113 protein-coding genes (1 of these 113 cut by a window edge) are annotated in these 113,455 nt (G+C 68.7%); 50 read left to right on the forward strand and 63 right to left on the reverse strand.

The window, feature by feature from the left end; translation table 11 throughout:
- Positions 1-53: 53 nt before the first annotated feature.
- The 6 genes from K6T84_RS13355 to K6T84_RS13380 all read right to left on the reverse strand — a co-directional run bounded on the left by K6T84_RS13355 (position 54) and on the right by K6T84_RS13380 (position 5,371).
- Entirely contained in the window at positions 54-800 is a 747-nt protein-coding gene (locus tag K6T84_RS13355) for an amidase domain-containing protein (RefSeq protein ID WP_225400789.1), read from the reverse strand.
- Positions 801-1,100: a hypothetical protein gene (locus tag K6T84_RS13360; protein ID WP_225400790.1), complete on the reverse strand. Its 300-nt coding sequence runs from the start codon at positions 1,098-1,100 to the stop codon at positions 801-803.
- A gap of 122 nt (positions 1,101-1,222) precedes the next feature.
- On the reverse strand, positions 1,223-2,251 hold the full coding sequence (gene dmpG / locus K6T84_RS13365; RefSeq protein ID WP_224863007.1) for a 4-hydroxy-2-oxovalerate aldolase: 1,029 nt from the start codon (positions 2,249-2,251) through the stop codon (positions 1,223-1,225).
- Positions 2,248-3,180, reverse strand: coding sequence for an acetaldehyde dehydrogenase (acetylating) (locus tag K6T84_RS13370; protein ID WP_224863009.1), 933 nt, complete (start codon positions 3,178-3,180; stop codon positions 2,248-2,250). Before K6T84_RS13370 ends, dmpG begins: the two co-directional genes overlap by 4 nt.
- A 12-nt stretch (positions 3,181-3,192) precedes the next feature.
- The gene (locus tag K6T84_RS13375; protein ID WP_224863011.1) at positions 3,193-3,978 is read right to left on the reverse strand and encodes a 2-keto-4-pentenoate hydratase; all 786 of its coding nucleotides are present in this window, start codon (positions 3,976-3,978) and stop codon (positions 3,193-3,195) included.
- A gap of 148 nt (positions 3,979-4,126) precedes the next feature.
- Entirely contained in the window at positions 4,127-5,371 is a 1,245-nt protein-coding gene (locus tag K6T84_RS13380; protein ID WP_408066111.1) for a cytochrome P450, read from the reverse strand.
- 266 nt (positions 5,372-5,637) lie between these two features.
- On the opposite strand from K6T84_RS13380, the gene kstD reads away from it, so the two are divergent.
- The 3 genes from kstD to K6T84_RS13395 all read left to right on the forward strand — a co-directional run bounded on the left by kstD (position 5,638) and on the right by K6T84_RS13395 (position 9,765).
- A complete protein-coding gene (kstD, locus tag K6T84_RS13385; protein ID WP_225400792.1) occupies positions 5,638-7,323 on the forward strand; it encodes a 3-oxosteroid 1-dehydrogenase in 1,686 nt (561 codons plus the stop codon).
- 3 nt (positions 7,324-7,326) lie between these two features.
- Positions 7,327-8,187 (forward strand): enoyl-CoA hydratase ChsH3, encoded by an 861-nt coding sequence (gene chsH3 / locus K6T84_RS13390; RefSeq protein ID WP_225400793.1) that lies wholly within the window; start codon positions 7,327-7,329, stop codon positions 8,185-8,187.
- 99 nt (positions 8,188-8,286) lie between these two features.
- Entirely contained in the window at positions 8,287-9,765 is a 1,479-nt protein-coding gene (locus tag K6T84_RS13395) for a PPE family protein (RefSeq protein WP_224863018.1), read from the forward strand.
- Positions 9,766-9,773: 8 nt separating this feature from the next.
- On the opposite strand, the gene K6T84_RS13400 is transcribed toward K6T84_RS13395, so the two are convergent.
- The gene (locus tag K6T84_RS13400; protein ID WP_224863019.1) at positions 9,774-11,393 is read right to left on the reverse strand and encodes a PE-PPE domain-containing protein; all 1,620 of its coding nucleotides are present in this window, start codon (positions 11,391-11,393) and stop codon (positions 9,774-9,776) included.
- Positions 11,394-11,494: 101 nt separating this feature from the next.
- Here K6T84_RS13400 and K6T84_RS13405 point away from each other — a divergent pair, with 101 nt between their 5' ends.
- Positions 11,495-12,151: a TetR/AcrR family transcriptional regulator gene (locus K6T84_RS13405; RefSeq protein WP_224863021.1), complete on the forward strand. Its 657-nt coding sequence runs from the start codon at positions 11,495-11,497 to the stop codon at positions 12,149-12,151.
- Positions 12,152-12,184: 33 nt separating this feature from the next.
- Here K6T84_RS13405 and ltp2 read toward each other — a convergent pair whose 3' ends face one another.
- From ltp2 to K6T84_RS13440, 7 genes are read right to left on the reverse strand one after another with little or no spacing between them, the layout of a single operon-like run.
- Positions 12,185-13,342, reverse strand: coding sequence for a 17-hydroxy-3-oxo-4-pregnene-20-carboxyl-CoA lyase (gene ltp2 / locus K6T84_RS13410; protein ID WP_224863023.1), 1,158 nt, complete (start codon positions 13,340-13,342; stop codon positions 12,185-12,187).
- Entirely contained in the window at positions 13,342-13,755 is a 414-nt protein-coding gene (locus tag K6T84_RS13415; protein WP_224863025.1) for a MaoC family dehydratase, read from the reverse strand. The genes ltp2 and K6T84_RS13415 overlap by 1 nt, the downstream gene beginning before the upstream one ends.
- Positions 13,752-14,726 (reverse strand): bifunctional MaoC family dehydratase N-terminal/OB-fold nucleic acid binding domain-containing protein, encoded by a 975-nt coding sequence (locus K6T84_RS13420; protein ID WP_225400794.1) that lies wholly within the window; start codon positions 14,724-14,726, stop codon positions 13,752-13,754. The genes K6T84_RS13415 and K6T84_RS13420 overlap by 4 nt, the downstream gene beginning before the upstream one ends.
- Positions 14,727-14,739: 13 nt before the next feature.
- On the reverse strand, positions 14,740-15,903 hold the full coding sequence (fadE29, locus tag K6T84_RS13425; protein WP_224863029.1) for an acyl-CoA dehydrogenase FadE29: 1,164 nt from the start codon (positions 15,901-15,903) through the stop codon (positions 14,740-14,742).
- Positions 15,888-16,901, reverse strand: coding sequence for an acyl-CoA dehydrogenase family protein (locus K6T84_RS13430; RefSeq protein ID WP_224863031.1), 1,014 nt, complete (start codon positions 16,899-16,901; stop codon positions 15,888-15,890). Before K6T84_RS13430 ends, fadE29 begins: the two co-directional genes overlap by 16 nt.
- Positions 16,902-16,919: 18 nt before the next feature.
- Positions 16,920-18,173, reverse strand: coding sequence for a cytochrome P450 (locus K6T84_RS13435; RefSeq protein WP_224863033.1), 1,254 nt, complete (start codon positions 18,171-18,173; stop codon positions 16,920-16,922).
- Positions 18,174-18,205: 32 nt separating this feature from the next.
- Complete coding sequence (locus K6T84_RS13440) at positions 18,206-19,456, reverse strand: cytochrome P450 (protein ID WP_225400795.1); 1,251 nt, start codon at positions 19,454-19,456, stop codon at positions 18,206-18,208.
- A 118-nt stretch (positions 19,457-19,574) separates the two neighbouring features.
- Between K6T84_RS13440 and K6T84_RS13445 the strand changes: the two genes are divergently transcribed.
- Genes K6T84_RS13445 through K6T84_RS13455 form a run of 3 tightly spaced genes read left to right on the forward strand, consistent with a single transcriptional unit; the run spans position 19,575 to position 21,608 of the window.
- The gene (locus K6T84_RS13445) at positions 19,575-20,726 is read left to right on the forward strand and encodes a steroid 3-ketoacyl-CoA thiolase (RefSeq protein ID WP_225400796.1); all 1,152 of its coding nucleotides are present in this window, start codon (positions 19,575-19,577) and stop codon (positions 20,724-20,726) included.
- Positions 20,726-21,115 carry a DUF8021 domain-containing protein gene (locus K6T84_RS13450; RefSeq protein ID WP_224863039.1) on the forward strand — a complete coding sequence of 130 codons (390 nt, stop codon included), beginning with the start codon at positions 20,726-20,728 and terminating at the stop codon, positions 21,113-21,115. The genes K6T84_RS13445 and K6T84_RS13450 overlap by 1 nt, the downstream gene beginning before the upstream one ends.
- Before the next feature lie 10 nt (positions 21,116-21,125).
- The gene (locus tag K6T84_RS13455; RefSeq protein ID WP_304621283.1) at positions 21,126-21,608 is read left to right on the forward strand and encodes a nitroreductase family deazaflavin-dependent oxidoreductase; all 483 of its coding nucleotides are present in this window, start codon (positions 21,126-21,128) and stop codon (positions 21,606-21,608) included.
- Positions 21,609-21,635: 27 nt separating this feature from the next.
- Here the strand turns inward: K6T84_RS13455 and K6T84_RS13460 are convergent, their stop codons facing one another.
- Together K6T84_RS13460 and K6T84_RS13465 are read right to left on the reverse strand one after the other, a co-directional pair.
- Positions 21,636-22,541, reverse strand: coding sequence for an SDR family oxidoreductase (locus K6T84_RS13460; RefSeq protein WP_224863041.1), 906 nt, complete (start codon positions 22,539-22,541; stop codon positions 21,636-21,638).
- 29 nt (positions 22,542-22,570) lie between these two features.
- On the reverse strand, positions 22,571-23,344 hold the full coding sequence (locus K6T84_RS13465; protein WP_224863043.1) for an SDR family oxidoreductase: 774 nt from the start codon (positions 23,342-23,344) through the stop codon (positions 22,571-22,573).
- A gap of 76 nt (positions 23,345-23,420) precedes the next feature.
- On the opposite strand from K6T84_RS13465, the gene echA20 reads away from it, so the two are divergent.
- From echA20 to ipdC, 4 genes are read left to right on the forward strand one after another with little or no spacing between them, the layout of a single operon-like run.
- Positions 23,421-24,179: a (7aS)-7a-methyl-1,5-dioxo-2,3,5,6,7,7a-hexahydro-1H-indene-carboxyl-CoA hydrolase gene (gene echA20 / locus K6T84_RS13470; protein ID WP_224863045.1), complete on the forward strand. Its 759-nt coding sequence runs from the start codon at positions 23,421-23,423 to the stop codon at positions 24,177-24,179.
- Positions 24,176-25,054 (forward strand): CoA transferase subunit A, encoded by an 879-nt coding sequence (locus K6T84_RS13475; RefSeq protein ID WP_224863047.1) that lies wholly within the window; start codon positions 24,176-24,178, stop codon positions 25,052-25,054. The genes echA20 and K6T84_RS13475 overlap by 4 nt, the downstream gene beginning before the upstream one ends.
- Positions 25,051-25,803 (forward strand): cholesterol ring-cleaving hydrolase subunit IpdB, encoded by a 753-nt coding sequence (ipdB, locus tag K6T84_RS13480; RefSeq protein WP_225400797.1) that lies wholly within the window; start codon positions 25,051-25,053, stop codon positions 25,801-25,803. The genes K6T84_RS13475 and ipdB overlap by 4 nt, the downstream gene beginning before the upstream one ends.
- Positions 25,800-26,870, forward strand: coding sequence for a (3aS,4S,5R,7aS)-5-hydroxy-7a-methyl-1-oxo-octahydro-1H-indene-4-carboxyl-CoA dehydrogenase (ipdC, locus tag K6T84_RS13485; protein ID WP_225400798.1), 1,071 nt, complete (start codon positions 25,800-25,802; stop codon positions 26,868-26,870). Before ipdB ends, ipdC begins: the two co-directional genes overlap by 4 nt.
- 15 nt (positions 26,871-26,885) lie before the next feature.
- Here ipdC and K6T84_RS13490 read toward each other — a convergent pair whose 3' ends face one another.
- The 3 genes from K6T84_RS13490 to K6T84_RS13500 all read right to left on the reverse strand — a co-directional run bounded on the left by K6T84_RS13490 (position 26,886) and on the right by K6T84_RS13500 (position 29,021).
- Positions 26,886-27,803 (reverse strand): type IV toxin-antitoxin system AbiEi family antitoxin, encoded by a 918-nt coding sequence (locus tag K6T84_RS13490; RefSeq protein WP_225400799.1) that lies wholly within the window; start codon positions 27,801-27,803, stop codon positions 26,886-26,888.
- Positions 27,804-27,922: 119 nt separating this feature from the next.
- A complete protein-coding gene (locus K6T84_RS13495) occupies positions 27,923-28,312 on the reverse strand; it encodes a VOC family protein (protein WP_224863055.1) in 390 nt (129 codons plus the stop codon).
- Positions 28,313-28,337: 25 nt separating this feature from the next.
- Entirely contained in the window at positions 28,338-29,021 is a 684-nt protein-coding gene (locus K6T84_RS13500) for a DUF899 domain-containing protein (protein WP_225400800.1), read from the reverse strand.
- Between the two features lie 84 nt (positions 29,022-29,105).
- On the opposite strand from K6T84_RS13500, the gene K6T84_RS13505 reads away from it, so the two are divergent.
- Entirely contained in the window at positions 29,106-29,714 is a 609-nt protein-coding gene (locus K6T84_RS13505; protein WP_225400801.1) for a TetR/AcrR family transcriptional regulator, read from the forward strand.
- Here the strand turns inward: K6T84_RS13505 and K6T84_RS13510 are convergent, their stop codons facing one another.
- From K6T84_RS13510 to ipdE1, 5 genes are read right to left on the reverse strand one after another with little or no spacing between them, the layout of a single operon-like run.
- Entirely contained in the window at positions 29,715-30,377 is a 663-nt protein-coding gene (locus tag K6T84_RS13510) for a TetR/AcrR family transcriptional regulator (protein ID WP_225397389.1), read from the reverse strand.
- An 11-nt stretch (positions 30,378-30,388) separates the two neighbouring features.
- Entirely contained in the window at positions 30,389-31,567 is a 1,179-nt protein-coding gene (fadA6, locus tag K6T84_RS13515; protein ID WP_225397390.1) for a steroid 3-ketoacyl-CoA thiolase FadA6, read from the reverse strand.
- A 1-nt stretch (position 31,568) separates the two neighbouring features.
- Positions 31,569-32,147, reverse strand: coding sequence for a TetR family transcriptional regulator KstR2 (gene kstR2, locus K6T84_RS13520; RefSeq protein WP_225397391.1), 579 nt, complete (start codon positions 32,145-32,147; stop codon positions 31,569-31,571).
- A gap of 4 nt (positions 32,148-32,151) precedes the next feature.
- A complete protein-coding gene (gene ipdF / locus K6T84_RS13525; RefSeq protein WP_225397392.1) occupies positions 32,152-32,940 on the reverse strand; it encodes a (5R,7aS)-5-hydroxy-7a-methyl-1-oxo-2,3,5,6,7,7a-hexahydro-1H-indene-carboxyl-CoA reductase in 789 nt (262 codons plus the stop codon).
- On the reverse strand, positions 32,937-34,085 hold the full coding sequence (ipdE1, locus tag K6T84_RS13530) for an acyl-CoA dehydrogenase IpdE1 (RefSeq protein WP_225397393.1): 1,149 nt from the start codon (positions 34,083-34,085) through the stop codon (positions 32,937-32,939). The genes ipdF and ipdE1 overlap by 4 nt, the downstream gene beginning before the upstream one ends.
- A 66-nt stretch (positions 34,086-34,151) precedes the next feature.
- Here ipdE1 and fadD3 point away from each other — a divergent pair, with 66 nt between their 5' ends.
- From fadD3 to K6T84_RS13580, 10 genes are all read left to right on the forward strand, one after another.
- Entirely contained in the window at positions 34,152-35,684 is a 1,533-nt protein-coding gene (gene fadD3 / locus K6T84_RS13535) for a 3-((3aS,4S,7aS)-7a-methyl-1,5-dioxo-octahydro-1H-inden-4-yl)propanoate--CoA ligase FadD3 (protein WP_225400802.1), read from the forward strand.
- On the forward strand, positions 35,684-36,817 hold the full coding sequence (locus K6T84_RS13540; protein WP_225400803.1) for an acyl-CoA dehydrogenase family protein: 1,134 nt from the start codon (positions 35,684-35,686) through the stop codon (positions 36,815-36,817). The genes fadD3 and K6T84_RS13540 overlap by 1 nt, the downstream gene beginning before the upstream one ends.
- A complete protein-coding gene (locus tag K6T84_RS13545) occupies positions 36,814-37,779 on the forward strand; it encodes an acyl-CoA dehydrogenase family protein (protein WP_225400804.1) in 966 nt (321 codons plus the stop codon). The genes K6T84_RS13540 and K6T84_RS13545 overlap by 4 nt, the downstream gene beginning before the upstream one ends.
- A 62-nt stretch (positions 37,780-37,841) precedes the next feature.
- A complete protein-coding gene (ipdE2, locus tag K6T84_RS13550) occupies positions 37,842-38,795 on the forward strand; it encodes an acyl-CoA dehydrogenase IpdE2 (RefSeq protein WP_225400805.1) in 954 nt (317 codons plus the stop codon).
- Between the two features lie 20 nt (positions 38,796-38,815).
- Positions 38,816-39,796 (forward strand): bile salt hydrolase, encoded by a 981-nt coding sequence (bsh, locus tag K6T84_RS13555; RefSeq protein WP_225400806.1) that lies wholly within the window; start codon positions 38,816-38,818, stop codon positions 39,794-39,796.
- On the forward strand, positions 39,793-40,959 hold the full coding sequence (locus K6T84_RS13560; protein WP_225400807.1) for a pyridoxal phosphate-dependent aminotransferase: 1,167 nt from the start codon (positions 39,793-39,795) through the stop codon (positions 40,957-40,959). The genes bsh and K6T84_RS13560 overlap by 4 nt, the downstream gene beginning before the upstream one ends.
- Positions 40,960-40,998: 39 nt before the next feature.
- Positions 40,999-41,397 carry a heme-binding protein gene (locus tag K6T84_RS13565; protein WP_225400808.1) on the forward strand — a complete coding sequence of 133 codons (399 nt, stop codon included), beginning with the start codon at positions 40,999-41,001 and terminating at the stop codon, positions 41,395-41,397.
- 9 nt (positions 41,398-41,406) lie between these two features.
- Positions 41,407-42,657: a hypothetical protein gene (locus tag K6T84_RS13570; RefSeq protein ID WP_225400809.1), complete on the forward strand. Its 1,251-nt coding sequence runs from the start codon at positions 41,407-41,409 to the stop codon at positions 42,655-42,657.
- Positions 42,658-42,685: 28 nt separating this feature from the next.
- Positions 42,686-42,934 (forward strand): type II toxin-antitoxin system VapB family antitoxin, encoded by a 249-nt coding sequence (locus tag K6T84_RS13575; protein ID WP_224863087.1) that lies wholly within the window; start codon positions 42,686-42,688, stop codon positions 42,932-42,934.
- Positions 42,921-43,349 carry a type II toxin-antitoxin system VapC family toxin gene (locus K6T84_RS13580; RefSeq protein ID WP_224863089.1) on the forward strand — a complete coding sequence of 143 codons (429 nt, stop codon included), beginning with the start codon at positions 42,921-42,923 and terminating at the stop codon, positions 43,347-43,349. The genes K6T84_RS13575 and K6T84_RS13580 overlap by 14 nt, the downstream gene beginning before the upstream one ends.
- Positions 43,350-43,445: 96 nt before the next feature.
- Here the strand turns inward: K6T84_RS13580 and hsaB are convergent, their stop codons facing one another.
- From hsaB to hsaA, 3 genes are read right to left on the reverse strand one after another with little or no spacing between them, the layout of a single operon-like run.
- Complete coding sequence (gene hsaB / locus K6T84_RS13585; RefSeq protein WP_224866006.1) at positions 43,446-44,003, reverse strand: 3-hydroxy-9,10-secoandrosta-1,3,5(10)-triene-9,17-dione monooxygenase reductase subunit; 558 nt, start codon at positions 44,001-44,003, stop codon at positions 43,446-43,448.
- A 23-nt stretch (positions 44,004-44,026) separates the two neighbouring features.
- A complete protein-coding gene (gene hsaC, locus K6T84_RS13590; RefSeq protein WP_225400810.1) occupies positions 44,027-44,932 on the reverse strand; it encodes an iron-dependent extradiol dioxygenase HsaC in 906 nt (301 codons plus the stop codon).
- A gap of 5 nt (positions 44,933-44,937) precedes the next feature.
- The gene (gene hsaA / locus K6T84_RS13595; RefSeq protein WP_224863093.1) at positions 44,938-46,128 is read right to left on the reverse strand and encodes a 3-hydroxy-9,10-secoandrosta-1,3,5(10)-triene-9,17-dione monooxygenase oxygenase subunit; all 1,191 of its coding nucleotides are present in this window, start codon (positions 46,126-46,128) and stop codon (positions 44,938-44,940) included.
- 171 nt (positions 46,129-46,299) lie between these two features.
- Here hsaA and K6T84_RS13600 point away from each other — a divergent pair, with 171 nt between their 5' ends.
- Both K6T84_RS13600 and K6T84_RS13605 read left to right on the forward strand, forming a co-directional pair.
- Positions 46,300-47,391 carry a ferredoxin--NADP reductase gene (locus K6T84_RS13600; protein ID WP_225402069.1) on the forward strand — a complete coding sequence of 364 codons (1,092 nt, stop codon included), beginning with the start codon at positions 46,300-46,302 and terminating at the stop codon, positions 47,389-47,391.
- A gap of 23 nt (positions 47,392-47,414) precedes the next feature.
- Positions 47,415-47,972 (forward strand): hypothetical protein, encoded by a 558-nt coding sequence (locus tag K6T84_RS13605; protein ID WP_225400811.1) that lies wholly within the window; start codon positions 47,415-47,417, stop codon positions 47,970-47,972.
- 19 nt (positions 47,973-47,991) lie between these two features.
- Here K6T84_RS13605 and K6T84_RS13610 read toward each other — a convergent pair whose 3' ends face one another.
- Positions 47,992-50,121, reverse strand: a complete 2,130-nt coding sequence (locus K6T84_RS13610; RefSeq protein ID WP_224863097.1) for an acyl-CoA dehydrogenase family protein — start codon at positions 50,119-50,121, stop codon at positions 47,992-47,994.
- A gap of 196 nt (positions 50,122-50,317) precedes the next feature.
- Here K6T84_RS13610 and kstR point away from each other — a divergent pair, with 196 nt between their 5' ends.
- From kstR to K6T84_RS13630, 4 genes are read left to right on the forward strand one after another with little or no spacing between them, the layout of a single operon-like run.
- Positions 50,318-50,989, forward strand: a complete 672-nt coding sequence (kstR, locus tag K6T84_RS13615; RefSeq protein WP_224863106.1) for a cholesterol catabolism transcriptional regulator KstR — start codon at positions 50,318-50,320, stop codon at positions 50,987-50,989.
- A gap of 48 nt (positions 50,990-51,037) precedes the next feature.
- Complete coding sequence (locus K6T84_RS13620) at positions 51,038-52,285, forward strand: MFS transporter (protein ID WP_224863108.1); 1,248 nt, start codon at positions 51,038-51,040, stop codon at positions 52,283-52,285.
- 4 nt (positions 52,286-52,289) lie between these two features.
- Positions 52,290-53,210: an MBL fold metallo-hydrolase gene (locus K6T84_RS13625; protein ID WP_224863110.1), complete on the forward strand. Its 921-nt coding sequence runs from the start codon at positions 52,290-52,292 to the stop codon at positions 53,208-53,210.
- Entirely contained in the window at positions 53,207-54,451 is a 1,245-nt protein-coding gene (locus tag K6T84_RS13630) for an SLC13 family permease (RefSeq protein WP_225402070.1), read from the forward strand. The genes K6T84_RS13625 and K6T84_RS13630 overlap by 4 nt, the downstream gene beginning before the upstream one ends.
- Here the strand turns inward: K6T84_RS13630 and K6T84_RS13635 are convergent.
- The 3 genes from K6T84_RS13635 to cysS are packed head-to-tail and all read right to left on the reverse strand — an operon-like array spanning position 54,448 to position 57,692.
- Positions 54,448-55,302, reverse strand: coding sequence for a glycerophosphodiester phosphodiesterase family protein (locus K6T84_RS13635; protein WP_225402071.1), 855 nt, complete (start codon positions 55,300-55,302; stop codon positions 54,448-54,450). The two genes, K6T84_RS13630 and K6T84_RS13635, sit on opposite strands and share 4 nt — an antisense overlap.
- Positions 55,303-55,340: 38 nt before the next feature.
- Positions 55,341-56,282, reverse strand: a complete 942-nt coding sequence (gene rlmB / locus K6T84_RS13640; RefSeq protein ID WP_224863114.1) for a 23S rRNA (guanosine(2251)-2'-O)-methyltransferase RlmB — start codon at positions 56,280-56,282, stop codon at positions 55,341-55,343.
- The gene (gene cysS / locus K6T84_RS13645) at positions 56,283-57,692 is read right to left on the reverse strand and encodes a cysteine--tRNA ligase (RefSeq protein ID WP_224863116.1); all 1,410 of its coding nucleotides are present in this window, start codon (positions 57,690-57,692) and stop codon (positions 56,283-56,285) included.
- Between the two features lie 149 nt (positions 57,693-57,841).
- Here cysS and K6T84_RS13650 point away from each other — a divergent pair, with 149 nt between their 5' ends.
- Positions 57,842-58,501 (forward strand): hypothetical protein, encoded by a 660-nt coding sequence (locus K6T84_RS13650; protein WP_224863118.1) that lies wholly within the window; start codon positions 57,842-57,844, stop codon positions 58,499-58,501.
- 16 nt (positions 58,502-58,517) lie between these two features.
- On the opposite strand, the gene ispF is transcribed toward K6T84_RS13650, so the two are convergent.
- The 3 genes from ispF to carD are packed head-to-tail and all read right to left on the reverse strand — an operon-like array spanning position 58,518 to position 60,177.
- Positions 58,518-58,994, reverse strand: a complete 477-nt coding sequence (gene ispF / locus K6T84_RS13655; RefSeq protein ID WP_225400812.1) for a 2-C-methyl-D-erythritol 2,4-cyclodiphosphate synthase — start codon at positions 58,992-58,994, stop codon at positions 58,518-58,520.
- Entirely contained in the window at positions 58,991-59,656 is a 666-nt protein-coding gene (gene ispD, locus K6T84_RS13660; RefSeq protein ID WP_224863122.1) for a 2-C-methyl-D-erythritol 4-phosphate cytidylyltransferase, read from the reverse strand. The genes ispF and ispD overlap by 4 nt, the downstream gene beginning before the upstream one ends.
- 32 nt (positions 59,657-59,688) lie before the next feature.
- Complete coding sequence (gene carD / locus K6T84_RS13665) at positions 59,689-60,177, reverse strand: RNA polymerase-binding transcription factor CarD (protein ID WP_013830798.1); 489 nt, start codon at positions 60,175-60,177, stop codon at positions 59,689-59,691.
- A gap of 273 nt (positions 60,178-60,450) precedes the next feature.
- On the opposite strand from carD, the gene K6T84_RS13670 reads away from it, so the two are divergent.
- Both K6T84_RS13670 and radA read left to right on the forward strand, forming a co-directional pair.
- On the forward strand, positions 60,451-60,999 hold the full coding sequence (locus K6T84_RS13670; protein WP_224863124.1) for a copper chaperone PCu(A)C domain-containing protein: 549 nt from the start codon (positions 60,451-60,453) through the stop codon (positions 60,997-60,999).
- Between the two features lie 51 nt (positions 61,000-61,050).
- Positions 61,051-62,454 (forward strand): DNA repair protein RadA, encoded by a 1,404-nt coding sequence (radA, locus tag K6T84_RS13675; RefSeq protein ID WP_224863126.1) that lies wholly within the window; start codon positions 61,051-61,053, stop codon positions 62,452-62,454.
- Here radA and K6T84_RS13680 read toward each other — a convergent pair.
- Both K6T84_RS13680 and K6T84_RS13685 read right to left on the reverse strand, forming a co-directional pair.
- Positions 62,451-63,215 carry a hypothetical protein gene (locus K6T84_RS13680; protein WP_224863128.1) on the reverse strand — a complete coding sequence of 255 codons (765 nt, stop codon included), beginning with the start codon at positions 63,213-63,215 and terminating at the stop codon, positions 62,451-62,453. The genes radA and K6T84_RS13680 overlap by 4 nt on opposite strands.
- A gap of 133 nt (positions 63,216-63,348) precedes the next feature.
- Complete coding sequence (locus K6T84_RS13685) at positions 63,349-63,966, reverse strand: carbonic anhydrase (RefSeq protein WP_224863130.1); 618 nt, start codon at positions 63,964-63,966, stop codon at positions 63,349-63,351.
- Here K6T84_RS13685 and K6T84_RS13690 point away from each other — a divergent pair.
- Positions 63,965-64,909: an HhH-GPD family protein gene (locus K6T84_RS13690; protein ID WP_408066109.1), complete on the forward strand. Its 945-nt coding sequence runs from the start codon at positions 63,965-63,967 to the stop codon at positions 64,907-64,909. The genes K6T84_RS13685 and K6T84_RS13690 overlap by 2 nt on opposite strands.
- On the opposite strand, the gene K6T84_RS13695 is transcribed toward K6T84_RS13690, so the two are convergent.
- Positions 64,876-65,637, reverse strand: coding sequence for an alpha/beta fold hydrolase (locus K6T84_RS13695; RefSeq protein ID WP_408066110.1), 762 nt, complete (start codon positions 65,635-65,637; stop codon positions 64,876-64,878). The genes K6T84_RS13690 and K6T84_RS13695 overlap by 34 nt on opposite strands.
- A 23-nt stretch (positions 65,638-65,660) precedes the next feature.
- Here K6T84_RS13695 and K6T84_RS13700 point away from each other — a divergent pair, with 23 nt between their 5' ends.
- Together K6T84_RS13700 and K6T84_RS13705 are read left to right on the forward strand one after the other, a co-directional pair.
- A complete protein-coding gene (locus K6T84_RS13700) occupies positions 65,661-65,984 on the forward strand; it encodes an antibiotic biosynthesis monooxygenase family protein (RefSeq protein ID WP_224863135.1) in 324 nt (107 codons plus the stop codon).
- Between the two features lie 3 nt (positions 65,985-65,987).
- Positions 65,988-67,304, forward strand: coding sequence for a serine hydrolase (locus K6T84_RS13705; protein WP_225400816.1), 1,317 nt, complete (start codon positions 65,988-65,990; stop codon positions 67,302-67,304).
- A 12-nt stretch (positions 67,305-67,316) separates the two neighbouring features.
- On the opposite strand, the gene clpC1 is transcribed toward K6T84_RS13705, so the two are convergent.
- The 15 genes from clpC1 to ftsH all read right to left on the reverse strand — a co-directional run bounded on the left by clpC1 (position 67,317) and on the right by ftsH (position 83,530).
- A complete protein-coding gene (gene clpC1, locus K6T84_RS13710; RefSeq protein WP_224863146.1) occupies positions 67,317-69,836 on the reverse strand; it encodes an ATP-dependent protease ATP-binding subunit ClpC in 2,520 nt (839 codons plus the stop codon).
- 253 nt (positions 69,837-70,089) lie between these two features.
- Positions 70,090-70,425: a histone-like nucleoid-structuring protein Lsr2 gene (gene lsr2, locus K6T84_RS13715; RefSeq protein WP_224863148.1), complete on the reverse strand. Its 336-nt coding sequence runs from the start codon at positions 70,423-70,425 to the stop codon at positions 70,090-70,092.
- Between the two features lie 115 nt (positions 70,426-70,540).
- Entirely contained in the window at positions 70,541-72,061 is a 1,521-nt protein-coding gene (lysS, locus tag K6T84_RS13720) for a lysine--tRNA ligase (RefSeq protein ID WP_224863150.1), read from the reverse strand.
- A 72-nt stretch (positions 72,062-72,133) separates the two neighbouring features.
- Complete coding sequence (locus tag K6T84_RS13725; protein ID WP_224863152.1) at positions 72,134-73,564, reverse strand: RNA-guided endonuclease InsQ/TnpB family protein; 1,431 nt, start codon at positions 73,562-73,564, stop codon at positions 72,134-72,136.
- A gap of 173 nt (positions 73,565-73,737) precedes the next feature.
- A complete protein-coding gene (locus K6T84_RS13730; RefSeq protein WP_225400817.1) occupies positions 73,738-74,550 on the reverse strand; it encodes a type III pantothenate kinase in 813 nt (270 codons plus the stop codon).
- Positions 74,551-74,552: 2 nt separating this feature from the next.
- A complete protein-coding gene (gene panD / locus K6T84_RS13735) occupies positions 74,553-74,969 on the reverse strand; it encodes an aspartate 1-decarboxylase (protein WP_225397425.1) in 417 nt (138 codons plus the stop codon).
- Complete coding sequence (gene panC, locus K6T84_RS13740; RefSeq protein ID WP_224863157.1) at positions 74,969-75,868, reverse strand: pantoate--beta-alanine ligase; 900 nt, start codon at positions 75,866-75,868, stop codon at positions 74,969-74,971. The genes panD and panC overlap by 1 nt, the downstream gene beginning before the upstream one ends.
- Positions 75,865-76,758, reverse strand: coding sequence for a Rossmann-like and DUF2520 domain-containing protein (locus K6T84_RS13745; protein WP_224863159.1), 894 nt, complete (start codon positions 76,756-76,758; stop codon positions 75,865-75,867). The genes panC and K6T84_RS13745 overlap by 4 nt, the downstream gene beginning before the upstream one ends.
- Before the next feature lie 125 nt (positions 76,759-76,883).
- The gene (locus K6T84_RS13750; RefSeq protein ID WP_225400818.1) at positions 76,884-78,302 is read right to left on the reverse strand and encodes a DUF6779 domain-containing protein; all 1,419 of its coding nucleotides are present in this window, start codon (positions 78,300-78,302) and stop codon (positions 76,884-76,886) included.
- Between the two features lie 105 nt (positions 78,303-78,407).
- On the reverse strand, positions 78,408-78,893 hold the full coding sequence (locus tag K6T84_RS13755; protein WP_224863163.1) for a DUF3180 domain-containing protein: 486 nt from the start codon (positions 78,891-78,893) through the stop codon (positions 78,408-78,410).
- Complete coding sequence (gene folK / locus K6T84_RS13760) at positions 78,893-79,423, reverse strand: 2-amino-4-hydroxy-6-hydroxymethyldihydropteridine diphosphokinase (protein WP_224863166.1); 531 nt, start codon at positions 79,421-79,423, stop codon at positions 78,893-78,895. The genes K6T84_RS13755 and folK overlap by 1 nt, the downstream gene beginning before the upstream one ends.
- On the reverse strand, positions 79,420-79,809 hold the full coding sequence (gene folB / locus K6T84_RS13765; RefSeq protein WP_224863168.1) for a dihydroneopterin aldolase: 390 nt from the start codon (positions 79,807-79,809) through the stop codon (positions 79,420-79,422). Before folB ends, folK begins: the two co-directional genes overlap by 4 nt.
- Positions 79,802-80,638, reverse strand: a complete 837-nt coding sequence (folP, locus tag K6T84_RS13770) for a dihydropteroate synthase (RefSeq protein ID WP_224863170.1) — start codon at positions 80,636-80,638, stop codon at positions 79,802-79,804. The genes folB and folP overlap by 8 nt, the downstream gene beginning before the upstream one ends.
- Positions 80,635-81,222, reverse strand: a complete 588-nt coding sequence (gene folE / locus K6T84_RS13775; protein WP_224866012.1) for a GTP cyclohydrolase I FolE — start codon at positions 81,220-81,222, stop codon at positions 80,635-80,637. The genes folP and folE overlap by 4 nt, the downstream gene beginning before the upstream one ends.
- Positions 81,223-81,229: 7 nt before the next feature.
- Positions 81,230-83,530: an ATP-dependent zinc metalloprotease FtsH gene (gene ftsH / locus K6T84_RS13780; protein WP_224863172.1), complete on the reverse strand. Its 2,301-nt coding sequence runs from the start codon at positions 83,528-83,530 to the stop codon at positions 81,230-81,232.
- A gap of 98 nt (positions 83,531-83,628) precedes the next feature.
- Here ftsH and K6T84_RS13785 point away from each other — a divergent pair, with 98 nt between their 5' ends.
- On the forward strand, positions 83,629-84,600 hold the full coding sequence (locus K6T84_RS13785; RefSeq protein WP_224863174.1) for an alpha/beta fold hydrolase: 972 nt from the start codon (positions 83,629-83,631) through the stop codon (positions 84,598-84,600).
- The gene (locus K6T84_RS13790) at positions 84,597-85,781 is read left to right on the forward strand and encodes an LLM class flavin-dependent oxidoreductase (protein ID WP_224863176.1); all 1,185 of its coding nucleotides are present in this window, start codon (positions 84,597-84,599) and stop codon (positions 85,779-85,781) included. The genes K6T84_RS13785 and K6T84_RS13790 overlap by 4 nt, the downstream gene beginning before the upstream one ends.
- 7 nt (positions 85,782-85,788) lie before the next feature.
- On the opposite strand, the gene K6T84_RS13795 is transcribed toward K6T84_RS13790, so the two are convergent.
- The gene (locus tag K6T84_RS13795) at positions 85,789-86,643 is read right to left on the reverse strand and encodes an SCO6745 family protein (RefSeq protein ID WP_224863178.1); all 855 of its coding nucleotides are present in this window, start codon (positions 86,641-86,643) and stop codon (positions 85,789-85,791) included.
- 63 nt (positions 86,644-86,706) lie between these two features.
- Here K6T84_RS13795 and K6T84_RS13800 point away from each other — a divergent pair, with 63 nt between their 5' ends.
- A complete protein-coding gene (locus K6T84_RS13800) occupies positions 86,707-87,453 on the forward strand; it encodes an SIMPL domain-containing protein (RefSeq protein WP_224863180.1) in 747 nt (248 codons plus the stop codon).
- Between the two features lie 5 nt (positions 87,454-87,458).
- On the opposite strand, the gene hpt is transcribed toward K6T84_RS13800, so the two are convergent.
- From hpt to dacB, 4 genes are all read right to left on the reverse strand, one after another.
- Positions 87,459-88,091: a hypoxanthine phosphoribosyltransferase gene (gene hpt / locus K6T84_RS13805; protein ID WP_224863181.1), complete on the reverse strand. Its 633-nt coding sequence runs from the start codon at positions 88,089-88,091 to the stop codon at positions 87,459-87,461.
- Positions 88,092-88,176: 85 nt separating this feature from the next.
- Entirely contained in the window at positions 88,177-89,133 is a 957-nt protein-coding gene (tilS, locus tag K6T84_RS13810; RefSeq protein WP_224863183.1) for a tRNA lysidine(34) synthetase TilS, read from the reverse strand.
- A complete protein-coding gene (locus tag K6T84_RS13815; protein WP_224863185.1) occupies positions 89,112-90,149 on the reverse strand; it encodes an Rv3626c family coenzyme F420 biosynthesis-associated protein in 1,038 nt (345 codons plus the stop codon). Before K6T84_RS13815 ends, tilS begins: the two co-directional genes overlap by 22 nt.
- On the reverse strand, positions 90,146-91,522 hold the full coding sequence (gene dacB, locus K6T84_RS13820; protein ID WP_224863187.1) for a D-alanyl-D-alanine carboxypeptidase/D-alanyl-D-alanine endopeptidase: 1,377 nt from the start codon (positions 91,520-91,522) through the stop codon (positions 90,146-90,148). Before dacB ends, K6T84_RS13815 begins: the two co-directional genes overlap by 4 nt.
- A gap of 78 nt (positions 91,523-91,600) precedes the next feature.
- Between dacB and K6T84_RS13825 the strand changes: the two genes are divergently transcribed.
- Positions 91,601-92,089 carry an inorganic diphosphatase gene (locus K6T84_RS13825; RefSeq protein ID WP_224863189.1) on the forward strand — a complete coding sequence of 163 codons (489 nt, stop codon included), beginning with the start codon at positions 91,601-91,603 and terminating at the stop codon, positions 92,087-92,089.
- On the opposite strand, the gene K6T84_RS13830 is transcribed toward K6T84_RS13825, so the two are convergent.
- A complete protein-coding gene (locus K6T84_RS13830; protein WP_225400819.1) occupies positions 92,083-92,769 on the reverse strand; it encodes a TetR/AcrR family transcriptional regulator in 687 nt (228 codons plus the stop codon). The genes K6T84_RS13825 and K6T84_RS13830 overlap by 7 nt on opposite strands.
- 68 nt (positions 92,770-92,837) lie before the next feature.
- Between K6T84_RS13830 and K6T84_RS13835 the strand changes: the two genes are divergently transcribed.
- On the forward strand, positions 92,838-93,272 hold the full coding sequence (locus K6T84_RS13835) for a nitroreductase family deazaflavin-dependent oxidoreductase (RefSeq protein WP_224866014.1): 435 nt from the start codon (positions 92,838-92,840) through the stop codon (positions 93,270-93,272).
- Here the strand turns inward: K6T84_RS13835 and K6T84_RS13840 are convergent.
- Positions 93,261-94,253: a TerC/Alx family metal homeostasis membrane protein gene (locus K6T84_RS13840; protein WP_225400820.1), complete on the reverse strand. Its 993-nt coding sequence runs from the start codon at positions 94,251-94,253 to the stop codon at positions 93,261-93,263. The two genes, K6T84_RS13835 and K6T84_RS13840, sit on opposite strands and share 12 nt — an antisense overlap.
- 73 nt (positions 94,254-94,326) lie before the next feature.
- On the opposite strand from K6T84_RS13840, the gene K6T84_RS13845 reads away from it, so the two are divergent.
- The 4 genes from K6T84_RS13845 (at position 94,327) to K6T84_RS13860 (ending at position 96,887) form a co-directional block, all read left to right on the forward strand.
- Positions 94,327-95,568: a hypothetical protein gene (locus tag K6T84_RS13845; RefSeq protein WP_224866016.1), complete on the forward strand. Its 1,242-nt coding sequence runs from the start codon at positions 94,327-94,329 to the stop codon at positions 95,566-95,568.
- A 9-nt stretch (positions 95,569-95,577) separates the two neighbouring features.
- On the forward strand, positions 95,578-96,303 hold the full coding sequence (ppgS, locus tag K6T84_RS13850) for a polyprenyl-phospho-N-acetylgalactosaminyl synthase PpgS (RefSeq protein WP_225400821.1): 726 nt from the start codon (positions 95,578-95,580) through the stop codon (positions 96,301-96,303).
- Positions 96,300-96,641, forward strand: coding sequence for a DUF2304 domain-containing protein (locus K6T84_RS13855; RefSeq protein ID WP_224863197.1), 342 nt, complete (start codon positions 96,300-96,302; stop codon positions 96,639-96,641). The genes ppgS and K6T84_RS13855 overlap by 4 nt, the downstream gene beginning before the upstream one ends.
- A 72-nt stretch (positions 96,642-96,713) precedes the next feature.
- On the forward strand, positions 96,714-96,887 hold the full coding sequence (locus K6T84_RS13860; protein ID WP_224863199.1) for an Rv1535 domain-containing protein: 174 nt from the start codon (positions 96,714-96,716) through the stop codon (positions 96,885-96,887).
- Positions 96,888-96,908: 21 nt separating this feature from the next.
- Here the strand turns inward: K6T84_RS13860 and K6T84_RS13865 are convergent, their stop codons facing one another.
- Together K6T84_RS13865 and K6T84_RS13870 are read right to left on the reverse strand one after the other, a co-directional pair.
- Positions 96,909-101,444 carry a cation-translocating P-type ATPase gene (locus K6T84_RS13865; RefSeq protein WP_329786691.1) on the reverse strand — a complete coding sequence of 1,512 codons (4,536 nt, stop codon included), beginning with the start codon at positions 101,442-101,444 and terminating at the stop codon, positions 96,909-96,911.
- Positions 101,445-101,594: 150 nt separating this feature from the next.
- Entirely contained in the window at positions 101,595-102,539 is a 945-nt protein-coding gene (locus K6T84_RS13870) for an NAD-dependent epimerase/dehydratase family protein (protein WP_225400822.1), read from the reverse strand.
- A gap of 32 nt (positions 102,540-102,571) precedes the next feature.
- Between K6T84_RS13870 and K6T84_RS13875 the strand changes: the two genes are divergently transcribed.
- Entirely contained in the window at positions 102,572-104,359 is a 1,788-nt protein-coding gene (locus K6T84_RS13875; RefSeq protein WP_225400823.1) for a hypothetical protein, read from the forward strand.
- Here K6T84_RS13875 and K6T84_RS13880 read toward each other — a convergent pair.
- Positions 104,356-104,787: a hypothetical protein gene (locus K6T84_RS13880; protein ID WP_224863203.1), complete on the reverse strand. Its 432-nt coding sequence runs from the start codon at positions 104,785-104,787 to the stop codon at positions 104,356-104,358. The two genes, K6T84_RS13875 and K6T84_RS13880, sit on opposite strands and share 4 nt — an antisense overlap.
- On the reverse strand, positions 104,784-105,206 hold the full coding sequence (locus K6T84_RS13885) for a DUF7718 family protein (RefSeq protein WP_329786692.1): 423 nt from the start codon (positions 105,204-105,206) through the stop codon (positions 104,784-104,786). Before K6T84_RS13885 ends, K6T84_RS13880 begins: the two co-directional genes overlap by 4 nt.
- Positions 105,207-105,259: 53 nt before the next feature.
- Between K6T84_RS13885 and K6T84_RS13890 the strand changes: the two genes are divergently transcribed.
- From K6T84_RS13890 to K6T84_RS13915, 6 genes are all read left to right on the forward strand, one after another.
- Positions 105,260-109,132: a Pls/PosA family non-ribosomal peptide synthetase gene (locus K6T84_RS13890; protein WP_225400825.1), complete on the forward strand. Its 3,873-nt coding sequence runs from the start codon at positions 105,260-105,262 to the stop codon at positions 109,130-109,132.
- Complete coding sequence (locus K6T84_RS13895) at positions 109,129-110,472, forward strand: M1 family metallopeptidase (RefSeq protein ID WP_224863206.1); 1,344 nt, start codon at positions 109,129-109,131, stop codon at positions 110,470-110,472. Before K6T84_RS13890 ends, K6T84_RS13895 begins: the two co-directional genes overlap by 4 nt.
- A gap of 93 nt (positions 110,473-110,565) precedes the next feature.
- Positions 110,566-111,843 (forward strand): PPE family protein, SVP subgroup, encoded by a 1,278-nt coding sequence (locus K6T84_RS13900; protein WP_304621284.1) that lies wholly within the window; start codon positions 110,566-110,568, stop codon positions 111,841-111,843.
- Between the two features lie 24 nt (positions 111,844-111,867).
- The gene (locus K6T84_RS13905; protein ID WP_224863207.1) at positions 111,868-112,167 is read left to right on the forward strand and encodes a PE family protein; all 300 of its coding nucleotides are present in this window, start codon (positions 111,868-111,870) and stop codon (positions 112,165-112,167) included.
- Positions 112,164-113,405 carry a PPE family protein, SVP subgroup gene (locus tag K6T84_RS13910; protein WP_224863208.1) on the forward strand — a complete coding sequence of 414 codons (1,242 nt, stop codon included), beginning with the start codon at positions 112,164-112,166 and terminating at the stop codon, positions 113,403-113,405. The genes K6T84_RS13905 and K6T84_RS13910 overlap by 4 nt, the downstream gene beginning before the upstream one ends.
- A 28-nt stretch (positions 113,406-113,433) precedes the next feature.
- Positions 113,434-113,455 carry the beginning of a response regulator transcription factor gene (locus K6T84_RS13915; RefSeq protein WP_225400826.1) on the forward strand. It continues 740 nt past the right edge of the window, so the window shows 22 of its 762 coding nt (coding positions 1-22); its start codon is at positions 113,434-113,436; its stop codon lies beyond the right edge, outside the window.

Consider the following 113,455-nt stretch of genomic DNA (forward strand, 5'->3'; position numbering starts at 1 on the left):
CGCCCACTTTCATGCCGCCCCACCGAGGGTCATCCACAGGTTCTGATCATTGCTCATCCGCCAGCGCGCATCGCCTGTGATGCGAAATTGGTGCAGTCGCCGCCGCCATCGCCGAAATATTTGTAGTCGGGGTTGTGCCTACGCGAGTCGTCACCGTTACCGGCCCAGTGATCGGCATACTCGACCGCTCGGCGTCGCGCTTCGGACAGCGGTGACCCGCCCGCGGGCGCGAGCGGGACATGACTCCCCACGAGTTGCACCCCGTTTCCGTCGGGCTCGTGAAAATTGATGTCGTTTTCGATATCACCGACGGTGTCCTTGAGACGCTGGCCGACGTGGCTGTCCACGCCGACCAACTCCTTCGCGCGTTGGTAGATGCGGTCAGCGAAATCCTGCGCCTGATCGGACCTGTCCACCTCCGTGTGGGTGTCTTCGACGGTGCCGTCGTCGTAGACGTTGAATTCGGCCTCAGCGGCATCCTCGAGCGCATAGCGCAGCCGGTTCTGGGCGGACAGCACATCGGAGGCGCCGCTGCGGGCAACCTGCGCTCCGGCCCGCAACTTCTCCGCTCCCCCGGCCGCCTGATTCTTATCGGAGGTCAGCCGGGCTTTGGCACCGTTGGCCGCAGTGCCGTTCCAGCCCACGGTGTGCACGTCTTTCCACATGCTGACGAAAGCGTGGTCCCACCGGTCGGCGGTAGCCTCCAACTGGGCAGCCCCTTCGATCAGATGGGTCGTCGACCAAGCCAACAACTCAGACAGCGAAGGCAAGCCGCCGGGCCCTGCGCCGGGGGCACTCATCTAGGTCACCGCGTCGATGGTCAGCGCCGCCGCGGCGGCGGCCTCGTTGGCGTCGAAAACCGCGTTGGCCTGGGTGACGTTGGCGGCACTTGTGGTGATACGCGCCGCCATCTTCGTCGAGACATGCCCGACACCGGCGAGCACCGCACTCATCGCCACCGCACTCGGCTGACCCTGAGCAGCCATCGCCGAGACAACGGTTGTGGCACCGTCGCCCGCCAGAACCGCTGCATGCTCATTCCACTGGGATGCCCGGGACGCAAGCTCCGCTGGGACGCTGATGGGCTCCAGCGGGGTCATAGGCGGAAGGGTAACCGAGTACGGGCGGTGTCGGTATTCGTCGCGTTCGCCCGTCGGCGCGGGTTCTCATGCGATTTCGGCGCGATAATGTGCGCTCAGCGACGACAATCGCGCCGAAATCACTACTTTGCGGCCCGCTCCCGCTGGATCTCCAGCGCGATGTCGATGAGCTGGTCCTCCTGGCCGCCGATCAGCTTGCGCTGGCCGACCCGCAGCAGCAGTTCGTGGGCGGGAACGCCGTAACGCTCACCCTGGCGCACCGCGTGCTTGAGGAAGCTGGAGTACACCCCGGAGTAGCCCATCACCAGCGCGTTGCGGTCCAGCACGCACTCGGCGGGCATGGCCGGGCGCACCACTTCCTCGGCGGCGTCGGCGATGTCGAAGAAGTCGATGCCGGTCTTGACGCCGATCTTGTCGAACACCCCGATCAGTGCCTCGACCGGCGCGTTGCCCGCACCCGCACCGAAGCGGCGGACCGAGCCGTCGATCTGCTTGGCGCCGGCGCGCACCGCCTCCACCGAGTTGGCGACACCGAGCCCGAGGTTCTCGTGCCCATGAAAACCAACTTGAGCATCCGACCCCAACTCGGCGACCAGCGCCGACACCCGGTCGGCCACGCCTTCGAGCACCAGCGCGCCGGCGGAGTCCACCACGTAGACGCACTGGCAGCCGGCATCGGCCATGATCCGGGCCTGAGCGGCCAGCTTCTCCGGCGAGATGGTGTGCGCCATCATCAAGAACCCGACGGTCTCCAGACCCAGCTCGCGGGCCAGCCCGAAGTGCTGGATCGAGACGTCGGCCTCGGTGCAGTGGGTGGCGATCCGACAGATCTGTCCGCCGTTGCCCTGCGCCTCCTTCATGTCCTCCTTGGTGGCCACGCCGGGCAACATCAGGAAGGCGATCTTGGCGTCGCGGGCGGTCTGCGCGGCGAGCTTGATCAACTCCTGGTCGGGAGTCTTGGAGAACCCGTAATTGAAGCTGGACCCGCCCAGTCCGTCGCCGTGCGTGACCTCGATGACCGGAACCCCGGCGGCGTCCAGAGCCGCGACGATCGCGGCGACCTCGTCGGTGCTGAACTGGTGACGCTTGTGGTGGCTGCCGTCGCGCAGCGAGGTGTCGGTGATCCGCACGTCCCAGAATGCTTCGCTCATTTTGCGCCTCCAGCCTTCGCCGCGACCATCTCGCGGGCGATCTCTTCGCCCACCTTGGTGGCCGCGGCGGTCATGATGTCCAGGTTGCCCGCATACGGCGGCAGGTAATCCCCGGCGCCTTCGACCTCGACGAACGTGGTGACCACCGCGCGGCCACCGGAGTTCAGCGACGGCTCGTCGAACTGCGGCTCGTTGAGCAGCCGGTAGCCCGGCACGTAGGTCTGCACCTGCTCGACCACGCTGAGGATCGACTTGGTGATCGCGTCGCGGTCGACGTCCTCAGGGATCTGGCAGAAGATGGTGTCGCGCATGATCATCGGCGGGTCGGCCGGGTTCAAGATGATGATCGCCTTGCCCTTCTGGGCGCCGCCGATGGTCTGTACACCCGCCGAGGTGGTCTTGGTGAACTCGTCGATGTTGGCCCGAGTGCCCGGACCGGCCGACACGCTCGCGACGCTGGCCACGATCTCCGCATACGGCACGGTGCCGCCCTGCTCGGCCACCGCACGCGTCACGGCGTAGACGATCGGGATGGTGGCCTGGCCGCCGCAGGTGATCATGTTGACGTTCGGGGCGTTCACGTGCTCATGCAGGTTCGCCGGCGGGATCACCGCCGGGCCCACCGCGGCCGGGGTCAGGTCGATCGCCCGGATACCGGCGGCCTCGTACTTGGGCGCGTACGCCTTGTGCACGTAGGCGCTGGTGGCCTCGAAGACGAAGTCCGGCTTCTCGTCCTGCGCCAGCAGCCAGTCCGCCCCCTCGGCCGAGGTCTCCAGACCGAGCTTGCGCGCCCGGGCCAGACCCTCGGAATCCGGGTCGATACCGATCATCCAGCGCGGCTCCAGCCAGTCCGAGCGCAGCAGCTTGTACAGCAGGTCGGTGCTGATATTTCCCGACCCGACGATCGCGACACTTGCCTTGGATCCCATGGCGATCTCCTTCTATTTGAACGAAAGGTGCACCGGGCCGAGGTGATCGAATTCGGCGACGAATTCATCCCCCGGCCGGGCATCGATGGCGCGCGTGCACGAACCCGGCAACACGATGTCGCCGGCCTTGAGCCGGACACCGAAGCTCTCGACCTTGCGGGCCAGCCAGGCCACCGCGGTCACCGGGTTGCCCAGCACCGCGTCACTACGGCCCTCGGCAATCACTTCGCCATTGCATTTCAGCGTGGCGTTGATGTTCTTGACGTCGACGTCTCCCGGGGAGACCCGGCCCTTGCCGAGCACGAATCCGGCCGACGAGGCGTTGTCGGCGATGGTGTCGCAGAGCTTGATCTTCCAATCGGTGATCCGGGTGTCGATCAGCTCGATCGACGGCACCACTGCCTCGACGGCGGCCAGCACGTCGTCCTCGGTGCAGTCCGCACCGGGCAGGTCCGCGCCGAGGATGAAGCCGACCTCCACCTCGATCCGCGGATACAGGTAGTTGGCGGTGGGCACCGGGGCGTCTTCGAAAACCTGCATCTCGTTGAGCAGATGCCCGTAGTCGGGCTCGTCGACGCCCATCATCTGCTGCATCGCCAGCGAGGACAGGCCGACCTTGTGACCGACCACCCGGGCACCCTCGGCGATGCGCTGCCGGATGTTGATCAGCTGGATCTCGTAGGCGTCGACGACGTCGATGCCGGGGTGCGCCGTGGTCAACGGCGAGATGGGCACCCGGCTGCGTTCGGCTTGCGCCAAGTCGGCGGCGAGTTCGTCGCGGATCGCGGCGCTGAGCATCTTCGATGGTCCCCTCGGGTGGTGGTGAGCGGGTGAGAACATGCCGTTCAGCGGCAATTCTAGGACGGGTTCTACTTTTCGGCGCGGGCGGTCCGGACGCGACCGAAGCCGGTGGCACACGTACCACCGGCCCCGCGTCGGCGACGAACTACGACTTGCCGGTGTAGTCGACCTGCCAGTGCTTGATGCCGTTGAGCCAGCCCGACCGCAGCCGCCTCGGGCTCTCCAGCGGCCGCAGGTCCGGGATGTGGTCGGCGATCGCGTTGAACATCAGGCCGACGGTCATGCGCGCCAGGTGGGTACCGATGCAGTAGTGCGCACCGGTGCCGCCGAAGCCGACGTGCGGGTTGGGGTCGCGCAAGATGTTGAACTGCTGGGGGTTGTCGAACACCTCGGGGTCGAAGTTGGCGGCGCGGTAGAACATCACCACCCGCTGGCCTTCCTTGATCAAGGTGCCGTTGAGGTCGTGATCGCGGGTGGCGGTGCGCTGGAAGGACGTCACCGGAGTGGCCCAGCGGACCACCTCGTCGGCGGTGGTCTCCGGCCGCTGGGACTTGAACAGCTCCCACTGCTCGGGGAATTCGGTGAAGGCCATCATGCCCTGGGTGATCGAGTTGCGCGTGGTCTCGCTACCCGCGACTGCCAGCAGGATGATGAAGTAGCCCAGTTCGTCGTCGTTGAGCTTCTCGCCGTCGATGTCCGCCTCGATCAGCGTGGTCACGATGTCTTTCGCTGTGTCCCTGCCGGGACTTAGCCGCTTCTTCTCCGCCAGCTGCAGCCCGTAGGTGATGATCTCCAGCGCGGAGGCCGCCGGGTCGTAGTGGGAGTACTCCGGGTCGTCGTAGGACGTCATCTGGTTGGTCCACTCGAAGAGCTTGCCGCGGTCCTCCTGGGGTACCCCCATCAGACCGGCAATCGCCTGCAGCGGCAGCTCGGAGGCCACCTCCACCACGAAGTCACCCGAGCCGCGGGCGAGGGCCTCCTTGGCGATGGCCTGCGCACGCTGCTCGAGCTGATCGTGCAGCGGCAGGATGTGGCGCGGGGTGAAGCCGCGCGAGACGATCCGGCGCAACCGGGTGTGCCGCGGCGCGTCCTGGTTCAGCATCAGGATGCGCTGCGCATCGATCGCGTCGCGGGTGATGTCGTCGTTGAACCGCGGGATGGCGGTGTTGACCTCGCTGGAGAACACCTCGTCTAGCCGGGACACCTCTTTGACGTCCTCGTGGCGGGTGACGGCCCAGTAGCCGCCGTCGTTGAAACCGCCCACGCCGTCCGGCTGCTCGATCCACTTGATCGGCTCATTGGTGCGCAGCGCGGCAAGCTCCTGGTCCGGAATGCGTTCCGCGTAGATCTCGGGATCGGTCGGGTCGAAACCCACGGGACAACTGGGGATTGTGGGGCTGGCCACGATGTCAACTCCTTGCTGAAGGCGTGTGCAACACGACAGATACTAGTGCTAGTAAAACATGGTTCCGCCGCAGACGAAAGGCAGGAAAGGGTCCTCGCCGGTCACTAAACTGAAACGCGTTCTACCGAATGGTAGATAAGGCCTGAGGCGGCCGTCCCGGCAGGCAACCGCAGGATAGCGCGCCGCCATCCGGGCTCCGCCGACGCCGATACCACCGGCCAACTAGCGCCCGGGCGGGGCAATTCTATAACGTGTTCTACATGGCCGAACAGGAGTACGACGTCGTCGTGGTCGGAAGCGGTGGCGCCGGAATGGTTGCCGCCCTGACCGCCGCCCACCAGGGTTTGTCAACCATCGTGATCGAGAAGGCCGCCCACTTCGGCGGTTCGACCGCCCGTTCCGGCGGTGGTGTGTGGATCCCCAACAACGAGGTGCTCAAGCGCGCCGGGGTCAAGGACGACGCCGAGGCCGCCCGCACCTACCTGCGCGCCATCATCGGCGACGTGGTCCCGGCCGAGAAGATCGACACCTACCTGCAGCGCGGGCCGGAGATGCTGTCGTTCGTACTGAAGAACTCGCCGCTGAAGATGTGCTGGGTTCCCGGCTATGCCGACTATTACCCGGAGCAGCCCGGCGGCAAGCCCACCGGCCGCTCGATCGAGCCGAAACCGTTCAACGCCAAGAAGCTCGGCGCCGACATGGCGGGCCTGGAGCCGGCCTACGGCAAGGTTCCGCTGAATGTTGTTGTCATGCAGCAGGACTACGTCCGGCTCAACCAGCTCAAGCGCCACCCCCGCGGCGTGCTGCGCAGCCTGAAGGTGGGCGCCCGGACCATGTGGGCGCAGGCCACCGGCAAGAACCTGGTCGGGATGGGGCGCGCACTGATCGCACCGCTGCGTGTCGGCCTGCGCAACGCCGGGGTGCCGGTGCAGCTCAACACCGCACTGACCGACCTCTACGTCGAGGACGGCGTGGTGCGCGGGGTCTATGTCCGAGGTGCCGACGAATCCGCTGAGCCGCAGCTGATCCGGGCTCGCCGCGGGGTGATCCTGGCCAGTGGCGGTTTCGAGCACAACGAACAGATGCGGGTCAAGTACCAGCGCGCTCCGATCACCACCGAGTGGACCGTGGGGGCCAAGGCCAACACCGGCGAGGGAATCCTGGCCGGCGAAAAGCTCGGCGCCGCACTGGACATCATGGAGGACTCCTGGTGGGGCCCGACGGTGCCGCTGCCCGGCGCACCGTGGTTCGCCCTGTCCGAGCGCAACTCCCCCGGGTCGATCATCGTGAACATGTCCGGCAAGCGGTTCATGAACGAGTCGATGCCCTACGTCGAGGCCGTGCACCACATGTACGGCGGCGAGTACGGTCAGGGCGCCGGCCCCGGCGAGAACATCCCGGCCTGGCTGGTATTCGACCAGCGCTACCGCAACAACTTCATCTTCGCCGGATTGCAGCCCGGACAGCGCATTCCGAAGAAGTGGATGGATTCGGGCGTGATCGTCACCGCCGACACCCTCGAGGAGCTGGCGACCAAGACCGGGGTGCCGGCGGCGTCCCTGGTCGCGACCGTCGAGCGTTTCAACGAGTTCGCCCGCACCGGCGTGGACGAGGACTTCCACCGCGGTGAGAGCGCCTATGACCGCTACTACGGCGACCCGACGAACAAGCCCAACCCGAACCTGGGCCAGATCGCGCAGGGGCCGTTCTACGCGGCCAAGATGGTGCCCGGCGACCTGGGGACCAAGGGCGGGATCCGCACGGACGTCAACGGCCGCGCCCTGCGTGACGACAACAGCGTCATCGAAGGTCTTTACGCCGCGGGCAATGTCAGCGCCCCGGTGATGGGCCACACCTACCCGGGGCCGGGCGGCACCATCGGGCCAGCCATGACGTTCGGCTACCTGGCCGCTCTCGACATCGCCGGAAAGGCTTAGTTCATGCCGATCAATCTCGACAAGGCTCTCGGTGCCGAGTTCGGCGCAGTCGAATTCTCTTGGACCGCAACCAATGTGCAGCTCTACAACCTGGCGCTGGGCGCGGGGTCGGATCCGATGGACCCGCGTGAGCTGAGCTACGTCGTCGACGGCACCCCGCAGGTGCTACCGACATTCGGTTGCGTCGCGGCCTCGTTCAACGACGTCAACCCGCCTAAGGTGAGCTGGCCCGGCGTCGAGATCGACCTGGCCAAGATCCTGCACGCCTCGGAGAAGGTGATCGTCCCGGCGCCGCTGCCGGCCTCGGGCAGTGCGCGCGGCATCAGCCGGATCGTCGACGTCTGGGACAAGGGCAAGGCCGCGGTGGTGCTGCTGGAGACCACCGTCACCGGCACCGACGGCACCCTGCTGTGGACACAGCAGCGGTCCATCTTCGCCCGCGGCGAGGGCGGCTTCGGCGGCGAGCGTGGACCTTCCACCGCCTCGGAGTTGCCGGACCGGGCACCGGATTTCGAGATCGACATGCCGGTCTCGCCGCAGCAGGCCCTGCTCTACCGGCTCTGCGGCGACCGCAACCCGCTGCACTCGGACCCGGGTTTTGCCGCGGCGGCCGGTTTCGACCGCCCGATTCTGCACGGCCTGTGCACCTACGGCATGACCTGCAAAGCGGTCGTGGACAACGTGCTCGGCGGCGATGCCGGTGCGGTGCGCTCGTTCGGCGCCCGGTTCGCCGGGATCGTCTTCCCGGGCGAGACCCTGCGGGCCCGGCTGTGGAAGGACGGTTCGCGGGTGGTGGGCACGGTGATCGCCCCCGGCCGCGACGACGCCGCCGTGCTCGGCGACGTGGAGCTGGTCTCGGCGTAGAGCGCACCCCCGCACTGCTGCGACCCGGCCGGACGCGACGCCGGCCACCCCTGGGTCACCTAATTGAAAATGACTTTCATCTTCGATATGGTGTGCGCCATGACCGCGCCGGTGTGGATGGCCTCTCCCCCAGAGGTGCATTCGGCGGCGCTGAGCACCGGCCCGGGGCCGGGGCCGCTGCTGTCGGCTGCCGCCGCGTGGTCGTCGCTGAGCCTGGAGTACACCGCGACCGCAGAGGCGTTGCGGGAATTGCTGGGGGCCACCCAGGCGGCGGCCTGGCAGGGCCCCAGCGCCGAGAGTTATCTCGCCGCGCATCTGCCCTATCTGGCCTGGTTGGCGACGGCCAGCGCTGACAGTGCCGCGCACGCGTCCCAGCACGAGACGGCGGCCGCGGCCTACGTCAGCGCGTTGGCGGTCATGCCCACCATGCCGGAATTGGCGGCCAACCATGCGGTCCACGGCGTACTGGTGGCGACCAATTTCTTCGGCATCAACACCATCCCGATCGCGCTCAACGAGGCCGACTACGTACGGATGTGGATCCAGGCCGCCACCGCCATGGCGAGCTATGAGGCCGTCTCCGGCGCGGCGGTGGCATCCGCCCCGCAACCCGCCGCGGCACCACCGATCGTCAACCATGACGAGGCCGATCACGATGACCACGACGGTCATGACCACGGCCACGATGACGACGGGATCCACGACGGCGATCTGGAGCCGACCGATCCGGAGTGGTGGAAGGACGTCTTCGGCGAGATGGGCGAGTGGACCCAGCTCATCATCAACGACCTGCTGACCAATCCGGCCGCACTGCTGACCGATCTCCCGGTCGTCATGGCCGACCTGACCTTCCACGCCAGCCAGCTCGCCGCCACCTTGAGCCAATTCGCTCCCGCGCTGCTTCAGCCGGCACTTGCCCTGGCGATCGGAAATCTGGGTTGGGCAGCGGGCTTGGCCGGGCTGGCCGGAATTCAGCCCGCCCCACCCGCACTCGTCTCCGGGGGCGCGGTCCCGGCGGAACCCGTGGCCGCACCGGGCTCGGCCGGCACGTCCGCGCCCGTTGCGAACACCACGACGGCACCGACCACCGCGCCTTCGGCGGCATCGGCACCGGCCTCCAGCGCCGCACCTGCCTCGGCCCCGCCCGCTGCTCCACCGGCCGGCTCAAGCCCGGCGTTCTTCCCGCCTTACGTGATCGGGCCCACCGGCACCGCCGGCCAGATCGGTGCCGTGGCCCGCAGTCGCGCGGCGAAGAAGGCATCGAATCCGGATGTGGCGGCCGAGGCGACGGCCGCTGCTGCGGCCGCGACTGCACGGGATCGGTCCCGGGCCCGGCGGCGCCTCGCCGCCCGCGGGCACGCGGACGAGGTCGTCTACGTCTACGCCGACAACACCCCCGGACCCGATACCTCGCCCCGCGCTTCTGCCGCCACCGCGGGTGGCCTGGGATTCCGGGGAGCGCACGCCCAGCCGGGTATGCCCGTGACGGGGTTGACGACGTTGGCGGCCGGCGGATTCGGTGGTGGGCCGACGGTTCCACTGCTGCCCGAGAGTTGGGGCGAGGGCGCCGGCGACTGAGCCGGTGGTCAGGGGATCAACGGCACGAGTTCGGCCAGCGCGTCGATCGCGCCGGGGAACATGTTCACCAGGTTGAGGCCGTTGAAGAAGATCGCCTCCGCCACGGGCGCAACCATGCCGAACCCGATTCCGAGTGGGATCAGCGCGGTGGCCGCGGCCAGCGCCTCCCCGATTCCGCCGAGTAGATCGCCGTCGGCGGCCCGCTCGGTGAGGAAACTAATCGCGACCGACGGCAACGTGGTCAGCAGGGCGTTGAAGGTGTCGGCGATCGGCAACAGGGTCGCATAGTCGTTGGACACATTGGCGATGAGCGCGTTGAAGATCTCGGTCGGCGACGAATCCCAGTTCACGTTCGACAGTGCGCCGGGGACGGCGTTCTGCAGCAGATCCAGGCCCACATGCAGGATCTGGCTCCATGACGGATCGGGGTCGCCGACAGTGCCGCCGACCACCCGGTAGACGGTCTCCAGCAGCGGCTGCAGCGCCGGGGTGTCCAGGATCGAGCCGAGCTGATAAGTGGCCGGGTCCTGTAAGTCGTTGATGGCGTTGCTGATTCCCTGCTGTACACCGTGGCCCAATGCGGTGGCGACGTCCGCCCAGTTGAGATCGGCGGGAAACAGCCCGAAGGTGGTCGGCGAGCTGGCGTCGGTGATCTGGCACCAACTGTCGCTGATGCAGCCGTAGCCCAGGTTGACCAGGATCGAGGTGGCCGGCGCCAGCAAATCGTAGAGGGGCTGGCCGATCACCGGCAGGAACTGCAACGGGGCCAGCAGCGGCAGGCTGTCCGCCGGAATCATGTAGTAGTTGGTCAACCCGCCGTCGGCGGTCGGCAACTCGATCGCATTCGCAATCTGCTCGGAGGTCAGGCCGAGGTAGCCGCCGTGCGAAAAGCCCATGCCGAGAAGGGCGTTGAAGTCCGCAAGGATGTTGAGAGGGTAACGCGGGAAGTCGGCGAAGCCGTCGTACTGGATCGTGTAGATGTCGGTCGGGTAGAGATCGGACGGAGTGGCACCACTGAACGTCAGGCCAAAACTGGGGATGGTGGGACTGGCGCCGTCGATGGGCACATTGAAGCGTTCCAGAATGCCGCCATCGGGGTTTGACGGGTTGCCGAGCATGACGAAGTGCACCAAATCGCTGGGCACACCCTGCGCGGCGAGCAGCGACATGGCCCGTGTCTCAACGGTTGCGCCCTGCGAGTAGGCGAAGACCACCACCGGGTTGGCCGCATCGACCTGCCCCCCGGCGATCTGCTGGGTGATGGCGTCGGCCAGAATCCGGCCACCCTGAGCGAACGACTCGTCGGTGGTGAGGTTCTTGATCCCGGTCAGCGGCCATAACGACTCGGGCGTGACGACGGGCTGCAACGTGCCGTCGAAGCCGCGCGGTGCCAGGTAGAAGGTGTTGGCGGCGTCCACGTATCCCGCAGGCGGAATCGGCAGGCCGCTGGCGCCCACGATCAGCGCGGTGCCGTGCCCCAGCGGGGAGTCCGCGTTGTCGAGCCCGGTAAGCCGAACCGCCCGCGCGGTCGAGTCCGGCGGTGCGGATCCCGCGGTGGGCGCCGCAGCCAACCCGGCGCCGGCCACGGCGACACCGACGACGACACAGATTCGCAGCAACCGATCCATCTCGACCTCCCGCACTCCCGCCTGCGGTTCACCCTGAATAAAACGGCACCGTAGCATTGCCGGGCGATGGAAAGCAACGGTGGCGTAATATTTTGGACGTTATGGAATCGACCCGGCCGCGGCGCAAGTATTCGCCACGCCTGACGCGGGACCAGCGCCGCGAGCACTCGCTGGATGCCGCGCTGGAGGTGCTGCGCGGATGCGCGTTGCACGAATTGAGCATGGAGGCGGTGGCCGCCGCTGCCGAAGTCTCAAAACCCGTCCTGTACACCGCATTTCGTACCCGAGCCGAACTCGTCGATGCGCTGCTGAGGCGAGAACTCCAACACGGCATCGCCGAGGTTCGCGCAGCGATGCCGGCCGACCTGGCCACACTGGGACCGACCGGCGCCTACACCGCGACCATCGGCGCGTTTCTGCAGGCGGTGCTGAACAACCCGGCGCGCTGGCGGCTCATCCTGACCGTGCCGGACAGCGCACCACACGACTACCGCGACTCACTGCGCAGCTCACGGTCGGCCGTGCTGGCTCAATCCGAGGAACTGGCCCGCGCCGCAGCCGCTTTCATGCCGCAGCTGGCGCGACTGGACCCGGCTCTGCTCGGCCACACCATGCTGTCGTTCGCCGAGATGCTGGGCCGGCTGGCCGTCCGCGACCCACAGACCTACCCGCGCGAACGCCTCGAAGAGTTCGTCGCCACCGTGCTGTCGATGGTGCCCACCGACGACCTCACGCCCACCTCAACCCGCCGAGCGTGAAACCGGGTTCACGTTCGGCGGGGAAGGCGGCACCTAACCCAGGATCAAACCCGACGTCGGCACGCCGGTGCCGGCCGTGACCAGCACATGCTCGACGTCGGGAACCTGGTTGACCGAGGTGCCGCGCAGCTGGCGCACGCCTTCGGCGATCCCGTTCATCCCGTGTACGTAGGCCTCGCCGAGCTGGCCGCCGTGGGTGTTGATCGGCAGCCGACCGCCGAGCTCGATGGCCCCGCCGGCGATGAAGTCCTTGGCCTCGCCGGGACCGCAGAATCCCAACTCCTCCAACTGGATCAGCGTGTACGGCGTGAAGTGGTCATAGAGCACCGCGGTCTGGATGTCGGCCGGCTTCAATCCGGACTGCGCCCACATCTGCCTGCCCACCAACCCCATCTCGGGCAATCCGAGCTCGTCGCGGTAGTAGGAGTACATGGTGAACTGGTCGGCCCCGGAACCCTGGGCGGCCGCCTCGATGATCGCCGGACGCTGCTTGAGGTCTCGCGCCCGCTCCGGGGTGGTGACCACGATCGCCACCCCGCCATCGGTCTCCTGGCAGCAGTCCAGCAGCCGCAACGGCTCAGCGATCCACCTCGAGTTCTGGTGATCCTCGATCGTGATCGGCTTGCCATAGAAGTGTGCCTTGGGGTTGGTCGCCGCGTGCTTGCGGTCGGCCACCGACACCACGCCGAAATCCGCACTGGTGGCGCCGTATTCGTGCATGTAGCGCCGGGCGATCATCGCCACCGACGCGGCGGGCGTACTCAGACCGTGCGGGTAGGACCAGCTGTACTCCACACCGCGGGAGTCCGCGGTGCCGGTCAGCGCGGTCATCACCTGGCCGAACCGGAACTCCGAACGCTCATTGAAGGCGCGGTAGGCGACAACGCATTCGGCCACGCCGGTGGCCACCGCCAGAGCCGCCTGCTGCACCGTCGCCGCCGCCGCACCGCCGCCGTAGCCGATCTGGGAGAAGAACTTCAGCTCACCGATTCCGGTGGCCCGCGCGACGGCGGTCTCCAGGTTCGAGTCCATGGTGAACGTGACCAGACCGTCGACATCGGACGGCTTCAGTCCGGCGTCGTCGAGGGCATCGAGCACCGCCTCGGCGGCCAGGCGCAGCTCACTGCGCCCGGATTCCTTCGAGAAGTCGGTCGCGCCGATACCGGCGATGGCTGCCTTGCCCGACAACATCACGCATCTCCGATTGTCAGTGTCGCCGTGGCGATCACGTGATCGCCAAGGCTGTTGTTACCGATCACTTTCACGGTTACCAGAGGTCCGTCCGCTGTGTTTTCCAGCGCCGTCACCTCACCACTGAAGGTGACCGTGTCGTAGGCGTACCACGGCACGCCCAGTCGCAGCCCGATCGAGCGGACCACGGCGTTCGAGCCGGCCCAGTCGGTGATGTAGCGCTGCACCAGGCCGGTGTCGGTGAGGATGTTGACGAAGATGTCCTTGGACCCCTTGGCCTGAGCCTTGTCGCGGTCGTGGTGCACATCCTGGTAGTCCCGGGTGGCGATCGCGGTGGACACGATGAACGTCGGGTCACCGTAGATCGCCAGCTCGGGCAGCTTGGTGCCCACCTGCACAGTCGGAGCGCTCATGCCCCGCCCCCTTCCACAGCCTCCCAGGCGTACAGCGTCCACGCCGGACCCACCTCGCTGGCGGGAAAATCGAGATAGGTTGCCCGGACCGGCATTCCGACCTTCACCGCTGAAGCGTCGACGCCGCGGAGCTCCCCGAGCATCCGCACCCCCTCCTCGAGTTCGACCAGTGCGATCACGAAAGGCACGCTGCGGCCGGGGACCTTGGGGGCATGGTGCACCACGTAGCTGAACACGGTGCCCTGGCCCGAGGAGACGACGTAGTCGGTCTCTTCGGTCTTGTCCTTCCACAGGGCCGGCACCGGCGGGTGCTGCAGGCTGCCGTCCGGGCGTTGCTGGATGCGCAGCTCGTGTGCGGCCACCCCGTCCCAGAAGTACTTCGAATCCCGCGACCACGACGGGCGCATCATCTTGTCGGGGTCGAGATCCTCCGGCACCTCGGCGGACTCGGCTCGGTCCTTCGGCAGGAACTTCAGAATGCGCCAGTTCATGTCGGCCACGCATTCCGCGTCTTCGCCGCCGTTCACCCACCAGCGGATCTTCTGGGTGACGAAGTAGCCCTCGCCCAGACCGGTCTGCTTGGGGCCGACGATGTCGGTCACCTCGGCGGTGACGCTGACCTCTTCACCCGGCCGCAGGTAACGGTGGTAGGTCTGCTCGCAGTTGGTCGCCACCACTCCGACATAGCCTGCGCCGTCGAACAACTCCATGACCTTGCCCAGTGGGTCGTCGGCGGGGCGCTCGCCGCCCAGACCCATCATCGTCCACACCTGGATCATCGCCGGCGGTGCGACGATCCCGGGGTGGCCGGCGGCCTTGGCCGCCGCCTCCTCGGTGTAGATCGGGTTGGCGTCGCCGATCGCGTCGACCCAGTGCCGAATCATCGGCTGGTTCACCGGATCCCGGCCGGTGCGCGGCTCACTTCGGCCGGACGCCAGAATCTGTTCGATCCCGGAGGAAATGTCGCTCATCGCTCTCCTCGACTCATCGGGGCACCCGCGGGACTTTGAGGCCGGAAGCGGCGATCATCTCCCGCATCACCTCGTTGACGCCGCCGCCGAAGGTGATCACCAGGTTGCGCTTGGTCTGCACGTCCAGCCAGCGCAACAACTCCGCGGTCGCCGGGTCGGCCGGGTTGCCGTGGCAGCCGACGATCTCCTCGGCCAGCCGGCCGGCGTACTGGATGCGTTCGGTGCCGAACACCTTGGTGGCCGCGGCGTCGGCGACCTCGATGATCTCGCCTGCCGCGGCTACCTGCCAGTTCAGCAACTCGTTGATGCGGAACATGGCATGGATCTCGCCGAGGCCGCGCTTGACCGCGTCATGGCTGATCGGCCTGACGCCGTCGCCGCCGGGTGTGGTGGCCCAGGCGTGCACCTTGTCGTAGATGGCGCCGAACCGGCCGGCCGGACCGAGCATGACCCGCTCGTTGTTGAGCTGGGTGGTGATCAGCCGCCAGCCACCGTTCTCCTCGCCGACCAGCATGTCGGCGGGCACCCGGACGTCGTTGTAATAAGTCGCGTTGGTGTGGTGCGCGCCGTCGGACAGGATCATCGGGGTCCACGAGTAGCCCGGGTCCTTGGTGTCGACGATGAAGATCGAGATTCCCTTGTGCTTCACCGCGGTCGGGTCGGTGCGGGCCGCCAGCCAGATGTAGTCGGCGTCGTGCGCACCGGTGGTGAACACCTTCTGCCCATTGATGATGTAGTGGTCGCCGTCGCGAACCGCGGTAGTGCGCAACGACGCCAGGTCGGTGCCGGCCTCAGGTTCGGTGTAGCCGATCGCGAAATGCACTTCGCCGGCGAGGATCGCGGGCAGGAACTTCTTCTTCTGCGCCTCGTTGCCGTACACCTGCAGGGTCGGGCCGACGGTCTGCAGCGTCACCGCCGGCAGCGGGATGTCGGCGCGCTGCGCCTCGTTGACGAAGATCTGCTGCTCGATCGGTCCGAAGCCCAGACCGCCGAACTCCTTGGGCCAGCCGACACCGAGCTTGCCGTCACGGCCCATCCGCCGGATCACGTCCCGGTACGCGTTGCTGTGCCGGTCGGAGTCCATCGACTTGGCCTCGTCGGGCTTGATGAGGGTGGCGAAGTATTCGCGCAACTCGATTTGCAGCTTGCGCTGCTCGGGGGTCAGATCGACGAACATTGCGCTCCAAGGGTTTCGAGACGATTTGACCGGCCACCCAGTAGGCGGTTCAGGTCCTTGATCGAGGAGTAGTAGCGGTCCATCGGGTAGTCCACGTCCATCCCCATCCCGCCGTGCAGGTGGTGGCAGAGCTGCATCACCGGCGGCGCCTGCGAGGTGACCCAGTAACCGAGGACCGCGAGGTCGTCTTCGGTGTCCAGTCCGTTGGCCAGCCGCCACACCACCGACGTCGCCGCCAAAGTGAGTGTGCGCGAGACGATGTAGACCTCCGACAGCTGGGCGGCCACCGTCTGGAAGGTGGACAGTGGCCGGCCGAACTGCTCGCGGCTGCCGACGTAGTCGGCGGTGAGCCGCAGCGCTCCGGCCACCAGGCCGGACGCGAACGCCCCGATCATGGCCAGCGCCAGTTCGTTGACCCGGGACACGGTCGCGCCGTCGAGCACCGAGTCGACCTCGGCGTCGGTGAAGACCACCACGTACTCGTCGCTGTGGTTGGCGGTCGGCGTCTTGGTCAGCTGCACGCCGTCGGCCTTGGCCGAGATGACTGCCACCCCGGTGTCGGCGGTGACCAGGATCCACTCGGCCTGCTCTGCGTAGGCCACGCCGATCTTGGTGCCGGACAACCGGTTACTGGCCAACGTGACCGCGGGCCGCTCAGGCAGTGCCGCGGCGGGCTCGTCGAGCGCGGCCGTAAGCACCGCACCCTTGGCCACCCCGGCCAGGTAGCGGTCCTGCTGGGCGTCAGAGGCCAGGTCCAGCAGCGGAACCAGCCCGAGACCGAGCGTGGCCAGTGCGGGGCTGATGGTCCCGTGCCGGCCGATCTCGGTGAGCGCCGTGGCCACCTCGGACAGTCCGACGCCGTCACCACCGAGCCGCTCGGGCACCGCCAGCGCGGTCACTCCCCCGGCGACCAGCGCCTCCCAACTGTTGTCGCGGTCGAGCACCGACGTGACTACGTCGGCGACGGCCTGCTGTTCCGGATCGGGACTGAAGTCCACCCCAAAATCTCCTTGAATCTAGTGAGCCACCGGACATTTGCCGGTGTAGTCCATCTGCCAGTGCTTGATGCCGTTGAGCCATCCCGACCGCAACCGCTCCGGTGCGGCCAGCGGCCCCAGGTCCGGGACGTGGTCGGCCACCGCGTTGAAGATCAGGTCGATCGTCAGCCGGGCCAGGTGAGTGCCGATGCAGTAGTGCGCCCCGGTGCCGCCGAAGCCGACGTGCGGGTTGGGGTCGCGCAGGATGTTGAAACGCTGCGGCTCGTCGAACGCCTCCTCGTCGAAGTTGGCCGAGCGGTAGAACATCACCACCCGCTGCCCCTTCTTGATCTGCGCACCGGACAACTCGTAGTCCTCCAGGGCGGTGCGCTGGAAGCAGATCACCGGGGAGGCCCACCGCACGATCTCGTCCGCGGTGGTCTTGGGGCGCTCTTTCTTGAACAGCTCCCACTGGTCGGGGTGCTCGGAGAAGGCGATCATGCCATGGGTGATCGAGTTGCGAGTGGTCTCGTTGCCGGCCACCGCCAGCATCACCACGAAGAAGCCGAACTCGTCGTCGGAGAGTTTCTCGCCGTCGATGTCGGCGTTGATCAGCGTGGTGACGATGTCCTCACCCGGGTTCTCCGCCTTGGCCGCGGCCAGCTGCATGGCGTACTGGATCAATTCCACCGACGACATCTGCGGGTCGATGTCGGCGTACTCCGGGTCCTCGCTGCCGGTCATCTCGTTCGACCACTGGAACAGCTTGTCGCGGTCCTCCTGCGGCACCCCGAGCAGTCCGGCGATCGCCTGCAGCGGCAGCTCGCAGGACACCTGCTCGACGAAGTCGCCGGACCCGGCAGCGGCGGCCTCCTTGACGATCGACTGGGCCCGCTGGTGAAGTTCCTCTTGCAACCGGCCGATGGCCCGCGGCGTGAAGCCGCGCGAGATGATCCGGCGGAGCCGGGTGTGGTGCGGTGCGTCCATGTTGAGCATCACGAACCGCTGAACCTCGATGTTCTCCCGGGCCATGTCGTCGGGGAACCTGGGGATCACGCAGTTCTCGAAGCTGGAGAAGACGTCGCTGCGCAGCGAAACCTCTTTGACGTCAGCGAGTTTGGTGACGGCCCAGTAGCCGCCGTCGTTGAATCCGCCGCCCTTGCCGGGGGCCTGTTCGATCCAGCAGACGGGGGCCGATTTGCGCAGTTGCGCGAACTCCTGCTCGGGGATGCCCTTGGCGATCAGGTCCGGGTTGAGGAAGTCGAACCCGGGCGGCAGGGGCGCACTGGACATAGACGAACTCACCTTCTTCTCGATTGGAGTGCTCAGACCGCGGCAGACTTGCCGGTGTAGTCGACCTGCCAGTGCTTGATCCCGTTGAGCCAGCCCGACCGCAGGCGCTCCGGCTTGCTCAGCGGCGTGAGATCGGGGATGTGGTCGGCGATGGCGTTGAACATCAGGCCGACGGTCATGCGGGCCAAGTGGGTGCCGATGCAGTAGTGCGCCCCGGTTCCGCCGAAGCCGACGTGCGGGTTGGGGTCACGCAGGATGTTGAACTGCTGCGGGTTGTCGAACACCTCGGGATCGAAGTTGGCCGAACGGTAGAACATCACCACTCGCTGCCCCGCTTTGATGTTCACCCCGGACAGCTCGTAGTCGCGGGTGGCAGTGCGCTGGAACGAGGTCACCGGGGTGGCCCAGCGGACCACCTCGTCGGCGGTGGTCTCGGGGCGCTGGGCCTTGAAGATCTCCCACTGCTCAGGGTTCTCGGTGAACGCCATCATGCCCTGGGTGATCGAGTTGCGAGTGGTCTCGCTGCCGGCCACCGCCAGCAGGATGATGAAGAAGCCGAGCTCGTCGTCGTTGAGCTTCTCGCCGTCGATGTCCGCCTCGATCAGCGTGGTGACGATGTCTTTGCCCGGGTTCTGCCGCTTGCCCTCAGCCAGTTGCAGGCCGTAGGCGATGATCTCCATCGACGAGGTGGCCGGGTCGTAGTGGGCGTACTCCGGGTCGTCGTAGGACGTCATCTGGTTGGTCCACTCGAAGAGCTTGCCGCGGTCCTCCTGCGGCACCCCCATCAGCCCGGCGATGGCCTGCAGCGGCAACTCGGAGGCCACCTCCACCACGAAGTCACCCGAGCCGCGGGCCAGCGCCTCTTTCGCGATGCCCTGCGCGCGCTGCTCCAGCTCGTCGCGCAGCGGCAGGATGTGGCGCGGGGTGAAACCGCGCGAGACGATCCGGCGCAGCCGGGTATGCCGCGGCGCGTCCTGGTTGAGCATCAGCAGCCGGCCGACGTCGATGTTCTCCCGCTCGATGTCGTCGTTGTAGCGCGGGATGGCCCCGTTGATCTCGCTGGAGAAGACATCGTCGAGACGGGACACTTCTTTGACGTCGTGATGGCTGGTGATCGCCCAGTAGCCGCCGTCTTTGAAACCGCCGCTGCGGTCGTCCGGCTGCTCGATCCAGCTGATCGGTGCGCCGGCCCGCAGTTCGGCGAACTCCGCGTCCGGGAGTCGCTCGGCGTAGATCGCCGGGTCGGTGAGGTCGAACCCGGGCGGCAGCTTCACATTCGACATCGGCAGTCTCCTAATTGCAACGCGTTCTAGTAGCAGTAGAACATGGCCTCACCATAGAACAAAGGCCCCCAGCCATCGTCGCTTGTCAGACTAATGAAACGTGTTCTAGCCTGGCCGCATGGGTAATCCTGTCATCGTTGAAGCCACTCGCAGCCCCATCGGCAAACGTAACGGCTGGCTGTCCGGCCTGCACGCCACCGAACTACTCGGCGCGGTCCAGAAGGCCTTGATCGCCAAAGCCGGTATTGACCCGGGCAGCGTAGAGCAGGTGATCGGCGGCTGCGTCACCCAGTTCGGGGAGCAGGGCAACAACGTCACCCGGCAGTCCTGGCTGGTCGCCGGGCTGCCCGAGCATGTCGGCGCCACCAGTGTCGACTGCCAGTGCGGCAGCGCGCAGCAGGCCAACCATCTGATCGCCGGGCTGATCTCCGTTGGCGCCATCGACGTCGGCATCGCCTGCGGTATCGAGGCGATGAGCCGCGTCCCGCTGGGCGCAAACGGCGGCGGCGCCCGCGCGGCGTCGTGGGACATCGACCTGCCCGACCAGTTCACCGCCGCCGAGCGGATCGCCAAGCGCCGCGGCATCACCCGCGCCGACGTGGACGCGCTCGGGCTGCGGTCCCAGGAGCGGGCCAAGCAGGCCTGGGCCGAAGGGCGGTTCGACCGGGAGATCTCCGCCATCTCGGCCCCGGTGATCGACGAGAACAAGCAGCCCACCGCCGAGCTGCACATGGTCAGCCGGGACCAGGGCCTGCGCGACACCACGATCGAAGGCCTGGCCAAGCTGAATCCGGTGATCGAGGGCGGCATCCACACCGCCGGCACCTCCTCGCAGATCTCCGACGGCGCGGCCGCGGTGCTCTGGATGGACGAGGACAAGGCCAAAGCCCTCGGTTTGCGACCGCGGGCCCGGATCATCAGCCAGGCCAACGTCGGCGCCGAGCCCTACTACCACCTGGACGGCCCGGTGCAGTCCACCGCCAAGGTGCTCGAGAAGGCCGGGATGAAGATGGGCGACATCGACCTGGTCGAGATCAACGAGGCGTTCGCCTCGGTGGTGCTGTCCTGGGCGGCGGTGCACAAGCCGGACATGGACCGGGTCAACGTCAACGGCGGGGCGATCGCGCTGGGTCACCCGGTGGGTTCCACCGGCAGCCGGCTGATCACCACCGCGCTGCACGAACTCGAGCGCAGCGACAAGTCGACCGCACTGATCACCATGTGTGCCGGCGGGGCGCTGTCCACCGGCACCATCATCGAGCGCATCTAGTGGCAGCCGTATCAGAAGCCGACCGCATCGCGGCCGCCCAGGCCTACATCGACGCGCTGGTCAGTCACGACTCCTCCGCGGTCCGGTTCACCGACGACTGCACCCGCATCGAGGTCGGCCTCAAGACAGGCTTCTCCGGTAAACACCTGCACCGCAGCCTGAATCGCGGGCCGCAGTTCAAGCTGATCTCGGCGGCCACGCTGCCGAAGTACAGCATCGACGGCGACGAGGTGCGGGCGGTCTACGACATCATCACCAAGCCGTCGCTGTTCGGGATGCGCGTCTGCTCGCATGTCGACGAGGTCTTCCGGATCCCGGCCGACAGCCCGGACGGCACCGCCGTCATCCACCACATCCGCGCCGGCATCCGTCCCTTCATCCAGCGTTAGAGTTGCCGACGTGACCACGCCAGAGAAGCCGAAGGCACTCGACTCGCCGATCACCGGCACCATCATCAAGTGGATGTCGCGGGCCAACACCGCGGCCTACAAGGTGACCGGCGGCCGGATCGGCGGCAAGTGGCGGATGGGCACCAAGCGATTCGGCGACGACGTTCCCGACGTCGGGATCCTCACCACCATCGGGCGCAAGACCGGCGAACCGCGTGAGACCCCGCTGCTGTTCCTGCGGGAAGGTGACCGGGTGATCCTGGTGGCCTCCCAGGGCGGGCGGTCCGGCCACCCGATGTGGTACCTGAACCTGCGGGCCAACCCGAAGGTGACCTTCCGGATCCGCAACGAGGTGCTGGCCCTGCGGAGCCGGGACGCGACCGAGGCCGAGCGCGCCGACTACTGGCCGAAGCTCGACGCGATGTACCCGGACTTCGCCAACTACCGTGCCTGGGCCGACCGGGAGATCGCGATCATCATCTGCGACCCCTAGGCGCCCGGGCCGTGGTGCCGGTCGGGGTCAGGCCCCGTAGACCGGCACCGGCGTCCGGGACTTGGCCAGCAGGTCGGTGACGACGGGCCCCAACTCGGCCGGGTCCCACTTGGCGCCCTTGTCGATCTCCGGCCCGTGCGCCCAGCCCTCGGCGACGCGGATCTTGCCGCCCTCGACCTCGAACACCTTGCCGGTGACCTCTTTTGACTCCACGCTGCCCAGCCAGACCACCAGCGGGCTGACGTTCTCCGCGGCCATGGTGTCGAACGCCGCGTCCTGGGTGGCCATCATCTCGGCGAAGACGGTCTCGGTCATGCGGGTACGGGCCGACGGCGCGATGGCGTTGGCGGTGACGCCGTAGCGGCCCATCTCGGCGGCGGCGACCAGGGTCAGCGCGGCGATGCCGGCCTTGGAGGCGCTGTAGGTGGCCTGCCCGACGCTGCCCTGCAGGCCGGCGCCCGAGCTGGTGTTGATGATGCGCGCATCGACGGTCTCGCCGGCCTTGGACTTGGCCCGCCAGTATGCCGCGGCGTGCTTCATGGTGGCGAAGTGGCCCTTGAGGTGCACCGCGGTGACGGCGTCGAATTCGTCTTCGGTGGCGTTGGCGAACATCCGGTCGCGAACGATGCCGGCGTTGTTCACCAGCACGTCGAGCGTGCCGTAGGTGTCGACAGCCTGCTTGATCAGAGCTTCGGCCTGGCCCCAGTCGGCTACGTTCGAGCCGTTGGCGACGGCTTCGCCGCCGGCGGCGACGATCTCGTCGACCACGTTCTGGGCGGCGCTGCCGCCGCCGGCCGGCGAGCCGTCCAGCCCGACGCCGATGTCGTTGACCACCACTCGGGCGCCCTCGGCGGCGAAGGCCAGCGCATGCTCCCGGCCGATTCCACCGCCCGCTCCGGTGACGATGACCACGCGGCCGTCAAGAAGTCCCATGAGTGCTGTCTCCTTTTTTTGGGGTCGACCTACTTGTTAGCGCTGGATGCGTTGAGGTAGGCGGGGTTCTCGCCGCCGCCGTGCACGGTAAGGCTGGCGCCACTGACATACGACGCCAGATCGGAGGCCAGAAATGCTGCCGTCCAACCGATTTCGGACGGCTTGGCCAGCCGGCCCAGCGGGACGGTGGCACCGACGGCGGCCACCGATTCGGCGTCACCGTAGAACAGTTCGGACTGCTCGGTCTCGACCATGCCGACCACGATCGAGTTCACCCGTACCTTCGGCGCCCATTCGACGGCCAGTGACGTGGTGAGGCTGTCCACCCCGGCCTTGGCCGCGCCGTAGGCAGCGGTGCCCGGCGACGGGCGCCGGCCGCTGACGCTGGTGATGTTGACGATCGAGCCGCCGGTGTCCTGGGTCTGCATGGCCGCGTTGGCGTGCGTCGACACGTACAGGGCGCTGAGCAGATTCAGTTCGATGATCTTGCGGCTGAAGTTGGCCGAGGCGTCGGCGGCCAACGCGAACGGCGAGCCACCGGCGTTGTTGACCACCGTGTCGATCCGGCCGTGCGTGGCCACGATCGCCTCGACCATGCCGCGGACCGCGTCGTCGTCGCGGACGTCGCAGGAATGGAACTCGTACGGCAGGCCCGCTGGGTTTGGGGCGGGCCGTCGTGCGCACGTCACGACCGTTGCGCCCTGATCGGCGAACACCTTGCTGATGCCGGCACCGACCCCTCGAACGCCACCGGTCACCAGGACCACCTTGCCGGTCAATCCCAGGTTGATCGCCTCATGCACTGTGCTAGCGTACCAAGCAAGTGCTTGCTCAGGAACCACGGCCCCGAAACGACAGGGAAAGCGCAGGATTTTTAAAATGCCAATCGCTCAAAACACCGTCGAGCCGGGGATCGTCGCGGTCACCGTCGACTTCCCGCCGGTCAACGCCCTGCCCTCGCGGGCCTGGTTCGAACTGGGCGAGGTCATCACCGCCGCCGGCAACGACATGTCCACCCACGTGGTGATCCTGCGGGCCGAAGGTCGCGGCTTCAACGCCGGCGTCGACATCAAGGAGATGCAGAACACCGAGGGCTTCACCGCACTGATCGACGCCAACCGCGGCTGCTTCGCCGCGTTCAAGGCCGTCTACGAGTGCGCGGTGCCGGTGATCGCCGCAGTCAACGGCTTCTGCGTGGGCGGGGGCATCGGCCTGGTCGGCAACGCCGACGTCATCGTCGCCTCCGACGACGCCAAGTTCGGCCTGCCGGAGGTGGAGCGCGGCGCCCTGGGCGCGGCCACCCACCTGTCCCGGCTGGTGCCGCAGCACATGATGCGCCGGCTGTTCTACACCGCAGCCACGGTCCCCGCCTCGGTCCTGGCCGACTACGGGTCGGTGCACGAGGTTGTGCCGCGCGCCGAGCTGGACGAGGCCGCGCTGCGGGTGGCCCGCGACATCGCGTCCAAGGACACCCGGGTGATCCGGGCCGCCAAGGAGGCGCTGAACCTCATTGACGTACAGAAGGTCAACTCCAGCTACCGGATGGAGCAGGGCTTCACCTTCGAACTCAACCTCTCCGGTGTGGCCGACGAGCACCGCGACTCCTTCGCCGGTACCGAGAAGGGCGCCAAGAAATGAGCAAGCTGACCACCCTGGATGAGGCCGTCGCCGAGCTGCGCGACGGCATGACGATCGGCATCGGCGGCTGGGGCTCCCGGCGTAAGCCGATGGCGTTCGTCCGCGCCATCCTGCGCACCGGAGTCAAGGACCTGACCGTGGTCAGCTACGGCGGACCGGACCTGGGACTGCTGTGCTCTGCGGGCAAGGTGCGGCGGGCCTACTACGGCTTCGTCTCGCTGGACTCCCCGCCGTTCTACGACCCGTGGTTCTCCAAGGCCCGCACCACCGGCGCGATCGAGGCCCGCGAGATGGACGAGGGGATGCTGCGCTGCGGGCTGCAGGCCGCTGCTCAGCGGCTGCCGTTCCTGCCGATCCGCGCCGGGCTGGGCAGCTCGGTGATCGACTTCTGGGAGGGCGAACTCAAGACGGTGGTGTCGCCGTATCCCGTTGAGGGAGGCCATGAAACCCTGGTCGCGATGCCGGCGCTGAACCTGGACGCCGCGTTCGTGCACATGAACCTCGGCGACGAGCGCGGCAACGCCGCCTACACCGGGATCGACCCGTACTTCGACGACCTGTTCCTGATGTCGGCGCAGCGCCGGTTCCTGTCGGTGGAGAAGATCGTGTCCACCGAGGAACTGGTCGCCACGGCGTCGCCGCAGACTCAGGTGATCAACCGGATGATGGTGGACAAGGTGGTGAAGGCCCCGAACGGAGCCCACTTCACCATCGGCGCAGCCGATTACGGGCGCGACGAGAAATTCCAGCGGCACTACGCCGAAGCCGCCCGCTCCGATGAGACCTGGGCGGAGTTCAAGGCCACCTACCTGTCCGGCAGCGAAGACGACTACCAGGCTGCGGTCAAGAAGTTCGAAGCGGAGGCGCAAGCATGACCGACTCACCCACTCGCGCGGAGATCTGCGCCGTCGCCTGCGCCGAGTTGTTCCGCGACGCCGGCGAGATCATGGCCTCACCGATGGCCACGGTGCCGTCGGTGGGCGCCCGCCTTGCCAAGCTGACCTTCTCCCCCGACCTGGTGCTCACCGACGGGGAAGCCCGCATCCTGGCCGACACCCCGGCGATCGGCAAGGTCGGAGCGCTGGAGGGCTGGATGCCGTTCAACCGGGTCTTCGAGACCCTGTCGTGGGGCCGGCGCCATGTGATCATGGGTGCCAACCAGATCGACCGCTACGGCAACCAGAACCTGTCGGCGTTCGGTGCGCTGCAGCAGCCGACCCGGCAGATGTTCGGGGTCCGCGGGGCGCCGGGCAACACCATCAACCACACCACCAGTTACTGGGTGGGCGCACATTCGTCGCGGGTGTTCTGCGAGGCCGTCGACATCGTCTGCGGCATCGGCTACGACAAGGTGGACCCGGCCAACCCGGCGTTCCGGTTCTTCAACCTGGGCGGGGTGGTGACCAACCTCGGCGTGTTCGACTTCGGCGGCCCCTCGCATCAGATGCGTGCGGTCTCGCTGCACCCGGGAGTTTCGGCTGCTGAGGTCACCGAGAACACCACGTTCGAGATTCACGGGCTGGCCGACGCCGCCGTGACCCGGCTGCCCGAGGTCGAGGAGCTGCGGCTGATCCGCGAGGTCATCGACCCGAAGTCATTGCTGGACAAAGAGGTACGGGCGTGAGCCGCATCAAGACCCCGCTGACCGAGCTGGTCGGTATCGAGCATCCGGTGGTGCAGACCGGGATGGGCTGGGTCGCGGGCGCCCGGCTGGTGTCGGCCACCGCCAACGCCGGGGGCTTGGGCATCCTGGCCTCGGCGACCATGACCATCGACGAGTTGGCCGCTGCGATCGCCAAGGTCAAGGCCGCCACCGACGAGCCGTTCGGGGTGAACATCCGCGCCGACGGCGCCGACGCCGGCGACCGGGTGGACCTGATGATCCGCGAAGGCGTCAAGGTGGCGTCGTTCGCACTGGCCCCCAAGGCCGAGCTGATCGCCAAGCTCAAAGAGGCCGGCTCGGTGGTGATCCCGTCGGTCGGCGCGGCCAAGCACGCCAAGAAGGTGGCGTCCTGGGGCGCCGACGCGGTGATCGTGCAGGGCGGCGAGGGTGGCGGACACACCGGCCCGGTGGCCACCACGCTGCTGCTACCGTCGGTGCTCGATGCGGTCGCCGGTACCGGCGTGCAGGTGATCGCCGCCGGTGGCTTCTTCGACGGCCGCGGCCTGGCCGCAGCGCTGTCCTACGGCGCCACCGGTGTTGCGATGGGCACCCGGTTCCTGCTGACCAGCGATTCCACCGTTCCCGACTCGGTCAAGCAGCGCTACCTGGCCGCCGACCTCAGTGGCACCGTGGTGTCCACCCGGGTCGACGGCATGCCGCACCGGGTGCTGCGCACCGAACTGGTGAACAAGCTGGAAAGTGGTTCGCGGGCACGCGGTTTCAGCGCCGCCATCCGCAACGCCGCCAAGTTCAAGAAGATGTCTGGCATGAGTTGGCCGACCATGGTGCGTGACGGTCTGGCGATGCGGCACGGCAAGGAGCTCACCTGGTCGCAGGTGCTGATGGCCGCCAACACCCCGATGCTGCTGAAAGCCGGTCTGGTGGAGGGCAACACCGAAGCGGGTGTACTCGCGTCGGGCCAGGTGGCCGGCATCCTGGACAGCCTGCCGTCGTGTGCCGAGCTGATCACCTCGATCGTCGACGAAGCGGTCGAGCACCTGCGCAGCGCCAACTCCTTCGTCATCTAACCCCGAGACGGAATTTCACGACGCGACACGCGGGGCCACCGTCGTGAGATTCCGTCTCGTGCGGCGACCAGGCCAGCCGGCGGCGTACATCGCATCCTCCACCCGGCCGATCAGCGTCGCTCTCCGATAACGCAGCATCTCGGCGCTGACCCGGATGATCACCCAGCCCTGCTCGGCGAGCGCCACCTGACGGTCGATGTCGTGTTGGCGCTGTTTCGGATCTGTCCAGTGTTGCGAACCGTCGTATTCGATCCCGACCTTGAATTGCGGGTATCCCATGTCGAGTCGCGCCACGAATTCTCCGTAGCTGTCGCGCACCACGATCTGGGTCTCCGGCCGCGGCAGTCCTGCGTCGATCAGCGCCAACCGGGTGCCACTCTCCTGGGGCGATTCGGCCCCGGCGTCCATCAGCGGCAGGATTCGCCGCAACCGGTTCAGGTCACGTGCGCCGGAGTGTGCGGCCATGACGGCTTCGACGTCATCGACGGAAATGCCGGTGGTGTTGGCCAACGCGTCAAGCCGCTGTACGCCGGCCAGTCGCGACCGGGTTCGCCGTCCGATGTCGAACGCCGTCCGGGCCGGGCTGGTGACCCTGATCCCGTCGATGGTCATCGCCTCATCCGGCGTCAACGTGTCGTCGTACACCACAAGCTTCGGCGGTGTCTTGTGGTTGCCGAACACCAACTCAGCGTCCAGGACGGGGCTCACCCACTTGGCACCCAGCACCGCCGCTGCGGAGTTCCCGGCGACTATGCCGCGGCGCCGCGACCAGAGCCACGCCGCCTTCGCCCGCTGTCCCGCGCTGAGCTCGATGCCCCACGGGGCGTAGACGCCTGGGTAGACCGGCTGGTAAAGCGTCCGCATGGTCCGCTCTGGAATCATCTTGGCGGCCAGCGCCTCCTGCCCCAGAAATGGCCATGCCAATTCGTCCATGGCCGAAGCGTGCCGGAGACATCCGATACGCGCGTTCGCCTATCCACAGGGCGCCGAGACGGAATCTCACGACGCGACACGCGGGGCCACCGTCGTGAGATTCCTTCTCGGCGCGGGGGTTACGCCTCGACCACCATCAGGGTGTGCCCGGTCGGGTCGCGGAACCAGAACATCGGCGGGACGGGCTCGCCCATCCGCGCCACCTGCGCATCGACGTCGATTCCGAGGTCGCGCATCGCGGCATGGGTGGCGTCGATGTCGGAAGTGGTCAGCGTGATGCCGGTGACGGCCGGAACCACCGGGCCACTGTCCGGCGGCGGCGGCGCGAGCGCGATGCCGGTGTTGCCGGTCGGCGGGTAGACCTCGATCCAGCGGTGGCCGCCGTGGAACGGCGTGTCGGTGCGCTTCTCGAAGCCGAGCGACTCATAGAACGCCACCGCGGTGTCCTGGTCGGGCGTCGGCACGCACACCAGGCTGATGGTGGACAGGCCGGTCTTGGTGGTGATCATCTCTCTCCTTCGCGGTTGGGGTTTTCTAAGTTCCGTACGCCTGGGCGATCTCCTGCGAGGTCGCCCAGCCGCTGTAGGTGGGGCGCTGCGGCCAGCCGTCGGGCGAGTCCTGCCATTCCTCTTGGCGGCCGTAGGGCAGCACGTCGAGCAGCGGGAACGAGTGGCTGAGCTGTTCGATTCCACGGCCGGTGGTGTGCCAGGTGCGGTAGACCTTGTCGCCCCGGCGCAGAAAGACACTCAAGCCGAAGCCGCCTCCCGGCGGGGCGTCCATGTCAGCGCCGAACGGACTGTCGGCAGTGGAGTACCAGGTCATCTTGTTGCCGACCCGGCGCTTATAGTCGGCCGCTTCGGACATCGATCCCTGGGTGACGATCACGAATCGCGCGTCGTAGGCATCCAGGAACTCCAGCCGGGTGAATTGCGAGCTGAACCCGGTGCATCCCGGGCACTGCCACTCCTGGCCCGGGGTCCACATGTGGTGGTAGACGATCAGCTGACGCTTCCCGTCGAAGACGTCGGTCAGCCGGATCGGCCCGCCCTCGCCTTCGAACACGTAGTCGGGCAGTTCGACCATCGGCAGACGGCGGCGCTGCGCGGCGATCGCATCGAGTTCAGCGGTGGCGGCCTTCTCACGAACGCGCAGCGCGTCCAATTCTTCTCGCCAGGTCGTCTCGTCCACGATCGGCGGCATACCCGAGATCAGCGTCATGACAAACTCCCCATTCATATGTGCACGGCGTACACATTGGATATGTTCACACCGTACACTTACACCTCAGGGAGCTGTCAACCCATGACGAAGACCGGTTATCACCACGGCGATCTGCGGGCCGCGCTGATCGAAGCCGGCCTACAGCTGACCCGCACCGGCGGCCCGGACGCCCTGACCATCCGAGCGGCCACCCGCCGCGCCGGGGTGTCACCCAACGCCGCGTACCGCCACTTCGCCGATCGCGAAGCGCTGTTGGGAGCGGTGGCGCTGGCCATCCAGGAGATGATGGCCGCTCGCATGCTCGCACCGGCCCAGCAACGCGGTTCCGCACAGTCGCGGGCTCGCAAGCGGTTACGCGCGGTCGGCCTGGGCTACATCGACTTCGCCCTGGAAGAGCCCGGCTGGTTCACCGTGGCGTTCTTCATCGGTTCAGCGAACCTCGACACAGGAACCGCGAACGACAGTGTCGCGCCGCCGTTTCGCGCTCTGGTGGATGCCCTCGATGCAATGGCGGAAGCCGGTGCCCTGCAACCAGATCAGCGCGCCGGAGCCGAATGGCCGTGCTGGTCAGCGGTGCACGGTTTCGCCGAACTGGCCCTGCGCGGGCCGTTGCACGGCACCCCCCGCCAGGACCTGCAGGCACTGGCGCACAGCACGGTCGACTGCGTCGTCGCCGGGCTGGCGCAGTGATCAGTCGGTGCCGAGAGGCAGGTGGAGTCCGTTGCCGACCGCAAGCACGAATGAGGTCATGTCATCGATGAGGTCCTCGATCGACCGCGACGTGTCACCGGATTCCAGGAAGTCCACGATCAGCTCGAACACACCTCCGACCGCCGCAACCGCCATCACGCGATAGTCGACGGTCGTACCGGCCGGCGCGATGCTGCGCCAGTACGACGCAACGAACCTGGCAGCCCACCCGCGGTTCTCCCGCCTATGGGCTTCGACCCGTGGCGAGATGCCGGTGCATTCCCGGAACGCCACCACACCCACCCGGGCATCGTCGACGAACGCGTGGGTCATCGCCGACAAGACCCGCTGGACGGTTGCCGATTGCGGCTCGCCGGCGGGAGCCGCCGCCAACTGGTCTACGACCAGTCCCTCGATACGAGCGGCGGTCTCCTGCATCAGCGCGAGGTAGCAGTCTTCCTTGCTGTCGAACAGCTCGTAGAACGCCTTGTTGCCCACATAGGCCGTCTGGCAGATCTGCTCAATCGAGGTGTTGACGTAGCCCAGCCGCGCAAACAGCTCGAACGCCGCGGTCAAGAGCTGGTCGCGGCGCTGGGCACGTCGCTGGTCGGCGTCCAAACCACGGATTCGGCGCCCCCCGCCGGCCGTCGCGGTGTCTCCCATAGGCGGGAAGCTTAATCGCCGAGCCGCTCGATGATGGTGACGTTGGCCGTGCCGCCGCCCTCGCACATCGTCTGCAGGCCGTAGCGGCCGCCGGTGCGCTCCAGTTCGTTGAGCATGGTGGTGAACAGTTTTGCACCGGTTGCACCCAACGGGTGTCCCAAAGCGATCGCACCGCCGTTCGGGTTGACCTTCGCCGGGTCGATCGGGAATTCCTTCATCCAGGCCTGCACCACCGACGCGAAGGCCTCGTTGATCTCGACAACGTCGATGTCGTCGATGCTCAGGCCGGTCTTGTCCAAGGCGTACCGGGTGGCCGGAATCGGGCCGGTCAGCATGATCACCGGGTCGTCGCCGCGGGCGCTGATGTGGTGGATGCGGGCACGCGGCCGCAGGCCGTGCGCCTGCACCGCGCTTTCTGAGGCCAGCAGCACCGCGGCCGAGCCGTCGCAGATCTGACTGGACACCGCAGCGGTCAGCCGGCCGCCGTCGACGAGGGTCTTAAGGCCGGCCATCTTCTCCAGCGTGGATTCGCGCGGGCACTCGTCGGTCCCGAAGCTGTTGCCGTCCACATCAACCGGGATGATCTCGTTGTCGAAGCGACCCTCGGCGATCGCGGCGAACGCCCGCTGGTGGCTCTGCAGGGCGAAACGCTCCATGTCCTCGCGGGAGATGTCCCAGCGCTCGGCGATCATCTCGGCGCCGCGGAACTGCGAGACCTCCTCGTCGCCGTAGCGCTCCAGCCACTTCTTCGACTCGTTGGTGGGCGAGGTGAAGCCGAACTGCTCGCCGACGACCATCGCCGAGGAGATCGGGATCCAGCTCATGTTCTGCACGCCGCCGGCCACGATCAGGTCCGCGGTGCGCGACATGATGGCCTGCGCGCCAAAGGAGATCGCCTGCTGGCTGGAGCCGCACTGCCGGTCGACGGTGACGCCCGGAACGCCCTCGGGGTAACCGGCGGCCAGCCAGGCCAACCGGCCGATGTTGCCGGCCTGACCGCCGATCGCGTCCACGCAACCGGTGATCACGTCATCAACAGCGGCCGGGTCGACGCCGACCCGGTCCAGAAGGCCGCGAAATGCCAACGCGCCCAAGTCGATCGGGTGAACTCCGGCCAGGGATCCGTTGCGCTTTCCGACGGCGGTGCGAACGGCGTCGATCACATACGCTTGTGAGACCTGTGCGGCCATTTCAGACTCCTTCTGTGGTGATTCCGCCGAGAACGATGGCGAGATACTGTTTGCCGACTTGCTCGGCGGTGAGGGTTCCCCCGGGCCGGTACCAGCGCACCGAAACCCAGGTGGTGTCACGGATGAAGCGATAGACCAGGTCGACGTCGAGGTCGGGTCGAAAGTAGCCCTCGGCAACACCCTGTTGCAGCACGTCGAGCCACATCTTGCGTTGCTGGCGGTTGCGTTCGTCGACGTAGGAGAAGCGTTCCTGGTCCGACAACCGCTTGGCTTCGTCCTGGTATATGACGACCTGGGCGTGCCGGTGCTCGATCGCGTCGAACGAGGCCAGGAACAGCCCGGTGAGCCGGTCCAGCGGATTGGCATGGCTGTCGATGATCTGCTGATAGCGGTCGAACAACCAGTCCAGGAAGTCGCGCAGCACCTCGTCGACCATGGCCTCCTTGGAGGCGAAGTGGTGATACAGGCTGCCGGACAGAATCCCTGCGGCGTCGGCGATGTCGCGCACCGTGGTGGCATGAAGGCCACGCTCGGCGATCATCTCCGCGGCCAGGTTCAGGAGTTCGTCACGACGCGTCATGGCGTCAGGCCCGCTGGCTGGAAACCGAGATGACCTCGCCGGTCAGGTAACTGGAGTAGTCGCTGGCAAGGAACGCGATGGTGGTGGCGATCTCCCACGGCTCGGCGGCCCGGCCGAAGGCCTCACCCTCCGACAACCGGTCCAGCAGTTCGGCGGAGCTGGTCTTCTCCAGGAACTTGTGCCGGGCGATCGACGGCGAGACGGCGTTGATACGCACGCCGTAGTCGACTGCCTCGATCGCGCTGCACCGGGTCAGCGCCATCACGCCGGCCTTGGCTGCGGCGTAGTGGGACTGGGAATGCTGTGCGCGCCAACCCAACACACTGGCGTTGTTGACGATCACCCCGCCGTGGTCCACGCCCCGGAAGTATCGCAGCGCGGCGCGGGTCGCCCGCATCACCGAGGTGAGCGTGACGTCCAGGACGCGGTCCCACTCGTCGTCGGTCATGTCGATGACCGGGGTCTGCCCGCCCAGGCCGGCGTTGTTGACCAGCACGTCGAGCCGGCCCATCTTGGCCACAGCCTCGTCGAACAGCGCGTCCACCGCGGCGGTGGATGTGACGTCGCAGACCACGCCCTCCACCCGGCCCAGCCCGAGGGCGGCCAGTTCGTCGCGGGTCTCGGTCAGGCGGCGCTCGTGGTAGTCGGAGACCACGACGTCGGCGCCCTCGAGCAGCGCCCGTCGCGCGGTGGTGGAGCCGATGCCGGTACCGGCGGCTGCGGTGACCAGCACGGTCTTGCCCCCCAGCAGCCCGTGTCCGGCGATCTCCTCCGGCGCTTGCGTCAGGTTCATCCCTTTGCCTCTCGGGGTAGGCCGAGAACCCGCTCGGCGATGATGTTGCGCTGAATCTCGTTGGACCCGCCGTAGATGGTGTCCGAGCGGGTGAACAGGTAGAGCCGCTGCCATTCGTCGAACTCGCCGTCGGCCAGCACCATCGAGTCGCGCCCGATCACATCCATGGCCAGCTCGCCCAGGTCGCGATGCCAGTTGGCCCACAACAGTTTCGAGACGTTGTCCTGCCCGGGCTGCTCCACGTCCATGGTGGCCAACGCATACGACCGCATCGACCGCAGGCCCACCCAGGCCCGGGCGAGCCGTTCGCGGATCAGCGGGTCTTCGGCGGCGCCGTTGCGCGCGGCGAGCTCGGCCAGTGCGGAAAGTTCACGGGCGTAACGGATCTGCTGGCCGAGGGTGGACACGCCGCGCTCGAAGGTGAGCGTGCCCATCGCGACCTTCCAGCCGTCGCCGGGCTCGCCGACCACCAGGTCGGCCTCGGTGCGAGCGTCGTCGAAGAACACCTCGTTGAACTCCGAGGTGCCGGTGAGCTGCACGATGGGGCGGATCTCGACTCCCGGCTGGTCCAGCGGCACCAGCAGGTAGGACAGCCCGTTGTGCCGCTTGGAGCCCTTCTCGGTGCGGGCGACCACGAAGCACCACTGCGACAGGTGCGCCAGGGAGGTCCAGACCTTCTGGCCGTTAATCACCCAGGCGTCGCCGTCAAGCACCGCGGTGGTGGCCACGTTGGCCAGGTCGCTGCCGGCGCCGGGCTCGGAGTAGCCCTGGCACCACAACTCGGTGACATTGCGAATGCCCGGCAGGAAGCGCTTCTGCTGTTCGGGAGTGCCGAACGCGATCAGCGTCGGACCGAGCAGCTCTTCGCCGAGGTGGTTGACCTTGTCCGGCGCGTCGGCGCGGGCGTATTCCTCGTAGAACGCCACTCGGTGCGCCACCGACAGACCGCGCCCGCCGTGTTCGACCGGCCAGCCCAGACAGGTCAGCCCGGCGTCGGCCAGATGGCGGTTCCACGCGGCGCGTTCCTCGAACGCCTCGTGTTCGCGGCCCGGGCCGCCGAGGCCCTTGAGCTTGGCGAAGTCGCCGACCAGGTTGTCTGCCAGCCATGCGCGGACCTCGGCCCGGAACTCCTCGACTGCTTGCACCCCTGTAGGCTAACCTACCAAGCACTTGCTCGGCTACGAGCCATCGAACACACCAGGGAGTCCCCGATGTCTAGCCACCCGCGGACCACGCCTGCGGCCCTGGACCACATCGCGGGCGAACTCCCCGACCATCACGCGCTGCTCACCGACGATATCGGCCTCACCTACGGCCAGTTGCGCAGCGAGGTGCGCCGGGTCGCGGCCGCGCTGATCGCCCTCGGAGTCCAGGCCGGTGACCGGGTCGCGCTGTGGTCGCCGAACACCTGGCACTGGGTCGTCACCTGCCTGGGCACCCACTACGCCGGCGCGGTGCTGGTGCCGCTGAACACCCGCTACACCGCATCGGAGGCCACCGACATCCTGGCCCGCAGCAAAGCCAAGGTGCTGGTCGGTATGGGCCGGTTCCTCAAAGCCGACCGGCTGGCCGAGCTGGACCGCGCCGAACTGCCCGACCTGCAGCACGTCGTCCGGGTGCCCATCGAAGCCGAAGACGGTAACTGGGACGACTTCGTCGCCGCAGGGGCCGCGGTGCCGGCCGCCGAAATCGATGCGCGCGCTGCCGCGGTCGGCCCCGACGACCTGTCCGACATCCTGTTCACCTCCGGCACCACCGGCCGCAGCAAAGGCGTGCTGTGCGCACACCGGCAGTCCTTGGCCGGGCCGGCGGCCTGGGCCGACTGCGGTCAGATGACCGCCGATGACCGCTACCTGTGCATCAACCCGTTCTTCCACAACTTCGGCTACAAGGCCGGGATCCTGGCCTGCCTGCAGACCGGCGCCACCCTGATCCCGCAGCTGACCTTCGACCCGGCCGGGGCGCTGCGCGCCATCGAGCAGCACAGGATCACCGTGCTGCCGGGCCCGCCGACCATCTACCAGACCCTGCTGGATCACCCCGAGCGCGACAACCACGACCTGAGCTCGCTGCGCTTCGCGGTGACCGGGGCGGCCACCGTGCCGGTGGTGCTGATCGAGCGGATGCAGACCGAGCTCGACATCGACATCGTGCTGACCGCGTACGGGCTGACCGAGTCCGGCGGGTTCGGCACCATGTGCCGGGCCGACGACGACGCCGTCACCGTCGCCACCACCTGCGGGCGCCCGATCGGCGACTTCGAGCTGCGGATCGATGGACCCGATTCCGGTGAGGTGCTGCTGCGCAGCGACAACATCATGCTCGGCTACCTCGACGACCCCGAGGCCACCGCGGCGGCGATCGACGCCGACGGATGGCTGCACACCGGCGACATCGGCACCGTGGATGCCGCCGGAAACCTGCGGATCACCGACCGGCTCAAGGACATGTACATCTGCGGTGGCTTCAACGTCTACCCCGCCGAGATCGAGCAGGTGCTCGCCCGCATCGACGGGGTGGCCGACGCCGCGGTGATCGGGATCCCCGACGAGCGCCTGGGCGAGGTGGGACGGGCCTTCATCGTCCGCCGGCCCGGTGCCGAGCTGAGCGAAGAAGCGGTGATCGCGTACGCCCGTGAGCATTTGGCGAACTTCAAGGCACCCCGAGTGGTGACCTTCACCGACTCCCTGCCGCGCAATCCAGGCGGCAAGGTGGTTAAACCGCAGTTGAGAGAGTGGGCCTGATGGACCTGAATTTCGACGACGAGACCGAGGCCTTCCGGGCCGAGGTCCGGGCGTTCCTGGAGGACAATCGGGCGTCGTTCCCGACCGACTCCTACGACACCGCAGAGGGTTTCGAGCAGCACCGACGTTGGGACAAGGTGCTCTTCGGCGCCGGCCTGTCGGTGATCGCCTGGCCGAAGAAGTACGGCGGCCGCGACGCCAGCATGCTGCAGTGGGTGGTCTACGAAGAGGAGTACTTCCGCTCCGGTGCGCCCGGCCGGGCCAGCGCCAACGGCACCTCGATGCTGGCGCCGACGCTGTTCGCTCACGGCACGAACGAGCAGCTCGACCGCATCCTGCCGAAAATGGCCTCCGGCGAGGAGATCTGGGCCCAAGCGTGGTCGGAGCCCGAGTCCGGCAGTGACCTGGCGTCGCTGCGATCGACGGCCACCAAGGTAGACGGTGGCTGGAAACTCAACGGGCAGAAGATCTGGAGCTCGCGGGCCCCGTTCGGCGAACGCGGCTTCGGACTGTTCCGCTCGGACCCCGAAGCCCAGCGTCACCACGGCCTGACGTACTTCATGTTCGACCTGAAAGCCGACGGGATCACCGTGCGCGCCATCGAACAACTCGGCGGTGAGACCGGTTTCGGCGAGATCTTCCTCGACGACGTGTTCGTCCCAGACGAAGACGTGATCGGCGAGCCGAACGAGGGCTGGCGCGCGGCCATGAGCACGTCGAGCAATGAGCGCGGCATGAGCCTGCGCAGCCCCGCCCGCTTCGTGGTGGGCGCGGAGAAGCTGGCGGCAATGTGGAAAGAGCGCGGCGCCGACCCGGTGTTCACCGACCGCGTCGCCGACGCCTGGATCGCCGCGCAGGCCTACCGGTTGCAGACGTTCGGCACCGTGACCCGACTGGCCGCCGGCGGTGAGCTGGGCGCGGAATCCTCGGTGACCAAGGTGTTCTGGTCGGACCTCGACGTTGCGCTGCACCAGACCGGCCTGGACATCCGCGGCGCCGACGGGGAACTCGCCGACGCCTGGACCCACGGCTACCTGTTCTCGCTCGGCGGCCCGATCTACGCCGGCACCAACGAGATCCAGCGCAACATCATCGCCGAGCGGCTGCTGGGCCTGCCCCGGGAGAAGAAGTGAAATTCGATCTAGACCAAGAGCAGCGCGACTTCGCGGCCAGTATCGACGCCGCGCTGGGTGCGGCCGACGTCCCCGGTGCGGTGCGCGCCTGGTCATCGGGTGACACCGCGGCCGGCAAGCGGGTGTGGAACCAGCTGTCCGAGCTCGGCGTCACCGCGCTGGCCGTACCGGAGGAGTTCGACGGTATCGGCGCCCACCCGGTGGACCTGGTGGTGGCCATCGAGGCGCTGGGCCGCTGGTGCGTGCCCGGGCCGGTGGTGGAGTCGATTGCGGTCGCACCGACACTGCTGGCCGGTGCACCCGAGGCCGCGGAGCAACTGGCCGGGCTGGCCGCCGGTGAGCTGATCGCCAGCGTGGCGCTGCCGCCGCACACCCCGCGGGCCGTGGACGCTCACGTCGCCGACCTCGTTCTGCTGGGCCAGAACGGGACAGCCTCGGTAGCCCAGGCCGGCACCCGCCACGCATCGGTGGACCCCAGCCGCGGCGTCTTCGACGTCACCGCCACCGGCTCGACGTGGGAGGCCGACACCGCCCGCGCCTACGAACTGGGCGCCCTGGCAACCGCCGCGCAGCTGATCGGCGCCGGGCAGGCGATGCTGGACACCGCGGTCGACTACGCCAAGCAGCGCACCCAGTTCGGCCGGGTGATCGGCGGCTACCAGGCCATCAAACACAAGCTTGCCGACGTACACATCGCCCTGGAGTTGGCCCGCCCGCTGGTGTACGGCGCGGCGCTCTCTCTCGCAGAGGGCTCCGCCGACACCGCACGCGACGTCAGCGCCGCCAAGGTGGCGGCCTCGGATGCCGCTCTACTGGCCGCGCACTCGGCGCTGCAGACCCACGGCGCCATCGGCTTCACCAGCGAATGCGACCTGTCACTGTGGTTGCTGCGGGTGCAGGCGCTGCGCCCGGCCTGGGGCGATCCCACCGCCCACCGGCGTCGAGTGTTGGAGGCGATCTAGATGGCGGCACGTAACACCGAAGGTGACTCGCGAGTGAGGGACGAACGAGCAGGAGCCGAGGCATGAGCACCGAACGCGACCTGTTGCGCGCAACCGTGGCCGCACTGGTCGACAAGCACGCCGGCCCCAAAGCGGTACGAGTGGCGATGGAATCCGAGCGCGGCTACGACGAGAACCTGTGGCAGCTGCTGTGCGAGCAGGTCGGCGCCGCAGCCCTGGTGGTGCCCGAGGAACTCGGCGGCGCAGGTGGCGAATTGGGCGATGCCGCAGTGGTTCTCGAGGAACTGGGCAAGACGCTGGTGCCCACCCCGCTGCTGGGCACCATCCTCGCCGAACTGGCACTGCTGGCCGCTTCCGAACCCGATGCCGACACCCTGGAGAACCTGGCCGCCGGTACCACGATCGGAACCGTGGTCTTCGGCCAGGACAACACGGCGCTCAACGGCGACGTCGTCGGCCCAGACGACGTGGTCATCAGCGCCCAGGACGGTCAATTGCAACGCTGGACCGCATTTCGCGCCGAGCCGGTAGCCACCATGGACCCGACCCGACGGCTGGGCCGGATCACCGCCGAGACGAGCGCACCGATCGGCGCCGACCCCGGCATCGCGGACTACGCGGCGATCCTGCTGGCCGCCGAGCAGATCGGCACGGCAGCCCGCTGTTTGGACCTGACCGTGGAATACACCAAGAGCCGGGTGCAGTTCGGGCGGCCGATCGGCAGCTTCCAGGCGCTCAAGCACCGGATGGCCGATCTGTTTGTCGCGGTCTCGGCCGCCCGCGCCGTCGTCGACGACGCGATCGCCGAACCGTCGCCGACGTCGGCGTCGCTGGCCCGCGTGGTCGCCAGCGAGGCGCTGAGCAAGGTGGCGGGCGAGGCCGTGCAGCTGCACGGCGGTATCGCGATCACCTGGGAGAGCGACATCCAGCTGTACTTCAAACGCGCACACGGCAGTTCGCAGCTGCTGGGCCTTCCGGCAGAGCATCTGCGGCGGTTGCAGGCCGAGGTGCTGTAGAAGCCAGTACGGTAAGGCGCATGTGCACTCGCCTGGTCTACCTGGGACCTAACGGCAACATCATCACCGGACGGTCGATGGACTGGAAGGTCGACCTGGCCACCGACCTGTGGGCATTCCCCCGCGGGATGGCGCGCAGCGGCCAGGCGGGCGCGAACTCGATTCAGTGGACCTCCCGCTACGCCAGCGTGACCGCCAGCGCCTACAACGTATGCACCACCGACGGTTTGAACGAAGCCGGCCTGTCGGCCAACCTGCTGTGGCTGGCCGAATCCGAATACCCCGCCTACGACGGCTCCCGGCCGGGACTGTCGGTGGCAGCCTGGGCCCAGTACGTGCTCGACAATTTCGGCACGGTGGCCGAAGCCGTTGCCGCCCTGAGCGCAGAACCGTTCGCGGTCGTCACCGACGGAGTTCCCGGCGAGGACCGGCTGGCCACCCTGCACCTGTCGATATCGGACGCCACCGGCGACAGCGCAATCGTGGAATACATTGGCGGCAAACAGGTCATCCACCACCACCGCGACTACCAGGTGATGACGAATTCGCCCATCTTCGACCAGCAACTGGCGATCAACGCCTACTGGGAGCAGCTCGGCGGCACCGTGATGCTGCCCGGCACCAACCGTGCCGCCGACCGGTTCGCCCGGGCGTCGTTCTACGTCAACGCGATACCGAAGGTCGACGATCCGATAGTCGCGCTGGCGTCGGTGCTGAGCGTGGTGCGCAACGTGTCGGTGCCGTTCGGCATCTCCACGCCTGACGAACCGAACATCTCCTCAACTCGCTGGCGCACGGTCGCCCACCACACCCGCAGGCTGTACCTGTTCGAATCCGCGTTGACGCCCAACGTGTTCTGGGTCGATCTGGCCAAGCTCGACCTCGCCGAGGGCGCCGATGCCCGCAAACTCGACCTCACCGGAAACACCACGCTGGCCGGTGAGAGCTCAGCGCATTTCGTGGCGGCCGAACCATTCACGTTCTTAGGACTGCCCGCATGACCGATCGTGTCGCGCTGCGCGCCGGCATCCCGCCGTTCCACGTGATGGATGTGTGGCTGGCCGCCGCCGAACGTCAGCGCAGCCACGGCGACCTGGTGAACCTGTCTGCGGGCCAGCCCAGCGTGGGCGCACCCGAGCCGGTGCGCGCCGCCGCCGCGGACGCCCTGCGGCGCAACCAGTTGGGATACACCGTCGCGCTGGGCATCCCGGAGCTGCGCACGGCCATCGCCGGCTCGTACGCCGACCGCTACGGGGTGAACGTGGACCCCGACGACGTGGTGGTGACCACCGGTTCCTCGGGCGGTTTCCTGCTGGCGTTCCTGGCCTGCTTCGACGCCGGTGACCGGGTGGCGATCGCCAGCCCCGGCTACCCCTGCTACCGCAATATCCTGACCGCGTTGGGCTGCGAAGTGGTGGAGATCCCGTGCGGTCCACAGACCCGCTTCCAGCCCACCGCTGCCATGCTGGCCGAGATCGAGGGGCCGCTGGCCGGGGTGATCGTGGCCAGCCCCGCCAATCCGACCGGAACCGTGCTGGAACCCGCGGAGCTGGCCGCGATCGCCACCTGGTGCGACGACGCGCGCGTGCGGCTGATCAGCGACGAGGTCTACCACGGCCTGGTCTATGACGGCGCCCCGCAGACCAGCTGCGCCTGGCAGACCTCACGCAACGCAGTGGTGGCCAACAGCTTCTCGAAGTACTACGCGATGACGGGCTGGCGACTGGGCTGGCTGCTGGTGCCGCCGGCGCTGCGACGGGCGGTCGACCGGCTCACCGGCAACTTCACCATCTGCCCGCCGGTGCTGTCCCAGTACGCGGCGGTCGCGGCCTTCACGCCGGAGGCAACCACCGAAGCGCAAGGCCACCTGCGGCATTACGCGGCCAACCGGGAGCTGCTGCTGGGCGGCCTGCGCGACATCGGCATCGAGAAGCTGGCGCCCACCGACGGGGCGTTCTACGTCTACGCCGACCTTGCCGAGCACACCGACGACTCGTTGACGTTCTGCGCGCGGTTGCTGGCCGAGACCGGGCTGGCGCTGGCCCCGGGCATCGATTTCGACACCGAACGCGGCAACACCTTCGTCCGACTGTCGTTCGCGGGCCCCACCGCCGATATCTCGCAAGCCCTGCACCGCCTCGGCACGTGGCTGCCGCTCCGGTAGGTTGGCTACAGGCTCGAATCGATTGAAGGGACCACACCCATGCGCATAACCACGACTACTCGCCTGACGCTCGGCGCGGCAGCCGTCGGCATCCTTGGTGCGGTGGCCGCATCGACGATGACCACCAGCACCCCACCCGCCGATGCCGCACCCGGTAACTGCACCGCAGCCGGGCTCTCTACCACCGCCAGCGGCGTGCTGAGCCAGGCCGGTGGATTCCTCAACGACCACCCGGAGGCCAACGACGTACTCACCGCCGCGGCCACCATGCCGGCGGACCAGGCCAAGTCCTCGGTGCAGGGGTACTTCATCGGCCACCTCGACCAGCTGTCGACCCTGCAGGGCATCGCCCAGCCGCTCACCGACCTCAAGAACCAGTGCGGCATCGCGGTCTCGCCGACCCAGCTGGCCATGTTGCTGGAGACCGTCAGCAAGTAAGGCCCGGCGATGAGCCTGGCCATCGGTGAGCACGAACGGGCCGCGCTGGCGCAGGCGGCCGGCTTCGGGCTGTTCGCCGCGATCACCGGGCGCCGGTCGCGGCGTTTCCCGGTCGGCGGCACGATCCCGTCCGGGGCGTTGGCCTACACCAGCCGTCGGCCGGTGCAGCCGTTGTCCGAGGTCGAGCGGGCCCTGCTGCTGTCGCTGATGGCCGGTGTCACCGGCTGGCACGACGGCATCGCGCACCACCCCGGATACGCCCCGGCGCTGCCGAACTATCCCGGCAGCGCCACCGGGCGCGCGATGCCCTCGGCGGCGGGCTTTCACACCAGCCAGGTGTTCTTCACCGACGACACCGGTTGCTATCTGCTGCCCACCCGCGATCAGCCGCCGCAGGATTTCGCAAGCATCGAGGACTGGATCAGTCACACCGCGGACTCCTATGTGCGACTGTCGGAGTCCCGGCTGCAACTACCCCGCGAAGAGCCCTACATGGAGGGCCACAACACCTGGATCGGTAACCATCCGGGCAGCCTGCTGGCGTTCGCGGTAGCCGATCTGGCCGAGCACCTGCTGGAGAACCTGTGGTTCTTCGCCGCCAACGGCTATCGGATCACCGACGACATCAACGGCCGGGAAATCCCGGGGCTGCAAGGTTTTTCCCACCTGGCGCACGCCGACGAGCCGATCCCGCTGTCGTTCGTCGAGCAGTACTCCCTGACCGAGGCCAGTGCCGAATTGTCCATCGCCGCCCACAACGGCGCCCTCGGCCTGCAGGCGATGGGCCTGGGCGGCTGGATCTACGACGGACTGGACCGCCCGTCGGTGCTGGGCGGGTTCGGCTTCGTCGCCGGCGACGACCCGCGCTGGGCGTTCCCGAACGTGACCGGGCTGCCCGGACATTTCGAGACGCTCAGCCCACCGCACGTGGCGTCGGTGGCCGACGGCGTGGACAAGTTGGTGGCCCGAAAGTTCGGCCCAGGCGGGCCATCTCACCCCGACACCGGCGGCCCGTGGGCCGATACCCGCCAGGTACGGGCCTGCGCGCTGCCGCCGGACGGCATCGCCGAACTGGTCACGCTGCAGGCTTCGTATATCTACGACACGTTCGGCAAGCTGCCCGGCACGGTGCCGACCGTGCACGCGCTGATGTACCTGCAGGCCCAGCACCTCGACACCGACTTCTACGACGAGTTCTACGGCCCCGGCGCGTACCTGCAAACCCATGCCGAGCACCAGCAGCGCTGGCATGCATCATGATGCGTCGAGTTGATGATATGATGCGCACGTGCGTACCACGGTCAATATCGACGACCATCTCCTTGCTGAAGCGAAGGTTTTAGCCGCAAGGACGTCGAGGCCGCTCGGTGCCATCCTGGACGACGCATTGCGCGCCATGCTCCACCGCGGCACCGGTTCGACGATCCGCCATACATTCGAACTTCCGACGCACGGTCACGGCGGCCTACTACCCGGCGTCGACCTCGACGACAAGGACGCCCTCGCCGAGTTGCTGGGCGACAATGCTGCTCCTTGACGTCAACGTCTGTGTCTACGCAATCCGCCAGGACAGCCCCGACCACGACAGATTCCGTGTCTGGGTCAATGACGCGCTCAACGGCGACGAACCCGTCGGGATAAGTGAGCTCGTACTTTCGGGCGTGGCCCGAATAATCACCAACCACCGGATATTCGAACAGCCCAGCACCACGCAGCAAGCGCTGGACTCTTGCCGAGCGCTTCGCTCAGGTCCGACCGCAGTCCCGCTACAACCGGGCACGCGACACTGGGAGATCTTCGACTCGCTGTGCCGGCAGACGAACGCCAAAGGCAACTCCGTTCCCGATGCCTATCACGCTGCCTTGGCCATCGAAAACGGCGCAACCTGGATCACCACTGACCGCGGTTTCGCCCGCTTTCCCGGACTGCGCTGGCGAAACCCGTTGCACTGAACGAATTCCGACGTCGGCCAGCGACCGCGAGACTGAAACTCACGACGCGACACGCCGCGTCAGCGTCGCCGGATTCCGGCTCGGCGCGGGAAAGACCTACAGCCAGGTGTCGTCGGTCGTAGCGGTGAGGAACGCCTCCAGGTCGTCGCGCCACTGCGCCGGGGTGGTCTTGTCCGGCTCGATGCCGGTGTAGTCGCCGCGATAGAACAGCAGCGGCCGCGGCTTGACCTCGGGAACGTCCGAAAGCGACTGCACCGCACCGAATACCACGAAGTGGTCGCCCCCGTCGTGCACCGAGGCCACGGTGCAGTCGATGTGGGCCAGCGACCGGGCCAGGATCGGCGACCCCAGCGGCGACGGCTTCCAGTCCACGCCGGCGAACTTGTCCGGCTCACGCGAACCGAAGCGCGCGCAGACGTCCTTCTGCTCCTCGGCGAGGATGTTGACGCAGAACTTTCCGCTGGACTCGATCGCCTGCCAGGACCGCGACTGCTTGGTCGGGCAGAACAGCACCAGCGGCGGGTCCAGCGACAGCGCGGCGAACGACTGGCAGGCGAAACCCACCGGCAAACCGTCATCGGTGGTGGTGATGATCGTGATGCCGGTGCAGAACTGGCCGAGCGCGTTGCGGAATGCGCGCGGGTCGATCGGCAGGTCACCTGCCTTTGATTCGGAACTCACTGGTCTTTGAAGCCCACCGTGAAGTCGTGGCCCCACAGGCTGACCGCGGTGCTCTCCCGGGCGATCCAGTCGTCGTCGTCGACTTCGAGGCCCTCACAACCGAACTCGATCTGAAACCCGCTGGGCGCCTTCATGTAGAAGCTCAGCATCTTGTCGTTGACGTGCCGGCCCAGGGTCGCGGCCATCGGCACCTTGCGCCGGTAGGCGCGGTCCAGGCACAGACCGACGTCGTCGGCCTCGCCGACCTCGACCATCAGGTGCACGATGCCGGTCGGGGTGGGCATCGGCAGGAACGCCAGGCTGTGGTGGCGCGGGTTGCAGCCGAAGAACCGCAGCCATGCCGGGTCACCATCAGCCGGACGGCCCACCATCTGCGGGGGCAGCTTCATCGAGTCACGCAGCCGGAAACCCAGTACGTCGCGGTAGAAGTGCAGCGCCTCGGCGTCGTCCTTGGTCGAGAGCACCACGTGCCCCAGGCCCTGCTCCTCGGTGACGAACTTGTGCCCGTAGGGGCTGACCACCCGGCGGTGCTGCAGGGCCACCCCGTGGAATACCTCCAGGTGGTTGCCCGACGGGTCGTCGAAGCTGATCATCTCGTCTACGCACCGCTCGGCCAGCTCGGCCTTGGTGGCCTCCTTGTAGGGCGTGCCCTCGGCCTCCAGGCGCTGCCGGATCTCTTGCAGCCCTGCGGCGTTGGCACACTCCCAGCCCGACACCAACAACCGGTCGGTGTCACCGGGCACGATCACCAGCCGGGCGGGGAAGTCGTCCATCCGCAGGTACAACGCACCCTCGGTAGCGCCGGAGCCCTCGACCATGCCGAGGACCTTGCACCCGAAGTCACGCCAGGCCACCATGTCGGTGGCCTCGATCCGCAGATACCCCAGTGAACGGATACTCATCAGGCTCAGACCATGGTGTCGCCGGGCGGCAACCCGAACTCGTGGTTGCCGAAGATCATGTACGCCCGCTCCGGGTCGTTGGCCGCGTGCACCCGGCCGGCGTGCGCGTCACGCCAGAACCGTTGCACCGGAGCGTCGTTGGCCAGCGCGGTGGCACCGGCCGCCTCGAACAGCCGGTCGATCGAGGCGATGGCCCGGCCGGTGGCGCGCACCTGGTCACGCCGGGCGCGGGCGCGCAGGTCGAACGGCACCTCTTCGCCGGCCGCCAGCAGCGCGTACTCGTCGCCGACGTTGCCGATCAGCTGCTTCCAGCCGGCGTCGATGTCGCTGGCCGCCTCGGCGATCCGGACCTTGGCGAACGGGTCGTCCTTGGCCTTCTCGCCGGCGAACGCCGCCCGGACCCGCTTGCCCTGGTGCTCGACGTGCGCGTCGTAGGCGCCGTAGGCCATGCCCATGATCGGGGCCGAGATGGTGGTGGGGTGGATGGTGCCCCACGGCATCTTGTAGACCGGCGCGGTGTTGGTCGCGTAACCGCCGGCGCTGTGGTCGTTCATCGCCTTGTAGGACAGGAAGCGGTGCCGCGGCACGAACGCGTCCTTGACCACGACGGTGTTGCTGCCGGTGCCGCGCAGTCCGACCACGTGCCAGACGTCGTCGATGCGGTAGTCGGAGATCGGGATCAGGAAGCTGCCGAAGTCGACGGGCTTGCCGTCCTTGATCACCGGGCCGCCCAGGAATGCCCAGGAGGCGTGGTCACAGCCCGACGACCAGTTCCAGGCGCCGTTGACGATGTAACCGTCGGCGTTCTCGGTGACGACGCCGGCGCCCATCGGGGCGTACGACGACGAGATCCGGACGCTGGTGTCCTCGCCCCAGACGTCTTCCTGGGCCTGCTGGTCGAAGAGCGCCAGGTGCCAGTTGTGTACGCCGATGATGCCGGCGACCCAGCCGGTGGAGCCGCACGCGCTGGCCAGCCGGCGCACCGCCTCGTAGAAGATCGTCGGGTCGCACTGCAGGCCGCCCCACTGCTCGGGCTGCAGCAGCCGGAAGAAGCCGACGTCCTCGAGCGCCTTGACGTTGGCGTCAGGCAGGCGACGCAGGTCCTCGGTCTCCTGAGCGCGCTCGCGCAACTGCGGGAGAAGCCCGTCGATGGCGTCGAGCACTGCCTGCGCGTCGCGCTGTTGAATGGACGTCACTAGATTGCCTCCCAGGAGTGATCAGGTACAGGCCCGGTTTTCCAACCAGTCAAGTGTGAGACTAGAACACGTTCCGATTTGTGTCGAGTGCGGTGTTCCTGCGGCTGGTAGCGATACTGGACCGGTTTTCTGTAACCTGTTCTAGTTATGACCGACGATGAGGGGCAGGCTGTGACGGAGACCATTCCGGACGAACCGCTCGGCAGCCACGTCCTGGAACTGCAGATCACCGACGTCATCGCCGAGACCGACGATGCGCGCTCGCTGGTGTTCGGCGTGCCCGATGGGCCCGACGATCCGGAGATCCCCGCCTCGCGGCTGAAGTACTCGCCCGGACAGTTCCTGACCCTGCGTATCCCCAGCGACCGAACCGGTTCGGTGGCCCGATGCTACTCGCTGTGCAGCTCGCCGTTCTCCGACGACTCGCTGACGGTCACCGTCAAGCGGACCGCGGACGGCTACGCGTCGAACTGGCTGTGCGACCACGCCAAAGCCGGCATGCGGGTGCATGTGCTGGCACCATCGGGCAACTTCGTGCCGAAGTCACTGGACACCGATTTCCTGCTGCTGGCCGCCGGCAGCGGGATCACCCCGATGATGGCGATCTGCAAATCGGCACTGTCGCAGGGCACCGGGAAGGTGACGCTGATCTACGCCAACCGCGACGAGCGCTCGGTGATCTTCGCCGCCGCGCTGCGTGAGCTGGCCGCCGAGTACGCCGACCGGTTGACCGTCGTGCACTGGCTGGAGTCGGTACAGGGCCTGCCCACCCCGGCGGCGCTGGCCCAGCTGGCCGCGCCCTACACCGACCGCCAGGTCTTCATCTGCGGCCCGGGGCCGTTCATGCAGGCCTCCCGCGACGCCCTGGAGAACTGCAAGTTTCCGGCCGAGCAGGTGCACCTGGAGGTGTTCAAGTCGCTGGACAGCGACCCCTTCGCCGCGGTGAAGATCGAAGACGCCCCCGAATCCGCCGACGGCGCCGCGCCGCCGGCCACCGTCACCGTCGAGTTGGACGGCGAAAAACATGAACTGGCCTGGCCGCGCCACGTCAAGCTGCTGGATCTGCTGCTGGACAAGGGCCTCGACGCGCCGTTCTCCTGCCGCGAGGGGCACTGCGGCGCCTGCGCCTGTGTGCTGAAGAAGGGCGACGTCACCATGGAGGTCAACGACGTTCTCGAGCCGCAGGACCTCGCCGAGGGACTGATCCTGGCGTGCCAGGCCCACCCCGAGACCGATTCTGTGGAAGTTACGTACGACGAGTGATCTCACGGCTAGGTTGGTGCGACATGAAGCGGTTGCTGATGATTCCGGTGGCGCTGATGCTGTTGGCGGCGCTGGTCCCCGCTGCGACGGCGTCGGCGGCCAGTGATACCAAGACCTCGTTGTTCCCGGTGAACGAGTTCGACCAATTGCAGACCCACAGCTGGGTCGAATGCAGCGCACCGCCGCTGTGCCGGTTCACCGCCGGTGTCCAACTGCAGACCCCGGAGGGCATAACCGGTTTCCCGCCGGACCTGTGGGCGCGTCAGACCACCGAGATCCGCCCCTCTAAACGCACGGCCTATCTCGATGTGCACACCGACGGCGGCGAAGGCTGGTTCAAAGACCGCGGCGGGCCGGGCACGAAGGTGTTCAAGGACGGCACCGGAGCGGTGATCCAGTCGATGTACTACGGCGAAGGACCGCCGGAGAAGTACCAGACCAACGGCAGCATCGACGTGTTGGACATCGCCACCGGTCGGCCCAAGACCGATGTCAACGTGATCGTCTGCGCCCACGTACAGGTCGTCTATGGCGGGATCAACCTGACCACGCCGCCCACCTGCGCCCAGACGGTGTTCTGAGGCGCGAATCCAGCCGGGCCTACCCGCGCGGCAGCCCCAGCAGCCGCTCGGCGGCCAGCGTCAGCAGGATCTGCTCGGTGCCGCCGGCGATCGACAGGCAGCGGGTGTTGAGGAAGTCGTGCACCTCACGCCCGGCCACCGCACCCGCACCGGCGGTGACGTCCATCCGGTACTCGGCCAGCTCCTGGCGGTAGCGCACCCCGATCAGCTTGCGCACCGAGGACTCCGAGCCGGGGTCCTGCCCGCCGACGGCGAGCTGGGCGATGCGCTGATCCAGCAGCGACCCGGCCTGGGCGGCGATGATCAGCCGGGCCAGCCGGTCGTCGGCGGCGGTGTCGGACTCCCGATTCGCCAGGGCTTTGAGCAGTTCCTCCATCGGGTTGCCCAGCGCGGTACCGCCGGCGATCGCGACGCGCTCGTTGGCCAGCGTGGTGCGGGCCAGCCGCCAGCCGTCGTTGACGTTGCCGACCACCATCTCGTCGGGCACGAAGACGTCGTCGAGGAAGACCTCGTTGAACAGCGCATCACCAGTGATCTCACGCAGCGGCCGGATGTCGATGCCGTCGGCGGTCATGTCGAGCAGGAAGTAGGTGATGCCCTTGTGTTTCGGCGCGTCGGCATCGGTGCGGGCCAGGCAGATTCCCCACTGCGAATCGTCGGCCCGCGACGTCCACACCTTCTGCCCGGTCAGTCGCCAGCCGCCGTCGACCTTGACCGCCTTGGTGCGCAGCGCGGCCAGATCCGAACCGGCGCCCGGCTCGGAGAACAGCTGGCACCAGAAGATCTCGCCGGTCAGGGTGGCCGGGATGAACCGCTCGATCTGCGCGGGCGTGCCGTGCTCGAGGATCGTCGGCGCCGCCCACCAACCGATCACCAGGTCGGGGCGTTCGACACCGGCCGCGGCCAGTTCCTGGTCGATCACCAGCTGTTCGCCCGCGCTGGCGGCGCGCCCGTAGGGCACCGGCCAGTGCGGCGCCAGCAGACCCGATTCGGCCAGCGCCGGCTGGCGCTGTTCGGCGGGAAGCCCGGCTATCCGGGCTGCCTCCGTGGCGATCGCGGGACGCAGGTCGGCGGTCGCGGCGTCATCGCCGAGGTCGACCTCGAGCCGGCGCCGCACCCCGGCCCGGGTCAGTGCGGCGACGCGGCGCAGCCAGTGCTCGGCGCCACCCAGCGCCTGCCCGATGCCGTAGGCCCGGCGCAGGTACAGGTGCGCATCGTGCTCCCAGGTGATGCCGATGCCGCCGAGGACCTGGATGCAGTCCTTGGCGTTGGCCTTGGCGGCGTCGATACAGATGGCGGCAGCGACCGCAGCGGCGATCGAGAACTGCTGGTCGTCGGGGTCAGCGGCGGCGCGAGCCACATCGGCGGCGGCCACGGCGGCCTGTTCGGCCCGGCACAGCATCTCCGCGCACAGGTGCTTAATGGCCTGGAAGCTGCCGATCGGCTTGCCGAACTGCTCGCGCACCTTCGCGTACTCGACGGCGGTGTCCAGCGCCCACCGGGCCACCCCGGCGGCCTCCGCGGACAGCACCGTGACCGCCAGGTTCTGCACCGGGCCGTCGAGGACCGTCGCCGGTGCGTCCGACAGCGTCACCTTGGCCAGTGGCCGGGAGAAGTCGGTGGCGGTCAGCGGCTCGACCTGCACCCCATCGGCGTGTGCGTCGACCAGCACCCAGCTCTCGCCGGCCGGCAACAGCAGCAACCCGTCGGCGGTGGCGCCCAGCACGCGCTCGGCGGTGCCCGAGACCATCCCGGCCGCGGCGTCGAAGTTCAGCGCGGCGTCGGTAATGGCCACGCCCGCAACACGTTCGCCGTTGGCCAGCGCCTCGGCCAGGGCCGGGTCGGCAATCACCAGGGTGGCCAGCGCGGTGCTTGCCACCGGCCCCGGGACCAATGCCTTGGCGGCCTCGTCGACCATGGCGCACAGGTCTTCGATCCGGCCGCCGGCGCCACCGTGCTCCTCGGCGACCGCCACCCCGAACAGGCCCAGCTCCGCCAACCGGGCGAAGACCGGTTGCCACGCATCGGGTTCGCCCAGCTCCACGGCCCGAATCGCCTCGGCGCTGCCCGATCCGGCGGCCCAGTCGCGGACCAGCTCACGGGCGGCGAGCTGGTCGGCGGCACGGGTCTCCGTGGTACTCACTGACACGCTGGGCTCCTCTGGGTCATGGCGAACAGATACGTCAGGTCACTAGAACGTGTTCTAATAGTGCCAGCGTCGATGCGTCAAGTCGAACCGTTGCGGCAGGACACATAGCGTCCCGAGGGTGTTGGAGGTGGGAGATTCCCCTACGCGATGCGTATCGTTACTGGCGAGTAAGTCAACTGAAGGAGCCGCCCACCACATGCCGTCACCAGTCGACAGCAACCCGGGCCGCGGATCGGGCACACAACCCCGCGACGTCATCAGCGTGGCTGTGCTGAACGAGGCCGACCTCGGCTCCGAGGCACAGCGCGAACGCCGCAAACGCATCCTTGATGCGACCCTGGCGATTGCTTCCAAGGGCGGATACGACGCCGTGCAGATGCGTGCGGTCGCCGACCGCGCCGACGTCGCGGTCGGCACCCTGTATCGGTACTTCCCATCGAAGGTCCACCTGCTGGTCTCGGCGATGGGCCGGGAGATCGCACGGGTGGACACCAAGACCGACCCGGCGACGTTCGCAGAAACCACCCGGCACCAGCGGCTGAACCTGGTGGTCAACAAGCTCAACCGCGCCATGCAGCGCAACCCCCTGCTCACCGAGGCCATGACCAGGGCGTACGTCTTCGCCGACGCGTCGGCCGCCGGCGAGGTCGACCACGTTCAGAAGCTGATCGACTCGATGTTCGCCGGGGCGATGAGCGACGGCGAGCCGACGGAGGAGCAGTACCACATCTCCCGGGTGATCTCGGATGTGTGGCTGTCGAACCTGCTCGCCTGGCTGACCCGACGGGCCTCGGCCACCGACTTCAGCACCCGGCTGGATCTGGCGGTGCGGCTGCTGATCGGCGACGACGACCGCCCCAAGGTCTAGCCCCAGGTTCTCAGGAGAGTGCCTACCGGTTCACGAGATTCGGAACCGGTGACCGCCTCCGCAACCGACCCGATCCCGCGCCGGCTGGCGCACGCGCTGGACCTGTTGAACTTCACCCTGGCCGACGTGCGCGACGGCCTCGGGCCCTACCTGTCGATCTACCTGCTGGTGACCCACCATTGGGACCAGGCGTCGATCGGCCTCGTCATGGCGATCGGCGGCGTCGCCGCGGTCGTGGCGCAGACCCCGGTGGGCGCGCTGGTCGACCGAACCACCGCCAAACGCGCATTGCTCGTCGTCGGTGCGCTGGCCGTCACGGCTGCGGCATTGGCGATGCCGCTGTTCCCCGGCTTCTACAGCGTCGCGGCATTGCAGCTGCTCACCGGAGTCGCGGGCTCGGTGTTCGCACCCGCACTGGCCGCGATCACCCTGGGCGTGGTCGGTCCACGGCTGTTCGCGAAACGCATCGGCCGCAACGAATCGTTCAACCATGCCGGCAATGCCGTGACCGCGGCCGCGACCGGTGCCCTGGCTTACTTCTACGGCCCGATCGTGGTGTTCTGGATGCTGGCCGCCATGGCCGCGCTCAGTGTCGCGGCCACGCTGGGCGTACCCGAGTCCGCGATCGATCACGACGTAGCGCGGGGCATGGATCATCTGGCCGGTGAGCCCCATCGGCAGCCATCGGGATTCGCGGCGCTGCTGCGCAACCGGCGACTGCTGGTGTTCGCCGCGACGGTGGTGATGTTCCACTTCGCCAATGCGGCGATGCTGCCGTTGGTCGGCCAGGAACTGGCGCTGGTCAACACCGAAATAGGCACCGCGCTGATGGCGGTGTGCATCGTGGCCGCCCAGCTGGTGATGGTGCCGGTGGCCTATCTGGCCGGCGCCAAAGCCGATACCTGGGGCCGCAAGCCGATCTTCCTGGTGGGGTTCGCGGTCCTGACCGTCCGAGGGCTGCTCTACCCGGTTTGGGACAACTCCTACTGGCTGGTCGGGGTGCAGTTGCTCGACGGGGTGGGAGCGGGCATCTTCGGTGCACTGTTCCCGCTGGTCGTACAAGACGTCACGCACGGAACCGGCCGTTTCAACGTGAGCCTGGGGGCGATCACCACCGCCTGGGGTGTGGGCGCCGCATTGTCGAACTTCGTCGCCGGCCAGATCGTGTCGACCTCGGGCTACAACACGGCATTTCTCACACTGGCTGCGGTAGCCGGCGCCGGTTTCATGCTCTACCTGACCGCTATGCCCGAGACCGCCGGAATCAGCGGCCGGACCGAACCCCCGTTAGCCTGAGCGGATGCGCCTCAAGCTCGGTCGACCCGACATCGGCCGGTACGCCGACCGGTTCGACGTCGCACCCGCGGAACCGGGCGCGCCGTTGTCGGTGACGTGGCTCGGCGTGACCAGCATGCTGATCGACGACGGGTCATCGGCGCTGATGACCGACGGCTACTTCTCCCGCCCCAGTCTGGCTCGGGTGGCACTGCGCAAGGTGGCGCCGTCGGCCGCACGCATAGACGGCTGCCTGGCCCGGGCAGGCGTGCGTGAGCTGGCGGCGGTGATCCCCCTGCACTCACACATCGATCACGCGCTGGACTCCGCGGTGGTGGCCGAACGCACCGGCGCGGCACTGGTGGGCGGCGAGTCGACGGCCAATGTCGGTCGGGGGCAGGGGCTCTCGGACGACAGCCTGATCATCGTCACTCCAGGAGCGCCCATCACGCTCGGCGGCTATGACGTCACCCTGATCGAATCGCGGCACTGTCCGCCGGATCGTTTCCCCGGCGTCATCACGACCGTCGTCGTGCCGCCGGTGCGGGCGTCGGCCTACAAGTGCGGTGAGGCATGGTCGGCGCTGGTGGACCACCGCCCCTCGGGCCGCAGCCTGCTGATCATGGGCAGCGCGGGGTTCATCCCGGGGGCGTTGGCCGGCCGCAGCGCCGAAGTGGTCTATCTGGGCATCGGCCAGCTCGGCATCCAGCCCCGGCAATATCTGGTCGACTACTGGGCTGAGACCGTCCGCGCGGTCGGGGCTTCCACCGTCGTGCTGACGCACTGGGACGACTTCTTTCAACCCCTGTCGAAACCGTTGCGCGCCTTGCCTTATGCCGGCGACGACCTGAACGTCACAATGCGGGTTCTCGGCGAGCTGGCCGAGGCCGACGGAGTCGGACTGCACCTGCCCACGGTGTGGCGCCGCGAGGATCCGTGGGCCTGAACCTGGCGCTTGCCCTGCTGCTGCTCGCCCTGGTACTGGGGTTCGCGGTGGCCCGGCCGCGGGGCTGGCCGGAGGTCTTCGCCGCGGTGCCGGCCGCCGGGATCGTGGTTGCCACCGGAGCCATCTCCATGCACGACGCGGCCGCCGAAGCCGCCGGGCTGCTGCAGGTGGTGGCTTTCCTGGGTGCGGTGCTGGTGCTGGCACAACTCTGCGACGATGAGGGCCTGTTCGAGGCGGCCGGTGCGGCGATGGCCCGCGGCGACGTCGGCCCGCCACAACATCTGCTGCGCCGCGTCTTCGTGATCGCCGCCGCCTTGACCGCGGTGCTGAGTTTGGACGCGACGGTGCTGTTGCTGACCCCGGTGGTGCTGATGATGGCCCGTCGTCGCCGGGCGCCGATCCGCCCGCACGCGTATGCGACCGCGCACCTGGCCAACACCGCTTCGCTGCTGCTTCCGGTGTCCAACCTGACCAACCTGCTGGCTTTCCAGCAGGCCGGACTGTCCTTCGTGAAGTTCACCGCGCTGATGGCGGCCCCGTGGCTGGCCGCCACCGCGGTCGTGTACCTGATCTTCCGGTGGTTCTTCCACGCCGATCTGCGTGCGACACCTGCGCACCACCAGGCCGGCCCGCCGCCGGCGGTTCCGGTGTTCGTGCTGGTGATGCTGGGCCTGACGCTGATCGGTTTCGTGGTCGCCGAGACGATCGGCATCACCCCGGCCTGGGCGGCGTTTGCCGGTGCGGCAGTCCTGGCAGTCCGCGCGCTGGCGCAGCGGCGCGCGACCCCGGCCGGGATCCTGCGATCGGCCAACCTCGGGTTCCTCGTGTTCGTCCTGGCCCTGGGTGTGGTGGTCCGCGCCGTCGTCGACAACGGGCTGGGCGATCGGATGGGCGCGGTGCTGCCGTCGGGATCCGGCCTGGCGGCGCTGCTGGGCGTCGCCGCAGTCGCCGCCGTGCTGGCCAACGTGGTCAACAACCTGCCGGCGACGCTGGTGCTGGTGCCGCTGGTGGTACCCAGTGGCCCGGTCGCGGTGTTGGCGGTGCTGATCGGTGTCAACATCGGCCCCAATCTGACCTACGTCGGATCGCTGTCGAATCTGCTGTGGCGCAGGGTCTTACGCCGCTATGACGTTCCGGCCGGCGTTGGCGAATACACCCGGCTGGGTTTGTGTACGGTTCCGGCGACGCTGCTGGTGGCGGTGCTCGCACTGTGGGGCGGTGCGCGACTGCTGGGCGTCTAGCCTTCGGGGTAGGCCGGCGGCAGCGGCATGCCCAACTCGGCCAGAACCTGGCGTGCCCGCGACGGATAGTCGGTGATCAGGCCGTCAACGCCGGCGGCGATCTGCTGCCGGATGGCGTCGGCGTCGTTGACCGTCCACGGGATCACCCGCAGCCCCGCGGCGTGCGCGCGGTCCACGAATGCTCGGTCCACCACCGAATACTCCGGGGACACGATGTCAGCGCCGGCCCCCACGGCGCCGACGATCGGGTCGGCACCCTCTTCCCACAGTGCGACAAGGGGAATCGCCGGTTCGGCGGCGCGTACCAGAGGCAGGGTCGTCCAGTCGAAGCTCTGGATCTCGACGGAATCGAGCTTTCCGGCGGCGCGCACCGCGGCCAGGATCACCTCGACGATCTGGCGCTGATTGTCGGCGTCGACCTTGGTCTCGATGTTGTAGCGGACCCCCGTGTGACCGGCGAGCGCGAAGACCTCGGGCAGTGTCGCGATCACGTTGCCCCGAACCACTTCCGCATCCGGGAACGCCGGCAACAGCTTTCCGCAGTCCAGCGTGCGTACCTGGGCCAGGGTCAGCTCTGCGACACGCTTGCCGACGTAGGGGTACTGCGGGTCACCGGCGAACACCGGGCCGGTGTCGGTGCACTTCTCCGGCTCGATCACCGAGTCATGCCACACCAGCGGCTGAACGTCGCGGGTCAGCACTATGTCCAATTCCAGTGTGCTGACACCTAGTTCAAGAGACTTGGCGAAGGCACGCAGCGAACTCTCGGTGGTTTCCCCGCGGCCGCCGCGATGCGACTGCAGATCGAAGGCCGCGCCTGAGGCCTCAGCCGGTGTCACAGCGCTGGCCATCGCAGCCGCCAGCACCAGGGCAACAGCGACACCGCGAATCACCTTCGCTGGCGGGCGATCTCGGCGAGCACCACGCCGGCGGCCACCGACGCGTTGAGCGACTCGGTGGGCCCGGCCATAGGAATCGACACGATGGCGTCGCAGTTCTGCCGGACCAGCCGGGACAGGCCCTTACCCTCGGAACCGACCACCAACACCATCGGACCGGTGCCGTCCAGCTCGTCGACGACGGTGTCACCGCCGGCATCCAGGCCGACCACCTGCAGGCCGCGATCGGCCCACGCCTTGAGGGTCTGGTTGAGATTGGACGCACGCGCGACCGGAAGGCGTGCTGCCGCACCGGCACTGGTGCGCCAGGCCACCGCGGTGACCGACGCCGAGCGGCGCTGCGGGATGAGCACGCCGTGGCCGCCGAAGGCCGCCACCGAACGCACGATGGCGCCCAGGTTGCGCGGATCGGAGATGTTGTCCAACGCGACCAGCAAGGGCGGCGAAACGTCCTGCCGCGCAGCGGCCAGCAGGTCGTCGGGGTGGGCATAGTTGTACGGCGGAACCTGCAGCGCGATGCCCTGGTGCAGGCCGTTGGTGGTCATCTTGTCCAGATCCGACCGCGGCACTTCCAGGATCGGCAGGCCCGAATCGGCTGCGCGGGTTACGGATTCGGTCAGACGTTCGTCGGCCTCGGCGCCGAGCGCCACGTACAGCGCAGTGGCGGGGATGCCGGCGCGCAGGCATTCCAATACCGGATTGCGGCCCAGGACGGTTTCACTCTCGTCGGTGCGCTTGGTGGTCCGGTAGGACCGCTGCTTGGCCACCCGCTTGGCCGCCTTGGCCGCCGGGTGATACTCACGCTTGTGCGCGGGCGGAGTGGCACCGCGGCCCTCGAGCCCGCGGCGCCGCTGACCGCCGGAGCCGACGGTCGGGCCCTTCTTGGTTCCGGGTTTGCGCACTGCGCCTTTGCGTTTGGAGTTGCCGGCCATCTATGCGGTTCCCTCCACCAACAGCGACCACTGCGGACCGTCCCCGGTGTCGGTGACGTCGATACCGGCATCCTTGAGCCGGCCCCGGATCTCGTCGGCCAGCGCCCAGTCCTGTTCGGCGCGGGCGGCCGCCCGGCGCTCGAGTTCCGCGCGCACCAACACATCGACCGCCGCCAGCGCCGCCGACGTCTCGTCGCGCGACTCCCAGCGCTCATCGAGCGGATCGCAGCCCAGCACGCCCATCATGGCCCGGATGGCTCCGGCAGCGGCCAGCGCGCCGTCGTGGTCGCCGGAATCCAGCGCCCGGTTGCCCTCGGCGCGCGTCCGGTGCACCTCGGCCAGTGCAATGGGCACCGCCAGATCGTCGTCGAGGGCGGCCGCGAAACGCTCGGTCCAGGTGGTGGGGACCACCGCACCCACCCGGCTGCGGACCCGGTGCAGGAACTCCTCGATGCCGACGTAGGCGTTGACGGCGTCGCGCAGGGCGTTCTCGGAGAACTCCAGCATCGACCGGTAATGGGCACTGCCCAGGTAGTAGCGCAGTTCGGCGGGCCGGACCCGCTGCAGCACCGCCGACATCGACAGCACGTTGCCCAGCGACTTGCTCATCTTCTCGCCGCCCAGGGTGACCCACCCGTTGTGCAGCCAGTAGTTGGCGAATCCGTCGCCGGCGGCGCGGCTCTGGGCGATCTCGTTCTCGTGATGCGGGAAGACCAGGTCCATCCCGCCGCAGTGGATGTCGAAGGCGGGGCCGAGATAGGCGCCGGCCATCGCCGAGCACTCCAGATGCCAGCCCGGGCGGCCCGGCCCCCACGGCGTCGGCCAGCTGGGCTCGCCGGGTTTGGCGCCCTTCCACAAGGTGAAGTCACGGGGATCGCGCTTGCCGGTGGCCGCGCCCTCGCCCTGGTGCACGTCGTCGATCTTGTGACCGGAGAGCTGACCGTATTCGGGGTAGCTGAGCACGTCGAAATAGACGTCGCCGCCGCCGGTATAGGCGTGGCCCGCCTCGATCAGCCGCTGGATGAGTTCGACCATCTGGGTGATGTGCCCGGTGGCGCGGGGCTCGACCGACGGCGGCAACACACCCAGTGCCTCATAGGCGGCGGTGAACTCCCGTTCGTAGGTGGCGGCCCACTCCCACCAGGGCCGGCCGGCCGCGGCGGCCTTGGTCAGGATCTTGTCGTCGATGTCGGTCACGTTGCGCACAAAGGCGACGTCGTAGCCACGGGCGCTCAGCCAGCGACGCAGCACATCGAAGGCGACTCCGCTGCGAACGTGGCCGATGTGCGGTGCCGCCTGCACGGTCGCACCGCAGAGATAGATGGACGCATGGCCGGGCCGCAGCGGAACGAAGTCACGAACGGCGCCGGTTGCCGTGTCGTGCAGCCGCAGGCTGGGGCGATCGGTCACGACGGGCCAGCTTACCGGGCGGTTCGCGGGTGGCTGTCCACACGGCGGCACCACGGCGCCAACACCAGCTTCTATCAGGCAATTACCAGGCATGGGCACCAGTTGCCGTATCGGTGGACAGGCGGTCACCGGTGGCATATATTGCGGCAGTGAGCAATCGTCTGGTGGCAGTATCCGGAGCACTTCTGGCTGCGGCCGCAATCGCGTCGTCCGGCATGGCATATGCCGATGAGCCGAACCAGCAGCAGCCGGGCCAGACCGAGGCCGCCCCTGCCGAGGCCACCCCCGCCGAGCAGATGGCGCAGGTCCAGCAGGAGCAGCAAGAAGAGCAGCAGCGCCAGCAGGCCGACCAGATGGGCCAGATGGGTCAGACCGCATCTACCGCCGGCGCCAGCGCCAGCACCGCCAGCATGGCTGCGATGGGTCCCCAGATCGGTATGCAGATGGCGATGATGGCCCCGATGCTGGCGATGTACGCCCCGATGCTGGGTATGCCGCTGGTGAGCGGCCTGGCTTCCAGTGGCGCCAACGTCGGCACCGAAACCGCCACCACCGCCGCCGAAGGCGCAGCGCAGACCGGTTCGGCCGCGGCCACTGACCTCTTCAGCGGTGCCGGCGACGCCGGCACAAACCTCTTCGGCGACGCCAGCGACCTCAGCACGAACCTCCTCGGCGACACGAGCGACCTCGGCTTGAACCTCGGCGCCGACACAGCCGACGCCGTCACCGCCGGCGCTGCCGACGCCGGTGTGAACGTCGGAACCGAGGTCGCGTGCGGCATCGTCGGCGTCATCTTCGGCGCCTGCTAGAACGCCGTCCCGCTAATTAGCTGGGCACCACCAATGCGGTAGCAACGGCTGCCAGCCCTTCACCCCGGCCGGTCAATCCGAGTCCGTCGGTGGTCGTCGCAGACACCGAGACGGGTGCCCCCAGCAGTTCTGACAGCAGTCGCTGAGCCTCAACTCGGCGCGGCCCCACCTTGGGCCGGTCTCCGATGACCTGTACCGCGGCATTGCCGATTGTGAAACCGCTCTCGGTCAGCAGGCCGCGCACATGGGAGAGCATCACGGCACCGCTGACCTGCGCCCAGCGTGGATCATCGACACCGAACACGGTGCCCAGGTCCCCCAGCCCGGCCGCCGACAACAGCGCGTCGCACAACGCATGCACCGCCACGTCGCCGTCGGAATGCCCCGCGCAGCCGTCGGCGTCGTCGAACAACAGCCCCAACAGCCAACAGGGCCGCCCAGACTCGATCGGATGTACGTCGGTGCCCAGACCGACCCGTGGCAGCGGCGTCACCGGTTCAGCATCGCCTCGGCGAGCACCGCATCCAGCGCGGTGGTGATCTTGAAGGCCAGCGGGTCGCCCTCGACGACCTGGACCTGGCCTCCGACGTGCTCGACCAGCGACGCGTCGTCGGTGAACCCGGTGCCCGATCCGGCCTGCTGGTAGGCCCGCAGTAGCAGTTCGGTGGCGAACCCCTGCGGGGTCTGTACCGCCCGCAGGCCGGCCCGCTCCGGCGTGCCCAGCACCACCCCGTTGGCGTCGACCGCCTTGATGGTGTCGGACACCGGCAAGGCGGGCACCACGGCACGGTGACCGCCGCGCAGCGCCTCGACCACGCGAACCACCAAGTCCGGCGGAGTCAACGGCCGTGCGGCATCGTGGACCAGAACAAATTCAGGGTCTCCGGCGCTTTGCAGGGCCAACCGGACCGATTCGACGCGGTCGGCCCCACCTGCGACGATGGTGGCCGTCTCGGCGAGGATCAGCTTGGCCTCATCGGTGCGGTCCGGTGGCACCGCGACCACGACCTCGTCGACGACGCCGGAGTCACGCAGGCCGGCGACGGCGCGCTCGACCAGGGTCATCCCGCCGAGCAGAAAGAATGCTTTCGGTAGGCCCGCCCCGAGCCGCACGCCCGATCCGGCCGCCGGAACCACGGCTACCGTCTTGGCCACGGATTTTATCCCGACTGCTCAGGACGACGCGGTCACGACGCAGCGGCCAGAACCTCGTCGAGGATGGTCTCCGCCTTGGCGTCATCGGTGTTCTCGGCCAGCGCGAGTTCGCCGACCAGGATCTGACGCGCCTTGGCCAGCATCCGCTTCTCGCCTGCCGACAGGCCGCGCTCCTGGTCGCGGCGCCACAGGTCACGAACGACCTCGGCGACCTTGTGCACGTCACCGGAGGCCAGCTTCTCCAGGTTTGCCTTGTAGCGGCGCGACCAGTTGGTCGGCTCCTCGGTGTGGGGGGCGCGCAACACCTGGAAGACCTTGTCGAGGCCTTCCTGGCCCACAACGTCACGCACGCCTACGTATTCGGCATTCTCAGCGGGAACTCGAACAGTGAGGTCACCCTGCGCCACCTTGAGAACCAGATAGTCCTTTTGCTCGCCTTTGATGGTCCGGGTTTCGATAGCCTCGATCAACGCTGCACCGTGGTGTGGGTATACGACGGTGTCTCCGACCTTAAAGATCATCTGATGTGAGCCCCTTTCGCTACTCCCATACTAACACGTCGCCCAAACACCGGACTAACAACGGTGCAGGTCAGGGGCAGTCACGGCCCCGAAGGGGGGTTGACAGCACGGCAGAAGCGTGCATCCCGGGACCGGGTCGAGCGGCCGCGTCGACGGTTCTGAGACGGCCGCGGGCGGCCGCGGGCCCTGAGCTACCGCCCCGACGAAGTTGCTACTACAGTGCATAGTCACTAGCCGTGCCAGCTGTCCCGACCGCCGAGCAGGAGACCTCACGTGAACCGGTTCAACAGGACCTTCAACAAGGCTGCCGTCGGCCTGATCGCGGCCGTGGCGCTCGCCGGATGCGGCACCGGGCAGATCTCGCAGACCGCCGACCAGGCGTCCGCGGTCAACGGCTCCGAGGCCACCGCCGGTGACCTCGCGTTGCGCGACGTGCACATCCAGGCAGTGCAGAACAGCGACGAGCTGGAGCGTGGCACCACTGTCGACCTGGTCTTCGTGGCCACCAACCAGTCACCGGAGCGCGCGGACGAGCTGACCGGGATCACCACCGCGGTCGGCAAGGTCTCGGTGACCGGCAACAAGTCCGTGCCGCCCAGCGGCACCCTGATCGTCACCGCCCCGGCCGGCCCGGACCTGCCGACCGCACCGCTCTCCAAGGCACTGCCGGAAGTAACCGATTCGGGCAATGGGGCCGCCACCGTGACGCTGGACGAGCCCATCCGCAACGGCATGACCTACGAGTTCACCTTCGACTTCAAAAACGCCGGCCAGATCCGGGTGGACGTGCCGATCGCGGCGGGCGTGCCGACGCGGTACTGACCGACGCGTCGTAAGCCTTAGCTGTCGGCCCCACCGGATACCGTTTCGCGCATGGCCAAGGCTCGTGCGCTGTACCGCTGTTCGGAGTGCGGAAACACCACCGCGAAATGGGTCGGCCGCTGCCCGGAGTGCGGCGGCTGGGGCGGGATAGATCCCGTCGCTGAGGCGCCGGTATCACCAGGCGGGGTGCGTGCGTCAGCGCCGGCGCGGCCCGCGGTTCCGATCAGCTCCATCACCGTCGGCCGCGCCCGCCCCGGACCGACCGGGGTCGACGAATTGGACCGCGTACTGGGCGGCGGGATCGTCCCCGGCTCGGTCACGCTGCTGGCCGGAGACCCCGGCGTCGGCAAATCCACGCTGCTGCTGGAGGTCGCGCATCGCTGGGCGCTGGCGGGCCGGCGGGCGCTCTACATCTCCGGTGAGGAGTCCGGCGGGCAGATCCGATTGCGCGCCGAGCGCACCGGTTGCAGCCATGACGAGATCTACCTGGCCGCCGAGTCGGACCTGCAGACCGTGCTCGGCCATATCGAGGCGGTGCGGCCCACGCTGGTGGTGGTGGACTCGGTGCAGACCATCGCCGCCGCCGACACCGACGGGGTGGCCGGCGGGGTCACCCAGGTGCGGGCCGTGACAGCCGCGCTGACCGCGGCCGCCAAGGCCGCCGATGTGGCGCTGATCCTGGTCGGTCACGTCACCAAGGACGGCGCGATCGCCGGCCCGCGGTCCTTGGAACACCTCGTGGATGTCGTGCTGCATTTCGACGGCGAGCGTCATTCGGTGCTGCGGATGGTGCGTGCGGTGAAGAACCGCTACGGCGCCACCGACGAGGTGGGTTGTTTCCTGTTGCGCGACGGCGGTATCGAGGGGATCGCCGATCCGTCCGGGCTGTTCCTCGAGCAGCGCAGCATGCCGGTGCCGGGCACCTCGATCACCGTCGCACTCGACGGCAAGCGCCCGATGATCGGCGAGGTGCAGGCGCTGCTGGCCACCCCGGCGAGCGGGTCGCCGCGCCGGGCGGTCAGCGGTATCGACCACGCCCGGGCCGCAATGATCACCGCGGTGCTGGACAAGCATGCCGGCATTCCCATCTCCGCAGGCGACATCTACCTGTCGACCGTGGGCGGAATGCGATTGACCGATCCCTCAACGGATCTGGCCGTCGCCATAGCGCTGGCCTCGGCCTACGCCGACCTCCCGCTGCCGCCGACCACCGTGGTTCTCGGCGAGGTGGGCCTGGCCGGCGACCTGCGCCCGGTCGCCGGGATCGACCGGCGGCTGTCCGAGGCTGCCCGGCTCGGGTTCACCATCGCGCTGACACCTCCGGGCGCCCCGGGGATCGTCGGCGGTCTGCGCACAGTGGAGGCGCCCAATATCGTTGCCGCGCTGCAACACCTGAAGGCCATCGCCGACAATCGCAGCCGGCCGACACCGCCGCGGCTGGTGCGTGGCTCCTAGTTGCCCGGCGGCGGCGCGTCGGGCGCCGGGACGTCGGCCGGCGGCGGAGGAGGTGCATCCGGCGAAGGCTCGGTCAGCATGAACGGCACGGTCGCCGAACGCAGATTGCCCAATTGGACGACGAGGTTGTAGGTGCCCGGCCCGATCGGCTGCCGCGGCAGCGGGCACTGCGGGGCCGAACCCATCCCGGTCCAGGTCACCGTGGTGGTCACCTGCTCCCCCGGATCGAAGGTCTTGACCAGGGTCTCGTTCGACGGCGCGCAGTCCAGGTTCGACCACAGCCGCTGGTTGTCCAGCGAGTAGACGTAGGCGGCCAGGACCGCCGCACCCACGTCCCGCTTGCAGGCGACCAGGCCGATGTTGGTGACCACCATGGTGAACTGAGGCTGCTCACCCACCGCGTACTGCGGGCCGGTGATGCCCTTGACGGCCAGCGTGGAATCGGGGCAGTCGTCGCCCTCCTTGAGCACCGGGGGCGGAATCACCGCGGCGGTCGGCGTCGCCGACGGCGGCGGCACCTCCTCGGCGGGCGCCACCACCGGCGTCTTGACGCCTTCTGGCGCGGGACCTGGTGGCTTGGCGTGCTGGGCGTTGGAGTTCTTGTCGGCGGCGACACTGTCGGCGCCGGCGCTGCCTCGTACGACAGCGAAGACGATGAGCGACACCATTGCAATCACGGCGGCCGCAACACCCAACGCCAAGCCACGGCGTCGCCAGTAGATCTGCGAAGGCAGCGGACCCTGCGGTTCCAAATCGATCACATTCTCACGGTAGGACGAGCTCACCGAGAGTTGTCCGACGTGTCTCGGCGTGTCGTTGCCGCGTTGTGACCTTCGGAGACTATTCCGGCGGTTCAGCGAGGCTCGACGAAGGAGAGGCGAAGCTGGAACCGCCTTATTCCCCGATGTCGCCGAGATGCTCGCGAGCCTGCACCCGCCCGTCGGACAGGTGATAGGTGGCACCGACGATCGCCAGCCTGCCGGCCTCGATCTGGTCGGCGATGACGGTGGACCGGCTCGCCAGTTGCCGCACCGTCTCGTTGACGTGGCAAGCTTCGAACTCGTCGATGCTGCTCAGGCCTTCTCGCCGGCCCACCAGGATCGACGAAGACACCCGTTCGGTGATATCACGCAGGTAGCCGCCTGGTACGGAACCGTCGTCGAGAGCGGCCAGCGCGGCTTTGACCGCCCCGCAGCTGTCGTGGCCGAGCACGACGATCAGCGGCACGTCGAGCACCGCCACCCCGAACTCGATCGATCCCAGCACGGCCGCATCGATGACATGGCCGGCGGTGCGGACCACGAACATGTCGCCCAGTCCCTGATCGAAGATGATCTCGGCAGCCACTCTGCTATCGCCGCAACCGAACACCACCGCCGTCGGCTTCTGGCCCGCAGCCAGACTGGCGCGGCGTTCGATGCTCTGACTTGGATGGGCGGGCTCGCCCGCGACGAAGCGCTCGTTACCCTCCTTGAGTGCTTTCCACGCTGATACCGGGTTCGTATTGGGCATGCCCGATATTGTGCCTGGCGGCGGGTCCGGCCGCACGATGAGCATCGATCCGGGCGACCTGCTGCACTGGTTCGACTCGTGCGGGCGCGACCTGCCGTGGCGGGCGCCCGGTGTCACACCGTGGCAGATCCTGGTCAGCGAGTTCATGCTGCAGCAGACCCCGGTGTCGCGGGTGTTACCGATCTGGCCGGACTGGGTCGCGCGCTGGCCGACACCGTCGGCGACGGCGGCCGCTACCCCGGCAGATGTGCTGCGAGCCTGGGGAAAACTGGGCTACCCGCGCCGGGCCAAGCGGCTGCACGAATGCGCGGCCGTGATCGCCCGGGACTTCGACGATGTGGTCCCCGACGATGTCGAGGCCCTGCAGCAGCTGCCCGGGGTCGGCAGCTACACCGCCCGGGCGATAGCCGCCTTCGCCTACCGCAAACGGGTTCCGGTGGTGGACATCAACGTTCGGCGGGTGGTGGCTCGCGCGGTGCACGGGCACGCCGAGCCGGCCGCGCCGTCGACGAAGCGCGATCACGCCGACGTCGACGCCCTCCTGGCCGTGATCCCGAAAGCCGACCGGGCCGCCCGGTTCTCCGCGGCGCTGATGGAGCTCGGTGCCGTGGTGTGCACGGCCAGAGCACCGAACTGTGCCAAGTGCCCGCTGCGATCATGTGCGTGGCGCGACGCCGACTACCCGGCCGGATCAGCGCCGAAGCGTCCCGCCCAGCGTTACGCCGGCACCGACCGACAGGTGCGCGGTCGCCTGTTGGACATCCTGCGAGACAACGATTTTCCCGTCACGAAGGCCCAACTCGACGTGGCTTGGCCGGCGGATGCGGTCCAGCGTGAGCGCGCGCTGGCATCGCTGTTGAGCGACGGGCTGGTCGAACAAGACGCCGGCGGACGCTTCGCGCTGCCCGGTCAGGACAGGAACGACTCGACGGCTTCGCGGTAGACCTGCGGGGCGTCGTCGTGCACCAGGTGCCCAGCGTTCGGGACGTGCAGGTAGGTGCTGTTGAAGCCGATGCGGTGCATCTGGAGCATCTGCCCGGGCGGGGTCACCGAGTTGCCCGCCTCGATCAGCAACGCCGGCGCCCGCACCGCGCGCCACTGGGCCCAATAGTCCCGGGTACCCCACTCCGCGGCGATCTGCACCCACTGAGCGGGCCGACCGTGCAGCCGCCAGCCCGTGGCGGTCCGATCGAAGGCCTCCAGGAAGTACCGGCCGGCCACCTCCCCGAATTCGGCGATGACGTCGTCGGCGCGGGTGAACTCCACCGGCAGGGCGTGCGCCCACGGCTCCCATGCGCCGGTGGTCATCCCGCGGAAGTCCGGGGCCATGTCCTCCACCACCACCGCCGTGACGAGCTCGGGGCGCTGCGCTGCCAGGCACCAGGAGTGCAGGCCACCCATCGAATGCCCGACCAGCCGCACCGGTTCGCCCAGCGGCTCCACCGCGGCGGCCAGGTCACCGACGAAGCGTTCGGTGCAGATCGGGTGCGAGTCTGCGACGTCACGGCCGCGGTGCCACGGCGCGTCGTAGGTGTAGACCGCCCCCAGCCGGGACAGCCATTCCCATTGCCGCGGCCAGGTGCTGCCGCGGCCCATCAACCCGTGCACCAGCACCAGCGGCGCGCCGTGTCCACCGCGATAGGTCAACAGCTCGCTCGACGCGGTCTCCACCCGGGGCACGGTAACCTAGCCGCATGTCAGTGGTGAAGATCAACGTCATTGAGGTGCCCGAAGGGGCCGGTCCCGAGGTGGAGAAGCGGTTCGCCGAGCGGGCCGACACCGTGGCCGACACCCCCGGCTTCCAGGGCTTTCAGCTGCTGCGGCCGGTCCGCGGCGACAACCGCTACTTCGTGGTCACCCAGTGGGAGTCCGACGCGGCCTACGAAGCGTGGGTGCGTGACCGCTCGGAGGCCGCGCACGCCGGATACGGGGCTCCGCTGTCCAAAGGCGCCGCCAACCTGGAGTTCGAGGTCGCATTGGACGTAGGCGGCACCGCGGGAACCGCCACCCGGACCTAGGCCGTGCGGCGCCACCTGGCGGCCTGGACGACCGCAGTTGTGCTTGCAGCCGGCTGCGCCCCCTCCCCTGCCTCACCGGCGGACCCGGGCGGGGTGACGATCTCCACCACCACCCCACCCGGTCTGCGGGCCAAGCAGACCATGGACATGCTCAACTCCGACTGGCCGATCGGCCCGGTCGGGGTGGCGACCCTGGCCGCACCGGACAAGGTCGACCAGGTGGTCACGACCATGGAATCGCTGTGGTGGGACCGCCCGTTCCAGCTCGACGACGTCGACATCCGGGCCGGCGCGGCCACCTTGCACCTGACCACCTCCTACGGTGCCCGGCAGGACATTCGGCTGCGCACCGACGACAACGGCATGGTGAACCTGTTCAAGCCGAGCACCGAGGCACCGCCGATCCGGTCCTGGCGTGACGTCGACGCCGTGCTGAAGCGCACCGGCGCGCGCTACTCGTACCAGGCGTCGCGCATCGAGGGTGGGCATTGCGAGCGGGTCGCCGGCACCAACACCGGCCAATCACTGCCGCTGGCATCGATTTTCAAGCTGTATGTGCTGTTGGCGGTCGCCAATGAGGTCAAGGCCGGAAACGTGTCCTGGGACGACCCGCTGACCATCACCGGCCGGGCCAAGGCCGTCGGCTCATCCGGCCTGGAGGAACTGCCCGACGGCGCGCACGTGTCGGTTCGCCGAGCAGCCGAGAAGATGATCGCCACCAGCGACAACATGGCCACCGATCTGCTGATCGGCAAAGTCGGCACCCGCGCCGTGGAGCAGGCGCTGATCGCCGCCGGTCATCACGACCCGGCCAGCATGACGCCGTTTCCCACCATGTACGAACTGTTCTCGGTGGGTTGGGGCAAGCCGGACCTGCGTGAGCAGTGGCAGCACGGTTCGTCGCAGGAGCGGGCAAAGTTGCTGCGGCAGGCCGAGTCCCGGCCGTATGAGCCCGATCCGTTCCGCGCGCACGACCCGGCCTCGGCCTACGGGGCGGAGTGGTACGGCAGCGCCGAGGACATCTGCCGGGTACACGTCGCGCTGCAGGCAGGCGCGGTGGGCAAGGCCGCACCGGTCCGCGAGATCATGTCCGCGGTCCGCGGTATCGACCTACCTCGCAGCGACTGGCCCTATATCGGGTCCAAGGCCGGCGGCCTGCCCGGTGACCTGACGTTCAGCTGGTACGCGCTGGACCGGGCCGGGCAGCCGTGGGTGGTCAGCTTCCAGCTGAACTGGCCGCGCGACCACGGCAAGAGCGTCGGCAGCTGGATGCTGCAGATCGCGCAGCAGGCGTTCCGCCTGCTGCCCGCGCAGCGCTGACCCGGCGAGCAGCTACTCGGCGCCGGCCTTGGCCAGATCGGCGGACTCCGCCGTCGGCTTCGGGCTGCCGGCGAAGGTGAAGACCGCGTCTTCGGTCGCGCCCTCCCCGTCCCAGTTGTCCACGTCGACGGTGACCAGCTGACCGGGCCCGATCTCCTCGAAGAGGATCTTCTCGGAGAGCTGGTCCTCGATCTCGCGCTGGATGGTGCGACGCAGCGGACGGGCACCGAGCACCGGGTCGAAGCCGCGCTTGGCCAACAGCGCCTTCGCCTTGTCGGTCAGCGCGATGTCCATGTCCTTGGCCCGCAGCTGCTTTGCCACCCGGCCGATCATCAGGTCGACCATCGAGATGATCTCGTCCTGACTCAACTGGTGGAAGACGATGATGTCGTCGATGCGGTTGAGGAACTCCGGCCGGAAGTGCTTCTTGAGCTCGTCGTTGACCTTCTGCTTCATCCGCTCGTAGTCGTTCTCTCCGCCGCCCTGGGTGAACCCGAGCCCCACGGCCTTGGAGATGTCGGAGGTGCCCAGGTTGGACGTGAAGATCAACACGGTGTTCTTGAAGTCGACGGTGCGGCCCTGACCATCGGTGAGCCGACCGTCCTCAAGCACCTGCAGCAGCGTGTTGTAGATCTCCTGGTGCGCCTTCTCGATCTCGTCGAACAGCACCACCGAGAACGGCTTGCGCCGCACCTTCTCGGTTAGCTGACCGCCTTCCTCGTAGCCGACGTATCCCGGAGGAGCGCCGAACAGCCGCGACGCGGTGAACCGGTCGTGGAACTCACCCATGTCGATCTGGATGAGCGCGTCGTCGTCACCGAACAGGAACTCGGCCAGTGCCTTGGACAGCTCGGTCTTACCGACTCCGGACGGGCCGGCGAAGATGAACGAACCGGACGGCCGCTTCGGGTCCTTCAGGCCGGCGCGGGTGCGCCGGATGGCCTTGGAAACCGCGGCGACGGCGTCCTTCTGGCCGATGATCCGCTTGTGCAGTTCGTCTTCCATCCGCAGCAACCGGGTGGTCTCGGCCTCGGTCAACTTGAACACCGGGATGCCGGTCCAGTTGCCCAGCACCTCGGCGATCTGCTCATCATCGACCTCGGCAACCACATCGAGATCACCTGCGCGCCACTGCTTTTCGCGCTCAGCCCGCTGCGCCACCAGCTGCTTCTCCCGGTCGCGGAGGCTCGCGGCCTTCTCGAAGTCCTGCGCGTCGATCGCGGACTCCTTCTCCCGGCGGGCGTCGGCGATCTTCTCGTCGAACTCGCGCAGGTCCGGCGGCGCGGTCATCCGGCGGATCCGCATCCGCGCGCCGGCCTCATCGATCAGGTCGATCGCCTTGTCCGGCAGGAACCGGTCGTTGATGTAGCGGTCGGCCAGCGTGGCCGCGGCCACCAGCGCCGAGTCCGAGATCGACACCCGGTGGTGTGCCTCGTAACGATCCCGCAGGCCCTTGAGGATCTCGATGGTGTGCTCGACGGTGGGTTCACCGACCTGCACCGGCTGGAACCGACGCTCCAGGGCGGCGTCCTTCTCGATGTACTTGCGGTACTCGTCGAGGGTGGTGGCGCCGATCGTCTGCAGCTCACCGCGAGCCAGCTTCGGTTTGAGGATCGAGGCCGCGTCGATAGCGCCCTCGGCCGCCCCGGCACCGACCAGCGTGTGCAGCTCGTCGATGAACAAGATGATGTCGCCGCGGGTGTTGATTTCCTTGAGGACCTTCTTCAGCCGCTCCTCGAAGTCACCGCGGTAACGGCTGCCGGCCACCAGCGAACCCAGGTCCAGGGTGTAGAGCTGCTTGTCCTTGAGCGTCTCGGGAACCTCACCGGCCACGATGGCCTGCGCCAGGCCCTCGACGACGGCCGTCTTGCCGACGCCGGGCTCACCGATGAGCACCGGGTTGTTCTTGGTGCGCCGGCTCAGCACCTGCATGACCCGCTCGATTTCCTTCTCCCGGCCGATCACCGGGTCGAGCTTGCCCTCGGCAGCGGCCGCGGTGAGGTTGCGGCCGAACTGGTCGAGCACCAGCGACGTCGACGGCGAGCCGGACTCGCCACCCCGGCCACCGGTGCCGGCCTCGGCGGTCTCCTTGCCCTGGTAGCCGCTGAGCAGCTGGATGACCTGCTGACGTACCCGGGTCAGGTCCGCGCCCAGCTTGACCAGCACCTGGGCGGCGACACCCTCACCCTCACGGATCAGGCCGAGCAGGATGTGCTCGGTGCCGATGTAGTTGTGGCCGAGCTGCAGTGCCTCGCGCAGGCTCAGCTCCAGAACCTTCTTGGCGCGCGGCGTGAACGGGATGTGCCCGGACGGCGCCTGCTGGCCCTGGCCGATGATCTCCTCGACCTGGCTGCGCACCCCTTCCAGGGAGATACCCAGCGATTCCAGGGACTTGGCGGCGACGCCCTCACCCTCGTGGATCAGGCCCAACAGGATGTGTTCGGTCCCGATGTAGTTGTGGTTGAGCATCCGGGCCTCTTCCTGGGCCAGGACGACAACCCTGCGGGCACGGTCAGTAAATCTCTCGAACATCGGCGGCTACCTGCTCTCCCTCACGATCGGCACTCGCTGGGCCTCGGCTCGGCCCCGCGTACCTGCCGTCCACTCTAGTGGGCGGCGCAGCGCGCTGTGAGCTGGCTTGCAGTGCTTTCTGCACAGACCCGCACCGGCGCCGGGCCCCGAAAGACCTGGCACCGGATGCAAGAGACCAACGGTGAGACCCCGGAGTGTGATTCCGGACGATCAGCGGGTTCGCCAGAAGCGAAAACCCGGCCGGGCCGCCTCTCTAGGTAGCGGCGTGAAACGCGTCGATGATGTCGGCCGGGATACGGCCGCGGGTGGAGACGTTGTGACCGTTGCGGCGCGCCCAGTCCCGAATGGCGGCGCTTTGTTCACGGTCAATGGTTCCGCGGCGGCCACCGCTGGCGCGGCCCCGGCGCCGACCGCCGACCCGACGGCCCGCCTCGGCCCACTTCTTCAAATCGGCGCGCAGCTTTCCGGCATTCTTGCTGGAAAGATCAATCTCGTAGGAAACACCGTCCAGTCCGAATTCGACTGTTTCGTCGGCGGCACCCTCACCATCGAAATCATCGATCAAGGTGACGGTCACTTTTTTCGCCATTGGTACCCCTCGGTTAGCTTTCCTGTGCGGTAACTGAACACCAGTCGTAATCGACCCTGACGACTAATGTGCCATAAAAATACGGCGGCTTCAACACCGCGTGCCGAGGCAGCGTTCAGTTGCCCTGTCGACGAACAATCGGGAACAATACCGTATCTCGAATTGACAGCCCGGTGAGCACCATCAGCAACCGATCAATGCCCATTCCGGTTCCGGTACACGGCGGCATGGCGTGTTCCATAGCGGCCAGAAAGTCCTCGTCAAGTGCCATTGCCTCGTCGTCGCCGGCCGCCGCCGCGCGGGCCTGGGCGGCAAAGCGCTCACGTTGCACCACCGGGTCGACGAGCTCGGAGTAACCAGTGGCCAGTTCGACACCGCGCATATAAAGGTCCCATTTCTCGGTGACCCCTTCGATACTGCGGTGCTGACGCGTCAGCGGCGTGGTCTCCACCGGGAAGTCCCGAACGAATGTCGGGGCGCTGAGGTGATTGCCGACGGTGTGTTCCCACAGCTCCTCGACCAGCTTGCCGTGGCCGTAGCCGCGATCTGTGGGAATCTCCACGCCCAGGCGGTCGGCCACCGCCCACAGGTCGGCCACCGAAGTCGCCGGCGTGATCTGCTCACCGAGCGCGGCCGACAGCGACGGATACATTTCGACCGTCGCCCATTCACCGCCAATGTCGTAGATACTGCCGTCGGGCAGGGGCAGTTGCCTTGTCCCGATCACCTCGTCGGCGACTTCTTGAATAATTTCGCGAGTCGCCACGGCCGAGTCATCATAGGTGCCATAGGCCTGGTAGGTCTCCAACATCGAGAACTCCGGCGAATGGGTCGAATCGACACCCTCGTTTCGGAACACCCGATTGAGCTCGAAGACGCGATCGAAACCACCGACCACACACCGCTTCAAGAACAGCTCGGGGGCGATTCGCAGGTAAAGGTCCGTGTCTAGGGCGTTCGAATGGGTGACGAACGGCCGGGCCGCCGCACCGCCGGCCAAAGTCTGCAACATCGGCGTTTCGACTTCGAGGAATCCACGCCGCTCCAATGCGGAGCGAATGGCTCTAATCACAAAGATCCGTTGACGCGCCACGGTGCGCGCCTCCGGGCGGACGATCAGGTCTACGTAGCGCTGCCGGACCCGGGATTCCTCGCTCATGTCCTTGTGCGCGACCGGCAACGGCCGCAGCGACTTCGACGCCATCTGCCAGGAGTCGGCGAGCACCGACAGTTCGCCGCGGCGTGAGCTGATCACCTCGCCGCGCACGAAGACGATGTCGCCGAGGTCGACGTCGGACTTCCACGCCTCCAGCACGTCCTCGCCCACACTGGCCAGGCTGATCATCACCTGCAGTTGAGTCCCGTCGCCCTCCTGCAGGGTGGCGAAACAGAGTTTGCCCGAGTTGCGGGCGAACACCACCCGCCCGGCCACGCCCACGATGTCGCCGGTGGAGGTGTCGGCGGCCAGCTCCGGGTAGTTGGCCCGGATCTCAGCGAGGGTGTGGGTGCGCTGCACCTCCACCGGGTAGGGGTCACGGCCCTCGGCGAGCAGACGCATCCGCTTGTCGCGGCGGATCCGGAACTGCTCGGGGAGGTCGGAATCGTCCTGCGGTTGGGGTGTATCGGCAGAGCTCACGACGTGCCAGCTTAAAGCGTGTCGAACAACTCTGGGTGTTCGGCACCGCCCTTCTCGGGCGTTCCTTGGTTCTCAGGCCGCTGGCGCGGTGTGAACGTTGGTTCCCGCGTCTTCCAGGCTGGTTTCACCGGCACTCGTTGGGTGCTGGTCAGAGCCGTCCTGTCGGCGGGCGTTGGTGGCCCGGCCTCCTGCTTGGGGGTCCGGGGTTCGGTGTGAGTCGTGATGGGTTTGGCCCCAGCGGGCTAGGTTGACCGCAGCGTTGAGGTCACGATCCAAGCGGTGACCTCGTGGGCAGGTGAATACCCGCTCGGCCAGGCTCAGATCAGTGCGGCGGTCGGCGCAGGTCGAGCAGAGCTGGCTGGAGGGATACCAGCGGTCAGCTTCGATGACCTGCCCGCCGCGCCAGCCCTGTTTGTAGTGCAGTTGGCGGGCGAACTCGGCCCAGCCTGCATCCGAGATGGCGCGGGCGAGCCGATGGTTGCGCAGCATCCCGGCCACATGCAGGTTCTCAATGACGAGCCGGTCGTGAGTCTTGACCAGCTGGTTGGAGACCTGGTGCGCGAAATGCCGACGCACAGTGGCGACGCGGTGATGATGCCGGGCCAGGCGGGCGGCGGCATCGCGGCGGTTGCGTGATCCTTTCTGCTTGCGGGACAACGATTTCGCCAGGCGGCGCTGTCGAGCGATACCGGCGGCGAGGGCTTTGGGGGCATCCGCGATCCGGGCGACCTCTACGCCGCCGGCCGTGGCGGCGACAACAAATGCGGCCAGGCCTCGATCCACTCCGACCCAACCACCACCATCAGCGGGCCGGGGCCGGTGCCGAAGGGCGGGGTGTAGGTCAGCGGCTTCGATGTTCAGCGATACCCGCCAACGGCCTGCACGCTCGGTGACGGTGGTGAATAGGATCTTGGCCCGGTCGGTGGCGAGCATGCGGCGCAGCCGGCGGGTGTCATCGTGTACGGCGATGCGGCCGATGCCGGGCAGGATGATCGACCGCGGCCGGTCACCGCCGCCGATGCGGATCGCCGGCGACCCGACCTTGGAGTGCTTGTTGCGCAGCCGAAACGACGGCACCGACGTGGTCTTCTTCTTGAACCGCGGGAAGCCGACGCTCCTGCCTTTACGTTTCCCGGATCGGGAGTCCGACCAGGCTTTCAAGCCCCTGCCGAGGTCGACGGCGGCTTCCTCGAATACCTGCTGACACACCTCGGTGCGCCACGCCAAGCCGGTCACAACCGTCTCGGCCACACCGTCGGTATCAACGGTGAAGACCCGCCCGGCGGCCTCGGTCTTCTTCCACCCGTTGAAGGCGTTGATCAGATCGAAACCGGTCCACGGCACCGCGGTGTCCGGGTCGGTCTTCCGGTCGGTGAGTCCCGTCTTGACCAGGCGTAGGCACTGGTTGAACGCGAAGCGGGCGGCCCCGGCATGCCGGGACAGCACGGCTCCCTGCTCAACAGTGGGGTCGAGGCAGAACTTGAAAGTCGTGTGCCGGGCCATCTACAGCAGCCTCACATAGGCCACCGACAAACAACGCCGACCAGGCGCTGGGTGTCAGAGGCCGGCGGCAGGATCAGCGGTCATGTGCCCTCTCTGCTCGCCAGCGGCGATCCTACCCAGGCTCGACCGCACCCAGTTGTTCGACACCCTTTAGATGAATACCCTGCGACGGCTCAGCGCGCCGGGCGCAGCCTGCCCCGCTGCCCGTCCCGATTGCGCTCGAACACCAACCGCAACCCGTCCAGGGTGAGGTTGGGGTCGTGGCGGTCCACCGTTTCCAGGTCGGGCAGCAGCAGCGGCGCGGCGTGCCCGGTGGCCACCACCGTCCCGTTGTCGGCGAAGCCGGGCACCTCGTCACGCACGCGCCGCACCAGGCCGTCGACCAGGCCGGCGAAGCCGAACACCGCACCGGACTGCATGCACTCGACGGTGTTCTTGCCGATCACCGAGCGCGGCCGGGTGAGTTCGACCCGGCGCAGCCCGGCGGAGCGGGCCGCTGCGGCGTCCGAGGAGATCTGGATGCCGGGCGCGATGGCCCCGCCGAGGAACTCGCCTTTGGCCGAGACGGCGTCGACGCAGATCGCCGAGCCGAAGTCGATGACGATGGCCGCCGTCTTGTACTTCTGAAAAGCCGCCAGGCCGTTGACGATCCGGTCGGCACCCACTTCTTTGGGGTTGTCCACCAGCAACGGCACACCGGTGCGAACGCCGGGTTCGATCAGCACCGCGGGCACCGACGGCCAGTACTGGTCGAGCATCAGCCGCACCTCGTGCAGCACCGAGGGCACCGTCGACAACGCGGCGGCACCGGTCAGCTGCTCCTCGTCGTCGCCGATCAGGCCGTCCAGGGTGAGCGCCAGTTCGTCGGCGGTGATCTCCGCCTCGGTACGAATCCGCCACTGCTGCACGACGTTCGCATTGTCACCGGACCCGGCCAGCAGGCCGATTACGGTGTGGGTGTTGCGGACGTCGATCGCCAGCAGCACGGCTACCGCACGCTTCGCGGTGACAGCAGCTCAGCAGCGGTGTCGGGCACGAACGCCGGGTCGGTGCCTAGGTCGACCTGCTTATTGTCGGCGTCGACGAACACGATGCGGGGCTGGTAGCGGCGCGCCTCGGCATCGTCCATGCTGCCGTAGGCGATCAGGATCACCAGGTCACCGGGGTGCACCAGATGTGCTGCGGCACCGTTGATCCCGATGATCCCGGTGCCCCGGTCCCCGGTGATGGCGTAGGTGACCAGCCGGTTGCCGTTGTCGATGTCGACGATGGTCACCTGCTCGCCCTCGATCAGGTCGGCGGCTTCCATCAGGTCGGCGTCGATGGTCACCGAGCCGACGTAGTGCAGGTCGGCCTGAGTGACCGTGGCACGGTGGATCTTCGACTTGAGCATCGTCCGAAACATCAATTCCTCCGGGTTGATTCGTCGGGAACTCCGAGTGTGATGGCCGCGTTGTCGAGCAGCCGGGTCGCGCCGACGCGGGCGGCGACCAGCAGGCGGCCGGGCCCGTCGGCGGGCGCCGGCTCCAGGCCGGGGCCTCGCACCTGCAGGTAGTCGACCTCAACCGCGGGGGACGCGTCCAGTACCGCGGTGGCGGCCTCGATCACCGCGGCGGCCCCGGCCGGTGCGGCGTGCTCACCGGCGGCCAGCGCCGCCGACAGCACGGTCGCGGCCTCGCGTTGCGCGTCATCGAGGTAGCGGTTGCGCGATGACATCGCCAGCCCGTCGGATTCGCGCACGGTGGGAACGCCCACCACGGTCACGTTCAGGTTGAGGTCGTCGACCATCTGGCGCACCAGCACCAGCTGCTGGTAGTCCTTCTCGCCGAAGAACACCCGGTCGGGATGCACGATCGAGAGCAGTTTGCACACCACGGTGAGCATTCCCGCGAAATGCGTTGGGCGCGCAGCACCTTCGAGATCAGAGCCGAGCGGTCCGGGGTGCACCATGGTCCGCTGACCGCACCCGTACATCGCCGCGGCAGTCGGCGTGAAAGCAACATCGACACCGGCGTCGCGCAGCAACGCCAGGTCGTCGTCGAGGGTGCGCGGGTAGGCGTCGAGGTCCTCGCCGGCACCGAACTGCAGGGGATTGACGAAGATCGACACCACCACCACCGCGCCGGGCACCTTGCGGGCGGCGCGGATCAGCGACAGGTGCCCGTCGTGCAGGGCGCCCATGGTGGGCACCAGCATCACCCGGCGGCCGGTGGATCGCAGCGCGCGAGAGACCCGGGTGATCTCCTCGGGCCTTGCGTAGACGTTGAGCCCACCGGGGGTGAACTTAGGCGCATCGGGCTTCACCGGGCCAGCACCGTCAATACGTCGTCGGCGGCACCGGCGCGGTGTGCGGTGCGCAGCGCATTGCTGCGGTAAGCCTCGGCCAGATCCGGGTCGACGCCGGCCAGCGCTTGCAGGTGCCGGGCCAGGGTGGCCGAATCTCCGCGGGCCACCGGGCCGGTGAGCGCAGCGTGCCCATCGCGCAGGGTATTGGCCAGCGCGGCAGCCACCAGCGGCCCCAGCACCCGCTCGGCGATGCCGTCCGGGTCCTCGATTCCCAGGCTGGTCGGCAGCGCCGCCCGCAACGCCGTCAGCGCGTCGTCGATCACGGTGACCACGTGGTTTCCGCCGTGGCAGAGCGCCGCGTGGTAGCGGGTGCGGGCGGATTCGTCGACGCGGAACGGCTCGCCGCCGATCTCGCAGGTCAGCGCTTCGGCGATGGTGTAGCCGATCTCGTCGGCGGCGGTGATGCCGAAGCAGCTCTCCGACAGCCGGGCGATGTCTTCGTCGGAGCCGGTGAACGTCATCGCCGGGTGGATGGCCAGCGGGAGGCAGCCCTGCTCGGTCAGCGGCGCCAGCACGCCGATACCCGCGGCACCGGAGGTGTGCACGACGATGGTTCCGGCGCGTACCGCACCGGTGGCCGCCAGGCCGCAGACGATGCCGGCCAGTTCGGTGTCCGGCACGGCCAGCAGCAACAGTTCGGAGTCGCCGGCGACGTCGGGGGCCGGTCGCACGACGGTGTCGGGCAGCCGCCGACGAGCGCGCTCCCGCGATTCCTCGGAGATGGCACTGCACGCCACCACCACATGCTCGGCGCGCTCCAACGCGACGCCAAGCGCGGTGCCGACGCGGCCGGCTGAGACGACGCCCACCTTGAGCCGGGCGGGCCGCAACCCGTCGAACTGCGCCATGCAGACGACCTCACAGGTTCTCTTGGTTTCGTTCCAGTCCCGCGTTGCGGGTACCGGACGGTCGCCGGAGAGTCTATCCCGATCAACCCGGGTCCGGCGAGTGACGTTGATCGCAGGTAGGCGAGTCAGTCCTCGCGGCGGCGCCGCCGGCGGCCCTCGCCGGGTACGGTCTGCAGCCGGGCCAGCAACTCGGCGACCGACTGACCGCCGGTGCTGGGCTCGCCATCGGTGACCGCCTCGGCACCGGTGGAATGCCGCGCCGACGCGGGCGGGGGGCTGGCGAGTCGGGGCGCGGGAACGGGTTCGGGGGCCGGCTCCGCTACGGGCGCCGGTGTGGGCTCGGGTGCGGCGTGGCTGCCGGGCGACTCGACCGACTCGGCCGAGTGCCGGGATTCGGCCCGACGGCGACCGCCCGTCCCTTCCGCTGCAGACGGACCCGAGTGACGACCGTGCCGCGACGGGGTCTCGGCGTCCGGTTCTTTGGCGCCGTGCCGACCGGAGTCCCCGTGCCGACTGGACTCCACCGGTGTGGCCGAGGACCAATTGCTGCCCGGCGTGCCAGGTGGAAGCCACTCCCCTTCCGCGCCAACGGGTTTCCAGGACGGCTCCGACTTGGGCGCTGGCGCGGCAGTCGGTGTGGGCACCGGCGCTGCCGGTGCGGCCCACGGCTGCGGCGGTGGCGGCTGCTGCGGCGGTGGCGGCGGCGGTTCGGGCTCGCGGTGCTGCTCCGGGGCGACGAACGGTTGCGCCGGTTGTGCCCAGCGGCCTGCGTTGGGTTGCGGCTGTTGAGGATGCGGCGGTTTCTGGGAGGGCATCTGAGGCTCGTCCGCAGCCCGGTGATGCGCCCCTCGCGGTGTCGGTGGCTGCTGGGGCGGCTGGTGGGGCTGGGGTGTTGAGGGCATCGGGATCGCCCCGGTCGGTATCCGCACTTCCGGAACGTCGATGATCGGGTGCTCGGACGTCTTGGTGACCGCGTCCTCGGGGTAGAACGACGCGGTGGCCGGCGCCGGTCGGGCACCGGTGACCGCCTCGGAGCCGGTGCGCGCCCAGTCGCTGTAGGCGCGAATGGTCGTGCGCCCAGAAGACTCGGTCTCCAGCGCCGGCCGGTGACTCAGGTCGGCGTCGAAGAGGATCTCCAGATTCGTCCGCAACGCCGACAATTCGGTCCGCAACGCCGCAACCTCGTCGGCGGCCTGGGCCCGCAACTCCGACGCCAGTTCGCGGCGCAGTTGCGACTCCACCGTCAGCTCATACTCCCGGCGCGCCGAGATCTCACGGTCGAGCTGCAGGTCGTAGACCAGCTTGAGATCACGCGCCCGGGCCTGGTCCACATCGCTTTGCCGTCGATAGATCACCGACACGAACGCGGAGGCGACCGCCGCCCACAGTGCCACGATGACCGCGAGCTTGAGCAGCTCCACCCGACTGGTGAACACCAGTGCCGAACTCGCCGCGATCGCGAGTATCAGCAACGCGGTCAACAACGTCCAGCCCGGCCTGCGACCACCACGCCGACCCGGGGCGCGGGACAGGACCGAATTCATCTGCGCCGCCCCACCTCGTCGCTTCGTCGCGTCACGCCACCGGCCCGCATTGCCCGACTGTACCTGGACAAAGTCAATCCGCGTGTCGCCTGACTCCGGCGATTCTCACCCGGTTTGATTTCCGTTCACCGGCCCCGAGGTGCCGGAATCCTCGGGGGACTTGCAACAGTTCTGCAGCCACAGCGCGGCCGCGAGCAAAGCCAGCGCGCTGGCCGCGGCGACCACAGCACCGCCGGTGTCCTCGGCGGCGACACGTAGCACGGACCGCTGCCGCAGCAGGAAGCACAGCACCCCGGCCCAGAAACCCAGCACCAGCGCCCCCACCCAGGCCGACGCCTTGGCGACCACCACGGTGCGCGCAACTGCCAGCGGATGCAGCCGCCCCGGCCCGTAGCCGATGTCGCCGTCGTCGATCCTGGTCCGCACGTAGCGGCCCCAGCCGACCTCGGCGACCGCTGCCACCAGCAGCGAAATCCCGGTCCAGACGGTGATCGGCGGGAACCATCGATACACCTGCTCGACCGCCAGGTAGCTGATCACGGCCACCACGGCCGCGGCGGCGGCGACGTCGCGGCCGCGAGTCGGGCCCATCAGCGGTCACCGGCCGGGTGCAGCACCAGCTCGGTCAGCCGCAGCGAGTCGCGGTCGGCGGGTTCCAGCTCGGCCAGCAGACCGGCCACCGGGCATCGTCGTCCCGCCACCGTCAGTTCGGCGTCCGGCTCGATCTGCAGCCACGGCACCATCACGAACGCGCGCAGGTGCGCCAGCGGATGCGGCAGGGTCAGCGTGCTGTCCCGGGACAGCAGTTCCGGTTCGCCGGGCTCGCGGCAGCTGATCACGTCGATGTCCAGGGTGCGCGGGCCCCAGCGTTCGCCGCGCACCCGGTCGGCCGCCTGCTCGAGTTCGTGGGCCCGGCGCAGCCAGCCGGGACCGTCGGTGGCGGAATCTTCGACGACCAGTGCCGCGTTGAGGAAGCGGCCCTGATCGACCACGCCCCAGGCCTCGGTCTCATACACCGGCGACACCGCGCGCACCGCCGCTCCGAAGCCGTCGACCGCGGACTGCAGCCGGGCCAGCCGGTCGCCGAGATTGGAGCCGATGGACAGCACCGCTTGCGTCATGCCGGGATCACCGTGCCGCGCCGGTCACGCCGGGAGCGCCGCGCCACCACCGCGACGTCGTCGAAGGTGAGCGGGATCGGGGCGTGTGGTTTGTGCAGCGTGACCTCCACGGCCTGCACCCGGTCATCGGCCATCACCTCCTCGGCGATCTCGGCGGCGACGGTCTCGATGAGATCGCGTGCCGGGCCGGCGATGATGTCCGCGGCACGCTGGGCCAGCACCCCGTAGTCATAGGTGTCGGCCAGAGCGTCGCTGGCGGCGGCCGGTGCCAGATCCATCCAGACGGTGATGTCGACGACGAAGTCCTGGCCGTCGGCCCGCTCGTGGCCGAAGACGCCGTGGTTGCCACGAACCTTCAAGCCGCGCAACTCGATCCGGTCAGTCATCGCTGACGCCTCCTTGACTCCAAGCCTCCAGGACCCGCAATGCGTCGACCGAGGCCCGCACGTCGTGCACGCGCACACCCCAGGCGCCGTGCAATCCGGCCAGCGCCGAGATCACCGCGGTGGCGGTCTCGCGCTCGGCCGGGGGCCGGGGCGCGCCGTCGGCCCCGGACAGCAGCGTACCGAGGAACCGCTTGCGGGAGGCCCCGACAAGCACCGGAATGCCGGTGCCCACCAGTTGCGGCAGCGCGTGTAGCAGGGTCCAATTGTGTTGCGCTGTCTTGGCAAAACCCAGACCGGGATCGAGAATCAGGTTCGCCGGGTCCACTCCGGCGGCCACCGCGGCGTCGACGGCGGCCAGCAGGTCCGCCCGGACCTCGGTGGCGACGTCGCGGTAGTCGGGTACCCGATGCGGGTCCCCGGGATCCACCGGCCGCCAGTGCATCAGCACCCACCGGGCACCCGAGGAGGCCAGCAGTGGCGCCATCGCCGGGTCGGCCCGGCCGCCGGAGACGTCATTGACGATCCGGGCGCCGCAGTCCAGCGCAGCCCGGGCCACGTCGGCGTTCATCGTGTCGATGCTGACAGTTATCCCTTGGGCAGCAAGGGCTTTGACGACCGGAACCACCCGCTGGGCTTCGGCCTGCGGATCGACACGCACGGCACCGGGCCGGGTCGACTCACCGCCGACATCGATGATCGCCGCGCCCGCCGCCGCCAGTGCCGCACCGTGCTCGACGGCACGATCAGCGCTGAGATAACTCCCGCCATCGGAGAACGAGTCGGCGGTGACGTTGACCACCCCGACGATCTGGACGCGGGTCGGGCTCACCTGCGCCGAATGAGTTCCAGGGCTTCGGCGCGCGATGCGCTGTCGGTTTTGAACTGGCCCCGAACCGCCGAAGTCGTGGTGACCGCACCGGGTTTGCGCACCCCGCGCATCGCCATGCACAGGTGCTCGGCCTCGACCACCACGATCACTCCGCGCGGGTTGAGTTTGCGCATCAGGGCGTCGGCGACCTGCGCGGTCAGCCGCTCCTGCACCTGCGGCCGCTTGGCGTACATGTCGACGACCCGCGCCAGTTTGGACAGACCGGTGATCCGGCCGTCGTAGCCGGGGATGTAGCCGACGTGCGCGACACCGTGGAATGCCACCAGGTGGTGCTCACAGGTCGAGTACATCGGGATGTCTTTGACGATCACCAGTTCTTCGTGCTGTTCGTCGAACGTCGTCTCCAGCACGGTGTCCGGGTCGGTGTAGAGCCCGGCGAACATCTCCCGGTAGGCCCGGGCGACCCGCGCCGGGGTGTCGAGCAGGCCCGGCCGATCCGGATTCTCGCCGACGGCGAACAGCAGCTCACGCACGGCGGCCTCGGCGCGCGCCTGATCGAAGACCGTCGACGTCGGCGTCGACATCACGTTCTCAGTCACCGGAGGGCTTCTCCGGTTCACCGGACGGGCCGGGGTAGGGCTGCGGCTGATACGGCGGATAGTGCTGGGCGGGCGGGTAACCACTGGGCGGCCAGTGCTGCGGCGGATACCAGTAACCGCCCTGCTGCGGTGGCTGCTGCTGTGGCGGCTGCTGTGGCGGCGGCCAGCCGGGTGCATGCCAGCCCGCCGGGGCACCGTAGTCGGGGCCGGGCGCAGCGCCGTTGCCGCCCCCGTTGGGCGAGCCGTTGGCCTGAGTCGACACCGCGTCACGAGAGGCCTGGGCGATGGCGGCCTTGAACGCCGGCTCGGGCTGCTGCTGCGGCCAGGGCTCACCGCGCTCGATGGCCAGCTCGCCGGGGGTCTTGATCGGCGGCTTGTCGGACGGCACCCGGCCACCGAAGTCGTCGAACGCGGTCAGTCGAGGACGCTTGGTCACCTCTCCGAAGATCCTCTCCAGGTCGGCGCGGTGCAGCGTCTCCTTCTCCAGCAGTTCGCCCGCCAGCACGTCGAGGACGTCGCGGTACTCGGTGAGGATCTCCCAGGCCTCGGTGTGCGCGGCCTCGATCAGCTTGCGCACTTCGTCGTCGATGTCGCGGGCCACCTCGTGGGAGTAGTCGGGCTGGGTGCCCATCGCGCGCCCGACGAACGGATCGCCGTGGTCGCTGCCGTAGCGCACCGCACCGAGCTTGGCGCTCATGCCGTATTCGGTGACCATGGCGCGCGCCACCGCGGTGGCCTTCTCGATGTCGGAGACCGCGCCGGTGGTCGGCTCGCGGAACACCAACTCCTCGGCCGCGCGCCCACCCATCGCGAAGACCAGCTGGGCGATCATCTCCGAACGGGTGCGCAGGCCCTTGTCCTCCTCGGGCACGGCCACCGCGTGCCCGCCGGTGCGGCCGCGGGCCAGGATCGTCACCTTGTAGACCGGATCGATGTCGGGCATCGCCCACGCCGCCAGGGTGTGGCCGCCCTCGTGATAGGCGGTGATCTTCTTCTCGTGCTCGCTGATGATCCGGCCCTTGCGCCGGGGCCCGCCGATCACCCGGTCGACGGCCTCTTCCAGCGCGGCAGCGGTGATCACGGTGCCGTTCTCCCGCGCGGTGAGCAGCGCCGCCTCGTTGATGACGTTGGCCAGATCCGCACCGGACATACCGACGGTGCGCTTGGCCAGCCCGTCCAGGTCGGCGTCCGGCCCGATCGGCTTGCCGGCCGAATGCACCCGCAGCACGGCGCGACGGCCGGCGATGTCGGGGTTGGTGACCGGGATCTGGCGATCGAAACGACCGGGCCGCAGCAGCGCCGGGTCGAGGATGTCCGGCCGGTTGGTGGCCGCGATGAGGATGACCCCGGCTCGCTCACCGAAGCCGTCCATCTCCACCAGCAGCTGGTTGAGCGTCTGCTCGCGCTCGTCGTGGCCGCCGCCCATTCCGGCGCCGCGCTGCCGGCCCACGGCGTCGATCTCGTCGACGAAGATGATGCACGGACTGTTCTGTTTGGCCTGTTCGAACAGGTCGCGCACCCGGGAGGCGCCGACCCCGACGAACATCTCGACGAAGTCCGAGCCGGAGATGGTGAAGAACGGCACCCCGGCCTCACCGGCCACCGCACGGGCCAGCAACGTCTTACCGGTGCCGGGCGGACCGTAGAGCAGCACGCCCTTGGGGATCTTGGCGCCCAGCGCCTGGTACCGGCTGGGGTTCTGCAGGAAGTCCTTGATCTCGTAGAGCTCCTCGACCGCCTCGTCGACGCCGGCGACGTCGGCGAAGGTGGTCTTGGGCATGTCCTTGCCGAGTTGCTTGGCCTTGGACTTGCCCATCCCGAATCCCATTCGGGCGCCGCCCTGCATCCGGGAGAACATCACGAACAGCCCGATCAGCAGCAGCATCGGCAGCATGTAGATCAGCAGTGAACCGAGCACGCTGCCCTGGTTGACGACGGTGTTGATCTCGGCTTTCTTGCTCATCAGCGCGGTGTAGAGCGGTACGGCGTACCCGGTCGGGTACTTGGTGATCAGCTTGTCGACCTGCTCGGACTTCTCCGCCCGGCCGGACTTCGACGCACCGGAGGACACGTCCACGCTGGTGATCGGATCCTTCAGGGTCAGCCGCAGCTGCTGTTCCCGGTCGTCGATCTGGGCGCTTTTGACGTTGCCCTGGTGGATCTGGGACACCGCGACGGAGGTGTCGACGGGCTTGTATCCGCGGGTGTCGTCACTGAAATAGAAGAAGGACCAGCCGAGCAGCAGGACCACTGCGATCGCGGTGATGGTGCGGATGACGTTTTTGCGATTCATCAGACATCGGCCGTTAGCGGCCAAATCCTTCCAATACATGCAGCTGGGCAAGTTCAGGTTACCGTCCACCCTCGACAGCGGGTGGATTCGGTGAGACGGTGGCCACCGTGACCCAGCGTCTTGTGGAAACCAACGGCGTGACCCTGCGGGTCACCGAGGCCGGTGAACGCAACGGGCCCAGTGCTCCGGTCGTCCTGTTGGCACACGGATTCCCGGAGCTGGCCTACTCGTGGCGGCATCAGATCCCGGTGCTGGCCGACGCCGGCTTCCATGTGCTGGCCCCCGATCAGCGGGGCTACGGCGGTTCGTCGCGGCCGGAGGACATCGCCGCCTACGACATCCACGCGCTGACCGGGGATCTGGTCGGCCTGCTCGACGACGTCGGGGCCGACCGTGCCATCTGGATCGGCCACGACTGGGGAGCGCCGGTGGTGTGGAACGCCGCTCTGCTGCACCCCGACCGGGTGGCAGCGGTCGCGGCACTGAGCGTGCCCCCGACACCGCGGCCTCAGCAGCGGCCGACCCAGGCGTGGCGGCAGCTGTTCGGCGACAACTTCTTCTACATCCTGTACTTCCAGCAGCCAGGTGTCGCCGACGCCGAACTCGACGCAGACCCGGCCCGCACCATGCGCCGCATGCTGGGCAGCCTGAGCCCCACCGACAAGGCCGCGGCGCTGCGGATGGTGGCCCCCGGACCGGAGGGCTTCATCGATCGGCTGGCCGAGCCCGACCGGCTGCCGGGCTGGATCAGCCAGGCAGAGGTGGACCACTACGTCGACACCTTCGCCCGGACCGGCTTCACCGGGGGACTGAACTGGTATCGCAACTTCGACCGCAACTGGGAGACCACCGCGCACCTGGCCGGTGCGACCATCGATGTGCCGGCGTTGTTCATTGCCGGAACCGCCGATCCGGTGCTGTCGTTCACCCGCCGCGATCGGGCCACCGAGGTGGCAGGAGGGCCGTACCGCGAAGTGCTCATCGAAGGAGCGGGTCATTGGCTGCAACAGGAACGTCCCGACGAGGTGAACGCGGAACTGCTGGAGTTCCTCAGCGGGGTTCGGCTGTGAAGCCGCTGCGGTTCGGGGTGTTCATCACCCCGTTCCACGCGTTGGGCCAATCACCCACCGTCGCACTGGAATACGACCTGGAACGGGTCGTCGCGCTGGATCGGCTCGGGTTCGACGAGGCCTGGTTCGGCGAACACCACTCCGGAGGGTACGAGCTGATCGCCTGCCCCGAGGTGTTCATCGCGGCGGCCGCCGAGCGCACCAAGCACATCCGGCTGGGCACCGGGGTGGTCTCGCTGCCCTATCACCACCCGCTGATGGTGGCCGACCGCTGGGTGCTGCTGGATCATCTGACCCGGGGCCGGGTGATGTTCGGCGCCGGCCCGGGTGCACTGCCCACCGACGCCCACATGATGGGTATCGATCCGGTCGAGCAGCGCCGGATGATGCAGGAGTCCTTGGAGGCGATCCTGGCGCTGTTCCGGGCCGAACCGGGTGAACTCGTCACCCGGTACTCGGATTGGTTCACCCTGCGTGATGCGGCGCTGCACATCCGACCCTACACCTGGCCGTATCCGGAGATCTCCTGCGCGGCAATGGTTTCCCCGTCCGGCCCACGACTGGCCGGCGCGCTGGGCACATCGCTGCTGTCGCTGTCGATGTCGGTGCCCGGCGGTTTCGCCGCGGTGGAGACGGCTTGGGAGGTGGTGCGCGATCAGGCCGCCAAGGCCGGGCGTGACGAACCGGACCGGGGCGACTGGCGGGTGCTGAGCATCATGCACGTCGCCGACACCCGCGAGCAGGCGATCGCCGACTGCACCTACGGCCTGCAGGATTTCGCGAACTATTTCGGGGCGGCCGGATTCGTCCCCTTGGCCAGCGAAGTCGAAGGCTCACCGCAGACGCCCGCCGAGTTCGTGGAGGCCTACGCCGCCGCCGGCAGCGCCTGCATCGGCACCCCCGACGACGCGATCGCCCACATCGCCGACCTGCTCGAGCGCTCCGGCGGGTTCGGCACCCTGCTGTTCCTGGGCCACGACTGGGCCTCGCCGGAGGCCACCTATCACAGCTATGAACTGTTGGCCCGCAAGGTTATTCCGCACTTCAAGGGTCAGCTCACCGCGCCCCGGGCATCACACGAATGGGCCAGGGGAATGCGCGACACGCTCTTCGGCCGCGCCGGTCAGGCGATCCAGAACGTCATCGTCGAGCACATCTCAGAGCAGGACCGCAAACCGTAGTGCCGGCTCAGGGCTTGGGGAACGCGCCGGCGTCGTAGAGCTGTTGCGACCATCCGCCCACCAGCTCGACCAGTTCAACCAGGTCGTCGCCGAGGTTGGCCACGATCGGGGCACAGACCGTGTCGGTGGCCACCTCGATCGCCTCGCGGGCGGCCTGTCCGGCCTCGGTGATCACGCCGCCGCGCGCCAGGCCCCGTTCGGCCAGTCGCGCCTCACCGGCGTCCAGATCCTCATCGCTGAACGCTCGGGACCGCACGTAGCTGCGTGGCGCCAGCCCCCGGTAGAGCTCGGTGAGCAAACCGATCTGTGGCCCGTCGAAACCCGCTGAGGCCCAAGCGTTCACGTGCCCGTCTCCGCGATACTCCCGCAGCTGGTCGGCCAGTTGCCAGGCCTGGGCCAGCGGGTCGTCGGGCAGCCCCTCGGCGACCAGTCCGGCGAACAGCGGCTTGCCGGCCACCGCCAGACCGTCGACGGCGCGGTGCAGCAGCACCAGCGCGCGGTCCAGGCCGTCCGGGGCGGCGCCGAGAACCCGGCGCAGCTGGGCCAGCGAGCCCTGCGCGCGGGCCGCCCGCAGGCTCGCCGCGTCGGTGAGCGTCCAGCCGTACTGGACCGCCGGCACCACGACGGCGGGGTTGAACACCCCGAACGTCGCCGCGATCACCTCGCCGGGCGCCTGGCCCAGGGCCGCACCGCGACTGCAGAAGTAGGCGGGACCATCCGGCAGCTCGACGTCACCGGACTTGCCGGGGCTGGGCCGAAACCCCAACGCGGCGTAACCGCTGTGACACTCCGGGGCGAAGTACACCTGCCCGGCGAAGGCCTCGATGGCACGGGACAGTTCTCTCGACGCTGCGGCGCTCATCCGACCAGTGTGCCGCACCGATCTTCCCCGGCGTCGCCGGTCGGCTCCGCTAGGGTGCCAGGCATGCCCACATGCAGCGCGCAGAAGCTTCTCCGCTGGTCGACGACGTTGGCTCTGGCCGGTCTGACAACCGTCGCAATAGCCGGGTGCGACTCGCAACCCGGCGGTGCCGTGGAGGCGGCCCGCCAGGTCACCGTTGTCGGCGAGGGTGAAGTGCAGGGTGTTCCGGACACGCTGACCGCCGAGGCCGGTATCGAGTTCGTCGCCGGTGACGTCACCAGTGCGATGAACCAGACCGGCGAGCGCCAGCAGGCCGTGATCGACGCCCTGATCGACGCCGGGGTAGACCGCAAGGACATCAGCACCACCCAGGTCAGCCTGCAGCCGCAGTACGGCAGCAGCCCCGAGCCGGGCGGCTCATCGAACATCACCGGCTACCGCGCAAGCAACACGATCCGGGTCAAGGTGGAGCGGGATTCTGCGTCGCAGGTGCTGGCCGTCATCGTGCGAGCCGGCGGGGACGCCACTCGGATCAACACCGTCAGCTACTCCATCGAAGACGATTCACAGCTCGTCAAGGGTGCCCGCGAGCGGGCCTTCAACGACGCCAAGGACCGCGCCGAGCAGTACGCGAACCTGTCCGGCCTGCGACTGGGCAAGGTGATCGCGATCTCCGAGGTGGCCGGGGCGACTCCGCCGCCCATGCCGGTGGGTATGCCGATGCCCCGCGCGATGGCCGCCGCGCCTCCGATGGAGCCCGGCCAGCAGACCGTGAGCTTCTCGGTGACCGCGACCTGGGAACTCGGCTAAAAGCTTCAGCCCTGATAGACCCGGGGATCCAGGGTGCCGATGTAGGGCAGGTCGCGGTAACGCTCGATGTAGTCCAGGCCGTAGCCGACCACGAAGTCGTTGGGGATGTCGAAGCCCACGTAGGTGATGTCGACGCCGAGGCCCACCGCCTCGGGCTTGCGCAGCAGCGTGCAGACCCGCAGGGACCGGGGCCGGCGGGTGGCCAGGTTGCGCAGCAGCCAGGACAGCGTCAGGCCGGAGTCCACCACGTCCTCGACGATCAGCACGTCACGGTCACTGATATCGCGGTCCAGGTCCTTGAGGATGCGCACCACTCCCGACGACGAGGTCGACGAGCCGTAGGAGCTGACCGCCATGAACTCGAACTGGGTGGGCAGTGGGATCGCCCGGGCCAGGTCGGTGACGAACAGCACCGCGCCCTTGAGCACGGTGATCAGCAGTAGGTCGCCGGCATCGTCGAGGTCGCGCCCCTCGGCATAGTCAGCGGCGATCTGCGCACCGAGTTCGGCGGTCCGAGCCCGGATCTGCTCCTCGGTCAGCAGCACCGATTTGATGTCCCCCGCGTACGACGCGGGCGTCTCCCCCGGCGAGATCGCAGCCACCAGCACAGCGTGCCATGCGCGACGGCCGACAACCAACTCCCACCGGCGGTCAGCAAGCCTCGACGCAGGAGAGGCGAAGCTGGACCGCCGAATCAACCCACCGCAAAATCACGTCCGATGCTCAGACGGGCTCCCGGCGCAGCCGCAGCAGGCCCGCGGATCGCTCGGCGAACAGCCGCTGGCCGCGCAGATCCGATCCGATCGCCACCCCGCCCTGCCCGGTCCAGGCGGTGACCAGCCGGTCCACCGCGCGGATCTGCAGGTCGGTCAGCCCCCGGCCGCCCCCGGCCAGCAGCCAGCGCCGGATCGCCGCCCGCCGCACCGGCCCGGGCAGCGCCGCCAGGGTGGCCGTGTCCGGGTCGACCGTGGCGTCGGGCAGGGCCTGATCGGCCAGCGCGTCGATCAGTTCGGTGTTCTCCCGCAACGCGGTCGCGGTGCGGGCCAGCGCCTGGGTCACCCCACCGCCGAGCACGTCCTCCAGCAGCGGCAGCACCTCGGCGCGCAGTCGCACCCGGGTGAAGCGCGGATCGTGGTTGTGCGGGTCGCGCCACGGCGTCACACCCAGCTCCGCACAGGCGGCGACGGTCAGCTCGCGTCGTACCCCCAGCAGCGGCCGGCACCACGGCGGGTCGCAGTCGCGCATCCCGGCCATCGATCGCGGACCCGAGCCGCGGCCCAGCCCGAGCAGCACCGTCTCGGCCTGATCGTCGAGGGTGTGGCCGAGCAGCACCGGGCGCTGGCCGCGGGCGGCGGCCAGGGCGGCGTAGCGTGCGGTGCGGGCCGCCGCCTCCGGGCCGCCCACACTCCCGACCTGTACCGGAATAACCTGTGCGTCAACGCATCCCAGATCCAGCGCCTGCCGGCGGGCGTTCTCGGCCACCTGCGCCGAGCCGGCCTGCAGACCGTGGTCGACGATCAGCGCCGTGGTCGGCCGCATTCCGGCCGCCACGGCGGTCAGCGCCAGCGAGTCCGGCCCGCCGGAGAGCGCCACCGTCCACGGCAGCGCCTCGGGCAACTGCTGCTGCGCGAACGCCAGCAGCGCGGCACGCAGCGCGGCTACAGCACCCGGTCGATCCACCGCTGCGGCTCTTCGATCTCGGCGGGCAGGGGCAGTGTCTGCGGGCCCGTCCACACCGCGTTGAACCGGTCCATCCCGACCCGGCCGACGACGGCGTCGACGAAGGCCTTACCGCGGGTGTACTGGCTGAGTTTCGCGTCCAGCCCAAGCAGTGCCCGCAGCAACCGCTGCAGCGGCGGCTGACTGCGCGCACGGCGCTGTTCGAACCGTTCGCGGATGGTGGCCACCGACGGCACCGCGGCGGGCCCGACGGCGTCCATCACGTGGTCGGCGTGGCCCTCCAACAGGGTCCCCAGGGTGAGCAACTGGTCCAGCGCGGTGCGTTGCGGCTCGGACTGCACCGCACGCACCAGGCCCATGATTCCCGACGGTCCGGAATCCCCCTGGCCTCCCCGCAGATACTCGGCCAGCCGGCTCACCATCTGGGTGACGTCCGGGCCGCTGTCGTTGGTCAACACCGCCAGCGTGTCCGACATGTAGCCGGCCAGCCACGGATTGACGCTGAACTGCACCCGATGGGTGACCTCGTGCAGGCACACCCACAGCCGGAAGTCGGCCGGTGTGACCCGCAGCTGTCGTTCGACGGCGACCACGTTGGGGAAGACCAGCAGCAGCTGGCCCGCCCCGCCGGTGGTATCGACACAGAACGGGTCGTACTGGCCGAGGATGCCCGAGGAGACGAACGCCAGCACCGCCCCGGTCTGCGCCCCGGCCAGGTGCCCGCTGACGAACCCGCTGGGCCGGTCGGTGCCACCGGTCATGACGCGCATCGACTCGGCGGCCGCGGCGATCCACTGGGGCCGGTCGATGACCCGGGCCTCGGGTACCGGGCCGTCAGCGCCCAGTCCTGTCGTCTCCCGCACCAGCGGCTCGGCGGCGCGGGCACACCGGTACAACTCGTCGATCACCTGGCCTCGGGTGTAGTCGGTCATCGGCGGGGCGGGGCGCGCCAGCCAGCCACCGACCGTCGCGGCGAATCCCCAGTCCACCGCCCGCCCGACGTCGAGGTCGCTCATGTGCAGCCGCAGGTCCGCAGCACCGCGGCCACCGAGTCGATCGCCGTTCGCCCGGTGGGCCCGGCGTCGTTGGCGATGAACGCGAACGTCAGCACCCGCTGGTCCCGGTCGGTGACGACGCCGGCCAGCGCGTTGGTGTGGGTCAGCGAGCCGGTCTTGGCACGCAGCCAGCCGGCCGCACCCCGGCCGGTCTTCGGGTTGAGGAAGCGCTCGGACAGCGTCCCGCTGCCCCCGGCCACCGGCAACATGTCCAGTAGCGGCCGCAGTTGCGGGTTGTCGGGTCCGGCCGCCGCCTGCACCACCGCTTCGAGCGTCCTGGCCGTCAGCCGGTCATCCTCGGACAGGCCGCTGGAGTCCATCAGGGTGGTCCCGCTCAGCGAGATGTGCTCGGTGGCCAGCCGATTGGTGATCGCGTCCACCGCGCCGGCGAAGGACCGCGGACGGCCCATCGCCGCGGCCACCTCCCGGGCGATGCATTCGGCCATCACGTTGTCGGAGGCGTTCATCATCTCGCCCAGTCGCACCCCCAGCGGCGCCGAGGAGACCGAGCCCAGTTCGCGGCCGGTCACCGAGGCGGTCGCGATGGTGACGTTCTCGGCGTCGACCCCCAGTTCCGCCGCCAGCGCCCGCCCGGCGTCCAGCGCCGGTGTCAGTGACCGGCGGGATTCGGGCGTGGTCGGCTGGATGCGGCCGCCGTCGACCATCACCGCCTCGATCGGGGCGATGTCGCCACCCTCGATGTCCAGCGGGTCCCAGCCGGGCGCCAGGCTCGGCCCGCTGAAAGCCGACACGTCGACCTGGATCTCGGTGGGCGTCACCCCGCTGCGCCGGACCTGGTCGGCCAGGTCGCCGATCCGGGCGGCGTCGCGGTACCAGGTGTCCTGTCCGACTTCGGCGCTCGACAACGTGGGGTCGCCGCCGCCGACCAGCACCACCACCCCCGGCTGGTCGCCGGAGATCACCTTGGTGGCCACCCGCGTGCTCGGGTCCAGCGCCAGCAGCGCGGCGGCCGCGGTGAGCACCTTGTTCGTGGACGCCGGTTGCATCGGTGAGTCTTCCTGCTGGGTCCACAGCGTCTTGCCGGTCAGCGCATCGGTGATCCGGCCGGTGAGCTTGCCCAGATTCGGGTCGGCCAGCGCGCCGGCCATCGCGGCCGCCAGCGCACTGACCTGCGGGATCGGTGCGTCGTCGGGTACCGGGATCACTCCGGGGTTGGCAGTCGCCACCGGTGCCGGCGGCACCGCGCGCCTACCGGCATCCGCGCTGTCCGGGAGCACAACCGCCGCCACCACCACGGCCGCGGCGGCCAGCGCCAGGACGCCGGCCGCAATGCCCAGATGAGTGCCGCTTTGTCGCCACCGATCGGGTCGCATGTCTCTCCTGACTGTCGGGGCCAATTGTGCCGGACGGGCGGGGTCCGGGCGCTGATCCGGCCCGCTTAGACTGTGCGCGTGCAATTCGACGTGACCATCGAAATCCCCAAGGGCCAGCGCAACAAGTACGAGATCGACCACGCCACCGGCAGGGTCAAGCTCGACCGGTACCTGTACACGCCGATGGGCTACCCCGCCGACTACGGCTTCATCGAGGACACCCTCGGTGAGGACGGCGACCCGCTGGACGCGATGGTGCTGCTGCCGCAGTCGGTGTTCCCCGGTGTGCTGGTGGAGGCGCGGCCGGTCGGGATGTTCCAGATGACCGACGAGGCCGGCGGCGACGCGAAGGTGCTGTGTGTGCCGGCCGGCGATCACCGCTGGGACCACATCCAGGACATCGGTGACGTGCCCGCCTATGAGCTGGACGCGATCAAACACTTCTTCGTGCACTACAAGGACCTGGAGCCCGGCAAGTTCGTGCAGGCCGCCGATTGGGTGGACCGCGCCGCGGCAGAGGCCGAGATCCAGGCGTCGATCGAGCGGTTCATGACCTCCGGTCACTGACCGGCGTCGGACAATACGTCGAGCAGCAGGCCGAGCTGCAGCTCGAACAACGCATCCGGCCGCGTCAGGGTGTCGGGGCCGTAGCCGCCGAACACGTCCAGGCTGATCGCGCCGACCAGCGCCGACCACAGCAGGAAGCATTTCGCGACGGCGGTGTCGTCGCCGGTGAAGCCGAATTCGGCACGGAGCCGGTCGAAGTCGTCCGACAACACGGTGACGTTGGTCGCGGGCGGGATGTCGCCGGCGGCGATTCCGTCGGCGACCGCTCCGAAGAACGCCGCGACGACGCGGGTGCCCGGGACGACGGTCTGTTCGGCGGGCGCGTGGTAGCCCGGGACCGGGCTGCCGTACAGCAGCGCCCAACCGGCCGGATGTGCGATCGCCCAATCCCGCACCGCATGGGCGATGGTCGCGATGTCCGCGCGCCACGTTGCGGGCTGCGCCGCCGCGCGGGCCGCCTCGGCGGCGTCGGCCAGATCGGTGTAGGCGTCGACCAGCAGCAGGGTGAGTAATTCGTCGCGGCTGGCCACGTACCGATAGACCGCCGAGGACACCATGCCCATGTCGCGGGCGACGGCCCGCAGCGACAGCCCGGCCGCCCCGTGGCTGAGCAGGTGACGGCGGCCTACCTCGATGATCTGCGCCTCGATGCGTTCCCGGGTCTCCTGCCGTTTGCCCATCGAGCCAGTATCGCAGAATTGTGAGCACTGCTCTTGTTTTTCTGGATGTGCCGTGTCACGATCTGACCATGGCGCACTACGAGCCGCCGAACACGGCGGAGAAATTGGGCAACGCCCTGATCCGCCGGCTGGCTGAGGCCGGCATCAGCATCGCCGGCACCCGCGCGCTGACCGTGCGCGGCCGCAAGTCCGGCAAGGACCGCGGTGTCGTGGTCAACCTGCTGACCGTCGACGGTGCCGACTACCTGGTGGCGCCGCGCGGCAACACCGAGTGGGTCCGCAACGTCCGCGCCGCCGGGCAGGTCCAGCTGGGACCGCGGTGGCGTCGCCGAGCGGCCCGGGCCGTCGAGCTGCCCGACGACGCCAAGCCGGAGTTGCTGCGCCGCTATCTACAGAAGTGGCACTGGCAGGTCAAGGGCTACGTGGCGGGGCTTACGCCGGACTCCACCGACGACGAACTGCGCAGCGCGGCACCGTCGTTCCCAGTCTTCTCACTGCGCTGACGGCGCATCCCGGGTCCGGTAGAGGCTGACCGCGGTGGTCAGGGCCAGCACCCCCACCACCACCGTCAGGCTGATCGGGGTGGGGATCTCCGGGACATTGACGTTGCGGCCGGAGTTGATGAACCACACGTCGTTGGTGTGTAGGGCGTGCAGCACCATCCGCACCCCGATGAATCCCAGGATCACGGCCAGTCCATGGGACAGGTAGACGAATCGGTTCAGCAGCTTGCCCAGGATGAAGTAGAGCTGGCGCAGGCCCATCAGGGCGAACACCGTTGAGGCGAAGACCAGGTAGGGCTGGCGGGTCAGCCCGTAGATGGCCGGGATGGAGTCCATCGCGAACACCAGGTCGGTGGTGCCCAATGCCAGAGCCACCAGGAACATCGGTGTGATGGCCCAGGCTCCCGAGGGCTCCCGCACGATGAGCCGAGCGCCCGCCCAACGATCTGTGACGTTGAAATGCGTGCGGGCGAAGCGCACCACGACGTTGTTGCCGCCCGAACCCCCGCCACTGGTGTCCTCCACACTGCCGTGCCGGAGCAGCTTCACTGCCGTGTAAGCCATGAATATCCCGAACAGGTAGAATGTCCACGAAAGTCGTTGCGCGGCAACGCCGCCCAATGCGATGAACACTGTACGGAACAACAGCGCCATGACGATCCCGACGAACAGCGCCTCCTGGCGATAGCGCCGGGGCACGTTGAAGCTGTTCATGATGATCACGAAGACGAACAGGTTGTCCACCGACAGGCTGTACTCGGTGAGCCAGCCGGCGAAGAACTGCATGCCGTAGCGCGCGCCGTGAAACCACCACACCCAGACACCGAATGCCACAGCAAGGCTGAGGTAGAACGACAGCCGGGTCGCGACCTCCCGGATCGACGGCTCGTGCGGCCGGCGGGCCACGATGAAAAGGTCGAATCCGAGGACCGCGGCCAGTCCCCCGACCGTCACCAGCCACTCCAACAGCGAGGGGTCCAACACCGGCCTCCGGTCGTCGAGTTCACTGGGCCGCCCGACGGTACCCTGCGACCCGCTTAGTATTTTCGCCGTGGTGACCGATAGAGGGCTGGCAGGTGGCCCCGTAACCCGGGCCAGTGTCGCCCGGGTCGGTACCGCGACCCTGCTCAGCGCGCTCTGCGGCTACGCGGTGCTCTACCTGGCGGCCCGCGACCTGGCACCGGCCGGATTCTCGGTGTTCAGCGTGTTCTGGGGAGCATTCGGGCTGGTCACCGGTGCCGCCAACGGGCTGCTGCAGGAGACCACCCGGGAAGTCCGCTTCGCCCGCGACGCCGGGACGGGCCTCGAGCCGGCGCACACCCGGCCGCTGTGGGTGGCCGGGCTGGCCGGGGTGGCGGCGGCGGTGCTGGTGGCCGCCTGTTCGCCACTGTGGAGCGGACACGTGTTCGTCGACGCGCGCTGGCTCTCGGTGGGGTTGCTGTGCTTCGGGCTGGCCAACTTCGCCGTACACGCCACCCTGCTGGGCATGCTGGCCGGCACCAACCGGTGGACGCAGTACGGGGCACTGATGGTCACCGACGCCGGCACCAGGGTGGCCGTGGCCGGCGCCGCGTTCGTGATCGGCTGGGGACTGGTCGGCTATCTGTGGGCCACCGTCGCCGGTGCGATGGCCTGGCTGGCGCTGCTGGCCGCATCACCGGCCACCCGATCAGCGGCGCGGCTGGTGACCCCGGTGGACACCGCGACGTTCCTGCGCGGCGCCGCACATTCGATCACCGCGGCTGGGGCCAGCGCGATCCTGGTGATGGGCTTCCCGGTGCTGCTGCAGGCCACCTACGGCGACCTGGGCGCCGAGGGCGGGGTGGTGATCCTGGCCGTCACCGTGACCCGGGCTCCGCTGCTGGTGCCGCTGACCGCCATGCAGGGCAACCTGATCGCCCACTTCGTCGACCAGCGCGCGCGGCGGCTGCGGGCCCTGATCACCCCGGCGGTGTCGGTTGCCCTGGTGGGCGCTGCGGGAGCCGCAGCGGCGGGGCTGCTCGGCCCGTGGCTGCTGCGCACCGTGTTCGGGCCGGACTACCACGCCGATGGGCTGCTGCTGGCCGCGCTGACCACCGCCGCGACGACGATCGCGCTGCTGACGCTGACCGGTGCGGCCACGGTGGCAGCGGCGCTGCACCGCGCCTACGCGCTGGGCTGGGTGGGCGCCACGGCCGCCTCGACCCTGCTGTTGCTGCTGCCGCTGGACCTGCCGATGCGGACCGTGGTGGCTCTGCTGTGCGGGCCATTGGTGGGAATCGCCGTGCACCTGACCGCGTTACGCGCGGCCCCGTAGCGCCTGGGCGTGTATTTTTTAGGGATCAATACCAGGTCAAAGAGCCGTTACCCGGACGTCTGGATCATCGTTCCGGCCTTCGGCGAGGCGGCTGTCATCGGCGAGGTGATCGCCGGTATCCGGTCGGAGTTCGACAACGTCGTCTGCGTGGACGACGGCAGCGCTGATGACACCGCCGCGATCGCCCGGCGCGCCGGCGCCTTTGTGGTGCGCCATCCGGTGAACCTCGGCCAGGGGGCAGCGATTCAGACCGGGGTCGAGTTCGCCCGCCGCCGGCCCGGGGCCCGGCTGTTCGCCACCTTCGACGCCGACGGCCAGCACCGGGTGGCCGACGTGGTGCGGATGGTCGAGCGGCTCGACGACTCGGATCTGGATATCGTCATCGGCACGCGTTTCGCCGCCCCCGCGGCCGCCGCGGCCGTGCCACCGCTCAAGCGACTGGTGCTGCGGACCGCGGTCTGGCTCAACCCACGGATCCGCCGGCTGGGGCTCACCGATGCGCACAACGGACTGCGGGTCTTCAACCGGCGGGTCGCCGACAGTCTCGACCTCACCATGACCGGCATGAGCCACGCCGGAGAGTTCATCGCGCTGATCGCCGAAAACCATTGGCGGGTGGCCGAAGAATCCATCGAGGTGCTCTACACCGACTACTCCAAGTCGAAGGGGCAGCCACTGCTCAACGGGGTCAACATCCTGTTCGACGGGATGCTGCGCAAGAGGATGTCACGATGAACTGGATCAAAATACTGCTGATCGCGTCGGTGGTGTCGCTGCTGATCTACCTGTTGCTCTCGCGGCGTTCCGCGCAGTCCCGCGCCTGGGTGAAGGTCGGCTACCTGGTGTTCGTGGTGGCGGGCATCTACGCGGTGCTGCGCCCGGATGACACCACGGTGGTGGCGAATTGGGTCGGGGTGCGCCGTGGCACCGACCTGATGCTCTACATCCTGATCATCGCGTTCGCGTTCACCACACTGAGCACCTACATGCGTTTTCGCGACCTGGAACTGCGCTACGCCCGATTGGCCAGAGTGGTCGCACTGGCCGACGCGCAACCGCCGGACATCCAGTAATTAGGCGACAATTGGCCGGCCCGTCACAGTCGGTTTGCCGTCTGTCCTGCTGCGGCCGTCACCCTGAAGCTCATGAGGACAACCGAGGTCCTGGCAGATCCCCTGATCGACGCCGTAGCGGTAATCCTGACAGTGCCGGCCGTCGAGTTGTACGCGCTGCTCTGGCGTGCCGGTGTCATCGAGGTGACGCATCCCGCATCGAAGCGCCCGGCGTCCGAAGTACTGGCGCTCCGACCCGCCGGATGAACCGGCCGCATTGGAGGTGCCTCAGCGCACCAACTCGAGTTTCGCGGACGACTTCTTCGCGGCGGCCTTTTTGGCCGGCGCCTTCTTGGCGGCCGTCTTCTTGGCCGCCGAAGCTTTCTTCACCGGGGCCTTCTTGGCCACCGCGACTTTCTTCGCCGGGGCCTTCTTGGCCACCGCAACCTTCTGCACCGGGGCCTTCTTGGCGACGGCCTTCTTCGCCGGCGCCTTCTTGACAGGAGCCACCTCAGCTACGGCCTTCGCGACCTCTTTGGGGGCCGCCTCAATCTCCTTGGCCGGGGCCGAGAATCGGCTCGCCACGGCCACCGCGGCGGTGGCCGCCGCGGCCGTGCCAACCGCCTGCGCCCAGCCGACCGGGCCGACCGGAGTGCAGCCCAGCAACTGGCTGACGCCGGGCGTGGAGACCATCGCGGCGAACAGCACGAAGGACCCGGCCGCGGTCGCCAGCACCAGCGGCGCCCGCGAGTCGACCACGGTCTGACCGAGTTCGGTGGTCACCAGCGAGATCAGTGCCACCGTCGACGCCCGCTGCGGGGTGCCGGTCACCGAGGCCATCGCCCAGGCGGCGGTGCCCGCCGCGCCGGTGACCCCGCCCCGGAACGCCACGGCGCGCCACAGTTTGCGCTCGTCGAGTCCGGGCACCGCGTCACCGATCGGGCCGGCCGGCGTGCTCACCGCCACCGCGGTGGCCGGCAGCGCGTCGGTCAGGGTGTTCATCAGCAGCAGCTGGCGGGTGTTCAGCGGCGAGTTGCCGGTGATCGCGGTGCCGATGACGGAGAACATCACCTCACCGGCGTTGCCACCCAGCAGCCCGGAGATGGCCAGTTGCACACCGCGCCACAGCCTCCGGCCCTCGTCGATCGCGTCGACGAGCGCCCCGATCTTCCCGTCGGTCAGCACGACGTCGGCGGTGGCGTGCGCCGAGTCGCTGCCGTGCGCGACCACCCCGAGGCCCACGGTGGCGGCGCGAATCGCGGCGGCGTCGTTGGCACCGTCTCCGACCATCGCCGAGACCCGGCCGGCGCGCTCCAGGGTCTGGACGATCTGCACCTTGTTCTCCGGCGACATCCGGGCGAAGATCACCCGTTCGCAGACCACCCGCTCTTGTTCCTTGCGGTTCAAGGCATTCCACTCCGAGCCGGTGATGACCTGCTCGGGGGCGACGTTCACGCCCATTTCGGCGGCGATCGCGGTGGCCGTGATCGGGTGGTCGCCGGTGATCATCCGGATGTCGACGCCGCGGGTGGCCAGATCGGCCAGCAGCTGCGGAGCGTCGGCCCGGGGCGTGTCGGCCAGGCCGAGGAAACCGATCAGCGTCAGCCCGGCCGCGCTGACCTCCGTGAGGCGTTCGGAATCATCCCGCACGGCCCGCACCTGGGCGGCGGTCAGCTTGCCCTGCGCCACCGCGATCACCCGCAGCCCCTGGGCCGCCATCGCGTCCACCTGCTGTTCGACCTTGGCGCCGGCGTTCGTGCAAGCCCCCAGCACCACTTCCGGTGCGCCCTTGACCAGCAGCTCCGTTCCCAGCACCGACGCCGAGAAGGCCCGGCCGGAACGGAACGGCAGGTGCGCGTCCGGCTCGATCCAAGCCCTGGCGCCGGTTGCGGCCGCCGCACCCTCGACGATGGCCTGGTCGGTGGCGTGCGCGTGCGCGGCGCCGTCGGGAGCCGGGGCCGCCTGCGCGGCAGAACCGAGCACGTCGTCGTCGGAAAAGCCCGCCAGCGGGCGCACCGTGGTGACCCGCAGCCGGTTCTCGGACAGCGTTCCGGTCTTGTCGAAGCAGACCACGTCAACCCGGCCGAGCGCCTCCACCGACCGCGGGATTCGCACCAGCGCACCGGATTTCGTCAACCGCTGCGACGACGCGTGCTGGGCCAGGGTGGCCATCAGCGGCATGCCCTCCGGGACGGCGGCGATCGCGACCGCGATCGCGTTACCGAGCGCGACCCGCAGCCCGCCCTGGCGCAGCAGCCCGAGCGCACCGACCGCCACACCGCCGGCGGCGCTGTACGGGAAGGTCCGGTACATCAGCTGCGACAGGTGGTGCTGCAGGCCGACCTCGGCCAGCTCACCGGAGGCCAATTCGGAGGCCCGCCGGGCCTGGGTGTCGGCGCCCACGGCGGTCACCATCGCCAGCACCTTGCCGGCGATCACCGTGGTGCCCGCGTAGAGCATGGAGCTGCGTTCGGCCAGTTCGGCACCGGGAGTCGGGTCCAGCTGCTTGCCGACCGACAGCGATTCACCGGTCAGCGAGGACTCGTCGACCTCGACATCGGAGACCTCGAGGACCCGGGCGTCGGCGGGCACCACCTCGTTGCTGTGCACCTCGATCAGGTCACCGGGCAGCAGTTGCTCGGCAGGGATTTCGTGATAGGTGGGGTTGTCCCCGCCGACCACCAGCACCCGGGCCGGTGGGGCCTGCTGGGCCAGCAGCGTGTTCAGCCGGCTCTCGGCCCGCAACCGCTGGTAGGCGGCCAGCATGGCGTTGCCGGTGAGCACCGTGCCCACCATCACCGCGTCGATCGGCGAACCCAGCATGGCGGTCGCCGCCGAGCACAGCGCCAGGATCGGCGTCATCGGGTCGGACAACTCCTCACGCACGGCGTGGAAGTACGGCCAGAACATGCCTTGGGATTCCGCGTCGACCGGGGCGCGTTCGGCCAGCGGTGTCACCGCGTCGGGAGCCAGCAGCTCGCGGGCCTGCTCGACCGTCATGGCGTGCCACTCGTAGGCCGGTGCCGGCTTCGGCGCGCGCGCCCGCAGCACCCGGCGGGCCAGCAGATATCCCGACAGCATGCCTGCGCCGGCACCGACGGTCACCGGGCCCGGTCCGCGGCTCGGGCCCGGCCCGACACCGGGGATGGTCGCCCGGACCCCGCGGACCAGCAGCAGCCCGGCGATGGACGAGGCCCCGATCGAGATCGCGACTCCGCGCTCGCTGGCCGTCCGGGCGGCCGGCAGCGCCCGCAGCACCTGCCAGGCACCGGTCAGGTCGGTCAGCAGCAGATCGGCATAAAACGGCGGTGCGTCGTCTCCGCCGTCGGGCATGACACCCAGCCCCAGATCCGCCGACGCCAGGGCCTGCGCAGCCGAGGTCGACAGCACCGCGACGGTGCGGCCGGCCCGCTGCAGATCGGTGACGGCCGCAGCCAGGGCTGCGTCGAGATCGTCGCCGGGTACCGGGCGGATGTCGTCGAAGCCGGGGCGCAGCTCGCCGAGGATCTCGGTGTCGACCGTGACCAGCTCCGCGCCGGAGGCACGCCCTTCGAGCACCACCGCCGAGGCCAGCGCGTGGTGCGCGGGCAGGATCAGCGCCTCCACCGGCACCTTGCGGGTCGACCCGCGGACGGTCATCCGAGGCACCCGGTGCCAGCCCGGTCGCAGTCCGGCCTTATCGAGCAGGTCCTGCGCGTTGCTCCAGGCCTTCGGCAACTCGTGTTCCCCGGCGCCGCGGATCTGCACCACTCGGCTTTGCGCACCGGTCAGCGCGCGCGGGTCGATGACCACGGTGTCGATCTTGTCGAGGCGACGCAGGCTGCCCGGCCGCAGCGGCAGCACCCCGTGCTGATCCGCCAGCCCCTGGCCCAGGGCCGCGGCGAAGGATTCACAACTGGTGCGCACCGCCTTGGGCGACGCGGCCAGGATCGCGTTCGAGGTCATGTCCAGGTTGCGGGTGAGTCCGCCCACCACGCCGGCCCCGACGACCTGCACCAGCGCGGTGCGCTTCAGGTGCCGCTCGGCCGGCCCGTCCGGGCGGGGAACCGGACGCGCCGCGTCACACACCTCTGGGTGATCGGCGTATCGCGCCAGCTCCGGCTCGTAGCGGTTCCAGGCCAGCGCCCCGGCGCGGGTCTCGGACGCCTTCAGCCCCTCCACCATCATGTCCACCGCCAGGATCGCCGGGGACATGGTGATGATGTGCGAGCCGAGCGAGGCCAGTGAGAGCACCGCTTCGGTGCGGGCCGGCCCGATCCGACTTTCCAGCGCGCTGCGGACCAGCGGCTGGTAGCGGGCCACCGACGCCGCGGCGTCGAAGATCTTCGGCGCGGCCGGCCAGCGCAGCACGCTGCCCGCGGTGGCGATCGCCAGGCCCACGGCGTTGGCGCCCACCATCGCGCCCTTGGTGGCCAGCAGCAGTCCGTCTCCCGGCAGGGCCGCCGGCACGTTCGCGGTCAGCTCGGCACCCTTTTCCACAGCTTCGACCGCCGCGCACAGGTCCGACAGCGCCGTCTGCTCGCCGACCTCGACCACCACCCGCGACAACGGGCGGTTCAGCCGCACCGAGGTGACGCCCGGCTGAGCCCGCAGGGCCTCCAGCACGGCGGTGCCGACGTCGTCGCCATCGGCCTCGTCCAGCCCGCGGACCTCGATCCAGGCCCGCCCGGCACCGCGCCAGCTGCGCCGGCTGGTCAGATCCGAGCGTTCACCGGAGAGGATCTTGGCGCCCTCGCGCAGCGGGATGGCGGCAAGGTCCAGGCTCGCAGACGCCACTGCGCCGACCGCGTCCAAACCGAGCCGGCCGAGTGAGAAAACGTCCATGGATTGCCTCCAGCGTCATAGCAGCGCTGGAGGTCTCTTCCGCCGAATGATCCGGCCCACAGCACCGGTCACCCGATAGACGGACGACGTGATGACGACACTGCGAATTGGGGAATACTCCCCTCCGACCGGCCAGTATGCCACAAGAGTTCAGATGGACTTCATCTGCCGGAAGTACTCCACGGTGCGTGTCACGCCGTCGGCCAGCTCCACCTGTGGGCGCCAGCCCAGCACCGAGGCCGCCCGGGAGATATCCAGACAGGACCGCTTGAGGTCTCCCAACCGCGGCGGGTGGAACTCCGGGTCATCGGGTGCCCCCGCGGCGGCGGCCACCGCCGAATGCAGCTGCCGGTCAGAGGTTTCCACCCCGGTGCCGATATTGAACCGCTGCCCGTCGCCGTCCGGGCCGGACGCGCGCACGAAGGCGTCCACCACGTCGTCGACGAACACGTAGTCGCGGGTGTTGGAGCCGTCCCCGAAGACCTTGGTGGGACTGCCGCTCAGCAGCGCCTGGGCGAAGATCGCCACCACCCCGGCCTCGCCGTGCGGATCCTGGCGGGGGCCGTAGACGTTGGCCGGCGCGATATGGGAGCACTGCAACCCGTAGAGGTGCCGGAAGGTGTTGAGGTAGATCTCGCCGGCCACCTTCCCGGCGGCGTAGGGCGAAGCCGGATCAGTGGGATCGTCCTCTGTGGTCGGATACCGCGGCGGGATGCCGTAGATGGACCCGCCCGAGGAGGTGTGCACGATCTTGCGCACGCCGGCCACCCGCGCCGCGTCGGCGAGCCGGATGGTCCCGACGACGTTGACCGAGGCGTCGTGCTGCGGGTCGGCCACCGAATGCCGCACGTCGATCTGGGCGGCGAGGTGGAAGATCACCTCGGGCCGGCAGCGTGCCAATACGTCGGCCAGGTCGGCGGTGACGATGTCGGCCTCGACGAAGCTGAAGTCGGGGTCATCAGCCAGATGCTCGATGTTGGTCGCCCGGCCGGTCGCGAAGTTGTCCAGGCCGACCACCACGTGCCCGTCTGCCCGCAGGCGGTCGACCAGGGTCGATCCGATGAATCCGGCTGCTCCGGTGACCAGTGCTCGCACCGGCCCACCATACCGACAGGTAAGAAAGACGGATGCGCACCCGTTTGGCCGCCGTGTCCTGGGTCTGTTGGGCGGCGATGGCGCTGATCGCCGCGCAACTGGTGGTCCGGGCGGTGGTGGCGTTCGGCGGCTATTTCTATTGGGACGACCTGATCCTGATCGGCCGGGCCGGCACCCACGACCTGCTGTCGGCGTCGTACCTGTTCGACGATCACGACGGCCATGTGATGCCGGGAGCGTTCCTGGTGGCCGGTGCGCTGAGCCGGCTGTGGCCACTGCAGTGGGCGGCGCCGGCGGCCAGCCTGGTTGTGTTGCAGTTAATGGCGTCGCTCGCGCTGCTGCGGGTGCTGTGGGTGATCCTGGGCTGGCGACCGGTGCTGCTGCTGCCGTTGACCTTCGCGCTGTGGACCCCGCTGGGCCTGCCGGCGTTCGCGTGGTGGGCGGCGGGGCTGAACTCGCTGCCGATGTGCGCGGCGCTGGCCTGGGTATGCGGTGACGCAATCCTGTTGGTGCGCAACGGGAATCAGCGCTACGCGGTGAGCGGCGCGCTGGCCTACGCGGGCGGTCTGCTGTTCTTCGAGAAGGCCGCGGTGATCCCGTTCGTGGCGTTCACGGCGGTGGCGCTGCTGCGGCATGTGGCCGGCGAGCGTGCCGTGCTGGGCGGGACGTGGCGGGGCGGTTTCCGGTTGTGGACGGCACTGTTGGCACTGACCGCCGGCTGGACCGGGGTCTACCTGGCGGTGGTCAACCAGAAGCGCTGGAGTTTCGACCTGGAAATGACGCGTGCGCTGCTCTGGCGTTCGGTCACCCACGGCATCGTGCCGAGCCTGGCCGGTGGCCCCTGGACGTGGGCGCGCTGGGCGCCGGCCTCACCGTGGGCGTTGCCAGGGCCGTTGGTGATGACGCTGGGCTGGCTGGTTCTGGCCGGCCTGCTGGTGGTGTCGCTGCTGCGCAAACGCCGGCTGGTGCCGGTGTGGCTGGTGGTGGCCGGCTACGCGGTGGCCTGTCAGGTTCCGATCTATCTGATGCGGTCGTCGGCGTTCACCGCGCTGGAGCTGGCCCAGACCCTGCGGTATCTGGCCGACCTGGTGGTGGTGCTGGCGATCGCGGCGGCCATCGGGCTGTGCGCGCCGAATCGGGCGTCGTCGCGGTGGCTGGACACCTCGCGGCTGCGCACCGTGGCGGTGGCCGGCCTGGCCGTCGCATTCACTGCCAGCAGCCTGTATTCGACATGGACCTTCCTGGCCAGCTGGCGACTGGACCCGGCGCGGGCGTATCTGATCAATGCCCGCCACGACCTGGCCGCCGCGCACGCCGACTCCGATGCGCCGCTGCTGGACCAAGAGGTGGACCCGCTGGTGCTGCAACGGGTGGTCTACCCGGAGAACATGGCCAGCCATCTGTTCGCGCTGGTTCGCGATCGTCCCGAATTCGCTTCGGCGACAACGCGTCTGCGGATGTTCACCAGCGCGGGGAGGTTGACCGACGCGCAGGTGACCTGGGTGCGGTCCCTGGTCGCCGGGCCGGTGCCGCAGTGCGGCTATCTGGTACAGCCGGAGCAGCCGGCCGAACTGCGACTGGACGGCCCGTTGCTGCCGTCCGATTGGACCGCCGAGCTCAACTACCTGGCCAACGTCGACGGGGCGATGACGCTGTGGCTGTCCGACGGGCCGCCGGTGCGGGTGCGGGTGCGCCCGGGCCTCAACCGGGTCTTCGTGCGCCTTCCCGGGGCCGGCAACAGCATCACCGCGCGCGCCGAGACCGCCGCGCTGTCGGTGTGCATCGCGGTCGGCCCGGTGGGCTTCCTGGCGCCGGCTTAGACGGCGTGCGCGAACTCCACCGGCTTAGCGTCACGCGCGCGTGCCTGCTGGCCAACAGCCGCTGAAACAACGATGCCCTGCGGATGCAGCGCCACGTAGTCGAGGAACATTCCGATGGTCGCAGTAGCCGCCGGCACGTCGGGCCCGGTCATCGCGTCTCCGGGCTCCGACACCGCGCAGTTGTCACCGATGATGGACGCCATCCGCACACCGCCGTCGTCCTCGCGGACGAACAGATTCACGAACCCCCCAGCGGCACGCACCCGACCGAAGACCACAGCCAGGCGCTCACCGGCCAGAGCGACCACCACCGGACATCCGCCCTCATCGCTGGTGACCGGAAGATCGACGTCAGCAAGCGGTCCCATCGCGAGGTTCCAATTCACCTCACGCCGGAAATCGTCCAGTTGCTCTTGTTTGTCCATCATTGCGCTCCGTCTCGGATGATACGCGCTCGCTCGTGCGCTATGCCGTTAACCTGCGCGAATGCTCGTTGAACGTCACCGACGGCATCCAGGCGCTGGATGCTCTCGGGCGGCAGCTCCTCGTTCTGGGGATGTAGGTGACAGTGGCCATGACAACAGTCGAAGCGCTCAACGGTTTCCCAACCACCCGAGCCGAGGACCTGGACATTGACGACGAAATCGACAAGGCGCCCGCCATCCCGCCAGATGATGAACTGGACCCGAATGGCGCTGACGTCGTCGTAAGCCGTTTCCCACTGCCGTCGAAAGCAATCTCCGCGCGGTGGCGGCCGGTACGTCCCGTGCTTGGAATCGAGTTGTCGTTCAAGGTCGCGGCGCGCTCGTTCCACATGTTTTCGCCGCTGCTGCCCTCGGCGAACCATGCACGAACCCTAGTCACTGCGCTACCGGTCCGTGCTCGGTACGTTCTACAGTCGTGCCCGCACTGCAAGTCCCCAAGCAGTTTCTGCGCGCCTCGGCTGCGCCGGCGCCCCGCACCCTGATCGACATCCTGCGAGAGACCGCCGAGCGCTTCCCCGAGGCCTCCGCTATCGACGACGGCAATGTGGTGCTGACCTACGCCGAGCTGGTCACCGACATCTCCGACAGCGTCGGGTGGCTGGCCGAGCGCGGTATCGGACGCGGCGACCGGGTCGGCATCCGGATGCCCTCGGGCAGTTATTCGCTCTACACCGCGATTCTGGCGGTGCTGGCCGCCGGCGCGGCCTATGTGCCCGTCGACGCCGACGATCCCGCCGAACGCGCCGAGCTGGTCTTCGGCGAGGCACAGGTCGCCGGGGTGATCACCGAGAAGGGCCTGGCCCGCGGCCCCGGTACGCCCGGCGGTATGCCGGCATCGTCGCCGACAGCCGACGACGACGCCTGGATCATCTTCACCTCCGGGTCGACCGGCACCCCCAAGGGCGTGGCGATCACCCACCGCAACGCGGCGGCCTTCGTCGACGCCGAGGCCCGGTTGTTCTGCCAAGATCAGCCGATCGGGCCGGGCGACCGGGTGCTGGCCGGACTGTCGGTGGCGTTCGACGCCTCCTGCGAGGAGATGTGGCTGGCGTGGCGCTACGGCGCCTGCCTGGTGCCGGCCCCGCGGTCGCTGGTGCGCAGCGGCATGGACCTGGGGCCGTGGCTGGTGGCGCGCGACGTGACCGTGGTGTCGACCGTGCCGACGCTGGCCGCGATGTGGCCGGCCGAGGCGCTGGAGGCGGTGCGGCTGCTGATCTTCGGCGGCGAGGCCTGCCCACCGGAGCTGGCGGCCCGGCTGGCGACCGACGGCCGCGAGGTCTGGAACACCTACGGGCCCACCGAGGCCACGGTGGTGGCCTGCGCCGCGCCACTCGACGGCTCCGACCCGGTGCGGATCGGCCTGCCGCTGGCCGGCTGGGATCTGGCGGTGATCGGCGCCGACGGGGCGCCGGTGGACGTCGGTGAAGTCGGCGAGCTGGTGATCGGCGGGGTGGGGCTGGGCCGCTATCTCGACGACGCCCGGGACGCCGAGAAGTACGCACCGCTGCCCGTCCTGGACTGGCCGCGGGCCTACCGCAGCGGGGATCTGGTCCGGTTGGAGACCGACGGTCTGGTGTTCTGCGGCCGGGCCGACGACCAGGTCAAGGTCGGCGGCCGGCGCATCGAGCTGGGTGAGGTGGACACCGCGCTGATGGCGCTTCCCGGGGTCAGCGGGGGCGCCGCCGCGGTGCGCGAAAGCGCCGGTGGCACAACGCTGTTGGTCGGGTATCTGGCCAGCACCGACCCGGACTTCGACCTGGTCGCTGCGCGCGAACTGCTGGGCCGGCAACTGCCCGCCGCGCTGGTTCCGCGGCTCGTGCTGGTCGGTGAGCTGCCCACCCGGACCTCCGGCAAGGTCGACCGTGACGCGCTGCCCTGGCCGGTGCCCGGCGCCGACGAGTCCTCGGCCCTGGACGGCGTCGACGGCACCCTGGGCTGGCTGGCCGGGCTGTGGCGCGACGTGCTGGGCACCCCGGTGGAGGACGAGCGGGCCGACTTCTTCGCCCTGGGCGGTGGATCGCTGGCGGCCGCGCAGCTGGTGGCCGCGGTGCGCCGGCGCTACCCGAAGCTCACCGTCGCGCAGCTCTACGACCGGCCGCGGCTCGGTTCGCTGGCCGGGTTCCTCGAGGACATGGGGGCAGTCGATCCGGCGGACGGCACCGAGGCACCACCGGTAGCGCTCACGCCCCGGCTGACCCAGGCCGCTCAAGTGCTGCTGTCGGTGCCGTTGGCCACCCTGGCCGGCCTGCAATGGGTGGCCTGGCTGGCGCTGATCAACAACCTGACGTCGATGTGGCACCCGCTGCCCTGGCAGATGCGGCTGAACTGGTGGTGGGTGCTCGCCGCGTTCGTGCTGTTCGTCACCCCGCTGGGCCGGATGGGCATCGCCGCGCTCGGGGCCCGAGTGCTGCTGGTCGGTCTACAGCCCGGCACCTACCGGCGCGGCGGGCCCGAGCATCTGCGGATCTGGATCGCCGAGCGGCTGGCGGCGGCCAGCGGCGCCGAAAACCTCGCCGGCGCAACGTGGTTGGTGTATTACGCCAGGGCGCTCGGCAACACGATCGGCAAGGGCGTCGACCTGCACTCCGCCCCGCCGGTGACCGGGATGCTGACGCTGGGGCACCGCTGCTCGATCGAGCCGGAGGTCGACCTGACCGGGTACTGGGTGGACGGCGAGGACTTCCACGTCGGCCCCATCACGATCGGCAACGACGCCACCATCGGCGCTCGCACCACGTTGCTGCCGGGCGCCTCGGTCGGCAAGGACGCCGACGTCGGCCCCGGTTCCGGGGTGGTCGGGGAGGTGCGCAAGGGCCAGTACTGGACGGGCTCGCCGGCGGTGAAATCCGGCAAGGCACGCCATCCATGGCCCGATCATCGGCCACCGGCCCGCCCGGCGTGGGTGGCGGTCTACGGGCTGACGTCGCTGCTGCTGGGCGGCCTGCCACTGCTGGCACTGGGCGCCGGGCTGGCCGTGCTGGGCTGGTCGGTGCGCGAGGCCACCACCCTCGGTGCGGCGATCCGCCCGGTGGCGGTGTGGACACCGGTGGCCGCACTGACCGCGCTGGGCTGCTATGCCGCGCTGACGATCATCGGGGTGCGGCTGCTGTCGATCGGGCTGACCGAGGGCTATCACCCGGTGCGCAGCCGGGTGGGCTGGCAGCTGTGGGCCACCGAACGGCTGATGGACGCCGCCCGCGATTACCTGTTTCCGTTGTACGCCAGCCTGATCACCCCGTGGTGGCTGCGACTGCTGGGGGCGAAGGTCGGCGAGGGCACCGAGATCTCCACCGCGTTGTTGATCCCGAAGTTCACCGTGATCGCCGACGGCGCGTTCCTGGCCGACGACACCATGGTCGCCTCCTATGAGCTGGGCGGCGGCTGGATTCACGTCGCACCGGCCACCATCGGCAAGCGCGCTTTCCTGGGCAACTCCGGGATCACCCGGCCGGGCCGGCGGGTACCCGACAAGGCTCTGGTGGCCGTGCTGTCGACCGCGCCGCACAAGGCCAAGAACGGCTCGTCGTGGCTGGGCAGCCCGCCGGTTCGGCTGCGCCGCAAGGCCGCCGACTCCGATGCCGAGCGCACCTTCGCCCCACCGGTGCGACTCAAGCTGATGCGCGCCGTCATGGAGACCTTCCGGCTGATCCCGGTCGTGGCGACCTTTGCGATCGGCGTCGCCGTACTCGGGACATTACATTGGGGTGCAATGCATTACGGCTACAAGTGGGCAGCCCTGGGCAGCGGCGTGGTGCTGCTGACCGCCGGGGCGGTTGCCGGCGGTGCCGCGGTGGTGGCGAAATGGCTTTTGGTGGGCCGGATTCAGGCGACCGAGCATCCGCTGTGGTCGTCGTTCGTGTGGCGCAATGAGGTGTCCGACACCTTCGTCGAGACCGTGGCCGCCCCGTGGTTCGCCCGCGCCGCCACCGGTACCCCGGTGATCAACCTGTGGCTGCGGGCGCTGGGCGCCGATATCGGGCGAGGCGTGTGGTGTGAGACCTACTGGCTACCCGAAGCCGACCTGGTGACGCTGGGCCCCGGCGCCACCGTCAACCGCGGCTGCGTGGTGCAGACCCACCTGTTCCACGACCGGATCATGCAGCTCGACACCGTCACGCTGGAAGCCGGCGCCACCCTGGGGCCGCACTGTGTGGCACTGCCGGCCGCACGCCTGGGCGCGGGCACCAGCGTCGGCCCCGCTTCACTGGTGATGCGCGGCGACCAGGTGCCGCCCGCAACACGCTGGCAGGGCAACCCGATCGCACCGGCGGCCGGAGCAACACGGTGAGCAAACCCGTCAAGAAGAGCACCGTGAAACCCAAAGCCGAGCCGCCCGTCATCGACCCGTATCTGCCCGGCAGCGGCAACGCCGGCTACCGGGTGTCGCGCTACGAGCTGGACCTGGAGTACAAGGTCGCCAGCAACCGGTTGTCGGGGACGGTGACCATCACCGCGGCCGCGACCACCGCACTGCGGGTGTTCACCCTGGACCTCGCCGAGCCGATGTCGGTGTCCAAGGTGCGGGTCAACGGCCGCGCCCCCACCCGGTTCGCCACCGCAGGCGCCAAGCTGCGGATCACGCTGGCCGACCCGTTACCCGCCGGGGCCGCCCTGGTGGTCACCGTCCGCTACTCGGGATCCCCGCGGCCACGCGACACCGTTTGGGGGGAAGTCGGCTTCGAGGAACTTACGGACGGCGCCCTGGTCTCCGGACAGCCCAACGGCGCCCCGACCTGGTTCCCCTGCGATGACCACCCCGCCGCCAAGGCGAGCTACCTGGTCCAGATCAGCACCGACAGCCCGTATCGCGCGGTGGCCAACGGCGAACTGCTGTCGCGGCGGGTCCGGGCGGGGCGCACCACCTGGGTCTACGAGCAGCCCGAGCCGACACCCACCTATCTGGTCACCCTGCAGATCGGCCAGTACGTGACGCACCGGCTGGCCGGGTCCGAAGTGCCGATCAACGCGGTGCTGCCCGCCCGGCTGCGCACCGAGTTCGACCACGACTTCGCCGGCCAGCCCGAAATGATGTCATTGTTCGTACGATTGTTCGGCCCCTACCCGCTGGCCGCCGGCTACACGGTGGTGGTCACCGACGACAACCTGGACATTCCCCTTGAAGCACAGGGCATTTCGATCTTCGGCGCCAACCACTGCGACGGCACCGGCGGCTCAGAGCGGCTGATCGCCCACGAGCTGGCGCATCAGTGGTTCGGCAACAGCGTGACGGTGCGCCACTGGCGCGACATCTGGCTGCACGAGGGTTTCGCCTGCTATGCCGAATGGCTGTGGTCGGAGCATGCCGGCGGACGCAGCGCCGACGAATGGGCCCGGCACTACCACCGGCAGCTGGCGGCGCTGCCGCAGGATCTGCTGTTGGCCGATCCGGGCCCGGCCGACATGTTCGATGACCGGCTCTACAAGCGCGGCGCGCTCACCCTGCACCGGCTGCGCGTCCTGATCGGTGACGCCGACTTCTTCGCGCTGCTGCGAGGCTGGACGACGCGCCACCGGCACGGCAACGCCAGTACCGACGACTTCACCGGCCTGGCCGCCAATTACGCCAAGGTGTCGCTGCAGCCGCTGTGGCAGGCCTGGCTGTACTCCAGAGCGCTGCCGCCGCTGTAGCGCGACCTGCCGGCGCCGGCAGATATGCGTTTCGTATGAGTCCGCTCTGCAGAGTTGCCGGGTCGGCTCGGCCAAAAATACCGTCGTAAGACGATGAACTTTGCCGCGTTGCCGCCGGAGGTCAACTCCGCGCTCATGTACGCCGGACCCGGATCCGGCCCCATCCGAGCCGCAGCCACCGCCTGGAAAACCATGGCCGCCGAACTCGAAACCGCCGCCAACGCCTACCGCACCCTCATCACCGGACTCACCGACCAGACCTGGCAAGGCCCCGCCGCGGTCGCCATGGCCACCGCCGCAGCCCCCTACGCCACCTGGATGCACACCACCGCCACCCAAGCCGCCCACGCCGGCACCCAGGCAGCCGCCGCAGCAGCCGCCTACGAAACCGCCTTCGCCATGACCGTGCCCCCGGCCGTCATCACCGCCAACCGCACCCAACTGGCCACCCTGACCGCCACCAACCTCCTCGGCCAGAACACCGCCGCCATCGCCGCCAACGAAGCCCACTACGCCACCATGTGGGCCCAAGACGCCACCGCCATGTACAGCTACGCCACCGGCGCCGCCGCAGCCACCCAACTCCCCACCTTCACCCCACCGGAAACCACCGCCAACCCCGCCGGACCCGCCGACGACGGCTCCGGCTCCTACGCCGGCGCGGGCGAGGAGGGCTTGCTGCTCGACATCCTGGTCTCGCTGGTCGAGGTGGACAGCATCGCGCCGTTCGAGGGCGGCGGCGCAGGGCTGGAGTTCGGCGGCCTGGCCATCGAGGCGGCCAGCCTCGGGCCGTTCGCCGGGCTGGGCTTCACCGGTGACCTCGGCGCGGCCGGCAGCCTGGGCCTGATCAGCCAGACCGTGCCGCCGGTCGGGGGTCTGATGCCGGCCGCCGGGTTGCGCTCTTCGACCGGCCGGGTCGGGGCGGCCTGGGCTTCGATGGGCAAAGCGGTGCCGCTGAACGGACTGTCGGTGCCACAGGCTTGGGTCGCGGCCACGCCCTCGGTGGTGATGCGTGAAATCACCTTGGTGACAGCGCAATCCGGCACCGCCAGTGCAGCTGCCGCGGCCGCCGGAGCCGAGGTCCCCTACGCCGAGATGGCGCTGTCCGGGGTGGCCGGACGCGCTCTGGCCGGCACCGTCGGCCCCGGATCCCGGCCGCAGCAGACCCAGCCCAACGCCGGCGCGGCACGGCGGCCTGCCGGCCCGGCCGAATCGGCCGAAGAGCCCCAGGCGCCGCTGGAACCGGTGACCGGCGTGGAGATCCTCGCCGAACTGCGCGGTCTGGCCGAGCTGCGCGACGCCGGGGTACTGACCGCCCAGGAATTCGATCGGCAACGCGAACGCGTCATCGCGGATTTCATCGACGAGTGAGTACTGATTAGGAGGGTTGAAGAGATGTCTTTCGTTGTCGCGCAGCCGGAATCGCTGTCCGGTGCCGCCATCGACCTGCAGGGTATCGGCTCGGCGCTGCAGGCCCAGAGTGCCGCCGTGGCCGCCCCGACCACCACGATGGCGGCCCCGGCCTCCGACGCGGTGTCGGTGTCGGTCGCCACGATGTTCAACGCCAACGGCGCGCTGTTCCAGAGCGTGGCGGCCCAGGCCGCCGCCATCCACCAGATGTTCGTCAGCACCCTCGACGGCAGCGGCACCGCATATGCGACCGCCGAAGCCGCGAACGTGCTCGCCGCCCAATGAACTTTGCCGCGTTGCCGCCGGAGGTCAACTCCGCGCTCATGTACGCCGGACCCGGATCCGGCCCCATCCGAGCCGCAGCCACCGCCTGGAAAACCATGGCCGCCGAACTCGAAACCGCCGCCAACTCCTACCGCACCCTGATCACCGGACTCACCGACCAGACCTGGCAAGGCCCCGCCGCGGTCGCCATGGCCACCGCCGCAGCCCCCTACGCCACCTGGATGCACACCACCGCCACCCAAGCCGCCCACGCCGGCACCCAGGCAGCCGCCGCAGCAGCCGCCTACGAAACCGCCTTCGCCATGACCGTGCCCCCGGCCGTCATCACCGCCAACCGCACCCAACTGGCCACCCTGACCGCCACCAACCTCCTCGGCCAGAACACCGCCGCCATCGCCGCCAACGAAGCCCACTACGCCACCATGTGGGCCCAAGACGCCACCGCCATGTACAGCTACGCCACCGGCGCCGCCGCAGCCACCCAACTCCCCACCTTCACCCCACCGGAAACCACCGCCAACCCCGCCGAAGCCACCGCCGCCACCGCCGAAGCGGCCTCCGACGGAGGGATCTCACCCGGTCTGGCATTCGACCTGATCGGCGCGGTTTTCGAGGTCGGCAGCGTCGGTCCGTTCGGTGGCATCGGCCTGGGCGGCGCGTTCGGCGGCCTGGCGATCACCCTGGGAGAACTCGCCTTCCCGGAAGAGGGCGCCCTGGGGCTGGGCGCGCTGGGCGCCCTGGACCTGATCGGCACGGCCACGCCGACCGCTTCGATCGGGGCATCGACTGGTGCCACCGGGGCTACTTGGGCTTCCATGGGCCGGGCCGTGCCGCTGAACGGACTGTCGGTGCCGCAGGCCTGGGCCGCCGCCACCCCGTCGGCCGCGATACGCCAAATCACCTTGGTGACAGCGCAATCCGGCACCGCCAGTGCCGCCGCCGCGGCGGCCGGCGCTGAGATCCCCTACGCCGAGATGGCACTGTCCGGGGCCGCCGGACGTGCTCTGGCCGGCACCGTCGGCCCCGGATCCCGGCCGCAGCAGACCCAACCCAAGCCCATCGCGGCTCCGCGCCCACCCAAGCCGGCCCAGGAATCCCAAGAATCCGAAGACGCTCCCGCCCGGCCGAAGGCGATCGGCGTCGTCGCCGAACTGCGTGCGCTGGTCGAGCTGCGGGACTCCGGCGTGCTGACCCAGGAGAAATTCATCGAGCGCAAGGAACGGCTCCTCGGTGAGTGAACGTGGCCGCGGGGGATGATGGTGACCGATGGCCGATAAGACGGACACCC

Origin of the sequence: Mycobacterium zoologicum (assembly GCF_020181635.2) — a bacterium.
GTDB lineage: Bacteria > Actinomycetota > Actinomycetes > Mycobacteriales > Mycobacteriaceae > Mycobacterium > Mycobacterium zoologicum.

Bases quoted from the DNA above. Each gene is read 5' to 3' on its own strand.
- K6T84_RS13700 (WP_224863135.1), top strand. From the start codon at position 65,661: ATGTCAGTGGTGAAGATCAACGTCATTGAGGTGCCCGAAGGGGCCGGT.
- dmpG (WP_224863007.1), bottom strand. From the start codon at position 2,251: ATGAGCGAAGCATTCTGGGACGTGCGGATCACCGACACCTCGCTGCGC.
- K6T84_RS13795 (WP_224863178.1), bottom strand. From the start codon at position 86,643: ATGAGCGCCGCAGCGTCGAGAGAACTGTCCCGTGCCATCGAGGCCTTC.
- K6T84_RS13355 (WP_225400789.1), bottom strand. From the start codon at position 800: ATGAGTGCCCCCGGCGCAGGGCCCGGCGGCTTGCCTTCGCTGTCTGAG.
- K6T84_RS13505 (WP_225400801.1), top strand. From the start codon at position 29,106: ATGACGAAGACCGGTTATCACCACGGCGATCTGCGGGCCGCGCTGATC.
- K6T84_RS13370 (WP_224863009.1), bottom strand. From the start codon at position 3,180: ATGGGATCCAAGGCAAGTGTCGCGATCGTCGGGTCGGGAAATATCAGC.
- kstR2 (WP_225397391.1), bottom strand. From the start codon at position 32,147: ATGACGCGTCGTGACGAACTCCTGAACCTGGCCGCGGAGATGATCGCC.
- K6T84_RS13815 (WP_224863185.1), bottom strand. From the start codon at position 90,149: ATGAGCGACCTCGACGTCGGGCGGGCGGTGGACTGGGGATTCGCCGCG.
- rlmB (WP_224863114.1), bottom strand. From the start codon at position 56,282: ATGGCCGGCAACTCCAAACGCAAAGGCGCAGTGCGCAAACCCGGAACC.
- K6T84_RS13800 (WP_224863180.1), top strand. From the start codon at position 86,707: ATGCCCACATGCAGCGCGCAGAAGCTTCTCCGCTGGTCGACGACGTTG.
- K6T84_RS13865 (WP_329786691.1), bottom strand. From the start codon at position 101,444: ATGGACGTTTTCTCACTCGGCCGGCTCGGTTTGGACGCGGTCGGCGCA.
- K6T84_RS13360 (WP_225400790.1), bottom strand. From the start codon at position 1,100: ATGACCCCGCTGGAGCCCATCAGCGTCCCAGCGGAGCTTGCGTCCCGG.
- lsr2 (WP_224863148.1), bottom strand. From the start codon at position 70,425: ATGGCGAAAAAAGTGACCGTCACCTTGATCGATGATTTCGATGGTGAG.
- K6T84_RS13395 (WP_224863018.1), top strand. From the start codon at position 8,287: ATGACCGCGCCGGTGTGGATGGCCTCTCCCCCAGAGGTGCATTCGGCG.
- K6T84_RS13460 (WP_224863041.1), bottom strand. From the start codon at position 22,541: ATGGGACTTCTTGACGGCCGCGTGGTCATCGTCACCGGAGCGGGCGGT.
- hsaC (WP_225400810.1), bottom strand. From the start codon at position 44,932: ATGAGTATCCGTTCACTGGGGTATCTGCGGATCGAGGCCACCGACATG.
- fadD3 (WP_225400802.1), top strand. From the start codon at position 34,152: ATGTCTAGCCACCCGCGGACCACGCCTGCGGCCCTGGACCACATCGCG.
- bsh (WP_225400806.1), top strand. From the start codon at position 38,816: ATGTGCACTCGCCTGGTCTACCTGGGACCTAACGGCAACATCATCACC.
- K6T84_RS13540 (WP_225400803.1), top strand. From the start codon at position 35,684: ATGGACCTGAATTTCGACGACGAGACCGAGGCCTTCCGGGCCGAGGTC.
- folE (WP_224866012.1), bottom strand. From the start codon at position 81,222: ATGTCGACGCCGACGTCGACGGTCTTCGATCAGGCGCGCGCCGAGGCC.
- K6T84_RS13690 (WP_408066109.1), top strand. From the start codon at position 63,965: ATGCCCGATATTGTGCCTGGCGGCGGGTCCGGCCGCACGATGAGCATC.
- K6T84_RS13565 (WP_225400808.1), top strand. From the start codon at position 40,999: ATGCGCATAACCACGACTACTCGCCTGACGCTCGGCGCGGCAGCCGTC.
- folB (WP_224863168.1), bottom strand. From the start codon at position 79,809: ATGACTGACCGGATCGAGTTGCGCGGCTTGAAGGTTCGTGGCAACCAC.
- K6T84_RS13835 (WP_224866014.1), top strand. From the start codon at position 92,838: ATGGCGCACTACGAGCCGCCGAACACGGCGGAGAAATTGGGCAACGCC.
- ipdE2 (WP_225400805.1), top strand. From the start codon at position 37,842: ATGAGCACCGAACGCGACCTGTTGCGCGCAACCGTGGCCGCACTGGTC.
- chsH3 (WP_225400793.1), top strand. From the start codon at position 7,327: ATGCCGATCAATCTCGACAAGGCTCTCGGTGCCGAGTTCGGCGCAGTC.
- K6T84_RS13495 (WP_224863055.1), bottom strand. From the start codon at position 28,312: ATGATCACCACCAAGACCGGCCTGTCCACCATCAGCCTGGTGTGCGTG.
- K6T84_RS13860 (WP_224863199.1), top strand. From the start codon at position 96,714: ATGAGGACAACCGAGGTCCTGGCAGATCCCCTGATCGACGCCGTAGCG.
- K6T84_RS13755 (WP_224863163.1), bottom strand. From the start codon at position 78,893: ATGGGCCCGACTCGCGGCCGCGACGTCGCCGCCGCCGCGGCCGTGGTG.
- dacB (WP_224863187.1), bottom strand. From the start codon at position 91,522: ATGCGACCCGATCGGTGGCGACAAAGCGGCACTCATCTGGGCATTGCG.
- K6T84_RS13400 (WP_224863019.1), bottom strand. From the start codon at position 11,393: ATGGATCGGTTGCTGCGAATCTGTGTCGTCGTCGGTGTCGCCGTGGCC.
- K6T84_RS13500 (WP_225400800.1), bottom strand. From the start codon at position 29,021: ATGACGCTGATCTCGGGTATGCCGCCGATCGTGGACGAGACGACCTGG.
- clpC1 (WP_224863146.1), bottom strand. From the start codon at position 69,836: ATGTTCGAGAGATTTACTGACCGTGCCCGCAGGGTTGTCGTCCTGGCC.
- K6T84_RS13625 (WP_224863110.1), top strand. From the start codon at position 52,290: ATGCGCCTCAAGCTCGGTCGACCCGACATCGGCCGGTACGCCGACCGG.
- K6T84_RS13910 (WP_224863208.1), top strand. From the start codon at position 112,164: ATGAACTTTGCCGCGTTGCCGCCGGAGGTCAACTCCGCGCTCATGTAC.
- ipdB (WP_225400797.1), top strand. From the start codon at position 25,051: ATGACCGACTCACCCACTCGCGCGGAGATCTGCGCCGTCGCCTGCGCC.
- echA20 (WP_224863045.1), top strand. From the start codon at position 23,421: ATGCCAATCGCTCAAAACACCGTCGAGCCGGGGATCGTCGCGGTCACC.
- K6T84_RS13685 (WP_224863130.1), bottom strand. From the start codon at position 63,966: ATGCCCAATACGAACCCGGTATCAGCGTGGAAAGCACTCAAGGAGGGT.
- K6T84_RS13875 (WP_225400823.1), top strand. From the start codon at position 102,572: ATGCGCACCCGTTTGGCCGCCGTGTCCTGGGTCTGTTGGGCGGCGATG.
- ftsH (WP_224863172.1), bottom strand. From the start codon at position 83,530: ATGAATCGCAAAAACGTCATCCGCACCATCACCGCGATCGCAGTGGTC.
- K6T84_RS13570 (WP_225400809.1), top strand. From the start codon at position 41,407: ATGAGCCTGGCCATCGGTGAGCACGAACGGGCCGCGCTGGCGCAGGCG.
- K6T84_RS13420 (WP_225400794.1), bottom strand. From the start codon at position 14,726: ATGAGCGACATTTCCTCCGGGATCGAACAGATTCTGGCGTCCGGCCGA.
- panD (WP_225397425.1), bottom strand. From the start codon at position 74,969: ATGTTTCGGACGATGCTCAAGTCGAAGATCCACCGTGCCACGGTCACT.
- carD (WP_013830798.1), bottom strand. From the start codon at position 60,177: ATGATCTTTAAGGTCGGAGACACCGTCGTATACCCACACCACGGTGCA.
- K6T84_RS13725 (WP_224863152.1), bottom strand. From the start codon at position 73,564: ATGGCCCGGCACACGACTTTCAAGTTCTGCCTCGACCCCACTGTTGAG.
- K6T84_RS13415 (WP_224863025.1), bottom strand. From the start codon at position 13,755: ATGAGCGCTCCGACTGTGCAGGTGGGCACCAAGCTGCCCGAGCTGGCG.
- radA (WP_224863126.1), top strand. From the start codon at position 61,051: ATGGCCAAGGCTCGTGCGCTGTACCGCTGTTCGGAGTGCGGAAACACC.
- K6T84_RS13405 (WP_224863021.1), top strand. From the start codon at position 11,495: ATGGAATCGACCCGGCCGCGGCGCAAGTATTCGCCACGCCTGACGCGG.
- K6T84_RS13830 (WP_225400819.1), bottom strand. From the start codon at position 92,769: ATGGGCAAACGGCAGGAGACCCGGGAACGCATCGAGGCGCAGATCATC.
- kstR (WP_224863106.1), top strand. From the start codon at position 50,318: ATGCCGTCACCAGTCGACAGCAACCCGGGCCGCGGATCGGGCACACAA.
- K6T84_RS13605 (WP_225400811.1), top strand. From the start codon at position 47,415: ATGAAGCGGTTGCTGATGATTCCGGTGGCGCTGATGCTGTTGGCGGCG.
- K6T84_RS13885 (WP_329786692.1), bottom strand. From the start codon at position 105,206: ATGGTTCGCCGAGGGCAGCAGCGGCGAAAACATGTGGAACGAGCGCGC.
- K6T84_RS13580 (WP_224863089.1), top strand. From the start codon at position 42,921: ATGCTGCTCCTTGACGTCAACGTCTGTGTCTACGCAATCCGCCAGGAC.
- ipdF (WP_225397392.1), bottom strand. From the start codon at position 32,940: ATGAACCTGACGCAAGCGCCGGAGGAGATCGCCGGACACGGGCTGCTG.
- K6T84_RS13635 (WP_225402071.1), bottom strand. From the start codon at position 55,302: ATGGCCAGCGCTGTGACACCGGCTGAGGCCTCAGGCGCGGCCTTCGAT.
- K6T84_RS13560 (WP_225400807.1), top strand. From the start codon at position 39,793: ATGACCGATCGTGTCGCGCTGCGCGCCGGCATCCCGCCGTTCCACGTG.
- fadE29 (WP_224863029.1), bottom strand. From the start codon at position 15,903: ATGTTCGTCGATCTGACCCCCGAGCAGCGCAAGCTGCAAATCGAGTTG.
- K6T84_RS13375 (WP_224863011.1), bottom strand. From the start codon at position 3,978: ATGCTCAGCGCCGCGATCCGCGACGAACTCGCCGCCGACTTGGCGCAA.
- K6T84_RS13445 (WP_225400796.1), top strand. From the start codon at position 19,575: ATGGGTAATCCTGTCATCGTTGAAGCCACTCGCAGCCCCATCGGCAAA.
- K6T84_RS13745 (WP_224863159.1), bottom strand. From the start codon at position 76,758: ATGGCGCAGTTCGACGGGTTGCGGCCCGCCCGGCTCAAGGTGGGCGTC.
- folK (WP_224863166.1), bottom strand. From the start codon at position 79,423: ATGACGCAAGCGGTGCTGTCCATCGGCTCCAATCTCGGCGACCGGCTG.
- K6T84_RS13880 (WP_224863203.1), bottom strand. From the start codon at position 104,787: ATGATGGACAAACAAGAGCAACTGGACGATTTCCGGCGTGAGGTGAAT.
- fadA6 (WP_225397390.1), bottom strand. From the start codon at position 31,567: ATGGCCGCACAGGTCTCACAAGCGTATGTGATCGACGCCGTTCGCACC.
- K6T84_RS13750 (WP_225400818.1), bottom strand. From the start codon at position 78,302: ATGAATTCGGTCCTGTCCCGCGCCCCGGGTCGGCGTGGTGGTCGCAGG.
- K6T84_RS13855 (WP_224863197.1), top strand. From the start codon at position 96,300: ATGAACTGGATCAAAATACTGCTGATCGCGTCGGTGGTGTCGCTGCTG.
- K6T84_RS13435 (WP_224863033.1), bottom strand. From the start codon at position 18,173: ATGTCCAGTGCGCCCCTGCCGCCCGGGTTCGACTTCCTCAACCCGGAC.
- ltp2 (WP_224863023.1), bottom strand. From the start codon at position 13,342: ATGTTGTCGGGCAAGGCAGCCATCGCCGGTATCGGCGCGACCGACTTC.
- K6T84_RS13905 (WP_224863207.1), top strand. From the start codon at position 111,868: ATGTCTTTCGTTGTCGCGCAGCCGGAATCGCTGTCCGGTGCCGCCATC.
- K6T84_RS13490 (WP_225400799.1), bottom strand. From the start codon at position 27,803: ATGGACGAATTGGCATGGCCATTTCTGGGGCAGGAGGCGCTGGCCGCC.
- K6T84_RS13900 (WP_304621284.1), top strand. From the start codon at position 110,566: ATGAACTTTGCCGCGTTGCCGCCGGAGGTCAACTCCGCGCTCATGTAC.
- K6T84_RS13440 (WP_225400795.1), bottom strand. From the start codon at position 19,456: ATGTCGAATGTGAAGCTGCCGCCCGGGTTCGACCTCACCGACCCGGCG.
- K6T84_RS13510 (WP_225397389.1), bottom strand. From the start codon at position 30,377: ATGGGAGACACCGCGACGGCCGGCGGGGGGCGCCGAATCCGTGGTTTG.
- K6T84_RS13475 (WP_224863047.1), top strand. From the start codon at position 24,176: ATGAGCAAGCTGACCACCCTGGATGAGGCCGTCGCCGAGCTGCGCGAC.